107 protein-coding genes, 5 pseudogenes and 1 riboswitch (2 of these 113 only partly in view) are annotated in these 115,343 nt (G+C 36.0%); of the genes and pseudogenes, 50 read left to right on the top strand and 62 right to left on the bottom strand.

Translation table 11 applies throughout. The annotated features are described in order from the left end of the window. The 3 genes from panB to H5J24_RS06685 all read right to left on the bottom strand — a co-directional run. Positions 1–193 carry the 5' portion of a 3-methyl-2-oxobutanoate hydroxymethyltransferase gene (gene panB, locus H5J24_RS06695; protein ID WP_232816364.1) on the bottom strand. It extends 572 nt beyond the left edge of the window, so the window shows 193 of its 765 coding nt (coding positions 1–193); it begins with the start codon at positions 191–193; its stop codon lies off the left edge, out of view. A gap of 74 nt (positions 194–267) precedes the next feature. After that, the gene (locus H5J24_RS06690; RefSeq protein WP_068943847.1) at positions 268–771 is read right to left on the bottom strand and encodes a DinB family protein; all 504 of its coding nucleotides are present in this window, start codon (positions 769–771) and stop codon (positions 268–270) included. Between the two features lie 2 nt (positions 772–773). Then, positions 774–1,220 carry a PaaI family thioesterase gene (locus H5J24_RS06685; protein ID WP_082811241.1) on the bottom strand — a complete coding sequence of 149 codons (447 nt, stop codon included), beginning with the start codon at positions 1,218–1,220 and terminating at the stop codon, positions 774–776. Positions 1,221–1,834: 614 nt separating this feature from the next. Here H5J24_RS06685 and H5J24_RS06680 point away from each other — a divergent pair. Beyond that, positions 1,835–2,572 (top strand): CPBP family glutamic-type intramembrane protease, encoded by a 738-nt coding sequence (locus H5J24_RS06680; protein ID WP_068943848.1) that lies wholly within the window; start codon positions 1,835–1,837, stop codon positions 2,570–2,572. A gap of 526 nt (positions 2,573–3,098) precedes the next feature. On the opposite strand, the gene H5J24_RS06675 is transcribed toward H5J24_RS06680, so the two are convergent. Both H5J24_RS06675 and H5J24_RS06670 read right to left on the bottom strand, forming a co-directional pair. Then, positions 3,099–6,374 (bottom strand): ABC transporter permease/M1 family aminopeptidase, encoded by a 3,276-nt coding sequence (locus tag H5J24_RS06675; protein ID WP_068943849.1) that lies wholly within the window; start codon positions 6,372–6,374, stop codon positions 3,099–3,101. Between the two features lie 12 nt (positions 6,375–6,386). Next, positions 6,387–7,259, bottom strand: a complete 873-nt coding sequence (locus H5J24_RS06670; protein ID WP_068943850.1) for an ABC transporter ATP-binding protein — start codon at positions 7,257–7,259, stop codon at positions 6,387–6,389. Between the two features lie 287 nt (positions 7,260–7,546). On the opposite strand from H5J24_RS06670, the gene H5J24_RS06665 reads away from it, so the two are divergent. The 3 genes and pseudogenes from H5J24_RS06665 to H5J24_RS06655 form a co-directional block, all read left to right on the top strand. Beyond that, a complete protein-coding gene (locus H5J24_RS06665; protein ID WP_228407649.1) occupies positions 7,547–8,260 on the top strand; it encodes a sensor histidine kinase in 714 nt (237 codons plus the stop codon). Continuing rightward, positions 8,257–8,967, top strand: coding sequence for a LytR/AlgR family response regulator transcription factor (locus H5J24_RS06660; RefSeq protein WP_068943852.1), 711 nt, complete (start codon positions 8,257–8,259; stop codon positions 8,965–8,967). The genes H5J24_RS06665 and H5J24_RS06660 overlap by 4 nt, the downstream gene beginning before the upstream one ends. 149 nt (positions 8,968–9,116) lie before the next feature. After that, positions 9,117–9,281 (top strand): annotated as a pseudogene (locus tag H5J24_RS06655) (DinB superfamily protein); the annotation flags it as partial. A gap of 291 nt (positions 9,282–9,572) precedes the next feature. Here H5J24_RS06655 and H5J24_RS06650 read toward each other — a convergent pair. The 9 genes from H5J24_RS06650 to H5J24_RS06610 form a co-directional block, all read right to left on the bottom strand. Next, complete coding sequence (locus tag H5J24_RS06650) at positions 9,573–10,034, bottom strand: cupin domain-containing protein (RefSeq protein WP_068943854.1); 462 nt, start codon at positions 10,032–10,034, stop codon at positions 9,573–9,575. An 85-nt stretch (positions 10,035–10,119) separates the two neighbouring features. Then, positions 10,120–11,220, bottom strand: coding sequence for an alpha/beta hydrolase (locus H5J24_RS06645; protein ID WP_068943855.1), 1,101 nt, complete (start codon positions 11,218–11,220; stop codon positions 10,120–10,122). An 18-nt stretch (positions 11,221–11,238) separates the two neighbouring features. Then, on the bottom strand, positions 11,239–11,979 hold the full coding sequence (locus H5J24_RS06640) for a carboxymuconolactone decarboxylase family protein (RefSeq protein WP_068943856.1): 741 nt from the start codon (positions 11,977–11,979) through the stop codon (positions 11,239–11,241). 31 nt (positions 11,980–12,010) lie between these two features. After that, positions 12,011–12,265: a flavodoxin gene (locus tag H5J24_RS06635; RefSeq protein WP_232816146.1), complete on the bottom strand. Its 255-nt coding sequence runs from the start codon at positions 12,263–12,265 to the stop codon at positions 12,011–12,013. Continuing rightward, complete coding sequence (locus tag H5J24_RS06630) at positions 12,240–12,641, bottom strand: flavodoxin family protein (protein ID WP_232816145.1); 402 nt, start codon at positions 12,639–12,641, stop codon at positions 12,240–12,242. Before H5J24_RS06630 ends, H5J24_RS06635 begins: the two co-directional genes overlap by 26 nt. Positions 12,642–12,719: 78 nt before the next feature. Beyond that, complete coding sequence (locus tag H5J24_RS06625; RefSeq protein ID WP_068945144.1) at positions 12,720–13,775, bottom strand: alpha/beta hydrolase; 1,056 nt, start codon at positions 13,773–13,775, stop codon at positions 12,720–12,722. A gap of 120 nt (positions 13,776–13,895) precedes the next feature. Further along, positions 13,896–14,879, bottom strand: coding sequence for an aldo/keto reductase (locus H5J24_RS06620; protein ID WP_068943858.1), 984 nt, complete (start codon positions 14,877–14,879; stop codon positions 13,896–13,898). Positions 14,880–14,891: 12 nt separating this feature from the next. Continuing rightward, entirely contained in the window at positions 14,892–15,062 is a 171-nt protein-coding gene (locus tag H5J24_RS06615) for a hypothetical protein (RefSeq protein ID WP_167387014.1), read from the bottom strand. Between the two features lie 29 nt (positions 15,063–15,091). Next, on the bottom strand, positions 15,092–15,943 hold the full coding sequence (locus H5J24_RS06610) for an aldo/keto reductase (RefSeq protein ID WP_068943859.1): 852 nt from the start codon (positions 15,941–15,943) through the stop codon (positions 15,092–15,094). Between the two features lie 196 nt (positions 15,944–16,139). On the opposite strand from H5J24_RS06610, the gene H5J24_RS06605 reads away from it, so the two are divergent. Beyond that, positions 16,140–17,036: a helix-turn-helix domain-containing protein gene (locus H5J24_RS06605; RefSeq protein WP_068943860.1), complete on the top strand. Its 897-nt coding sequence runs from the start codon at positions 16,140–16,142 to the stop codon at positions 17,034–17,036. A gap of 434 nt (positions 17,037–17,470) precedes the next feature. On the opposite strand, the gene H5J24_RS06600 is transcribed toward H5J24_RS06605, so the two are convergent. From H5J24_RS06600 to H5J24_RS06555, 10 genes are all read right to left on the bottom strand, one after another. Further along, positions 17,471–18,457, bottom strand: coding sequence for an alpha/beta hydrolase (locus H5J24_RS06600; RefSeq protein ID WP_068943861.1), 987 nt, complete (start codon positions 18,455–18,457; stop codon positions 17,471–17,473). A 58-nt stretch (positions 18,458–18,515) separates the two neighbouring features. Next, positions 18,516–19,199 (bottom strand): type 1 glutamine amidotransferase domain-containing protein, encoded by a 684-nt coding sequence (locus tag H5J24_RS06595; protein WP_068945145.1) that lies wholly within the window; start codon positions 19,197–19,199, stop codon positions 18,516–18,518. Between the two features lie 123 nt (positions 19,200–19,322). Next, positions 19,323–20,051 carry a nitroreductase family protein gene (locus H5J24_RS06590; protein ID WP_068943862.1) on the bottom strand — a complete coding sequence of 243 codons (729 nt, stop codon included), beginning with the start codon at positions 20,049–20,051 and terminating at the stop codon, positions 19,323–19,325. Between the two features lie 46 nt (positions 20,052–20,097). Continuing rightward, positions 20,098–21,039: an NAD-dependent epimerase/dehydratase family protein gene (locus tag H5J24_RS06585; RefSeq protein WP_068943863.1), complete on the bottom strand. Its 942-nt coding sequence runs from the start codon at positions 21,037–21,039 to the stop codon at positions 20,098–20,100. Between the two features lie 89 nt (positions 21,040–21,128). Continuing rightward, positions 21,129–22,490 carry an aldehyde dehydrogenase family protein gene (locus tag H5J24_RS06580; RefSeq protein ID WP_232816144.1) on the bottom strand — a complete coding sequence of 454 codons (1,362 nt, stop codon included), beginning with the start codon at positions 22,488–22,490 and terminating at the stop codon, positions 21,129–21,131. Between the two features lie 26 nt (positions 22,491–22,516). Then, positions 22,517–23,563, bottom strand: coding sequence for an acetoacetate decarboxylase (ADC) (locus H5J24_RS06575; RefSeq protein WP_082811243.1), 1,047 nt, complete (start codon positions 23,561–23,563; stop codon positions 22,517–22,519). Positions 23,564–23,874: 311 nt separating this feature from the next. Further along, positions 23,875–24,810 carry a helix-turn-helix domain-containing protein gene (locus H5J24_RS06570; protein WP_068945147.1) on the bottom strand — a complete coding sequence of 312 codons (936 nt, stop codon included), beginning with the start codon at positions 24,808–24,810 and terminating at the stop codon, positions 23,875–23,877. A 111-nt stretch (positions 24,811–24,921) separates the two neighbouring features. Next, positions 24,922–25,989, bottom strand: a complete 1,068-nt coding sequence (locus H5J24_RS06565) for an acetoacetate decarboxylase (ADC) (protein WP_228407650.1) — start codon at positions 25,987–25,989, stop codon at positions 24,922–24,924. A gap of 267 nt (positions 25,990–26,256) precedes the next feature. Beyond that, on the bottom strand, positions 26,257–27,207 hold the full coding sequence (locus H5J24_RS06560; protein ID WP_068943865.1) for a helix-turn-helix domain-containing protein: 951 nt from the start codon (positions 27,205–27,207) through the stop codon (positions 26,257–26,259). A gap of 191 nt (positions 27,208–27,398) precedes the next feature. Then, positions 27,399–28,145 carry an SDR family NAD(P)-dependent oxidoreductase gene (locus H5J24_RS06555; RefSeq protein ID WP_232816143.1) on the bottom strand — a complete coding sequence of 249 codons (747 nt, stop codon included), beginning with the start codon at positions 28,143–28,145 and terminating at the stop codon, positions 27,399–27,401. 310 nt (positions 28,146–28,455) lie between these two features. Between H5J24_RS06555 and H5J24_RS06550 the strand changes: the two are divergent. From H5J24_RS06550 to H5J24_RS06535, 4 genes and pseudogenes are all read left to right on the top strand, one after another. Continuing rightward, positions 28,456–29,449 (top strand): annotated as a pseudogene (locus tag H5J24_RS06550) (SDR family NAD(P)-dependent oxidoreductase). Positions 29,450–29,501: 52 nt separating this feature from the next. Further along, positions 29,502–30,230: an SDR family NAD(P)-dependent oxidoreductase gene (locus H5J24_RS06545; RefSeq protein WP_068943868.1), complete on the top strand. Its 729-nt coding sequence runs from the start codon at positions 29,502–29,504 to the stop codon at positions 30,228–30,230. 130 nt (positions 30,231–30,360) lie between these two features. Then, positions 30,361–31,164 (top strand): helix-turn-helix domain-containing protein, encoded by an 804-nt coding sequence (locus tag H5J24_RS06540; RefSeq protein WP_068943869.1) that lies wholly within the window; start codon positions 30,361–30,363, stop codon positions 31,162–31,164. Between the two features lie 88 nt (positions 31,165–31,252). Beyond that, positions 31,253–31,522, top strand: coding sequence for a hypothetical protein (locus H5J24_RS06535; protein ID WP_068943870.1), 270 nt, complete (start codon positions 31,253–31,255; stop codon positions 31,520–31,522). Between the two features lie 203 nt (positions 31,523–31,725). Here H5J24_RS06535 and arsB read toward each other — a convergent pair whose 3' ends face one another. From arsB to H5J24_RS06515, 4 genes are all read right to left on the bottom strand, one after another. Beyond that, positions 31,726–32,757, bottom strand: a complete 1,032-nt coding sequence (gene arsB, locus H5J24_RS06530) for an ACR3 family arsenite efflux transporter (RefSeq protein WP_232816142.1) — start codon at positions 32,755–32,757, stop codon at positions 31,726–31,728. Positions 32,758–32,789: 32 nt separating this feature from the next. Next, positions 32,790–33,401: an arsenate-mycothiol transferase ArsC gene (locus tag H5J24_RS06525; RefSeq protein WP_068943872.1), complete on the bottom strand. Its 612-nt coding sequence runs from the start codon at positions 33,399–33,401 to the stop codon at positions 32,790–32,792. A gap of 66 nt (positions 33,402–33,467) precedes the next feature. Further along, positions 33,468–33,941 (bottom strand): DUF6428 family protein, encoded by a 474-nt coding sequence (locus H5J24_RS06520; RefSeq protein ID WP_068943873.1) that lies wholly within the window; start codon positions 33,939–33,941, stop codon positions 33,468–33,470. A 312-nt stretch (positions 33,942–34,253) separates the two neighbouring features. After that, on the bottom strand, positions 34,254–34,580 hold the full coding sequence (locus H5J24_RS06515; protein WP_068943874.1) for an ArsR/SmtB family transcription factor: 327 nt from the start codon (positions 34,578–34,580) through the stop codon (positions 34,254–34,256). 561 nt (positions 34,581–35,141) lie between these two features. On the opposite strand from H5J24_RS06515, the gene H5J24_RS06510 reads away from it, so the two are divergent. Continuing rightward, the gene (locus H5J24_RS06510; protein WP_232816141.1) at positions 35,142–35,726 is read left to right on the top strand and encodes an alpha/beta fold hydrolase; all 585 of its coding nucleotides are present in this window, start codon (positions 35,142–35,144) and stop codon (positions 35,724–35,726) included. Between the two features lie 49 nt (positions 35,727–35,775). Further along, on the top strand, positions 35,776–35,964 hold the full coding sequence (locus H5J24_RS26155) for an alpha/beta fold hydrolase (RefSeq protein ID WP_232816140.1): 189 nt from the start codon (positions 35,776–35,778) through the stop codon (positions 35,962–35,964). Positions 35,965–36,012: 48 nt separating this feature from the next. On the opposite strand, the gene H5J24_RS06500 is transcribed toward H5J24_RS26155, so the two are convergent. The 5 genes from H5J24_RS06500 to H5J24_RS06480 form a co-directional block, all read right to left on the bottom strand. After that, positions 36,013–36,531, bottom strand: a complete 519-nt coding sequence (locus H5J24_RS06500; protein WP_068943876.1) for a DUF2911 domain-containing protein — start codon at positions 36,529–36,531, stop codon at positions 36,013–36,015. Positions 36,532–36,568: 37 nt separating this feature from the next. Then, a complete protein-coding gene (locus H5J24_RS06495; protein ID WP_068943877.1) occupies positions 36,569–38,260 on the bottom strand; it encodes a sodium:solute symporter family protein in 1,692 nt (563 codons plus the stop codon). A gap of 100 nt (positions 38,261–38,360) precedes the next feature. Further along, positions 38,361–39,806 (bottom strand): hypothetical protein, encoded by a 1,446-nt coding sequence (locus tag H5J24_RS06490; protein WP_232816139.1) that lies wholly within the window; start codon positions 39,804–39,806, stop codon positions 38,361–38,363. Positions 39,807–39,874: 68 nt separating this feature from the next. Beyond that, positions 39,875–40,855, bottom strand: coding sequence for a PIG-L family deacetylase (locus H5J24_RS06485; RefSeq protein WP_232816138.1), 981 nt, complete (start codon positions 40,853–40,855; stop codon positions 39,875–39,877). A 342-nt stretch (positions 40,856–41,197) separates the two neighbouring features. Continuing rightward, the gene (locus H5J24_RS06480; RefSeq protein WP_068943879.1) at positions 41,198–41,872 is read right to left on the bottom strand and encodes a hypothetical protein; all 675 of its coding nucleotides are present in this window, start codon (positions 41,870–41,872) and stop codon (positions 41,198–41,200) included. A gap of 338 nt (positions 41,873–42,210) precedes the next feature. On the opposite strand from H5J24_RS06480, the gene H5J24_RS06475 reads away from it, so the two are divergent. The 3 genes from H5J24_RS06475 (at position 42,211) to H5J24_RS06465 (ending at position 45,506) form a co-directional block, all read left to right on the top strand. After that, entirely contained in the window at positions 42,211–43,749 is a 1,539-nt protein-coding gene (locus tag H5J24_RS06475) for a tyrosinase family protein (RefSeq protein WP_068943880.1), read from the top strand. A gap of 158 nt (positions 43,750–43,907) precedes the next feature. After that, entirely contained in the window at positions 43,908–44,498 is a 591-nt protein-coding gene (locus H5J24_RS06470; protein WP_232816137.1) for a copper chaperone, read from the top strand. Positions 44,499–44,648: 150 nt separating this feature from the next. Beyond that, positions 44,649–45,506 carry a LysR family transcriptional regulator gene (locus H5J24_RS06465; protein WP_068943882.1) on the top strand — a complete coding sequence of 286 codons (858 nt, stop codon included), beginning with the start codon at positions 44,649–44,651 and terminating at the stop codon, positions 45,504–45,506. Here H5J24_RS06465 and H5J24_RS25895 read toward each other — a convergent pair. Next, positions 45,498–46,460: a GNAT family N-acetyltransferase gene (locus H5J24_RS25895; protein WP_068943883.1), complete on the bottom strand. Its 963-nt coding sequence runs from the start codon at positions 46,458–46,460 to the stop codon at positions 45,498–45,500. The two genes, H5J24_RS06465 and H5J24_RS25895, sit on opposite strands and share 9 nt — an antisense overlap. A gap of 755 nt (positions 46,461–47,215) precedes the next feature. Here H5J24_RS25895 and H5J24_RS06450 point away from each other — a divergent pair. Continuing rightward, positions 47,216–48,433: a hypothetical protein gene (locus H5J24_RS06450; protein ID WP_068943884.1), complete on the top strand. Its 1,218-nt coding sequence runs from the start codon at positions 47,216–47,218 to the stop codon at positions 48,431–48,433. Positions 48,434–48,740: 307 nt separating this feature from the next. On the opposite strand, the gene H5J24_RS06445 is transcribed toward H5J24_RS06450, so the two are convergent. Beyond that, positions 48,741–49,286: a hypothetical protein gene (locus H5J24_RS06445; protein ID WP_068943885.1), complete on the bottom strand. Its 546-nt coding sequence runs from the start codon at positions 49,284–49,286 to the stop codon at positions 48,741–48,743. A 497-nt stretch (positions 49,287–49,783) separates the two neighbouring features. Here H5J24_RS06445 and H5J24_RS06440 point away from each other — a divergent pair, with 497 nt between their 5' ends. The 3 genes from H5J24_RS06440 (at position 49,784) to H5J24_RS06430 (ending at position 51,697) form a co-directional block, all read left to right on the top strand. Next, a complete protein-coding gene (locus tag H5J24_RS06440; protein WP_068943886.1) occupies positions 49,784–50,017 on the top strand; it encodes a helix-turn-helix domain-containing protein in 234 nt (77 codons plus the stop codon). Between the two features lie 34 nt (positions 50,018–50,051). Continuing rightward, positions 50,052–50,777 (top strand): DUF3800 domain-containing protein, encoded by a 726-nt coding sequence (locus H5J24_RS06435; protein ID WP_068943887.1) that lies wholly within the window; start codon positions 50,052–50,054, stop codon positions 50,775–50,777. A 98-nt stretch (positions 50,778–50,875) separates the two neighbouring features. Beyond that, entirely contained in the window at positions 50,876–51,697 is an 822-nt protein-coding gene (locus tag H5J24_RS06430; RefSeq protein ID WP_232816136.1) for a reverse transcriptase family protein, read from the top strand. 746 nt (positions 51,698–52,443) lie between these two features. Here H5J24_RS06430 and H5J24_RS06425 read toward each other — a convergent pair. Continuing rightward, positions 52,444–53,070: a hypothetical protein gene (locus H5J24_RS06425; RefSeq protein WP_068943889.1), complete on the bottom strand. Its 627-nt coding sequence runs from the start codon at positions 53,068–53,070 to the stop codon at positions 52,444–52,446. A 315-nt stretch (positions 53,071–53,385) separates the two neighbouring features. Here H5J24_RS06425 and H5J24_RS06420 point away from each other — a divergent pair, with 315 nt between their 5' ends. Next, entirely contained in the window at positions 53,386–53,532 is a 147-nt protein-coding gene (locus tag H5J24_RS06420) for a hypothetical protein (RefSeq protein WP_167387015.1), read from the top strand. 147 nt (positions 53,533–53,679) lie between these two features. Then, positions 53,680–53,886, top strand: coding sequence for a hypothetical protein (locus tag H5J24_RS06415; RefSeq protein WP_141395702.1), 207 nt, complete (start codon positions 53,680–53,682; stop codon positions 53,884–53,886). Positions 53,887–54,108: 222 nt separating this feature from the next. Here H5J24_RS06415 and H5J24_RS06410 read toward each other — a convergent pair whose 3' ends face one another. The 5 genes from H5J24_RS06410 to H5J24_RS06390 form a co-directional block, all read right to left on the bottom strand. Further along, positions 54,109–55,026 carry a hypothetical protein gene (locus tag H5J24_RS06410; RefSeq protein WP_141395703.1) on the bottom strand — a complete coding sequence of 306 codons (918 nt, stop codon included), beginning with the start codon at positions 55,024–55,026 and terminating at the stop codon, positions 54,109–54,111. Between the two features lie 167 nt (positions 55,027–55,193). Continuing rightward, positions 55,194–55,739 (bottom strand): helix-turn-helix domain-containing protein, encoded by a 546-nt coding sequence (locus tag H5J24_RS06405; RefSeq protein WP_068943892.1) that lies wholly within the window; start codon positions 55,737–55,739, stop codon positions 55,194–55,196. Then, a complete protein-coding gene (locus H5J24_RS06400) occupies positions 55,726–56,190 on the bottom strand; it encodes a GNAT family N-acetyltransferase (RefSeq protein WP_141395704.1) in 465 nt (154 codons plus the stop codon). Before H5J24_RS06400 ends, H5J24_RS06405 begins: the two co-directional genes overlap by 14 nt. 351 nt (positions 56,191–56,541) lie before the next feature. Further along, positions 56,542–56,904 carry a hypothetical protein gene (locus H5J24_RS06395; protein ID WP_141395705.1) on the bottom strand — a complete coding sequence of 121 codons (363 nt, stop codon included), beginning with the start codon at positions 56,902–56,904 and terminating at the stop codon, positions 56,542–56,544. Between the two features lie 40 nt (positions 56,905–56,944). After that, the gene (locus H5J24_RS06390) at positions 56,945–57,952 is read right to left on the bottom strand and encodes an OmpA family protein (RefSeq protein ID WP_068943895.1); all 1,008 of its coding nucleotides are present in this window, start codon (positions 57,950–57,952) and stop codon (positions 56,945–56,947) included. A 1,024-nt stretch (positions 57,953–58,976) separates the two neighbouring features. On the opposite strand from H5J24_RS06390, the gene H5J24_RS06385 reads away from it, so the two are divergent. The 4 genes from H5J24_RS06385 to H5J24_RS06370 are packed head-to-tail and all read left to right on the top strand — an operon-like array spanning position 58,977 to position 64,779. Beyond that, positions 58,977–61,295: a TonB-dependent siderophore receptor gene (locus tag H5J24_RS06385; protein WP_082811245.1), complete on the top strand. Its 2,319-nt coding sequence runs from the start codon at positions 58,977–58,979 to the stop codon at positions 61,293–61,295. 3 nt (positions 61,296–61,298) lie between these two features. After that, positions 61,299–62,744 carry an ABC transporter permease gene (locus H5J24_RS06380; protein ID WP_068943898.1) on the top strand — a complete coding sequence of 482 codons (1,446 nt, stop codon included), beginning with the start codon at positions 61,299–61,301 and terminating at the stop codon, positions 62,742–62,744. Then, complete coding sequence (locus tag H5J24_RS06375) at positions 62,744–64,090, top strand: DUF3526 domain-containing protein (RefSeq protein WP_068943899.1); 1,347 nt, start codon at positions 62,744–62,746, stop codon at positions 64,088–64,090. The genes H5J24_RS06380 and H5J24_RS06375 overlap by 1 nt, the downstream gene beginning before the upstream one ends. Next, positions 64,084–64,779, top strand: a complete 696-nt coding sequence (locus H5J24_RS06370) for an ABC transporter ATP-binding protein (RefSeq protein ID WP_068943900.1) — start codon at positions 64,084–64,086, stop codon at positions 64,777–64,779. Before H5J24_RS06375 ends, H5J24_RS06370 begins: the two co-directional genes overlap by 7 nt. 73 nt (positions 64,780–64,852) lie before the next feature. On the opposite strand, the gene H5J24_RS06365 is transcribed toward H5J24_RS06370, so the two are convergent. Beyond that, positions 64,853–66,151: a serine hydrolase domain-containing protein gene (locus H5J24_RS06365; protein ID WP_068943901.1), complete on the bottom strand. Its 1,299-nt coding sequence runs from the start codon at positions 66,149–66,151 to the stop codon at positions 64,853–64,855. 75 nt (positions 66,152–66,226) lie between these two features. Further along, complete coding sequence (locus H5J24_RS06360; protein WP_068943902.1) at positions 66,227–67,051, bottom strand: helix-turn-helix domain-containing protein; 825 nt, start codon at positions 67,049–67,051, stop codon at positions 66,227–66,229. A gap of 344 nt (positions 67,052–67,395) precedes the next feature. Between H5J24_RS06360 and H5J24_RS06355 the strand changes: the two genes are divergently transcribed. The 17 genes and pseudogenes from H5J24_RS06355 (at position 67,396) to H5J24_RS06280 (ending at position 85,031) form a co-directional block, all read left to right on the top strand. Next, positions 67,396–68,793, top strand: coding sequence for a hypothetical protein (locus H5J24_RS06355; RefSeq protein WP_068943903.1), 1,398 nt, complete (start codon positions 67,396–67,398; stop codon positions 68,791–68,793). A 243-nt stretch (positions 68,794–69,036) separates the two neighbouring features. Continuing rightward, the gene (gene gndA, locus H5J24_RS06350; protein ID WP_068943904.1) at positions 69,037–70,455 is read left to right on the top strand and encodes an NADP-dependent phosphogluconate dehydrogenase; all 1,419 of its coding nucleotides are present in this window, start codon (positions 69,037–69,039) and stop codon (positions 70,453–70,455) included. A gap of 9 nt (positions 70,456–70,464) precedes the next feature. Continuing rightward, a complete protein-coding gene (gene zwf, locus H5J24_RS06345; protein WP_068943905.1) occupies positions 70,465–71,946 on the top strand; it encodes a glucose-6-phosphate dehydrogenase in 1,482 nt (493 codons plus the stop codon). 20 nt (positions 71,947–71,966) lie between these two features. Then, positions 71,967–72,677, top strand: a complete 711-nt coding sequence (gene pgl / locus H5J24_RS06340) for a 6-phosphogluconolactonase (RefSeq protein WP_068945149.1) — start codon at positions 71,967–71,969, stop codon at positions 72,675–72,677. 293 nt (positions 72,678–72,970) lie between these two features. After that, positions 72,971–73,486 carry a hypothetical protein gene (locus H5J24_RS06335; protein WP_141395706.1) on the top strand — a complete coding sequence of 172 codons (516 nt, stop codon included), beginning with the start codon at positions 72,971–72,973 and terminating at the stop codon, positions 73,484–73,486. Between the two features lie 60 nt (positions 73,487–73,546). Next, positions 73,547–74,334 (top strand): annotated as a pseudogene (locus H5J24_RS06330) (PhzF family phenazine biosynthesis protein). A 288-nt stretch (positions 74,335–74,622) separates the two neighbouring features. Then, positions 74,623–74,888, top strand: a pseudogene (locus H5J24_RS25890) (YdeI/OmpD-associated family protein); the annotation flags it as partial. Positions 74,889–74,927: 39 nt separating this feature from the next. Then, on the top strand, positions 74,928–75,206 hold the full coding sequence (locus tag H5J24_RS25885) for a YdeI/OmpD-associated family protein (protein ID WP_488153958.1): 279 nt from the start codon (positions 74,928–74,930) through the stop codon (positions 75,204–75,206). A 198-nt stretch (positions 75,207–75,404) separates the two neighbouring features. Next, positions 75,405–77,801, top strand: coding sequence for a hypothetical protein (locus tag H5J24_RS06320; RefSeq protein ID WP_068943909.1), 2,397 nt, complete (start codon positions 75,405–75,407; stop codon positions 77,799–77,801). Positions 77,802–78,039: 238 nt separating this feature from the next. After that, the gene (locus H5J24_RS06315) at positions 78,040–78,516 is read left to right on the top strand and encodes a hypothetical protein (protein WP_068943910.1); all 477 of its coding nucleotides are present in this window, start codon (positions 78,040–78,042) and stop codon (positions 78,514–78,516) included. Positions 78,517–78,591: 75 nt separating this feature from the next. Then, a complete protein-coding gene (locus tag H5J24_RS06310; protein WP_068943911.1) occupies positions 78,592–78,888 on the top strand; it encodes a hypothetical protein in 297 nt (98 codons plus the stop codon). Positions 78,889–79,141: 253 nt separating this feature from the next. Further along, positions 79,142–79,624 carry a hypothetical protein gene (locus H5J24_RS06305; RefSeq protein WP_068943912.1) on the top strand — a complete coding sequence of 161 codons (483 nt, stop codon included), beginning with the start codon at positions 79,142–79,144 and terminating at the stop codon, positions 79,622–79,624. A 420-nt stretch (positions 79,625–80,044) separates the two neighbouring features. Then, positions 80,045–81,541 carry a serine hydrolase gene (locus tag H5J24_RS06300; protein WP_068943913.1) on the top strand — a complete coding sequence of 499 codons (1,497 nt, stop codon included), beginning with the start codon at positions 80,045–80,047 and terminating at the stop codon, positions 81,539–81,541. Between the two features lie 115 nt (positions 81,542–81,656). After that, positions 81,657–82,718, top strand: coding sequence for a serine hydrolase domain-containing protein (locus tag H5J24_RS06295; protein ID WP_068943914.1), 1,062 nt, complete (start codon positions 81,657–81,659; stop codon positions 82,716–82,718). 52 nt (positions 82,719–82,770) lie between these two features. Beyond that, the gene (locus H5J24_RS06290; RefSeq protein ID WP_068943915.1) at positions 82,771–83,223 is read left to right on the top strand and encodes a GNAT family N-acetyltransferase; all 453 of its coding nucleotides are present in this window, start codon (positions 82,771–82,773) and stop codon (positions 83,221–83,223) included. A gap of 113 nt (positions 83,224–83,336) precedes the next feature. Next, positions 83,337–83,825 carry a GNAT family N-acetyltransferase gene (locus tag H5J24_RS06285; protein WP_068943916.1) on the top strand — a complete coding sequence of 163 codons (489 nt, stop codon included), beginning with the start codon at positions 83,337–83,339 and terminating at the stop codon, positions 83,823–83,825. Between the two features lie 360 nt (positions 83,826–84,185). After that, on the top strand, positions 84,186–85,031 hold the full coding sequence (locus tag H5J24_RS06280) for a hypothetical protein (RefSeq protein WP_068943917.1): 846 nt from the start codon (positions 84,186–84,188) through the stop codon (positions 85,029–85,031). A 77-nt stretch (positions 85,032–85,108) separates the two neighbouring features. On the opposite strand, the gene H5J24_RS06275 is transcribed toward H5J24_RS06280, so the two are convergent. The 7 genes from H5J24_RS06275 to H5J24_RS06245 all read right to left on the bottom strand — a co-directional run bounded on the left by H5J24_RS06275 (position 85,109) and on the right by H5J24_RS06245 (position 94,187). Then, positions 85,109–85,876, bottom strand: coding sequence for a hypothetical protein (locus H5J24_RS06275; RefSeq protein ID WP_068943918.1), 768 nt, complete (start codon positions 85,874–85,876; stop codon positions 85,109–85,111). A gap of 13 nt (positions 85,877–85,889) precedes the next feature. Then, positions 85,890–86,300 carry a 5-fold beta-flower protein gene (locus H5J24_RS06270; RefSeq protein ID WP_068945150.1) on the bottom strand — a complete coding sequence of 137 codons (411 nt, stop codon included), beginning with the start codon at positions 86,298–86,300 and terminating at the stop codon, positions 85,890–85,892. A gap of 43 nt (positions 86,301–86,343) precedes the next feature. Then, positions 86,344–86,811, bottom strand: coding sequence for a hypothetical protein (locus H5J24_RS06265; RefSeq protein ID WP_068943919.1), 468 nt, complete (start codon positions 86,809–86,811; stop codon positions 86,344–86,346). A gap of 147 nt (positions 86,812–86,958) precedes the next feature. Beyond that, complete coding sequence (locus H5J24_RS06260) at positions 86,959–90,405, bottom strand: RCC1 domain-containing protein (protein ID WP_068943920.1); 3,447 nt, start codon at positions 90,403–90,405, stop codon at positions 86,959–86,961. A gap of 21 nt (positions 90,406–90,426) precedes the next feature. Beyond that, the gene (locus H5J24_RS06255; protein WP_141395707.1) at positions 90,427–91,614 is read right to left on the bottom strand and encodes a hypothetical protein; all 1,188 of its coding nucleotides are present in this window, start codon (positions 91,612–91,614) and stop codon (positions 90,427–90,429) included. A 685-nt stretch (positions 91,615–92,299) separates the two neighbouring features. After that, entirely contained in the window at positions 92,300–93,160 is an 861-nt protein-coding gene (locus H5J24_RS06250; protein ID WP_068943922.1) for a DUF4240 domain-containing protein, read from the bottom strand. Between the two features lie 163 nt (positions 93,161–93,323). Next, on the bottom strand, positions 93,324–94,187 hold the full coding sequence (locus tag H5J24_RS06245; protein ID WP_068943923.1) for a LysR family transcriptional regulator: 864 nt from the start codon (positions 94,185–94,187) through the stop codon (positions 93,324–93,326). A gap of 93 nt (positions 94,188–94,280) precedes the next feature. Here H5J24_RS06245 and H5J24_RS06240 point away from each other — a divergent pair, with 93 nt between their 5' ends. Together H5J24_RS06240 and H5J24_RS06235 are read left to right on the top strand one after the other, a co-directional pair. After that, positions 94,281–95,255, top strand: coding sequence for an alpha/beta fold hydrolase (locus H5J24_RS06240; protein WP_167387016.1), 975 nt, complete (start codon positions 94,281–94,283; stop codon positions 95,253–95,255). Positions 95,256–95,286: 31 nt separating this feature from the next. After that, positions 95,287–96,249, top strand: coding sequence for a zinc-binding dehydrogenase (locus H5J24_RS06235; protein ID WP_068943924.1), 963 nt, complete (start codon positions 95,287–95,289; stop codon positions 96,247–96,249). 109 nt (positions 96,250–96,358) lie between these two features. Here H5J24_RS06235 and H5J24_RS26150 read toward each other — a convergent pair whose 3' ends face one another. The 11 genes and pseudogenes from H5J24_RS26150 to H5J24_RS06190 form a co-directional block, all read right to left on the bottom strand. Then, the gene (locus tag H5J24_RS26150; RefSeq protein ID WP_390881136.1) at positions 96,359–96,841 is read right to left on the bottom strand and encodes a KUP/HAK/KT family potassium transporter; all 483 of its coding nucleotides are present in this window, start codon (positions 96,839–96,841) and stop codon (positions 96,359–96,361) included. Positions 96,842–97,054: 213 nt separating this feature from the next. Continuing rightward, positions 97,055–98,310, bottom strand: a pseudogene (locus tag H5J24_RS06230) (KUP/HAK/KT family potassium transporter); the annotation flags it as partial. Positions 98,311–98,475: 165 nt separating this feature from the next. Continuing rightward, positions 98,476–98,745: a hypothetical protein gene (locus H5J24_RS06225; protein WP_068943925.1), complete on the bottom strand. Its 270-nt coding sequence runs from the start codon at positions 98,743–98,745 to the stop codon at positions 98,476–98,478. A 100-nt stretch (positions 98,746–98,845) separates the two neighbouring features. Next, positions 98,846–99,340: a hypothetical protein gene (locus tag H5J24_RS06220; protein ID WP_068943926.1), complete on the bottom strand. Its 495-nt coding sequence runs from the start codon at positions 99,338–99,340 to the stop codon at positions 98,846–98,848. A 528-nt stretch (positions 99,341–99,868) separates the two neighbouring features. Beyond that, positions 99,869–99,982: a hypothetical protein gene (locus H5J24_RS26145; RefSeq protein WP_429832310.1), complete on the bottom strand. Its 114-nt coding sequence runs from the start codon at positions 99,980–99,982 to the stop codon at positions 99,869–99,871. Continuing rightward, a complete protein-coding gene (locus H5J24_RS06215) occupies positions 99,931–100,794 on the bottom strand; it encodes a hypothetical protein (protein ID WP_232816135.1) in 864 nt (287 codons plus the stop codon). The genes H5J24_RS26145 and H5J24_RS06215 overlap by 52 nt, the downstream gene beginning before the upstream one ends. Positions 100,795–100,847: 53 nt before the next feature. Next, positions 100,848–101,741, bottom strand: coding sequence for a hypothetical protein (locus H5J24_RS06210; RefSeq protein ID WP_082811246.1), 894 nt, complete (start codon positions 101,739–101,741; stop codon positions 100,848–100,850). Then, complete coding sequence (locus H5J24_RS06205; protein ID WP_232816134.1) at positions 101,728–103,983, bottom strand: peptidoglycan-binding domain-containing protein; 2,256 nt, start codon at positions 103,981–103,983, stop codon at positions 101,728–101,730. The genes H5J24_RS06210 and H5J24_RS06205 overlap by 14 nt, the downstream gene beginning before the upstream one ends. 203 nt (positions 103,984–104,186) lie before the next feature. After that, positions 104,187–104,471: a hypothetical protein gene (locus H5J24_RS06200; RefSeq protein ID WP_232816133.1), complete on the bottom strand. Its 285-nt coding sequence runs from the start codon at positions 104,469–104,471 to the stop codon at positions 104,187–104,189. Between the two features lie 23 nt (positions 104,472–104,494). After that, complete coding sequence (locus tag H5J24_RS06195; RefSeq protein WP_068943929.1) at positions 104,495–104,998, bottom strand: DUF4280 domain-containing protein; 504 nt, start codon at positions 104,996–104,998, stop codon at positions 104,495–104,497. A gap of 32 nt (positions 104,999–105,030) precedes the next feature. After that, on the bottom strand, positions 105,031–106,161 hold the full coding sequence (locus H5J24_RS06190; RefSeq protein ID WP_068943930.1) for a hypothetical protein: 1,131 nt from the start codon (positions 106,159–106,161) through the stop codon (positions 105,031–105,033). A gap of 195 nt (positions 106,162–106,356) precedes the next feature. Between H5J24_RS06190 and H5J24_RS25500 the strand changes: the two genes are divergently transcribed. Then, positions 106,357–106,488, top strand: coding sequence for a hypothetical protein (locus H5J24_RS25500; RefSeq protein ID WP_262495890.1), 132 nt, complete (start codon positions 106,357–106,359; stop codon positions 106,486–106,488). Positions 106,489–106,708: 220 nt separating this feature from the next. Here H5J24_RS25500 and H5J24_RS06185 read toward each other — a convergent pair whose 3' ends face one another. Further along, entirely contained in the window at positions 106,709–107,434 is a 726-nt protein-coding gene (locus H5J24_RS06185; protein ID WP_068943931.1) for a DUF6796 family protein, read from the bottom strand. 204 nt (positions 107,435–107,638) lie between these two features. Between H5J24_RS06185 and H5J24_RS06180 the strand changes: the two genes are divergently transcribed. The 6 genes from H5J24_RS06180 to H5J24_RS06155 form a co-directional block, all read left to right on the top strand. Next, positions 107,639–108,637 carry a helix-turn-helix domain-containing protein gene (locus tag H5J24_RS06180; protein WP_068943932.1) on the top strand — a complete coding sequence of 333 codons (999 nt, stop codon included), beginning with the start codon at positions 107,639–107,641 and terminating at the stop codon, positions 108,635–108,637. A gap of 343 nt (positions 108,638–108,980) precedes the next feature. Further along, positions 108,981–109,175, top strand: a riboswitch (cobalamin riboswitch). A gap of 444 nt (positions 109,176–109,619) precedes the next feature. Beyond that, positions 109,620–110,531 (top strand): methylisocitrate lyase, encoded by a 912-nt coding sequence (prpB, locus tag H5J24_RS06175; protein ID WP_068943934.1) that lies wholly within the window; start codon positions 109,620–109,622, stop codon positions 110,529–110,531. Next, positions 110,518–111,672 (top strand): bifunctional 2-methylcitrate synthase/citrate synthase, encoded by a 1,155-nt coding sequence (prpC, locus tag H5J24_RS06170; RefSeq protein ID WP_068943935.1) that lies wholly within the window; start codon positions 110,518–110,520, stop codon positions 111,670–111,672. Before prpB ends, prpC begins: the two co-directional genes overlap by 14 nt. 36 nt (positions 111,673–111,708) lie before the next feature. Then, positions 111,709–113,160 (top strand): bifunctional 2-methylcitrate dehydratase/aconitate hydratase, encoded by a 1,452-nt coding sequence (locus tag H5J24_RS06165; RefSeq protein ID WP_068943936.1) that lies wholly within the window; start codon positions 111,709–111,711, stop codon positions 113,158–113,160. 74 nt (positions 113,161–113,234) lie between these two features. After that, positions 113,235–114,731 (top strand): CoA-acylating methylmalonate-semialdehyde dehydrogenase, encoded by a 1,497-nt coding sequence (locus H5J24_RS06160; RefSeq protein ID WP_068943937.1) that lies wholly within the window; start codon positions 113,235–113,237, stop codon positions 114,729–114,731. An 87-nt stretch (positions 114,732–114,818) separates the two neighbouring features. Beyond that, positions 114,819–115,343 carry the start of an acyl-CoA dehydrogenase family protein gene (locus tag H5J24_RS06155; RefSeq protein ID WP_068943938.1) on the top strand. Its footprint extends 636 nt past the window's final position, so only the first 525 of its 1,161 coding nucleotides appear in the window; its start codon is at positions 114,819–114,821; its stop codon lies off the right edge, out of view.

Here is a 115,343-nt window from a genome sequence, read left to right as displayed (position 1 = left end):
CACCATTGACAACCGAGGTTGCATAGTTGATCATTTGATCTAGTGAAATGGGAAGCGTGGTCTCATTTCCTATCATTGTGTTGGACGCAGAATCTCCAACAATAATCGCATCAATTTCTGCTTCATCAATTATTTTTGCCATCGTATAATCATACGCAGTCAAAACACTTATCTTTTCTCCATTCTGCTTCATCTTTTTCAATTGAAGCGTTGTTATTTTTTTTTAACTTGTTTATGAACTGACATTTTTTTCTTTTAATAAATAATCTATAGTGTAATACTTATTTCCTGCACCTTCTCTGCTGAAAAACCATAGAGCGGCGGCGTTTCAACACCAAGCAAATTGAGATAGATATACAATTCTCCTCTATGATGAATTTCGTGTTCTACCATAGCTCGTAACCACTTCCATATTGTAATCTGAACGTTGGCAGGTGTTAAACACTTTTTGTTTAGATCCTCATTTGAAAACTGACTAATGATCTCGATCGTCTGGTGGTGTAACTCATTAAAATATTTAATAATAGTATCATAGCCATCTGCCAGGTCTTTTCCACAGCCAGGATAGGCACTCTTTCTTCCAGAAATGGTCTCTCCATACATATACCTTTCGATAGTCGCAATATGTCTGATCTGATCCGCAACCGTATATTTACCAGATTTATAAGTGAATTCAAGATGTTCCGGTTGAACTACACTTAGAAGGCGATTAGTTCTTTCTCTCACTTTCTCATAGTAATCAAGGAATCCTTTTACTGAAGTTATTTCCATATTTATTTCTGTTTGATTTTCATTAAGGTTACTAATGATGTCGCCACATGAGATTTTTCACCATTATTGATTACATAACATTCACATTTGCAAATCACCAATGTTTTACCACTTTTTATGACTTCACCAATAGTATGCAGAATTTCTCCATATGCAGGATTTAAGTAGTTAACCTTTAATTCTACTGTTACAAAATAAGCATCTGACTCGTATAAGGTTGTTGCAGAAAAATAGGCAGCGGTATCAACTGCTGCTGCCACAACACCACCGTAAAAAAAACCTGCGCCTCTTATGAGTGCCTCTTGTCTAGGAATTTCCACTTCAACATACCCTTCAGCAATTTTACCTGCAGTGGCATTGTACATTTTCATCAGATTTTGTTTACGAATTCCATTGCTAATGAATTGTATTTTTTCGCTATTGAGTTCTTTTTTATCAGTCATTTTCATTATTCGTATAATTGATTACATAACCAGTTATGCAAATATATAATTTTCTAAATACTATTTAACCGTTTCAAGAAAATTTATTGATTCCGAAATAAATTTGAATCGCTTACATTATATGAAAGAATAATGGTTAAAAGCAACAAAATCCATTTATTATCAACTCTATAGTGAATTTATTTAAAATTTTATATTTAGTATTTCAAAATCACTCTTTAACTAAATTCAAATGATTCCTAGAAAGCAAAAATCATATTAATATTATTTGCTGAGGCTACATTAAAGCTAAAATTTACATAATAAAAAATACGATTTAATTTTACTTTAATCTGACTTAACCTTACTAAATCATCTATAAAAGTGTTTGAAGATACGCTAGTCTTGGTCACTTAAGGAGACAACTATTTGATAGTTGCCTCTCTTTTTATGCACACAAGAGCCACTATATCAAACTTTTATGGATCTTCAACCTACTCTATCCTATAATAGAATCAATTATTCAATTTCACAAAATAAAAATAATCAACTTCGCATGGTTATTTAATCATTTGTAACAAATGCTTCAAATAAACAACATATAAATAACAATTTCACAAAACTAATATCCAAAGATCATCATGTTATTATCTACATTGAATTTCATCAAGCAATCTGTTCAAGATTTTATTTTATTTATTCTTTCTCCAAAAGGATATACCACTGAAACAATTCAAGCACAACAAAAGATTCTTGCTTCCATTGTTCTTTTGGTTTTGAAATTCTGCTTTTCTATACTTATAGCAGGGCTCATAGGTCTTTTCTATGAACCTAAAAACCTCACTGATCAATCATTATCTGAGCGCTTTACTCCTTTTTTATATTTAATCATTGGAGGACTGGTCTTACCTTGTCTCGAAGAAATATTATTTCGTCTATCTTTGAAATTTAAACCCATTTATCTGATCTCCACATGCATTTGTGTCGGTTATTATGTGTCTACAAAATTTATTTTTGATAGTCGCCTTTCTTCTTTTGATGACACTTTTATGTATAGAATATGTATTGGCTTATGTACTGGTATTCTCGCTTTCATCTTATTGAGTAATAAACAATTTTCAGCATATTTACGTAAAGTCTGGATTCAGAAATTCACCTTCATTTACTATATATCTGCTATTGTTTTTGCGTGGCTTCATATCTTTAATTTCGAGTTAAACTTAGTTAATATATTACTCCTTCCTTTTCTTACTTTACCACAGCTCTTTAGCGGATTAATCATGGGCTATATGCGTATAAATTTTGGGTTCCAGTATCCTTTATTCTTTCACATGGCCACTAATTCTCTATTAGTAGGATTGGATATTCTTGTAAAATAGAGTTTCCCCAAGGAAACATGTGTATATTCATTATCCTCTTTTAATATTATATCACCATGAATACTATTATAAAACGATTTTCACAACATCCGAAACAACTTCTGATTGCAGATGCACCAGGGGCATTCATAACATTTTTATTGCTATTATTGATTCGTCAATTTTTAGTATTCAATTCGGGGTGTCAAAAATCACTATTAATTGTTTATCTCTAACTGCTTTATTGATTTTTCTCTATTCTTCAGTCTTTTATCTGACGTTAAAAACAGTTCATTGGAGAATCCTATTATCCATTGCCATCGTTAAAGACCTTTATTGTCTTCTTACTTTAGCCCTGATGATATACCAACATTCGGAATTAAAGCTTTTAGGAATCCTTTATTTTTCAATAGAAATTGCTGTAATTATATTTCTTATTGTTATTGAATATAAAATTAAGCAAAAAAGAAATGGGCAATAAGTAAAAATGTATTTATCCTATATAACACTTTAATTTTTAAATATTCCGACAGCCTGGAAGACTGTTTTATTTAGGATTATTTACCCGTTCAAATAAATCCGTTATTTTATATTGCAAAGAATCCGGAGTTACTTCTCGAAAATATGGTATTAAGTCTAAAGTTGTCGAATATCGGTCCTGCTTTCTGGGATTATTAAAAGAATGCCATTCTTGGAAATAATTATGTAAAGCCCTATTGATATTTTCCTCTCCAATATGTTTCTGTAGTTCGTACATATTAAGTGCTCCTTTGTTATAATAAATATGGCTTTCATTTTCAACCAAAGCTAATGGCAGCTCATTTTTTTTAGATTTTAATAGGCCTTCACGATAAGCATCTCTTTGGAGTTTCAGAAATTGCTGAACTTTTTTATCCGGGTATTTTTTCTTAAAAACCATCATGGCAGAATATTGAGCCAGCGTTTCCAAAATCATCTTTTGTCCTTGTACATTAGCTGCCTCTAGTTGCAATCCCCACCATTGGTGTGCCACTTCATGTGCAGTAATATAAAATGCCATGTCAACATCTTTTTCATCCTTAATATTCATCATAAAGCCAATAGCCTCAGAAAAAGGGATAATCCCCGGAAAAGACTGGGCAAATGTGCGATACCTTGGAAACTCCACAATACGAAGCTGTTTGTATGGATATGGGCTGAAATGGGTGCTGTAATAATCCAAAGACATTTTCATGGATTCCATCATTCGATGGAGATTGTATTCGTGTCCTTTATGATAATAAATTTCTAAATCAACAAACCCGTTTGGAGCATTGCCAAACAGAGCATAAGTATTCTTCATCATTTCATAATTGGCTGAAACAACAGGATAAAAATTGATAATTGGCTGATTGGTTTTATAATGGAAATAGTTGCGACCATGCTTGCTCCATTTAGCTACCAAATCACCTGAAGTCAGTGCAGTTTGTGGAGCTTCCGTACTTAGTATTATTTCAAGAGTAGCTCCATCCGAGTCACTTCCGTTTCTTGCATTCGTTAATTCTTTTACATCATCACGCTTGTTTTTTTGTAGTCGTGGAATCAGTCCAAGTTCTTTTCGACCATCCTCATCCTGCAGTTCATATTTGTTCCGATAACCAAAACCAGGTAACACTGCATTGTCAAAGAAAGTTCCATTATAGATCACTTCGAAATCGGAATTTTTATTTTCAAAGCCTTTAGGTTTCAAGGTTTGTTTGAAGTTCATTTTTAGAGTATCACCCGGTGCTAACGATCGGCTCAGTTCGTAAATAGTATACTGATATTTTTTATAGGTATTATTTGTTGTTACTTTACGATCAAAGGTCACATCCGTCAATTCCACATTTGATGCAATTAATTTTTGTACATGAATCTCCTGAATAGGTATTGGTGAGGTATTGGTAACGAGATAATAACCCGCAATTTCATAGGCCCTTTGCGAAGGGAACAGATCAATTTTCAGATTAATATCTATAATTTTCGGCTGTGGAATATATTCAAACTGCTTCAGTGACTTTTCGTAGCCAGCTCTAAAGTTATTCTGTTCATTCTTTGTCCAGAATTCATTTAATACATTCGTGTTGTAGAAAATATACCCTCCTGTTCCAACGAAAAAAACTAAGCATATTATACCAAATGTTGCTAAAGGTTTTCCAATTTGGGTTACCCCGTTTACCCATCGTTTTCTAAGTCCCATCTTAACTCCCTTTACCATCAAGATACTGGCAAAAATCAGGAACATCATCCCAAACAACACCCAATAGATTTTTGCCCAGAGATACCCCGCTAGAAAGTGTCCATAACCATTCATATCTGAATAAGCTTCCAACGAATTTCCACTAAAATTGACTAATACATGTTCCAAACCAAATATACCAATAGCTACGTTTATAATAGCGAATACAATAGTGGTAAGCATCCCCACAAATTTGTTTCCGGTGAGCGCCTGAAAAAATAATGCTGCGGATGTGTACAATACCAGAAATGGAAATATTTCTAAAAAAAACCCAAAAAAATAAACGTCTAATTCATAGCGATAGTAACCGTTGAATGTTTGAAACAGGATACCAGCAATAATAAGTGAAATCATGAAAATGGCATAGATAAGCAGTAATCCCAAAAATCTGCTGCTTACATTTACAAAGCCGGAGAAAGGTGTGGCATTGAAGATTTGATCAAGTTTTACATCTCTTTCTTTCCACATCATTTCGCCGGAGTAAAAAACTAAAATAATCATGAAGAAGTAAATGGACATCTCCCTCAGCTCTTCAACAATAAGGTATGTGACTGGATAGCTATCAACCCCATGAGAGGTTCCTAAACTCACTGAATTGACAATAATAATAAGGAAGCAACATATAATAATCGCCCAGAAGGAAATGAGTTTCAAAATAGATAAGCTATGAAACCATGAATTGAGAAATAATTGTTGGAACTTCGCCCTGATATGATAAACAGGTGTAACTGAAGGCATAACAGCAGGGGAAGCAGCCGGCTGCATTTTAACTTTTTGTTTCTTTTTTTTATTGAAGGTCTTTTCATTTATGACTATCAACTTAAATCTAATGTAACCAACCGCTAATATCAAAATACCTGATCCTATCCATAAAAGCCTGTTGAATAACATAATTCCTGACATAGGAACCAATAATGAATTCCTTTCAGTTACCGTCCATTCCTTACTTACTTTAGTTAATGTCGTAAGAGAAAATGGATCAAGTAACGCCTGAAGTGTTTCATTGGTAATACCTTTAGTAATCATAAATAAAACAAAAATGACCACTCCCTGGGTATATACAACCATCAGGTTTTTGCTGAGAGCACCGGTCACAAAAAACATGGAAGCACCAAAAAATACATTGGGTAAGACTACCCAAAGAAAAGACTGCAGATAATTGATGAATTGAAAAGGTAGAAATTCATCCGGGTCATTCCAAGGAAGAAATTCTCCGATAACCATTCCCCAGAACACTCCACTGAAAATAAAGAGTAATACAGTAAAAGATCCTAAAAACCGTCCCAATAAGTAACTTTTTTTGGAAACAGGATTAACATAAATAAATGAAGTAATATCGTATTGAAAGTCCCGCAGTACAGGAACTCCCATAATCATAGATACAAAAACCATAGACAATCCCGCAATAGCACCCATTGTTTTAGCAATCACAAGTGGAGAATTCTTCTTCATTAATCCTAAATCTATTCCCTGAAATATAAATTCAACGCCTACTGCTGAAAACAAAAGTAGAAGCAGAAAGAATACATATGTTTCAGGTCGTTTCAGTCTGTATTTAAATTCGAATATAAAAAACTCGTATAGCATAATGTATTGAGATTAAGAATTAAAAATTTGAGACATATAAACATCTTCAAGATTGGCATCAATAGGCCTGAAAGAAGAGCCGGGATGACCATCACTCATCACATGAACAAGTTGCTTTCCCAAATACAAGCGTTCGCTAATGACATGATATTCTTTTTTGTATTGCTCCAATTGATTTTTGTGTATAGTTGCCTCATACAATCTCCCTTTAAGACTGTCTATAATCTGAATAGGGTTTCCCTTAATCATCACTTCACCTTTATTAATGATTGCCATACTAGTGCATAATTCTTTTACATCCTCCACAATATGGGTGGAGAGAATCACGATAGTCTCCTCTCCTATTTCGCTAAGAAGGTTATAAAAACGGTTCCGCTCTACAGGATCTAAACCTGCTGTGGGTTCATCTACAATTAATAGCTTAGGATTATTCAGCAATGCTTGTGCAATACCAAAACGCTGCTTCATTCCTCCTGAGAACCCACCAAGCTTCTGGGCCCGTACCTCATATAGATTTACTTTATAAAGCAGTGCACATACAATTTCCTTACGTTCTTTTGGGTTCATTATTCCCTTCAACACAGCCAAATGATTCAATAACATCTCAGCGGATATTGCCGGATATACCCCAAACTGCTGTGGCAGATAACCTAACACTTTTCGAAGTTCATTCGGATGTGTTTTAATATTGAGGTCTCCCAGGTGAATCTCTCCCTGATCAGCTTCCTGTAATGTTGCTATTGTACGCATAAGTGTTGATTTACCTGCTCCATTGGGCCCAAGGAGGCCAAACATACCTTTGGGGATCTGCAATGAAATATTTTGAAGTGCTTTAACTCCGTTCTGGTATGTTTTAGAAAGATTTGAAATGATAAGGTTGTTCATGATTACTATTCTTTTGATCCAAAAGTATGGTAGGGTAAAGGATTAAAAAAAGATCTGGGATAGATAACTTCTGAACAGGTCCGGATGATCTGTATAGGGTTACGAAAGCACTTGGCACCTATAAAATATACATTCGTCACTTCCAAAGACATGTCTATAACAACAATGATATGTCGCTTGATATTTTTTGGTAGTTTTGTGGTATGACCTTTTTTAAAAAACTATTCAATAACCGATTAACTCAACGACTGATACCCTACTTTTTCGCTGTGACAACCATTTTAATTATGGTTTTCAACGATGTTTTCGGAGATGAGGATGGATTTGTTGTTTTCAGTCTGTTATTTTTTACTTTTATGGCACTCTGGGTATTACGCTGGATTATTGTTCAGATCAAACTCATTCTTAGACTTAAAAAAGAAAAAAAGCAGGCAGAATTAATGCATCTGAAAAGCCAGGTTAATCCTCACTTTTTTTTCAATACATTAAATAATTTATATGGTCTGGTAGAGCAAGATACCGCCAAAGCCCAACAGATGATCCTTACCTTATCCGATATGATGCGTTACAGTATCTATGAAGGACAAAATGACTGGGTAACATTAACCGAAGAAATCACCTATCTGGAAAACTATATGAATTTACATCGGACGAGGTATCATAAGGCCATTGATATTCGCTTTGATATAGATGTGGAAGACAGGAATATTAAAATAATGCCGTTACTATTCATCATTATGGTAGAAAATGCTTTTAAGCACGGTGTGGAAAAGCTGAGAAAAGATGCATTTGTTCATATTCAACTAAAGGCTAACAAGCAGCATATTGACTTTGAAATTGAAAATAATTTTGATCCGGAGGAAATAGATGATCAAACAGGTATTGGACTGCAAAATCTCAAGCAACGGTTAGAATTAGTCTATTTGAAAAAATATAAATTGAGAATATCCCCCAATTATACAGACAGGATCTATGGGATCCAGTTAAAACTTAACTTATGAGTATTAAATATATAATAGTAGATGATGAATACGTAGCCCATGACATCATCAGTAAGTATTGTTCATTATTACCCAATATGCAGCTAATGCAGAACTGTTACGATGCAATTGAAGCCATTGAATACCTTAATGATCATACTGTTGATTTGATCTTTCTCGATCTTAATATGCCTAAAATAAAGGGATTCGAGTTTCTGAAAACCCTTCCCAATCAGCCCAAAGTCATAGTAACAACTGCTTATAAAGAATACGCATTAGAAGGCTATGAGCTGAATATTGTAGATTACCTGCTTAAACCCTTTTCATTCGATCGTTTTTTAAAAGCCATCAATAAAGCATTTATAAATACATCTAAAATCCCTACCACAGCACCACAGGAAAAACATAATGAAAAACCAGAGAAAGTTTTCCTACGGACAAACAACAAACATATACAAGTAGATATTGATGATATTTTGTTTGCAGAAGCTTCTGGAAACTATATTAGGATTGTGCTTAAAGAAGATATTCTCTCCATACGTGGAAATTTATTAGCTCTCAATGAATTGATCCCAACAGACAATTTTATTCAGGTACACAGATCTTTTATGGTGGTTCAAAAGTATATCAAAAGCATAGAAGGAAATCAGATACTGATAGACAAGTATACCATACCCATTGGGAAATCATTTAAGAGTCAAATAGATACCATCTTAAAACAGGATTAAAATTGAAAATCTATAAAGGAATATTTTATCATAATTTCAATATTAAAACAGCTAATTTTATATAGCCGATGGACCTATCAGTTATGAATTGAATTCTCATTGAAGGCATCCCGAGAAAAATAATTTTCAATAAAAACATCTAAAAAAACATGATAATAGAAAGCCTAAGGTCTCTTTTCACCCGTGATTTGAACAGATTACAATCTGAAATAGAAGCTTATCAATATGAAGCCAATATGTGGAAAACAGAGAAAAATATCAGCAATTCCGCAGGCAACCTCTGTCTGCATTTGATTGGAAATCTCAACCAGTATTATTGAGTCACAGTATCAATAGTAAAGGCTATGAATTCAATTCTTTTATGTCAGCAGATGAGCAGATGCTTATCTATAAAAATACAATGCAAAAGGCCTTTATCTATCAAAAAAGACAATCACGGTGAATGGCAGCCTTCACATTATATCATGGATTTTAAATCACCAAAAGCCCAATGGCGCCACTTAAAGACAAGTGGCGCCGTTGTTTTATCCCATTGGATAGTACATTATTTCTAAATATATAAGAGATAAAAATTTCTTAAAATTTAATAATCTTCTTCACCTTCATTATTTATAATACTCTTCATCTGTCACTGGTTGTAGCCATATTACCGAACCTTTCTTATTATCAGTGACTGCAATCTGAACGAAATGCGAATCCTTACTTGCACCGTGCCAATGCTCAACATTTGCAGGGCATTTGATAACATCTCCTTTATGTAAAATCTTTTTCGGCTGTCCTTTTTCCTGATAATATCCTACCCCATCAGTTACAAGAATAATTTGTCCACCGGGATGAAGATGCCATTTAGTTCTCGCTCCGGGTTCAAAAGTTACATTACCCACACCCGTATTAAGTGTCTGTTCGTCCTGTCCCAGCATTTGCAGCCAAACGTTGCCTGTAAAATTGTTATTGGTTACTTTTTCCCCCTTAGGAAAAATATTAGTCCTTGTTCTTTCCAATGTGGATTTACTACAACAGCTTGATACAATTAATATTGATAAAAGTAATGTAACTATTTGTTTCATATTTAAATATTTAATCTTAATTCTTTAATAAAAGAAGGCTTGTTATAATTTGCCTTGACACACTTAATATTAAAACTTTCAGCTTTTATAGATTTTTTCCGAAAAATTCAGTCAGTTTTTTCACTGCTTTTTCTACATATTCAGGTCTCCAATACGTTTGGATATGTGTCGCACCATTGATAATGAATAATTCTTTTTCCTTTGCATTTATGGCTTTTGGAAACGCTTCCTCTGTCATATATTTCGTATCTGCTTTGCTACCTGCCATCATTAATAGAGGCTGATTGATCAGATCCATATCTTCGGCGGCATCCCAGGTCATTAAATCCAATAAATTACTGGTCGGATATAAAAATGTTGAATTGGGATGTGCATTGGTTCTGTAATAATAAATGTATCCTTCGCGATAAAGGTCAGTCGTAATTTTTTCAATTTCTTCATCGGTAATGCTCGCCACACCGGAATAAAGAATTTCACCACCCGCAGCTTCCTGTGCTCTTGCATCAGAAGCTTGTTTTAAACGTTCCTGAATCGTATTTAATCCCACATTCTGAAATCCGTTTTTTCGTACTTCACCAGAGTTAAACATACTTAAAGCAGCAACCGCTTTAAATCTTTTATCAGATTGAGTGGCCTTCAAGGTATATCCTCCACCACCGCAGATACCGAATGCACCGATTCGATTGGTATCAACTCCGGGATATTGGGAAATAAAATCTGCCATTCCGTGAATATCTTCTGTTCTGTAAACAGGTTTATCGGTGTGACGAGGTTCTCCCCCACTTGCTCCCTGATAAGATGCATCCGCAGCAATTGTGATATAACCAGCTTCCGCCAAACGCTGTGCATAAAGACCTGCTGTCTGTTCCTTAACACCTCCATTTGGATGTGCAACAGTGATTGCTGCATATTTTTTTGAAGGATCATAATTGGCAGGGGTGTAAACATTGGCTGCAATATCAATTCCATTCAATTTATATTTTACCGGATGGATATTCACTTTTCCTGATACATTTTCTGTGATCGCATCATCATAAACCAGTCCGAATGGATTATTATGTTGGATTACTTCAATTTTTTCCATTTTTGGTTTTTTGGTTTGAGTATTATTTTTTGTTTGTGCATTAATATTAAAGCTTGCTGCTAAAACAATTAATGCAGTCATTGACATTATTATCTTTTTCATATTTCAATATTTGCCCATTTATTTAGGTCTATTTTTTAAAACCTGATCCAAAACTATTTTGGCTGCATTTGATTTTTCTTTATTAATAGTAGGGCTGATAACAGTAACAAATTCATTCAACTGCTGTGGTGACCATCCGACGTTTAATGAGATGCCTAAATGAGATTGCAACATTGGTTCAGCATCACCAATTGCACTGATTACAGAAATTGTCACCAATTCTCTTTGTGCATAAGTCAAAACATCCCTATCAAAAATATCCGCAAACAGATGTTCCTTTAGAAATGTATCTATTGTCGGTGCAAATGCTGAATAGCCTGAAAGTTTGTCAGGTTGCTTTGCTTGGGTAAGTTGACCAAGAATTTTCTTTCCACGTTCATACTTGTTGTTTTCACTATCAACAATAGAAGCTTCTTTTCCAACAACATCATTAATACCTTTTGCCTTTCTTTCATCAAGAACTTCCATAAAAGTCTGTAAACCTCTTATGCTTCTCGGAAAACCACAATAAGCATAAGTATGTACCAAAATTTCTTTTATTTCATTAATAGTCAGACCGGAATCAAGACCGGAATTTAAGCTCCCTTTTAATTCCTTTAATTTACCTTGTGCTGTAAATGAGGAAATGGCAATGGTACTTTTATCTTTTTCACTTAAATGATTGCTCTGTGTTGTCAATTGTTGTGCTTTCATATTGGTTGTAAAAAGTGAAACACTTATTATTTGGACGATTAGAATAAAATACTTCAATTGTTTCATTATTTTACTTTTAAAGATTAATTCAACTGCTTTATTTAGACATTCCGATTCTTGTAAACCATTCTTTCACTTTCTTTTCTGCTTCAATTTTCTTCTTTCCTTCCATTACGAACAGAATACCATCCCGTTCAACTCCTCCTTTTATGGTAAAGCCTTCTAATATTCTGCTGTCAGGACTTAGCTTTTTCACGGTGTCAAAACTGTTTCCAATACCGTAGCCAGCATTGGTATTAAAAGGGACAATTGTTTTTCCTTTAAAATTATTTTGGCTTAAAAAACTTTTCATGGGGGGGAGGCAACTGCATTCCCCAAGTTGGAAATCCCAAGAAGATCACGTCATATTTGTCAATATTGTCAATATTTGTTTTAAGTGGAGGTAAAAAATTGGTTTCATTTTCTTTCGCCACCTGATCTACAATTGCTTTGTAATCTTCGGGATAAGGATTCTGCAATTCCAGCTCAACTAAGGTTCCACCGATATTTTGATGAATGATGCCGGCAATTGTTTTTGTATTTTTTGTTCGTGATACATAGACAATCAGTATATTTTTGTCTTTTGGCATTTCCTTTTCTTCAGACATTGATATCTGAGCTCTTGAGCAAGATGATAATAGTAGAAGTACTGCACAAAACCATACACTATAATTTTTCAACTTTTTCATATATCAATTATTATTTAACAAAGTTCAGAAAATAGCAGTTTAAAATCGGTAGACAGATTACGGATAATGCAACCAATATTACTTATCCAACCCTTTCTCTTTCAACCATTTTGATAATAATCCTGCAACTTCTACATTATTCAGATCAGACATTAGAAAATGGGTATTTCCTTTGATGCCCACTTCAGGAAGATGTACAATAGTAACATCACCACCGTGACTATTGACAACTTTTGCCCATTGCCTTGCAGTTGCTAAAACATTTCTCCAAAAATTTAGTGATGCTGCATTAGTTTCTTCAGTGGGAATATAGTCCCCGTAGTAAACTACAATTGGGATTTTGGTCAGTTTCATAAATTCGTTCATCGGAACACCCTTTCCTCCTCTGTTCCCTTCAGGCTCTTCTCCTTCCGGAAAGGTGAATCCTCCGGGTTCATAGGCAACGACAGCTTTAATTTTTTCATTTTTAATGGCTGTTTTCCATCCGGGTGAGCCTCCTGCCGAATGTGTGAAAAGAATCCCGTTTCCGGATTTATCCATAACCGAAGACATTGCATTAACAATCGTTGCTTCATCTACATTTCCTGTATTAGGTGTCATCATACGGAAAAATTGATCCATAGAAATGCTGTCTTTTGGAAACTGAACGCCTTCATTGAATTTGGGGTAAAGACCAATTCGAAATTGGGTAAACCAAGTCTGGTCATCTGGCGTACCGCTAGTTTGTCCGGGTTTTGTAGTCTGCCCGGCCTCTCCACGACCTGGCTGATCGACAAGATAAACACTATAACCGTTTCTTAAAAATAGATTGGCAAAACCTTCTCTTCCATCCGCTGTGGTCTGCCAGCTTCGTCTAGACTGTCCATAACCGTGCAGGAAAACCATCGAAAGTTTTTTAGGTTTTACAGGAATTTGGTAAAAAACATCCGCGTGATCTCCGTGCCTTGTTTGTCCTCCTTGAGGCACATTCCATGGTTTTAATGGATCAAAAACGCCTTCACTTTTGATCACCGAACCTCCGGCTGAGAAATTGCCTTGTGATGCAATAGTAATGGGTTTTTGTGTCACCTTATTTTGCGCCTTAACAAAAAAATTGGAGACTAAAATTAAGATGATTAAGCTTAAATATTTCATTGTTTTATTTGTCATTGCTCATTCTTTTAAATTTAATTATCAATAATTTAGAAAAGAAAATGAATACACTTTTCTTTTGGTAAGAATAAAATATTACACTTGATTGATTTTAGTATATTCTTATTTTCCGACCCTTTCTTTTAAGTGCTGCGGATATCTTTCTCCAACAACTTTAATTACAGAAAGAGCATCTTCGATTTCAGATAAATCCTGAGAAGTCAGTTTTAAATCTGCGCCGCCAATATTTTCTTTTAAACGATGTAATTTGGTAGTGCCCGGAATTGGAGCAATAAAGCTCTTTTGAGCCAGCAACCAAGCTAAAGCAACCTGAGCAGGAGTAGCTTCTTTCTCCATTGCAATTGATTTTAATAAATCTACTAAGGCCTGGTTTGCCTTCCTGTTTTCTTCAGAGAATCTAGGCACAATATTTCTAAAATCTGAGTCTTCAAATTTTGTTTCTTCATTGATTGCACCCGTTAAAAAACCTTTACCTAATGGACTGAACGGAACAAATCCGATTCCTAATTCTTCCAATGTAGGAATGATTTCTTTTTCAGGTTCACGGTAAAACAAAGAATATTCACTTTGTAAAGCGGTTACGGATTGTACTGCGTGTGCTCTGCGAATCGTTTCCACGCCAGCTTCCGAAAGACCAAAATGCTTGACCTTACCTTCCGTAATTAAATCTTTTACCGTTCCGGCAACATCTTCAATCGGAATATTTGGGTCAACTCTATGCTGATAAAATAAATCAATATAATCTGTCTGCAGTCTTTTCAAAGAATCTTCAACCACTTTTCTGATTCTTGCAGGGCTGCTGTCTAAGCCCTTTGTAGAATCTCCATCTTCAAATCCGAATTTGGTGGCCATTACAACATCTTTTCTAAAGGGTTTCAATGCTTCCCCAACTAATATCTCATTGGTGAATGGGCCATAACATTCAGCTGTATCAAAAAAAGTTACCCCATTTTCAAAAGCGGCTCTTATTAACTGAATGGCTTCCTGTTTTTCGGTTACTTTTCCATAACCAAAACTTAATCCCATACATCCTAATCCTAATGCGGAAATCTCTAATTTGTTATTTCCTAATATTCTTTTTTCCATTTTTACTAAATTTTATTTTGTTTTTAAAGGCGCTTCAACATCTGAAAATTGCTGTACAAAAGATGATATCCCTTCCGACAATTTATGATCAATTGTATTTGCTTTAAGTATGGAATTGAAATTTTGCAATGTACTTCCAACGGCTGCTAAACCAGCTGTCTTTATTATATCTCTTCTATTCATTTGATCATATTTTTACTGATGAAATTTGATTACAAGTCCAATTTTCTTTCACTAAGCCATTTAACCATATTGGGATCTCTATGGTCAAAGAAAAGACTGGAAGCAGTATCTAAAGTGGCGATAGCATTCATCTCTTCAGAAGAAAGTTCAAAATCGAAAATGTTGAAATTTTCAGCCATCCTTTCTTTTCTTACCGATTTTGGAATAACGATAACATTTCTGCTTGTTAACCAGTTCAAAATCACCTGAGCTACAGATTTGTTATATTTTTCTGCGATTGTTTTTAAAACTTCATTATTAAAAATATCATTCTTTCCTTCTGCAAAAGGTCCCCAGGATTCTATCTGTACATTATTTTCAATTAAGAATTTTTGTGTTTCAGCCTGTTGATGGAAAGGATGTGTCTCTACCTGATTGATTGCCGGTGTAAATCCACTGTTGGCAATTAAATCGGCAATCCTGTCCGGATGAAAATTGGAAACACCTATAGCCCTTACTTTTCCTTGTTTATACAATTCCTGCATTGCTCTCCAAGAACCAAATACATCTCCATAAGGTTGATGAATAAGGTATAAATCCAGATAATTCAACTGAAGTTTTTTCAATGATGTTTCAAAAGCTTTTAATGTATTTTCATATCCAGCATCCTGCACCCAAAGCTTTGTTGTTATAAATAAATCTTCTCTTGCAATTTGGCTGGCTTTGATCGCATTACCAACAGCTTGCTCGTTTCCATAAGATGCAGCAGTATCTATTAATCTATATCCAGTGTCGATAGCATCAATAACAGCTTTTTCACATTCCGAAGGATCCGGTACCTGAAATACTCCAAATCCTAAAATTGGCATTTCTAATCCGTTGTTTAATATTACTTTTTTCATTTTTGATTTAATTTAAATTATTGCTTCATAAAGAAGTTAATATTCTTTATTAACTTGTTATTGCAAATTTCCAACCTATTGACAAGCATATTGGTAGACAGATTACGGAATTGATAACCAATATTACTGTTCTGACTCTGATTGTAAAAAAGAGGTTATTTTTATCTTTAGATTTGCATTAGAAAATGATACAGCAATGAGCAATTCAATCAATTTTGAGACAGTGGATGATTATAACCAATTTAATAATCACGAAACCTTACATCCTTTGGTAAGTGTGATAGATTTTTCAAAAGCGCATAAAAGGACCGGGTCTAAAATGTACTTTAATCTGTACTGTATTTTTTTAAAAGATGTGAAATGCGGTGACCTCAAGTACGGTCGGGCAACTTATGATTATCAGGAAGGAACGTTGGTTTTTGTTTCGCCAGGGCAGGTTGTTGATGTAGAAAACAAAGTAGACATCTATCAGCCTTTGGGGCACGGATTAGTTTTTCATCCGGATTTAATCAAGGGAACTTCTTTAGGTAAGGGCATCTCCGAATATGGTTTCTTCGGATATCAAACCAATGAAGCATTACACCTCTCTAAAAAAGAGCAGCAAATGGTTTTGGAAATGTTTGCTGATATTCAATCTGAATTGAGCCGCCCAGTAGATAAACACAGCAAAAAAGTCATCACATCAAATATTGAGCTTTTTCTTAATCATTGTGACCGCTTTTATGACCGTCAGTTTATTACCCGAGAAAATGTGAATAAAGGTATTTTAGAAAAATTTGAAGAATTATTAAACAACTACTTTTCATCTGAAAAACCTAATACCGTAGGGCTTCCATCTGTGGCTTATTGTGCAGATGAATTACACTTTTCACCCAACTATTTTGGAGATCTGATTAAGAAAGAAACAGGAAAAACTGCGCAGGAATATATTCAGAATAAAATTATTGATGTTGCCAAAGAAAGAGTTTTCAACATTGATAAATCTATTGCTCAGATTGCTTATGAACTAGGATTCAAATATCCACAGCATTTTATCAGACTTTTCAAGCAGAGAACGGGTGTCACTCCTAATGAATATAGAAGTTTGAATTAAGTGGATGCTAAATTAAGGTAATCCCCAAACAAATACTTATCATCAATTTTTATATGCTCATATGACATTCCTTTTTTCAAAAATTTGTGTTTCAATAGCATTTTAATTTAGACAACTATATATTTGGATGCAAAAAAAAATAATCGACCCACAATAATACAATCAACATAATCATGCTATAGCCAATATTTTGTATCACTACAGGAAAGATGTTAAACTGTGTATGATAATAATGCTAAATATGAGCTCCTATCCTTAAAATTCTAACAAGATCTTCTAGAAATTGGTTCGAAGAGATAATACTGCCAAGTTCACAAACGACAATATGCACAAATTTAGATTTATTGTATCTATTTAAAGATAAGAAGGCGAATGCAATTACTCATCCGCCTTCGAAATATAAGTCTAGAAAATAGTATTAAAAAACTCACTAATTAAGCTTTTCCAAATAAAGCCTTTTTAAGTGCTAATGCACCTTGTTCGGAAGAAAACTTTATGGCTTCTATATGATCCAGCGGGTTTAATAATCCATAATCATGGATAAATCCGTTATAAGTCTGGATGGTAGTTGGTACCCCTGCTTCATCTAATTTTCTGGCATATGCCAACCCCTCGTCATAAAGGATATCATTCTCAGCCAATTGTACTAATGCTGGGGGTAATCCTCTTAATTGATCTAAAGAAGCATTGAATGGTGTTGCGTAATACTCTTTTCTTTTTTCCAGATCCGGTAAATAATTATCCCACATCCATTTCATCAATGGAGCGGTCAGGAATCTTCCTTCTCCATATTTTTGCCAGGATTCACGGGTAAAATCTGCGTCCGTTACCGGCCACAATAATAATTGGAATTTGATCTCCGGGCCACCTTTATCCTTAGCCATATGACAAAGTACGGCAGTCATATTTCCACCTACGCTATTTCCGGCAGCGGCCATATTTTTGCCGTCCACACCGATTTCCGCACCATTTTCAGATACCCATTTAGCTACAGCATAAATCTGATTGATGGCTACCGGGTATTGTGCTTCCGGAGATGGAGTATAATCAGTAAAAACAGCAGCAGCTCCGCTATTCACAACCAAATCTCTAACCAGTCTTCTATGCGTAGGATAATCACCCAGTACCCAGCCTCCACCATGCGTAAAGATAAATACCGGAAGGTTTTCCGAAGCTGCGTTTGCAGGTTTGATGATATGAATATTTACCGTTATGTCATCCTGTGTAATTTCTCTTTCTGTCTCCATAATTCTGGAGTAATCCACCTCAACAGATTTTTGGGCGTCCACTAGCACCTGTCTTGCCTGCTCGGGTGTTAAGGTTTCCAAGGGACTCCCGCCACTATTATTCAATGCATTTAGAAATTCTCTGATCCCGGAAAGGATCTGCGGATCGTTTTCCGCTTTTACGTTTGGTGCCATAATTAAAATTTTAATGATTAACTATAATTAATTTGAATTTTACAAGTCTGGAAGGTTATTATTTATCAAGTTCTTTCACAACAACTTTTGCCATTTCTTTTGAACTGAATGGGTTTTGTCCTGTAATCAGATTCCCATCTACTATAACATTGGAGGTCATAGGGATACATGCTTTTTTCAGATCTGCACCGCGCTCAACAATTGAAGCTTCAAGATTAAAAGGAACTTCTCTTTTTCTTCTGGCGATAGTTTCCTCAAACCAGTCGAATCCCGTCATTGATTTTCCTGTAATCAGATAGGTACCATCTGACAGCTTTACATTAATCAATCCTCCTACCCCATGGCAAATAGCAGCAACCATTTTTCCACTTTCGTACTGCCTTCTGATGATATTTTGCATCATAACATCATCGGGAAAATCATACATTGTTGCATGACCACCTGCGAGATATACACAATCAAAATCTTCATTCTGAACTTCCAGTAAGCTCTTTGAATGATTAAGTCCGCTCATAAAAGCCGGGCTTTCATAGTATGATTTCGAAATTTTGTCCAATACGAGAGGCTTCAAACTCTCGGGATCAATGGGAACATCTCCGCCCTTAGGGCTTGCTATGGTGACTTCCCACCCCTTCTCCTTTACTGTGTGGTAGATATGAGTAAGCTCACTCAGCCATAGACCGGTTTCTAAACCACTTTTATAATGTCCGATATTGGTTACAACCAGAAGGATTTTTTTCATTTTTATATCTTTTTCTGTCATTTAAAATTACTAATAAATGAATGAACATAAGTAACCCAATCAAGGAAGATTGTAACCAAATCTCTGTTAAAAAAATGATGGAATTACCGCTGAATTTCCTGATTACCTCTTGATATATACTTCATTAAATGGTACCCGACAGCGTTCACCCCAGATTCCTTCATTTCCTTTTCTGACTCCACAGGAGATAACCATATTTACTTCAGCGCCCCGGGGTAGTTTCAGCACCTTTTTCAAGACCTTACTGTCAAAGCCTTCCAAAGGGCAGGTATCATATCCTTCATTGGCCATGGCGATCATAAAAGTTTGAGCTGCCAGCGCACAGGATTTGTGAACCACCACCCGCATATCATTCTCGGAAACTTCTCTCGTAATCGTCCTGAACAACCCTATCGCTCCAGTCAATAACTTTCTAAAACCACCCAGCAAGCCAAAGAAACGTCCATATAATAAGGGCATGATCTTTCCATAGTACAATTCTCTGTCTTTGATTCTTTTTTCCTGTCTCTCAACCGGGCTGTTACGTCTTATGTTTCCTTTTTCAAAATTCAGCACAAATCTGGCTCTTTTGTGAAACAGATCACGCCTTGTCACAAATACCACGATCTGTGCTGCTGTTGAGGTCGCAGTTTGATCCAGACATGCCCTGGAAACCTCAGACAACAAATCAGCATTTGTTATGTGATGAAACTCCCACAATTGCATATTGGAACTGCTCGGAGCCAAAGCAGCCAATTGAAGGCATGCTCTGATTTTTTCCTCCGCAACAGGTTTATCCCGGTCATAGATACGTACAGACCGTCTGTAATCCATTACTTCTGATAAATTCATATTGATTATCGTTTTAATAATATGATCAAAATATTGCTGAAAGAAATTAAAGTTTATTTTCTCTAAACTGTTCCCGCTTGATCTGCTCTATTCCGTCTCTATAACTTGTAACCTTAAATTCAGGAAAACGTTTTCTGAATTTTGAGTCATCAAAAAGATTATCGTACGAATATCTCGGAAGTAATTCCAAGAGCTCTTTTACCTTGGGATTGAACCATGAACCTATTTTGAAAAGAAACCTGGGCACTACACCATATTTAAGTTTCTTTCCATAAATTCCGGAAGCCATTTCTATAAATTGTTTATAAGTTGGATGACTTGCATCAACCGGCAGATGCCATGTCTGTCCATACGCATCAGGTGTATTACCGATTAATGCTGTAGCCCGGCTTGCATCTGGTGTCCAGATCAGGCTTCTCTTTTTACGGTCACTTAAAGGAACCTTTAATTTTTTGCCTTCTTTGATATTATCAAAAACTAACGTATTGGTAATACTTTGTGTTTTGCCGGGGCCATAAAACTCCGGCGCTCTACAGATCACCGCTTCAAGTTCTCCTGACTGAATTTCCTTCAACACCATTTCTGCCATCTTTCTTCTTACCTTAGCTTTTCTTCCGAGCGGACTAAAAGGAGTATTTTCGGTAAGGTTTCTATCATCCTGTGGATACATATAAGTATTATCAAAAAATACCAGTTTTGTTCCATTGATTTTACAGGCATCAATTACATTTCTGAGAATCACAGGAAACTGCTTTTCCCACAGATCTGAACTGATCGGCAATCCAAGGGTAAAATACGCTATTTCACTTCCTCTTACAGCTTCAATGGCCTTCTCCTTTATGGAGAGATCAGCTGAAAAAACCTCATCGGTATCATTCACTTTGGTAGCTTCACGGCTTACAATCCTGATCTTAGAAGTGAAATTTCTTTTTAGCTCTCTTGCCAGTTCTTCACCAATCTGTCCATTGGCACCTAATATTGTCTGCATTTTTTCTCTTTTAAATTTATAGTACAAAATTCGACCATATCAGCCACAAAAAAGTATCCGAATCAATGGAGGTTGTAACATAATCTCTGTTACATTACCTTTTTTATCCAGTGCATTTTTTTGTCGGTATAAGGCGGATATTTCAGATCCGGTTCGCCCCAAGTGGCTTTGTCTATAATTGATTTCTGATGAGAAAATGCAAGGAAACCATATTCGCCGTGATAATTTCCGATACCAGAATTTCCGATACCCCCAAAAGGGAGATAGTGGTTGGTAATATGCATCAAAGTATCGTTGATGACACCTCCACCGAAAGAAACCAGATGGAGAAGCTTCTCTTTTTCTTCTTCATTTTTTGTAAACAGATAGGCCGCTAAAGGTTTTTCTCCTTCAATTATCTTCTCCAAAATCTCATCATAATTGGTATAGCCAATCACCGGAAAAACAGGGCCGAAAATTTCCTCCTGCATTACGGCATCGTTCCAATTGACGTTATCCAAAATCGTAGGTTCAATATATAAAGTTTCTTCATTGGTTTTACCCCCATAGAAAATTTTGTCTTGATCAATCAGCGAAGAAACACGGTCGAAATTCCTTTTGTTAATGATACTGGTGAAATGTTCCGCGCCATCTGAATAGTTGAATTCCTCCAGCTTTTCTTTTATCAGCTGCAGTAATTTCGGCTTCACCGTTTCTTCCACCAACAGGTAATCGGGGGCGATACAGGTCTGTCCGCCGTTTAAAAACTTGCCCCAAACCAAACGCCTTGCTGCAACTTCCAAATCGGCTGTTTTAGCAACAATAGCGGGTGACTTTCCACCCAGCTCCAGCACAACGGGAACAAGGTTTCTAGCCGCTGCTTCGTATACTATTTTTCCTACTTTCGGGCTTCCGGTAAAGAAAATTTTATCCCAGCGAAGTTGGAGCAGCTCGGTAGTTTCGGGAACACCGCCTTCAGCAACGAATAAATAATTGGATGGAAAATTATTATTGATTAAATCTGATAACAGGTGCATCGTATTTTCCGGCAGCTCGCTGGGTTTGAGTACGCAGGTATTTCCTGCCGCAATGGCTGTAACCATGGGCAGCAAGGTAAGCTGTAAAGGGTAATTCCATGCGCCTATGACCAGCGTTACTCCCAGGGCATCGTAATAAATATGACTGTTTCCCGGCTGCAAATTCAGGGGTGTTTTTACTTTTTTAGGCTTGCTGAGCTTATCGAGATTTTTCAGGAAAAAATCGATTTCGTTGTAAATGAGATTTAATTCCGTTAAAAATGTATCGAATTTTCCTTTTCGAAAATCTTTATAAATAGCGTCGTATATATGGTTTTCATTCTTTTTCAGAATGGTTTTCAGCTTTTTCAATGTTTCCTTACGAAAGGATATGTCTTTTGTCTGGTGTGTATTGAAAAATGCTTTCTGTGACTGGAATATTTTATCAAAATCCATTGTTTTAAATTTTAGAAGTTATTGGATTATTTATTCTCTTCTTGCACCAGTTCCGGCGTATATAATGCGGCCTGAAACTCCGGCTGATAATCGTACTTAACCAGTTTATGTAAACTTAATGATTTGATAAAGGTTGACAAAGGACCATCAGACAGGTTTAACTGAATGTCTTCAGCACTTTTGCTGCTTGCTTTCTTTATGGCGCGAACATCGGTATAACCGTGTGTCAGCTGACCCTGCTTATTCAGATTGATGAAATTGGAACGGGTAATTTCCGGTGTTGATGCGGAAACATCCAGCTTTTTCCCAGCCATTGAGAAGTCGAAATTTCCTTTTTCATCATAGTAATTGAACGTCAGATTATTGCCTTCGTTAATATAGTCGATAGGGATCAGCCATTTTGGCAAATTGTAACCATAAACGCCTCTCACTCTTGCCAGTTCCGTATTTACAGGCAGTTTCAACACATAACCCCACAAGTTCTTATCATTGAGTTCCCCCATCAGCGAAATCAGTCCCCAGTTGCTTTTGCCCGGTTGTGTGGTTACGATAGAGATGGACAATTCATTATAAAAATCATTATCACAGTAATGGTAAGCGTAAGATGTAATGGCTATCAATCCCTTGCCAGGCGTATAGGAAATTGGTTTTACCAAGCCCTTAACTTTTTCCGGAATCAGCTCTTTTATTTTTGCCATATCTGCCGTGTAAATGGCTGTAATGCTGCTATTACTGTAGTAGAAGTTCGGTGAGTATGTGGTAAAGCCCACTTCTTTTTTCTGTTTTTGAATGGTTTTGAACCAGCTAAGGTCAATGTCGGGTCTTTCCTTTGCAACGATATCCATAGGCGAATTGGAATGAAATCTGTCGAACAAACCGCCTTTCAGTACGGGCATCTTCTGACCTGCCAGCTCAATGAGCGTATCTTTTTCGGTAGGATTGTTGGTTATCGGTTGTACACTTTCCTTATTTGAAGTTGTATTAACGACAGCTTTGCTTAGGAAAAAGCCGGGAGCAAAGAGCAAGATTACAGCAATAATTACTACCATTGCCAGGATTTTTAATTTTTTCATTTTAAACTGTTTTTAATGTTGATGATTATTTATGATAATTCCCAATCGCATACATATTGATATTGGTAACAATAATTAATATCTTGATAAGACTCATCGTATAGTTATTTTTCTACAACAAAGGTCCAAAACATACGATAAGGTAAAGTAGCCCAAATAAGGAAAGTTGTAACAGAATCTCTGTTTTATTGATTTATTTCAAATTCGAAACTCATTAAAAATATAAAAAGATGGATGATAATAATTACCACCCATCTTTTCAATACGTATTGATATTAATCGTATTCTTTACATCAGAATACCTTCTTATTTTAATTAAATGAGGCTCTATATTCCAGGGGAGAAAAAGTTGTACGGTTTTTGAACAGGCGGTGAAATGATTGCGGATGCTCAAAACCTAATTGATAAGCAATTTCCGAGACTGACAATTCCGTGGTTGAAAGTAATTCTTTGGCTTTCTCAATCAATCGGTTCTGGATATGCTGTTGGGTTGTTTTTCCAGTTTGAATCCTGAGCATATCACTTAGGTAGTTGGCACTCAGATTCAATTCTTTTGCTATTAAATGAACGGAAGGTATCCCATTGATAATTAAATTATCATTTTTGAAATAATCATCCAGTAAGTTTTCCAACTTTGTAAGTATATCACTATTCGCCTTTTTTCTCGTTAAAAACTGACGGTTATAGAAACGGTCACAATATTTTAGCAACAGCTCAAGATTGGAAATCAAAAGATCTTGTGTAAAACCATCCATATTCCCTTCAATTTCATCTCCAACGTTATGAATGATATCCATGACAGAAGTTTCTTCTTTTTCTGAAAGATGCAGCGCCTCATTGGTCGCATAGGAAAAATACCCATAGTCTTTAACCTGTGATGCTAAAGGATACCCCTGAAAGAAGTCAGGATGCACTACCAAAACAAAGCCTTTTACACCATTCAGAAGCACATCTTCAAATTGAAGCACCTGATGAGGGGCAATAAAATACATGATCCCTTCATCAAAATCATAATACTGCTGACCGTATCTACACTTTCCTCCTGCGCATTCCTTTTTTAATGCAATAACATAAAAATCTGTTGTAATTGCACTGAGGACCGTTTCCGGTTCTAGGTTGACATCATCAAAATTGAACACACTAATCAGTGGATTCGACGGTTTTTTCAGTCCTAAAAACTGATGCAGGGCATTAATAGACGAAACCTTTTCCGGAGTTTTCATATTTTGATTTACTGATTTATACATAACTAATTTACTGATTTTTTTGAGATTCGTTCGCAATTCAATCCCTCTCCAACCTGACCATTGCTCCCTATATTGTTTGGGATCATTACATGTACGGTTAATCATTCTATACTATTTTTTAGATTCGTTTGTTAGCTCTAGTGTATATAAGGCTGCCTGGAATTCCGGCTGGTAATCATAGCGCATCAATTTACCAAGGTTCAATGATTTGATAAATGTGGACAAAGGCCCGTCGGTAAGGTCGAGCTGCAAGTCTTCTTTCTTTTTACTGCTTGCTTTCTTAATGGCTCTGACATCAGTATAACCGTGAGTCAGTTGACCATTTCTATCCTTGTTAATAAAGTTTGAACGGACAATATCCGGTTGAACATCTCCAATAGCCAGTTTTTTTCCTCCCATCGAAAAATCCATTTTTCCGGACTCATCATAAAAGTCGAACTTCATCATCTCTCCTTGATCACTATATTTCATTGGAATCAACCATTTTGGCAGGTTATACCCCACTACCCCACGAACTCTAGCCAGTTCTGTGTCTACAGGAAGCTTCAGAACATACCCCCAAAGATTCTTATTCTTAAGTTCATTCATAAGGGAAAATACTCCCCAATTTGTTGAATTTGGTTTCGTCGTTACAATAGAGATAGATAACTCGTTATAGGAATCATTATCACAATAATGATAAGCATATGCTGTGATTGCAACCAAGCCACGTCCAGAAGTAATTGAAATAGGTTTTACAATATCACGAACTTCTGCTGGGATTAGCTTTTTCAGCATTTTCATATCAGCAGTATATATTGCTGTTATACTACTATTACTGTAATAGAAATTAGGAGAGTATGTTGTAAAACCTACCTCTTTTTTCTGTTTTTGAATAGTTTTAAACCAGCTCAGATCAATTCCAGGAGCTTCTTTTTCAACTATTGACAAACATGGATTTGAACGGAATCTGTCATAAAGCCCTCCCTTTAAAACAGGAACCTGATGTCCTGCCAGATCGATTATCGTCTGGTTGGATTTGAGCGTGTCCATTCTGTAATACTTTCTGTTCGATTCAGAAATTGAAACATTTTTGTTCATAATATGCGAGTTGAAAGAATTTGTACCTGTAACTGGCTTTACATGGATAGCTGCCATTACATTGGAATACATGCCTATACTGGCAGTTATAACTAACATTTTAAATGTGTTCATACTATATTGTTTAAGTATGACAAAGTTCCAAAGACTGTAAACAAACAGAGTATCCGAATTAAGGTAAGTTGTAACAGAATCTCTGTTGAATAAAATTGGATTCGTAATTTCAAACTTTACTATGTCATTCGAATACCAAAAATAATGACTTTAACACCTTCCTATGCTAACTGAGCGTAGCGCTAATGTAAACAACTATATACATGTAGGACTATTCCTGTTAGGTTGTTAGCGTTTAAGCAGCTCTAAAAATTAATTGAATTGAGCTCTATATTGCTGTGGACTTTGGTTTGTTTTTAGTTTAAATAATCTACTAAAGGATTGAGGCTGTTCAAAACCTAATTCAAACGCAATTTCGGAAATACTGAGAGCTGTAGTAGATAACTTATTTTTAGCACGGTAAATCATTTTATCATGAATAATATGTTGTGTGTTTTGCCCTGTAAGATTTCTTAATAGATCACTTAAATAACTTGCTGACATATGCAGCTGTTCAGCTAAATAATTAACGGTTGGAACTCCGGCATTCAAGCCCTTATCACTATTAAAATAATCCTCCAGCAACTGATCGATACGATCGGTAAGACTGGGATAGTTTTGTTTTCTGGTAAGAAATTGCCTATTATAAAAACGTTGTGCGTAGTTCAATAATAGCTCAATTTGAGATATGATCACATTATGGCTCATGTCGTCTATACGATTTTCAAGCTCTTCTTCTATATCTCTGAATAACGACAGAATGGTTTCTTTTTCTTTGGCCGAAAGGTGAAGCGCTTCATTAGTAGCATAAGAGAAAAACTGATACTGATGGATCTTTTGTGCCAATGGGTATTGCAGTAAAAAATCAGGATCTATAAGGAGTGTGATCTGCGGACTCATTATTTTTTGTACTGCTGTTTCCTCTTTATCATTCTCATCCATTGAAGAGAGAATTTGTTGCGGAGCTACAAAAAACAACCCTCCCTCTTTAAAATCAAATTTAGTCTGACCATACATTAATTCTCCTCCGGCATCCGGTTTAAAAGCTATTTTATAATAATTCAGTACGTGCGATTTATTAGGAATACGACCTTTAAGTGGTTTGTCTACACCGTTTAGCAAAACGATTAAAGGGTGCTTTGGGGGCGGAAAACCAGATGCCTTCATTACATCAGCCAGTGTATTAAATCTTTTTACGGAATGATTCGTTTTTTTTGAAACCATGTTATAAAAATTCTAGATTACAAGTTAAGCAATATTCACTTTTCCTCACAAAAAAGAAAAGCGAATAGAACGGAAAGTTTATTAAAGACGGCATAGATCACTAGCCTTGGGCCGCTTCAGATATCGGCTTCCAAATTTCCCATTCCTGGATGCGTTCTGAATAGATTTGTTGAATATGTGGCAAATCGTTTTTACCCAAAAAGTAATCTCAACGGCGAATTTTCAGTATCGACGACAGCAAATATAGCATCGGGAGTGGCAGTAGGATTTCCTCGTTCCAGTTTTTGTAAATTTTCCATCAGGCTGCTTTTCAAATCATCATAATCCGCTAGTCTTTTGCTGGCTATTTTCAACGATTCGGCACTGCCGAATTCAGTACTATATGCCCCAGGCTCAATCAGCGTTACTTTGATGCCAAATCCTGCAACTTCCTTTGATAAACTATCGTAAATAGCTTCAAACGCAAATTTTGAAGAACAATAATACCCGATTAAAGGATTACTGTAAATGCCAACGGCACTGGATGTCCCCAAAATATGGCCATGCCCCTGAGCCCGCAGTATTGGTAATGCTGCCTGAATCACATGGATAGGTCCTATAATATTTGTTTCGTACATGGCTTTTACCTCATCAGTGCTGCTCTCTTCTATCGTTCCCACTAGAGAATATCCGGCATTATTAAATACAATGTCTAATCTTCCAAAATATTCGTTAGCCTTACTCATAGCGTTTTGCACTTGTGAGGCATTGGTTACATCCACTTCAAGAACCAAAACCTGATCGCCATACTTTTCTTTTAATTTGGCAATACGGTCTATATTACGTGCTGTAGCAGCGACTTTGTCTCCGCGCTTCAAAGCGGCTTCCGTCCATATTTTTCCAAATCCTCTTGAAGATCCTGTAATGAACCAAACTTTTTCTTTCTGTCTATTTTCCATTTTTTAATTGTATTAATGTTAAGGCAAAGTTGCTTCTAAATAGATATACTTGCGTTGCCAGAATGAGGATTATCCTAACCAAAACAAAGAAAAACGAACTCCTGGTATTTAGGAACTGTTGTGTTCATCTTATTATTTAAATCTAAATATTTAAGTCCCGTTTTAAACTTTTTGATTTTTTAGGACACTTGCAATATTTTTATAAAATCACCTGCCCTTTTGAACAAAGTTAATTAGGCCTTTTGAACAAAACAGAACAGGTTAAGCTTCTCTAATTTTGTCTCAATAATAACAATTAAACGTATTCAAAATGGAAAAGAATAATTATCAGGGAGCTCAACAACACCCTATCGGTTCAGGCTTCAATGCAGTTTCAGCAGCCAATGATGTCATTCAAAACATCGATCTTACTGGGAAAACAGCTATCGTCACAGGCGGAAACACAGGGATTGGGCTAGAAACTACAAAAGCTCTCGCAGCAGCAGGAGCTACAGTAATAGTAGCTGCACGTGATATTGAAAAGGCAAAGAAGAATCTGGAAGGAATAGAAAATATTGAAATTGCAGCAATGGATTTGATGTCTCCCACCTCTATTAATGCCTTCGCGGAAAACTTTATCACGTCAGGAAGACCTTTGCATTTACTGATCAATAATGCGGGCATTATGTGGGTACCACTTCGCAGAGATAAACAGGGTATAGAATCCCAGCTCGCGACCAATTATTTGGCTGTGTTTCAGCTTACCTCACGATTATGGCCTGCACTTAAAAAAGCCAATGGAGCACGAGTAATTAATGTTTCTTCTCACGGTCATCATTTTGCGGCTTTTAATTTTGATGATCCTAATTTCCTGCATAGAGAATATGAAACTTTATTGGGCTATGGACAATCTAAGACAGCCGTCAATCTTTTTTCGATGGAACTGGATGTGCGGGGACAATCTTCCTATATCAGAAGCTATGCGGTTCATCCCGGTTCTATTGGTGGAACAGAATTAGGCAGGGAAGCTCCACTGGAACTATTTCAAAAAATGGGTTTTGTGGATGCAGATGGCAATATGTTACCTGAAGTAGCAGCCTCCTTAAAAACCATCCCCCCAAGGAGCTGCTACAACAGTTTGGTGCGCTACCAGCCCTTTACTTGAGCATATTGGTGGAGTCTATTGTGAGGACGGGGACATCGCAGTACTCTCATCGGATATTACCGATCAGAAAGGAGTAAATCCTTATTCACTGGATGAAAACAATGCTAAGAAACTATGGAAACTGACTGAAGAGATGACGGGTATCCGCTTCAATCCATAAATCCTGATAATTCTCTGAATGTTTTATTTAACTCAGCCCTAAAAAGCAGAAAATGAAAAATCTAATAGGAAAAGTAGCCGTTATTACTGGTGGTAACAGCGGTATTGGCTATACCACAGCCAAAAGACTAAAAGAAAACGGTGCCCAGATTATAATCACCGGAAGACGGAAAGAAGCCATTGAGAAAGCTGCTGCCGAATTGAATGCAACAGCAATGATTGCTGACCAGTCGAAATTAAATGATATAGAAAATCTAGTCAGTCAAGTAAAGCAACAATTTGGAAAAGTTGACATCTTGCTTATCAACGCTGGTATTACAAAATTTTCCACCATTGAGCAGACAACGGAAAGTTTATTTGACGAAATCATGAATGTAAATTTCAAAGGAGCCTTTTTTACATTGAGTCGCTTTATTCCTTTACTTAATGATGGCGCTTCTGTCATCATGCTTTCTTCTACTTCTGCAACCATTTCGCCACAAAGCGCTTCTATATATGCCGCCAGTAAAGCCGCTATCAATGCAGTTGTAAAAATAGCGGCACTTGAACTGGCTTCGAGAAAAATACGCATTAACGCTGTAAGTCCAGGTCCCATAGCAACAGAAATCATGGATAAAATCGGTTTAAATGAAGAATTGCAAAATCATCTGATACAAAGCATTCCAATGGGAAGAATGGGAAAAGCAGAAGAAGTCGCTGATATGATCCATTATTTAACAAGTGAAAATGCAGGTTTTCTGACCGGAGCCAATTTTCTGGTGGATGGCGGACAATCTATTTAGAATTAATTACAATCATAAAAGAGAGGCAAGATAGCCATTTTGCTTCTCTTACCATGAACTTTTAAACAAAGTAAATGATGTTATTTCTTATCTTTACCTTATTGATTTCCTTCTTAAAAAAGTAAAAATCATGGAATACCAAGCCCGATACATTACCGAAGATATAAAGCTTTCAAGCTACGAAGACAAATTTTTCAAATCGGACATTATGTTTGAAGATCATATGCTGGTCTGGTTTCTTTCTGGAGAAACCAAGATTGTACAGGCTGATGCTACCTATATATTTGGAAAGGGGGATATTTTTCTAATTCCCAGAAATCAGCTGGCTACTATTATTAATTACCCTAAAGACGGTGAACCCCACAAAACTGTGGTCATGCATTTATCATTAGAAACATTAAAGAATTTTTATGCAGACAAGAATATAAATTCTCAACCCAAAAATTCACCGAAGATTTTTTGTTTCAATAATCACCCTCTGCTGGAAAGCTGCCTGGCATCACTTATTCCCTATTTTGATATGAAGGAAATCCCTGTGGATATTGCTTCCATTAAAATCACCGAAGCCATTAGTATTCTCAGAACCCTGAACCAAGAAATCGATCATGTGCTTGCTAATTTTGAAGAGCCTGGAAAAATCAATCTTGTCGACTATATGGAAAAAAATTTTATGTTCAACCTTCCGCTGGAAAAGTTTGGCTACCTCACGGGCAGAAGCCTTACAACATTTAAGCGGGATTTTAAAAAGGCTTTTACCATGACTCCACAACGGTGGTTAACACATAAACGTTTAGAACTTGCCTATTATCAGATTACTGAAAAGAAAAAAAGGCCATTGGAAGTTTGCTATGAGGTAGGATTTGAAAACCTCTCCCATTTTTCATTTGCTTTCAAAAAGCAATTCGGGATTGCACCGAGCTCTTTAGTACCTTAAATTTTTATCGTTAAAAATCTTCTATCAATCAATGTCTATAGCTCCATCTTACATGGTTGTTAGGTTGATGATTTGCAATATTCGGCCGATGAAAAGAAATATTTTTTTCAATAATTCTACAAGGATCACAAATAGGCTTCTATTGAATCCTGAAGAAGCCTATTTAGGACACTCATGTATTAAGAAGGAATTTAGGGATCTGGGACTTTCTCCATTCTTGTGCCAGATACGAATGCAGAGTGCCTACTGGTCAGGATTAAGAAGATTGTCTGTTAGCCACCGTAAAAGCAATCTTTCTTCAAAAGCAGAAAACCCAGCGTATGGCTTTATTTTTATGCATGATGAAAGTATGAGCTGACTCGATGGTACAACGGAGGATGTACTATATTGTATACTCGATCTAAGAAAATGCAAGAACTAAATTTTGTCATTGATTTGCAGATAGTAAAAAGTACGCTACTTAGACATTCATAAACTTATCAGTGTAATTTCTCTCGGTTAAAGATGATTAGCTGATAGGATTGATATGGCCTTAAATTACCGTGAACAATTCCGTTGGTCTTAGCTGTAATATTTCTTTTTTAGCCAAAGACTTGCTTTAACCAGTAATATAAGTACCGGAACTTCTACAAGTGGACCTATAACCCCCACAAAAGCTTGTGGAGAGCTGATACCGAATACTGCAATAGCTACTGCAATGGCCAGTTCAAAATTGTTTCCAGTTGCAGTAAAAGCTATAGAGACATTTTTGTCGTAAGGAACTTTCAACGATTTGTTTACAAAGAAACTTACAAAGAACATAAGAACAAAATAGAGTACTAATGGAATAGCGACTTTTAACACATCCATGGGTACTTCTACTATTTTTTCACCTTTAAGACTAAACATCAGGACAATTGTGAATAATAATGCGTACAGTGTTATTGGTGAAATTTTCGGTACAAATTTTCGGTTATACCATTCTATACCTTTTGATTTTACTAAAAAGTATCGGCTTAAAAAACCGGCCAGAAAAGGTATACCAAGATAAATAAGTACACTCTCCGTAACATCCTTTATAGATACACTTACATTGAAATTGGCAATGCCTAATTTACCTGGTAGTACATTGATGAATAACCATACAAAAAAATTGTAGGTGAATACCTGAAAAACACTGTTTAAAGCGATCAAAAGAGCGGCATATTCTCTATTTCCTTTTGCTAAATCATTCCATACAATTACCATGGCAATACATCTGGCCAAACCAATTAGTATTAATCCAATCATATAGTCAGGTTCATTTCTCAAAAACACAATAGCGAGAACAAACATTAAAATAGGCCCTATTATCCAATTTAGCAATAATGATATACTGATTACTTTTTTATCCTTAAATGCTATGCGTAAGAGGGAATAATCTACTTTAGCCAATGGAGGATACATCATTAAGATTAGTCCAATTGCCAATGGGATATTGGTTGTACCTAAGGACAAGGAGTCTGTGACCTTTGAAATGTTCGGAAAGAAAAATCCTAAACCTATTCCAATCGCCATAGCAAGAAATATCCATAAAGTGAGGTATCTATCAAGAAATTTTAATTTTGGTTGCATACTCTTTTAATTTATTCCTGTAGTTTTGCTTCTTATTTTTTTATAAGTGAAAAAACATAAAACATTTCTGCAGCTATCTGTAAACTTCTGTTTTTGTAAACTTGCGTCTGTTCTGCAGTGTTATCAGAAGCTTTAGGATCTTCATATTTTATAGGAAATCTGGCTTCTGCCCCAAAAACTAAGGGGCAGCCTTCATCAGCATTGCTGCAGGTCATTATAGCAGCAAATTCATTTTTAGGATTGAATTCATTATTATATTCTTTGGAAAAACAGATGATAGCTGATTCATTTTGTGCATACTTTACGGCATAAACTGGATTTTCTGTTTCGCTGAGTTTTTGGATCTGAAAACCTTGGTTATTCAATGTTTCTACTACTTTTGAAAACATGGCAGTTGCTTCTGTACCTCCTGAGTAGCAATATAAATTCTTAATGCCAAAATGATAAGCCATTGTTTGTGCCCAGACCTGTGACAAATGGCTTCTTCGACTATTATGCGTGCAGATGAAATTCAACCGGATGCTCTGATTCTTCTCTACTTTACTTTGTATGTAATTTATCAGCGGTTGTAAAACAGCTTTTCTTTCCTCTGGAATAGTATCTATAGAAGTCTCCTTAATACTTTCTACAATTTTTTTGTTCATTTTTAGTCGTTTGATTTAGAATTCTCTTATTTGATTATCTATATTTAGTTGATAATAGGCGGCTTCTTAACAGCATCCACCGCCTGGTGTACAAGAATTGCTTTGGTTTACAGTAATTTCGGAAAGATTTTTCTTTTGTTTTTCAGAAGGTATTCCACAAGTATCCTGAGCCAAGCAAGTTGTGGTTTTAGTTTTCAGGACAAATCTTTTTCCATTGAACTCAAGATCATACTTACCAATCGTATCACTTTGATATTCCACTTCGATCTCAGAGTCTTCAATTCCTAATTTTTCCTCAGAAAGTCTGATAATGTTCAGTAATTTTCCAGGTTTTAAACGGTGCTCATAATCGTCGGCATTCCAGAGCTGAAAGTTTACAGCTTTTTCATCACGGATTACTCCACCACAATCAATGAACTTTTTATTGATCTGCCCCACTTCGGTAATATGAAAGTTTTCCGGTACAAATGTTCCATTCTCTAATTGAAATTCAACATTTTCTAATGTTGGAAGGATTTCTTTAATTTCTGATAATTTCATTGTTTTTACTTTATAGTTATAATGCAATATTGCGATACTTTTGATCAAATTTTTTCCCTTTTTTTAGATTCATGGCTATGAATGGGAAAGCATAAAAGTTTCAATTTGTTGAAACGCTTTTTCTAAGTCATTCCAGACCGATCAATAATTTTGATGACCAATAGGACAGCAATAGCTTCAAATGGAAACCGTTTACAACAAGATAGACGATATATTCCCATCTCGGTAAGCCACCTATAATAGATCAAATACTGGCAGCAACGAATAAGAGATCAACAATACGAAGATGCAATGAAAGCCCTTTTCATATTGCTAACAACATTTCTGACTGGTTACCGTGAATATAATTTTTGAAAAGTATTCTTTCAGAATGTCGAATGTATTTTCGTCAATACAGTAACAGACTGAATTACCTTCAATACTCCCTTTTATTAATCCTGCGTTTTTCAGCTCCTTTAAATGCTGTGATACTGTTGGCTGCGCTAGTGGTAGTTCATTGACAATATCTCCGGTTATACATGTGTTGACTTTTAATAAGTATTCTATAATGGCAACTCTTGCTGGATGTCCCAAAGCTTTAGCAATAGTTGCAATTTGGTTCTGACTGTCTGTAAAGTGATCTGTTTTTGTAGCTCCCATAATCAATTATTATATTGCAATATTACGATATTAAAAAATAGAATGCAAAATTTCCAGGATTTTTTATTCAATTTTTATTGGGATATAACTTAGAATGTATAGCTGGAGACCCTTAAAATGAATAGTCTCCGTTTAAAAAAATAGTGTACTGGTCACAGTCGTTATAATGGCTCCGGGAGTTCCGAATTCGTCTCCGAAGTAGAAGTGGTAAACGTTTGTTATCAGAAATTTTTCTTTGTCAGAAATGCATCGTTTTTTGTGAACGGAAATAAGTTCAACGGTGGTGCAGAAGATTTACCTGAGCTGGTAAGGGAGAACGTGAACTGATATGGAATAGACAGCCTGACGTGAAAAGAAATGTTTCTTACACAACATATGATGCAAAAAAGATTCACTTCATTAGTGGGAATGGAAAATGAATTGACCTATCCAAATAAAAAACTTTATCAAAATGTACAAAATTAACATAGATTAATTTCTATCTGGCTTAACCACCTTATATTTGATAAATAATTAAAGCAACAACTATTAAATAATAAATAAATTTAAAAAAATATTATTATGAGCACATTAAAATTAAAAGACGGAACAGACATTTTTTACAAAGACCAAGGAGAAGGACCAGTATTGATGTTCCACCACGGGTGGCCGCTATCATCAGACGATTGGGATGCACAGGTCATCTTTTTCCTTCAAAGAGGTTACAGAGTGATTTCGCATGACAGAAGAGGCCACGGTCGTTCCAGCCAGAATATTTATAACCACACTATTGAGCAATATGCTTCTGATGCGGCAGAGCTGGTTGAATTCCTGGATTTGAAAGACGTAGTTCACATTGGCCATTCAACAGGAGGTGGTGAAGTTATCCGTTATGTCAACAAATATTCCAACGGAAGAGCGAAAAAAGCAGTTTTAATCAGTGCCGTTCCACCAGTAATGGTAAAAAGTGAAAACAATCCTGATGGTGTTCCAATGGAAGTTTTCGATAATATCAGAGAACAGACTTTGAACAATAGAAACCAGTTCTATTTTGATTTAACTTTCCCTTTCTACGGTTATAACAGAGAAGGTGCCAATGTAAAAGACGGTGTACAAAGAAACTGGTGGAGACAAGGAATGATGGGGGGGGATCGTAGCTCATTATGACGGAATCAAAGCATTTTCCGAAACGGATTTTACTGAAGATCTGAAAGCGGTGGACATCCCTGTTTTGGTTCTTCATGGTGAAGATGATCAGATTGTTCCGATCGAAAATTCTGCTATAAAATCTGCGAAACTTTTGAAAAACGGAAAACTAATTACCTATCCAGGTTTTCCTCACGGAATGCCTACTACGGAGCACGAAACCATTAATAAAGATCTTTTGGAGTTTATTGAGGCTTAATAAAGGCATACGAAAAATAAGCCGTCTCAGTTGTGAGACGGCTTATTTTTATTTTATTTCTACAGGAACTGAGATTTTATCCCAATCCATTGTGAATCCATTGCTGTTTATTTTATACACTAAAGTTTCCTGTGTGGCTGGTAAAGCTTTTGTTTTTACATCAACACGTAAAGCGTCCTTTGCTTCTTCGTATTTATAAGCGCCCCATTGTTTTGGCTCTTTGTTAAAAATTGCAGTCCATGTTCCACTTTGTTTAGGAATTAAGAAAAAGCTATATTTACCTTTAGCCAGTTTTTTACCCTGAACGGTAATATCTTTATCTGTTTCAAAAGTAGTAGCTTCATTAGCCCCTGCACGCCAAACTTTATCATAAGCTTCTAAACCACCCCAGATGGTACGCCCTTTAACAGAAGGACTGCTATAAGCAATGGTGATGGTTGCATCTTTAATTTTTCCGGTTGCCGTAGCCGGAGGGCTGGCTGGTTTTTTAGCCTCCTGAGCAAAAGCATTCACTGAAATCGTCATGGCAGCCATAACTACGACCACTGATTTAATCATTGTTTTCATACTATTTTTTATTTGTTTGTTTTTGTTATTGTTACGTTTACGAATTTACTTCTTTCGGCTTATAAAACAATACACCAATTGCAGAAAATATAATGACTGCTGCCGCCCCTATAACATTAAGCCACAGGAAAGAAACGATATCAAACTGATAAACGGCAATCACTGTAATTTCTGATAAAATGGCAGCAATAAATACATTGGAACCCGTAATTTTTTTATAGTAAAAGGCAACAAGAAAAATCCCTAATATCGGGCCATAGAAAAGGGATCCTAATACATTCACCGCTTCAATAAGAGAGCCCATCTGCGTGGCAAACATGGCAACACCGATTGAGAAAATCCCCCAGGCTAAAGTATGCAGACGGCTATATTTCAATTCAGTGGCATCATCCGGAATTTCTTTTTTAAATATCAGATGAACATCTTTTAGTGAGCAGGCGGCAAGGGAATTCAGTGCTGCGGAAATGGAACCCCAGCTGGCCAGAAAAATGACAGCAAACAGTAACCCGATCATTCCTACAGGCAAAGTATTTTTCACGAAATACAGGAAAATGTAATTGGTATCCGTTTTCTCTGCATTATAGTTTGAATTATTAATCGCTTCCTCTACCCTGCCGTGAAGTGCTTTTACCTCGGTTTGAGTATTCTTAAAATCCTGAATTGTTTTATTGAGTTGGGGAGAATTTTCTTCCTTCAGCTTTAGAATTTCTTTTGATTCTGCATTGAATTTGAGTTGTAAATCCTGATGTTCTTTTTCAAAAACCGCAGCCTGTTCAGGTTTTGTTTCTTTTAAATATTGATAAGAGCGTTCGTTAAAATAAATCGGAGCCGGTTTCAGAGAAAAGAAAGCGAAAAGCAAAGCACCGATCAGAAGAATCGCAAACTGCATCGGAATCTTAACCAATCCGTTCAACAGCAAGCCCATTTTTGCATTCGTATTATCCTTCGCAGTAATATATCTCCCCACCTGGCTTTGGTCTGTACCGAAGTAAGAAAGCGCCAGAAAAAAACCACCAATCAGGCCGCTCCAGATATTGTACTTATCTTTCCAATCAAATTCTGTGGTGATGACATTCAGCTTTCCGGATTTTCCTGCCAGATAAAGCGCATCATTAAAACCAATTCCATTTGGCATATTCTGAATAAGCAGATACCCTGCAAAAGCCATGGTTCCCAGAATAATGAGAAATTGTAATTTTTGGGTGTGAGCGATTGCTTTTGCTCCACCAACATAGGTATAAATCAAGAGAATACCCCCTGTTAAAACATTGGTTAAATAAATATTCCAGTTTAAAACGCTTGATAAAATGATACTCGGTGCATAAATACTGATCCCTGTTGACAATCCTCTGGAAAAAAGAAAAAGCAGAGAAGTAAGAACCCTTGTTTTCTTATCAAAACGGTTTTCTAAATATTCATAAGCGGTATAAACATTTAAGCGCTGAAAAATCGGAATGAAAGTAATACATATCACAATCATCGCCAAAGGCAGACCAAAGTAATACTGCACGAAACGCATTCCGTCCGTATACGCCTGACCCGGTGCTGAAAGAAATGTAATGGCACTTGCCTGAGTAGCCATAATCCCTAAAAGTACAATATACCAGGGCATTTTATTATCTGCTTTCAGATAGGATTCGTTGCTTTTCTGGCCACGGCCGATGAATACGCCATAAACCACCACTACAACAAGTGTAACAATCAAAACTGTCCAATCTATAGTACTCATGCCCAGAATTTAGTAAACCAATAATAAAATACGATCTGCAATACTAATGCAACGGCTAATAGTATGTACCAGATATTCCAATTTTTAAGTTGCTTGTTCATCAGTTTTTTTGTGCAGATAAAAAGTTTAAAAATAAACGTGCCGCTCCAACATTTCCTGCAGGCAGCTGTCTGAAAAACGCTAACGGAGTATAAATAAAATTGCCCTTTCCGTATTTGGCATATAAAGTTGATCCCAGCAGAGGCTCTTCATCTGTATCGTGCATTTCAAAAAGCGGTTCATACGCTGCATCCCATTGAGCAGGGAAATAAGCACCCCGCTCCTGTACCCAGCCTTTAAAATCATCCGCAGTAATTTTGTTCGGAAAGTTCAATAATTTATGATTTGGGTTTAAAAGCTTAACCGCAGCATTTTCTTCAGTAACCCTTTTATTGGCAATGCTGAAATTGTACATTCCCAATTGGTCAACGGTGGTATCCTGGTTGGTGTTGTACTGCATTACCAGATTACCACCAGCTTTTGCGTATGACCATAAAAAAGGCATCCAGCGCCCCAGCTTTTTCTCTGTGTTATTGGCACGAACCCCAAGTACGATGGCATCATACTGCGATAGCTTGTTTTGGCTGCCGGTTTCATTTATGTTACCATAAAAATCCTCATCTTTCAGGACATCTACCTGAATCCCTGCAATGCGTAGGAACTCAGGAATAAAATCACCCGCACCTTCTATATACCCCACTTTTTTAACCTTTGTCTGAATATCCCCTTTCATTACAGTTACCGTTGCAGGCGTAAAATATTGTAAGGAAGGCAGATGCGGATACTGTATTAAGAGTTGTTTTTTATTATAAGTGACCCCATCTGCAACAAAATTGGCATCCAATTGCAAACGAGAGGAATTAATTCCGGCAAGCTTAGTTTTTGGAATAACGTAATCGATGGTCGTATCTTTTCCATTGAGTGAGTTTACATCAGTACCACTTAATCGCTCTCCATTATACATAAGGTTTAGAACTCCTTTATTGAACTTCTTGTTAGAATTAGCTTTAATATTAAAACTCAAATGTAAATCTTCATTTTCTTTAGCCACATACAATGGTTGTGTAAATTTCAGTTCCAATGCAGGAACAATACATAAGGCTTCTACTACATCACCACGCACCGGATCTAATTTCTTGAACGATAAAGGAAGTTTAACCTGAAAATCTTCTGAACCGATTTTTAAACCCAGTAAAACATTCAATGGTGATTCTGCTTCAGGCAAACCGACTAAAGTCTCATCCGGAACCGAAAAAGTGGCTGCATTCTTTGCTGGTTTTGCCAACCAGTAAGGTTCTGTGAGTGCTGCATCAGCAGGAATCTGAATATCATGCTGAATAGTAATTAAAGAATCTTTTGATAGTTTTCTGTTGAAACTTTCCGACTGACCTAGCCATTTTACATGGTCTAAAACAACAGGATTTGCAGCTCTTGAAACCAGATTTAACCTGAAATTGTAATACTCTCCGGCAACAGCTTCAGCCTGATTGGTAACCACCTCGCCCATAAATCCGGCACAGCTTAAAATAATATTATCAAGAGATTGAAGTTTATCCTTTTTTTGATCTCCATCCTTTAATGCAACAATCTTTTTCGCAAAGCAAGCAAAGCAGACAAGCTAAGGTCAGGATTATTGAAATTGAAGGTAGAAATAATTTTATCTAATGATTGATCTATATCAGTGTTTCCCTGTGAAGTCCAGGTTTTAGTGACTCCGTCAAAAAGTGTTGTTTTTGCAGGCTCACCGATAACATGAGCAAAATATTCAGTTCTGATTCCGGCTACAGATTGTGTTCCCGCCCCCTGGCTTTTATGTAAGCTTCTGCTTAATCCTGCCAGTTCACCATAGCCCATTCCCAGCTGCGCATCATATTGCCCAACGGTCACTTTCAATTGATTTTCAGCCGTTGTATTCACTCCTCCAAAGCGGAAAGTATTCCACAATACGCGTTTTGGCTGCCATACATTCACATATTTTAATTGATCCGGGAAAGCATTTTTATCGCCCGCCAGCTTAAAAGCTTTTTCCGCAACCACAGCCGAAGCAGCATGTTGTCCGTGACCTGCCGCCGCATTAGGAGGAAAACGACAAATGATCACATCAGGACGGAATTTACGAATGACCCAAACCACATCTGCTGTAATGCTGTCTGCATCCCATTGTTTGAAGGTATCGGTTGTATTTTTAGAGAACCCGAAATCAATCGCACGGGTAAAAAACTGTTGAGCGCCGTCTAATTTTCTTGCCTCTAAAAGCTCATGTGTTCTGATTAACCCCAGTGCAGCACCTTGTTCTGTACCTAATAAATTCTGACCACCATCGCCTCTCGTTAAAGACAAATAGCCCGTTTCTACATTTTGGTCATTGATTAACCATGACAGCAATCCCGTATTTTCATCATCGGGATGAGCTGCAAGATATAGAACTTTAGGCAGCTGTTTAAGCGTTTTGAGTTCGCGGTAAATTTCTGATGATTTTGAAGGCCGGACCTGTTGAGCCGAACCAAAAACCGGGTAAAAGCTAAGGATAAATACAGTAATTAGTTTTTTAAACATTTAGATTTGCTTTGCGGGGTAAATATAAGTAAATCGTTTTTCTTTCAACTTTAAAAGAAAAGCAACACTCTCTTTGTTATGTCAACTTCGATTATTTTTAATGCTTAAAGTTAAATGGAAAGAAGTTTTACCATCAAGAAAATTTTTGACTGACTAATTTAAGCAACGGTAACTCTATTTAATTATTTCGCCTTGTCATTCTGAATGTAATGAATACTCTAAACTATAAATGAGATTCTTCCTTTGTCAGAAATTGAAGATTTGACGTAGTCAATGACGAACCTTTTGAGTTTAACTTCAATCCAACTTTATCTATGAATCAGAGTTGCAAAAAAATAAAAACTACTTATTTTTTCTAATTACATCCCGTGTAAGATAGATATAATTAAACATACAAAATGTGGCTATTGCTCCAAAGGTATGCCATAAAAAGTGGGTTCCGAAATCCAGCCATCCCCATTTATCAATGATGCGGGAAGTGAGTGCAAGAACAAACGACAATAAAGCAAAGCCTACCCATTGGCCAGCTTTCCATTTCGTATACATCAGATAGCTTAATACTGATAAAAGCACAAATGAAGCCATGATGGCGTAGTTTACATTGATAAAGAGAGAAGGGTTATCTACCAAAATCCAATTTCTCAACCCCAGCGTAAGGACCAGATATACAAGAACCATTACAATAGCATAGTACCATTTGAGACTCTGCGCTAAAAAATAAAATCCGGCAGAAAAGCACAATATCATAATGGGCATCCAATCCATCATGATAAACACCGGCCATTGTCTGAATGCGTGATAAATGGTTCCCCCTATGGCCCCAATATATAATAAAACCAAGCAGTAGGTTAAAAAAGGATATTCTTTAAAATTACCTTTCATTTTAAGGGTCCAAAAGATGGCTATGGCTAAAAATAATAATGCAGTGATTGCATTTAACGGCTCAGGAAAAAAATGAGCCAGATCTGTTTCTTTATAGAGCATACCTCCATCCAGAGGTAATTGATTTATTGGCATTGTCCTTTTTATATGGGTTCATAGAAAGGCTGTAGAACGCAAAATGCAGACACAAGCCATTTTTCTCTAAATATAGAAAAAATTATGACATTATATAACTGGATATGCCTGATCATATTTTATAAAATTGTTAATTCAACGTAAATTAAACTATACAAAGTTGCGTCCGTAAGAAAATAGTCTAATATTCTTTCTTACGACAAAACCTTCTTTCAATACAAGATTAGGTATAACTACTGATAGACAAGATTTTTTTAAATAATAATTTTACAGTGAGAATGAAATCGAAAAAATATTTGGTTTCAATCCCATAACTATAATCATAAATCTATTAATACATGAAAAAATTCTTACGAAAAAACGCGTGGAATGAGGAAGGAACGTTTGATAATCCCGATTTATACTGGTATGCAAAAGCAGTTGCTGAAATGCAATCCAGAAAATTGGATGACCCAACGAGCTGGTGGTTTTTTGCCGCCATTCACGGGGAAAACTTTGCCGGAGATCCTGATGGTATTGACTGGAATACTATTAAAGCTCCGCCAAAAGTACCTACAAGCCCTTTTCCGTCTAAAGATATAAAAGATAAGTATTGGAATCAATGTCAGCACCAAACCTGGTATTTTGCCCCATGGCATCGTGGCTATCTTATGGCTTTGGAAATTCAGATCAGAGCAATAGTGATAGAGCTTAATGGACCTGATGACTGGGCTTTACCGTATTGGAACTATTTTGGTGGAGAAAAAGAAAATAAAATACCTCCGGCATTTACCCGCCCGTTTTTAGACCGAGATACTCCTAACCCTCTTTTTGTTACAGAAAGACATGGCCCTGATAACGACGGAAATATTTACATCAAATTATTTAAGGACGGCAAGCCAAGAGTTACACAAAATTGTGAACTTAAGACAATATACACCGGTAATCAAAATTGTTTCGGCGGGCCTGAAACTGATTTTTCACATTATGGAACGATATTTCCTGAAGAAAGTTTAGAAACCAATCCTCATAATTTTGTTCATAATGACGTAGGAGGAGTTGTTAAAGGAAATGAAGGTCTTATGTCTGATCCTAATGCTGCTGCACTGGACCCTATCTTTTATCTTCATCACTGTAATATTGACAGAATGTGGGCCTCATGGAATGCCAGGGGAAACAGTAATCCAACAGAGAAAAAATGGCTGGGAGGCCCGAAGGAAATTGGAGAACGCGAGTTTGTAATGCCTTTACTTGATGGAAAAGAATGGACGTATACCCCCAATGATGTAACCAATCTTGATCTTTTGGATTACAGCTATGATGATCTTAAAACAAAAGCAGAACCTGCTGCTGCCGATACTACTACTGAAAGATTGAAAAAACTGGGAATTCCGGTTTCGGATGATGCTCAACTAACCGAATCTACTATGGATAATAATGAGAAACCAACAGAATTAGTCGCTGCCAACCAAGGTTCTTTTGAAATTAAGAATGCAGTAACCAAAACTACCGTTAATTTTTCCGATAAAGGATTAAAGAAAGTTTCTACAAGCCTTTTAAGAGCTTCTGCAGATGAAATTCCTGACCGCATCTATTTGGTTCTTGAAAATGTAAAAGGAAATATCAATGCCAATACGCTTGAAGTGTCTGTAAACAATCAGCATATAGGATTTATCTCGCTTTTTGGACTTCGCAATGCATCACTGGACGATTCCCACGGAGGTGGTAACGGACTTAGCTTTTCTTTAGACATTACCAATATCATTGATCAACTTCATCTTGAAAATGATCTTGATCATTTAAAATCTCTAGATGTTGCCATTACTCCTGATAACGAAATCTTATCTGATGTGAAAATTACAGTAGGAAGAATAAGTGTTTACAGAGAAAAACAATAGCAATGAAAAGATCAAATGCTAATCGGAACCTCATAAGCTACAGTGTATGGGGTTTCAGCATTATCTGTTGGTTTATCCTGCTTTTCAATCCCGGCAATTTGCTCACAGCAGCACATTGTCAGATGAATTTATGTAACGGAAGCAGCGCTTCTTTAAAAATGATCCTCAAAATAAATCCTTTCTCTGAAATGATGACCGGATGGATATTGATGGTATTGGCCATGATGCTTCCCAAGCTGATTATCCCCATCCAGAGCATCATTAATCAAAGTTTTAAAAGTATGAGTTTTTTATTGGTCATTCTTTTTATAACAGGATATGTTTTGATGTGGACTATAACCGGGTTTTTATTAAACATTTTCATCATTTTTATCAATATTCAGATGCCTGCATCTTTTATTCCGGCAGTTATTTTTGGGATCATCACCTTAATCTGGCAATTTTCTCCCATTAAGCAAAAGTGTCTTAACAGGGGACATTATCATCCTGTTTTGGCGGCGTGGGGTTCTAAAGCTTATCAGGATGCTTTTTCATTTGGGATTACTCACGGTTTCTGGTGTGTGGGCGCAGGCTGGGCATTAATGCTTCTCCCGATGTTATTACCGCAGGGACATCATGTTGCGATGCTGATCGTCACTTTTATTATGCTGAGCGAACATATGGAACATCCGCAAGCTCCCCGTTGGCGCATAGACCTGAGGTTGAAACTGCTGAGAATCATAATTCCTGACAATCCTATCAGACGTTGATCTGCTGTTAAAAAAGATCGGATTACAATATCCAAACAGCGCCACTTTATAAAAGAGGCGCTGTTTTTTGTATTCGTATAATTTTCAATCAGGTGGTTTTTAATTCAATTTACTTATTAAATTTGCTTAACTAATGATTAATTTGCATTAATGGATTTACAGCAGCTCAAATACTTTCTGGCATTGGCCAAAGAACTTCATTTCTGGAATACCTCCGCGAAAATGAATATTACACAGTCTGCTTTGAGCCGGAATATTCAGTCTTTAGAAAGTGAACTGGGCGTTCAGTTGTTTTATCGTGATAAGCGAAATGTGAAACTTACCCCGGCAGGGAAATTTTTGCAGGAAAAATGGAGCGAAGAGCTTAGTCAAATGGAATCTTTTCATCAGCTGGCCCGGCAGATTCATTTAGGTGAATATGGAACGATAAGAATTGCGCATCCCGATTCTATTTCTTCTTCAGTTTTACCCGATTTTGTGAAAAAAGTTTCGGCGGCTTTTCCCACTCTTCATCTGGAATTGTTTCAGCTGACTAATGAAATTCAGGAGGAATATCTTAAAAATTACAAGATAGATCTGGCATTTTCCCGTGATATCAATACCTATTCAGGAATTAATGAAAAGAAATTATGCCAGGAAAATCTTTCTTTGGTGGTTCCTGAAAATCATCATTTTAAAACCTTGTCTGATATTTCTGAAGAAACATTGAAAGATCAAAAATTTCTTTTAACAACAGGAGATGACGGCAGCAGTTACAATTTGCTGGTCCAGGAAGTTCTCGGTTTTTATAAGATCAATCTTGATTCTTATATTCGATGTGAGTTTGGATCTACCATTATTTCATTAATTAAAAACGGATTAGGCATTTCGATTCTGCCGCATTCTTATCATCTTCACCAAAATACCGGAATCCGTTTTATCCCCCTTCCCTTTGTTACCGATTTGTACATCCAATGGCGAAAAGATGATCCTAACCCGATTCTTAAAAATATCCTGGAATTAGTTTAACACCATTTCTATGTGTGGAATTCCGTCTTCATCGTAAGGAGTTCCTACTTCTTTAAAGCCTAGAGCATTGTAAAATTTCAGCAGATACAATTGGGCGCTGATCCGGATTTTTGATTCCTTAAGAATATCCTGACAGCCTTTGATGGAATGTTCCATCAGCTGCTTTCCCAGTCCCAGTCCTCTATACGCTGTACCGATTACAACACGGCCAATGGACGCATCTTCGTAGGTCAAACCATGCGGAACAATTCGGGTATATCCTGCCAGCTTTCCGTCCACTAAACACATCAGGTGGTGGCATTTTAAATCTTTATCATCAATATCCTGATAGACACAATTCTGTTCTATAATAAATATTTCGCTTCTTAATTTTAATATGTTGTAAAGTTCGAGAGTGGATAATTCCTCGAATGATTTTATAAAAAATTCAATTTTCATGGTGTTGCTTTTTACATCCAGTTTCATCATAATATCCGTCTGTTCTTCATTTCCGAGTCTGAAAATATGTTTATCAAACTCTTTAAATCCGTTTTTCCTGTAAAAGTTAATAGCCCGCAAATTGTTTTCCCAAACACCCAGCCAGACATAATCTGCATTTTTTTCTGTGGCAATGGCCATCGCTTTGTCATAAAGAGCCTGCCCTACTTTCTTTCCGTGATACTCTTTAGAAACATATATCCTTTCAATTTCAAGCGCATGATCTCCTTTCATTTCAGTTTGTGATAAACCCGTGTTGAGTTTTAGATATCCTATCACTTTATGATCCAGTCTTGCAAAATAGAATTCAGAGTTTTTGTCGCTGAGTTCGGTAAGAAGCTTTTCTGCCGCAAAACTTGTTTCAAGATATTGTGCCATGCTTTCTTCTGTATTATCTTTAGAGAATGTTTCGGAGAACGTTTTTTTACTGATCTCCTGTAGTTCTGCTATATCGTTTTCTGTAATTTTTGTTATCATTATTTCCATTTTCTATACTATCCATTCGGAGTTTAACCCATCTATTTATTGCCGCAAAATTAGCCTGTAGAATAATGCAAAAAAATGCTATTTTTTAATTATTTGATTTGTTTTTTGCATTAAAATAATGAATGCAAAGTTCATTCATCATTCCACTTTATTGTAAGGAGGCGAAGAAAGAATCAACTTTATTGATTTCGATGAAGCAGACATTTTAGCTGTATCTTTAATCGGCGACGAAGTTGCAATGCTTTGCGCACTTTTCATCAACAGTTTCAAAAATGAAAACTTTGCGTCAGAGAAACACATCGTTTGTACAATCTTAGACCCTATTTAAATTGGATACTCAAAAAAGTGTTTACAACTGAGAATTCTATCAAGAAAATTCAACTGAATATTGTAGACCCATCACAATGTATTAGATTCACTTATAACCATTTATATTTAACTATGATACATCAAGTTACACTCTTCAATACATTACAACCGATTGAAATAAAATAATGAATATAAATATCCAAATATTAAAAAAAATCATCCTATTTCGGAGAAAAATAGGAATTTAACAAAATTTGAGATAAATCGTTTTAATCCAATATAAAACACTAAAATTAAATCATTACAAACCCACTTAGAATTCCTATACTTCAATATAATACTAATTATTAATTAATTTTCTTTAATTATAAATGTTTTTTTTTTATTTTTTTATTAAAAAAAAGGTATATTTGACTTACCCAAAATAACACCTTAACATGAAAACAAAATTTACACTATTCAGTGCTATTCTTATTGCTGGATCCGCATGTGCCCAAGTAGGCTTCAATACAACTTTACCGAAAACCACAGTGGATGTCTCTGCTAAAAGAGATGATTCAGGAGTGATTACGGATAACACACAAACATACGGATTACAGGCTCCGAGGCTTACAAGAGCTGAGCTCACAGCCAACACTGCTACGTATGGCAGTGATCAGAGAGGAGCATTAATTTATATTACGGATGTTACCGGTGGCGATGCTACAGGACAACGTATCCTTGTTACTGCTATGGGCTATTATTATTTTGACGGCGCTCTATGGCAAAGGCTTACCCAGGCAACCAATGCTATCGCTCCGGAAATTTCTGCATTACAATGTACTACAGCCTATTTAAATCCCTCTACTTATACTGCCGGCACTCCTTTCAACGGAAATCTGAGAGTTACCTATAACCAGGGAAACGGGGGTGCCTATAATTCAGGAGCTCCTTTTACAGTGAACGGATTAACCTTCCAGCTAAGACCCGGAACATTAGAGTTTGGAGATGGTGAATTGGTATTCTCAGTGACCGGAACTCCTACCACTGCCAATAATATGACCCTTCCTTTGAACACCACAGCAATTCCTTTCTTAACGGCAGCCCAAAACTGTACTGCGACAGTAGGAAATACCAGCCGTGCAGACATTTCAGATCTCGCTGTGATGGGATATCCTACGCTCACAACCGATCCTAACGGGAAACAGGCTTATACTTTACCTCTTGCTACTCCAGACGGTAAGTATTCAATCAGGGTAATATTCGATACCACAAGTGGTACAACCGCTGCTGTTCCGAACGTACAATTATTTAATAATACAGGTGCTACCGTTAATCTATATTGGAATTATAACACCGAGTATGGCGGATATATTGGTTCAGCGGTAACCACAAACAATATTACTTCAGGAGTATGGGGTGGTATGAATGATTCATCAACTACCTGGGTTCCTCAAGGTACAGGAGCAGTAGGAACTGCTTATTGGGGAAATATAGGGATTATAGATGGAGCCGGTGGCGGACCTGAGCATAGAAGATATACCTGGATAGACAGTAATGCTTCTTCAAAAACGGCTTACACTGCAACCATTATGGTAGGAGCGCCTACTTCAGGCAGTGCCCAGCCCAACCTTTCTAAAGTATACATCAAGATAGAGCAAGTAAAAGCACCATAATAGAATGCCCCTGAAAAAAGGGGCATTTTTTATTAATCTACAGTGTATACGATAGATGTAAAATCATATTTGAAATGATTTGATAAACGCAAAGTATATGAGTAATTCTGCTTTATGGTAAGGAGGCAAAAGTGATGCGACTTTGTCGCTGATGAAGCTTTATGCTTATCCACGCGCTTCAACGAATCAACTTTGTTGATTCTATTCTTTGCTCCCTGAAAATAGACATAATAAAACTAAATCTTTGCGTGGTAAAAACATCATCAATACATTAACCATCTGAATCAATAATTTATACACAACCCTCTTATCCTGAATGAGTGTCGGCCATCTTCTTTTCTCTCTTTCTTTGAACAATAAGGTGTGCAGCATCCAGCATTTTAACGGTATGGATGTAGGGCATCACGATATTCCTTTCCGGTAGATTTTCATAGACGCCCATGGAGAAATAGACGATTCCTGACATAAAATAATCAAATTCTTTGAGGGTGTATGCTCTGAATGCTTTTTTGAAAACCAGCAGCGGATTCCGGTATTCCTTCTCCGAAAGCAGGCCAAGAAGCCACGGGGAAATCTTTTCCGGCTGGCTATCTACAGTCCATTTTCTTTCCTTTAGCATCATGAGATATCCTGCCCGGATGAGCGACCTCATCGACTGATGAAAATAGAAGATCACCGCCGGATCTTCATGGATCCAGCTATTTCTCTTTACTGCATAGTTCATCAGGTTGCTGAGTATTTCTTTGGAATCATCCAGCTCATTAAAATGGAAGAAAGTTTCCATCAGCTGTAGCCCGGAGTGTTTATTGTTTGTCCGAAAGCGGGTATCGAAATGTGTTTTTATCTTTTTCATTATGTATTTTTAGAATGCATGAAACCACCAGCCTACCGATGTACGCTGAGTTGTATGGTAAATGATGAATAGAAATAAAATCTGTGTTCCCGTGAAAGCCCTGAAGCCGCAATGGATTGTACACTCCATTGTATCATATCATGATACTTTATATGATGAAGTGGCTTAGAAAAAGATGATTGTAGAAAAGCTGAACAGCATGAAATAAAAACGGCATGGGACTCTACAATATCTGAATCAGAGGTACTGGTATACCGTGCACACAGATAAGAGAGCCCACGCCTAGGTCGTGAGCTTCCTGCCTATCTTCCCGTGTGCTAAAAATTACCAGTTTTCTGATACGAGATTCTAAGCAATAGCTTCTATTATTCTTTGAAGTATCGCAAAGCTACTTTAATAAGTAATCTTTTCCAAATATAAGAAATTTTCATTTTGTTACAAGTTCTTATAACAAAATTTGCAAAAAAATTTCCGCCCTTTGTAGAAAGTACTCATAAATGGATGTTTTGCAAGATGAAATACTAAAAAAATTTGGAGAACACATCAAAGAATTAAGACTTAAATCTCGACTTACTCAAGATGATGTTGTACTAAATAGCTCTAAAATTACTAAAGCTACAGTAAGTGATATAGAAAATGGAAAAAGGAACTTTGCATTTACTACATTGATTGATTTAGCTAGGGGGTTAAATATACCACCTAAAGATTTATTGAACTTCAAAATTGATTAAAAAGATATTTTTGTATCCCACTACTTAATACTTTATGATAAAAACTAATTACTTTTATATTGATGAATCAGGAAATATAAATAATAATTCAAAAATTTTTATTCATGGTTGCATTAAAACAGATAGCCCACAAACAATAACAGATGCCTTACTTAATTTAAAAACTGATATTCAAAGCTCTATTTATTATGAAGATATTAGGAAGAAAATATCAAAACAAGGTTTTCATGCAACTGAAAATAATATGGATGTTCGTGCAGAAGTATATAAAATATTACCATTATTAGATTACAGGGCTTACTTCGTAATTACAAATAAAGAAACTGATTTTTTCAGAGAGAAAATGAAATCTATGGATGAATCTGATTTTTTTACATATTCTTTAAAAAAATTATTAAAGGATAGAATAGAAGCACATAAAAATGAGAAAAATATTTTCTTCTTTGAAACTATTGAATTGAAAAAGAATTCACTGAATAATATTTTAACAAATTTCTTCTCCATTTATAAAGAAAGGGTTGACTGCGAGTTTCATATAGTAGGAAAAGATGAAGAAAATCTAGCAATAGTAGATTATCTGAATTTTATTTTTTATCAATTATTTACCGAAGAGAAACCAATTCCAAGGATGAAATCTAATTTTAATTTGGTTGCTCCCAAAATTGCTTTAGTAAACTATACTCACAAAAATCTTTTTTTTTCTAGACAAAAAAAAGAAGAATTTAAGGTATATTTGCAAAATCTACAAAAAAATTATTAGTGGGTGTACAGATAAACTTTGGATACGATTTCGTATTCGGCAACAAAATATTTCAATCTTATCTTATCTGACACCCACTTTTTATATTTATATAAGTAATGAAACACACCGAATTAAGTACAAAAAAAGATTTAGCTAACTATTTAAGATGTGATTTATTATTTCTTGAAAAAGCTATTGAAGATGACTATTTCATTCGTAACATAGACACATTTAATCAAGAAGATGTATTACTAGCCTCTTTGACTTCTTTGAACAATAATATTATTTCAGTAGATCAGTTTAAATTAAGAAAGAAAGGGCATAATGGTGGATTTAGGACTGTACATAAAATTTGGACTCTACAATTAAAGAATTCATTAAAGATTTTAAATAATCACCTTATTCAAATTTTTACACCTTTAGACATTGTACATGGCTTTGTAAAAGGAAAAAACATTAGATCCAATGCAGAGTGCCACCTTGCAAAGAAACTAGTTTTATCAGTTGACATCAAAGATTATTTTGAAACCATCACTGAAAAAATGGTTGAAGAGGCCTTAATAAGTATAGGCTATAATGAAAACATTGCATTGTGGATAGCAAAAATAGTAACTATAGATAATCATCTTGTTCAAGGTTTTTGTACAAGTCCAACTTTAGCAAATATTGTTACCAATCAATTAGATAAGGAATTAAAAAAATTGTGTGGAAAAAAAATTACTTATACAAGATATGCTGATGATTTATACTTTTCTTCAAATACAGAAGAGATTCCCTTAGAAAGTATAAAGTTAACAATAGAAAAACACAACTTTTTGCTAAATGACAAAAAAACGAAATTTATGAAAAGAGGACAAAAACAATATGTTACTGGATTAACTATTTTTGACTCTTATATTCCAAGAATTTCAAAAAAAGAAAAAAAAATATTCGCTTAGAAATTAATTATATAGAAAGAGTCGGCTACAGATCACATACTGTTCATAAATTAATTAAGGAAGGTGAAGACCCAGATAGTTTAGATTTCTATAGTAAATTAGGTGAAGAAATAAAGTTAACGCGAAATAGACTATACGGCTGGTTACATTTCATTCAATCTATTGAACCTCAATTTGCTAAAAAATATTATAAAAAGTTAAATGATATAGATCAAAAATATATTTTAATGGCAAAATTAAATGCACTTAAAAAAAATGCTCGCAACTCTGATATTTGAGTTTAGTTTATCCTGTAATATCTAAACTTTTTTAGTTACGTTTTTCATTTTGAGTTAGTATTACTAAGTAATTTTCAAATTAAAATTTCTGCTACCACACAAATACTTTTATGTAGTTTTCTAGTATTGTAAATCTAAAATTTTATAACAACAATATTATCTAAAAATCCTTTCCCACTCTCTTATGGCTCTCAACTTTGGAGATAGTTCAAAGGAAATAATCTTCATTCTTATTTACCAGCTCAAATTCAAAAAATTTGTTTCCAAGAATTGTATATTTATTGGATAAGACTTTCTAATAACCCCCGCTCTCCGAAGTCTCCTGACTTTGGAGCAAAATCAAAGAGAATGATCCTATTTACCTGCGCTCTTCGAAGCCTTCAGACTTTAGAGATATTACTTAAAGCAAAAAATAAAAAAAACAATATTTGAAAAAACGCAACACTTTCATAATCATAGTCAAAAGAATTAAGATTTTCGATTTCTAATAATGAACTCCAGATTTTTAATTAGAAAATAAAGAAAAATGCCTATCCCAATACAATAGATGACAGCATAATGAATAGTATATAATATATTAGCCATTGGCGTTAATGGGGACATATTTCCTGTAAATATTGAAGATATACTATATGGAAGTAGTGTTGCATAAGTCCAAAAATTATTTTTATCTAATTCTGCTTTTTTAACTTTATAGTAATGCAATTCATTTTTAAGGTATTTAATATTTTGATTTATTATACTTCCAAATTTCACAGAATCTAATTCAGCCTGAGTTCCACCTTTATACAATTCCTTTTTTAAAATACCTTTTCTATCAAAAATATAGATAGTTGCTGTAAAGTCAAAATTTTTACTTGGCAAATTAATCTTGTAATCTGTAAATATTATATTACTTTCAGTAAAATTTAATTGTTTCAATTGTTTTAATTGCCTGTTTAGGATAGTATAATTTGAAATTTTAATATTTTCGAGAGATTTAATCTCATAAGGAATATTCTTCGAATCATCAATCCACTCATTAAGCACTACTCGTTTTCGACTATCATGAATAGCTGTTTTAAATTCAAAACTAGCTGGATTACTTTTGAGCATTAAAGTATATAGAAAAGGAAAGACTACTAAATGTAGAGTTAATATGATTGAAAGACATGAAATTGCATATTTAGATTTCTGATACTTTTTATATTTGGAAATCCTGTAGAGATAAACGCAGAATGATAAAATAATTAAAATTAAGAATGTTGTTGAGAAGAATTCACCAATACCAAATTAGATATTAATTAACGTTAGTATCATATTAAGTTATTTATATATAAAAATAAGAAGATTATAATACATCAATTGTGGTTTTCCGTAATGTAGGAAGTTTGACCTACCTTAAATTTAGTATGTTAAATAAATTTTATAATGGAAACAATTAAAGCAATTAAGCCAGGCCCAAAACCTGACAAGTCTGATGGAACCCCAGACAGAAGAAGAAGAGTAACCCCTGAAACAAAACCAAAACATCCGGATCTAAAACCTCACAAACACAAACCTGGAGATTCGAAATAATTTTTGGAATGTTACAATATCTTTAAAAATCTCAGCAGTGCTGAGATTTTTTGATTACAAAGAACCATACGTTTAGTAATTATTTATGTAGCTATGAGAGAAATACTGAAATCAAGTAACAAAAGTAAAAAAACACCATATAAATTCATGACATTTAAAGAAATTAAAAAAGCTCTGCAAGAAAATGAAAAGTTTTATGATGACAAGATCATTGGTTTCAATGAATATATTGAAAAACAATTTGAACTATTAAAGGAATTAGATGAACATATATACAAGTTAGAAAATATTCATCTAGAGTTTTTTAAAAATATAAAGAATTGGTTTAGAAAAAAAATCAATAAAAGAGAATAACCTGCTCTCCAGAAATAAAACAAAAAAAACCCAACCTTCGTTGGGATTTTTAAGTAAAAAAATATCTAATTCTATATTCTTATAAGGTTTACATTACTTTTTCACCAGCTCTACTCTTCGATTTTGCGCCTTCCCTTGTTCAGAACTGTTATCCGCCATCGGATTTTTGCTACCGAAGCCCTCTGCTAATACCTTTGAAACATTCTATCAGCTGTGGTCACTTTATGCCTTCATATGTTTTAATATCCAGTTTAAACATTCTTTAGAATCCATAATACTCCATGAATGAGGATGTCTTGTACCGTCCGGACGAATTCCACGATCATTGGTGATGACAAGATCAGCGTTTTTGTGGCCTTTTAATCGTAATAGATTAATCATAGCTGTAATATCTGCCACATTAAGGTCGTAAATATCCCTTCCTCTGTTTTCCATCTGCCATATAATTCCAGGTTCTGTATACATCAGAATAGGGATATTCAGAAGATATTTGGCATTGCCTCCATCTTTTTCACGATAAGAAAACATAGATTCTCTTAGGTAATTGGATCTGTTTTTATCCGGTGTACCAATGGCTTCAACCATTTCAGCAGTTAGATATTTTGCTTCATTAGTTCCAATATCAGAATAGTCTCTTTCTATCTCTCTCTGCAGCCTGTAATACATATTCTCGTAATCTAACGGTGCATCAAGAGCGAATACAGAATTGGGGATAAAATAGGTGTTTTTGTCCCTGATTGCTCTTTCAGCATAGGTAAAAGCCAGCATTCCACCACCAGAAAGTCCGCCAATGGATATTTTATCTTTAGAAACTTTATGCTTTTCTACTGTATCCTTTACCATTCTGTCTAAAAACTTCTGCTCTATATGAAATCCGAAATCCCCGTCTTCCCAGGTTGGAAGTAATACGATGAGATTCTTTTCCAATGCCAGATCATCCAGCTTAATCTGATTCATTACTTTTTCGCCATTTTCACCGCCTCCGGGTAAAATAACAAGGATTCCTTCAGCTTTATCCTTCGGAACCAATTTCAAATAATGGTTTTGGGTATCTTTAAAAGTAATTTTTTCTGGAGTCTGTCCAAAAAGACCGGCTCCAACCATTCCCAATAAAAGGGTAAAATATCTGATTTTCATCATTAAATAGTTTATTACAGGGTCATATTATTTTTTCACCAGCTCCACCTACGATTTTGCGCCTTTCCTTGTTCAGAATTATTATCCGCTATCGGATTTTTGCTGCCGAAGCCTCACTCTCCAAAGTCTTCCAACTTTGGAGCAAGCTATCTCTTTAAAGTAAGTAAAAGCTAATAGGCAAATCCTAGTTTATTTTTAACATGCTTACGTTCTTCATCTCTTAATTTTTGATTTGTCATGATCTCATGCTCTTTATCTTTTTGAATAACTTTAAACCAATTTATTGCGGGAATCATCCCGTTGGAATGTAATTCAAGTCTAATGATGAACTCATCTGTCGGATTTCGATGATTATTAATATATTGACTCAGTACAGCAGGCTTAATATCCACCTCAACAGCAAAGTCTTTATCTTTTTTTTCTTGTCTGCTAACATACTCTTTTAAAAAAAATCCAAAACTAAAAGCTTCCACATATTGGTTGCTATCTATATAGTCTTCCAATTGAAACTTTAGCTGTAACAATCTTGAATACATTTTTTGCTTGTGAGTACGATTTTTAAATTGATTCCTACGAGCTGCCCAAAAGTCCTCTTCCTCTTTTTTCTCCTTCGCATTCAAAATTTTATCAGCAGGAAAGACAAAAGCATCTGCAAGTTCTTCACCTGTAAACTTTGAAAAATCTATTTCCTTAATATCCTTTCTATTTGTCTTCATAATATTCCTGAATTAATTGTAATGAATTTTCTCCTTCAGTGATCAAATATATTTTGGTTGACTGCAATCCATATAGTTGTATATAATGTTTCTCAAGCCTTGTTTTTGGCTTTAGGCATACAAATCCTTCAAACCCTCTTTTAAATGCTTCTCTGCATACAAATGCAATAAGACAACCCGCAATACGGCTGTACTCCTTCGATTTACCAACATTTTCTCTAGAGACCGCCAGAAGCCTGATTTCCAAAGCATAATCCTTTGGCCGTTCCTCTACTGACAGTAGTCCTATTGGCTCTTCTTTATCCTCTGCTGTTAATTTATAAACATGAAAGTTTTTTTCTTTGTTCCAATTAAAATCAAATCGTTTGGTTTTATTAATTTGCGAGATTTCAGAGGCATCAATTTTAGTTATTGTTGCAGCCTGTTTCTCACCCGTAATTTGATTTAACACATACATTACCTACCAAATATACAAAAAAGTTTACATATAATGTAAACTTTTATTATAAATTACTTCTTTCCAACGGATTCAGTAAAGACGTATTCTTTGCTATCCAAAGCCTCCCGAATTTGGACAGCAGAGTATTTCTATTAAAAAATTATTTTATACATTCTTTTTTCATCATGTTATCTTCTTAATCCTTCTATTATTACAGGCATTGTCATTATTTTTTCACCAGCTCTACTCTACGGTTCTGCGCCTTTCCTTGTTCAGAATTATTATCCGCTATCGGATTTTTGCTGCCGAAGCCCTCTGCTGAAAGTTAGAGCCTTTGCGAAACAGAAAATATCTGTAAAAAAATTATTTTATACAAATATTTTGATCCTCTTCTGCCGTATAATAATTGTTATACTTTATTATAGTCGAATCATTTAATATATATATGCTAGGAGATTCAATACCTTGCTGTATTAAGCAACTTACACATGTTACTTTAAAAGAATATTTTTTTCCTAATTCAATTTTAGTACAAACATCATTGCTATTCGGTTTGAATATTTCTATGACATCTTTATTGTCAGCTATTAGGACGCTTACCGTTTTATCTTGTTTAACTGAAAATATTTTTCTTGTAATATTAATTGGCTTTGAACTGATCTTAATATTATTTGTTTGGCAATTACACATAACAACAGGAAAAAATAAAAAAATAATGTTTTTCATAATGTAATCTTCTTAATCCTTTATAATTACAGGGTTTACATTACTTTTTCACCAGCTCCACTCTTCGGTTTTGCGCCTTCCCTTGTTCAGAATTATTATCTGCAATCGGGTTTTTGCTGCCGAAGCCCTCTGCTGAAAGTCTTGCTTTATCGATCCCTGATGCGGTTATCGCATTCAACACGGCTGTAGCACGGTCTTTTGACAGTTGGAGATTATGAGCATCATTTCCGCTGTTATCAGTATATCCGTTGATGGCCAGTTTTAGGTTGCTGTCGTTTTTCATGACTTTTGTGATTTCATCTACGGCTGTTTTACCATCGGGTTGTAAGCTCGCTTTGTCGGTATCAAAATTAATATGCAGTACTGCTTTGCCTTTTGCATCCAATTCTTTTTTTATTTCATCAGATTTTAGGATTGAAATGGTTTGTTTAAACGGGGCTTTCTGTAGAATCTGTAGGGCTCCGGTTGCCGTATTTCCATAGAGCTGAATATAAATATCATCGCCATTGGTTCTTCTGATGACATATACTTTTACGGGTTCGTTCCAATAGTCTATAGACCCTTCTTCGCCAAAGTATTTGGCTTCCGGTTGTATTCTGTCAAGCTCCTGTTGAGAAACTTTACCATCAAATATTTTTACTCCGCCTACTTTTGTAATCGCATCATCATAACTTTTCAAAAAATACGGCAACGACCATTCTTCTGTATTGCTTTTCTCGTTGACAACATACGTTTTCCAGACTTTTCCTTCTATGGGCGTCATTACGCCTTTAAGCGGGAAAAACAACATATCATAACTTCTTTGTACCGGCTTGTTTTGAAATGCCAGTCCTTTGGGAAAACTGAAAAAGGGAAGATCACCCACCTCAACAGTAGAAACGGGTATAGAGTTGATATCAAAATTATCTGTTCCACCCGAAGATTTTTCCATAGCTGTAGGATTTTCTATGGCAACGGTATCCTTTTCAGTATCTGTTTTTTGTTCAGCCTTTTTGTTGCAGGCAGCAAGCAAAGCGCCTATGGATAGAATAATCAGTGTCTTCTTCATATTAATATATTTTAGATTTATGGTGTATAAAATTCTTTTAAATAACGAGATGAAACAGTATACATCCTTCTTCATCAATATTGTTCAGGATATTTTACATACCGTTTTTGGCGGAACTAACTTACAAATAAAAAGCGAATGGGAAAGTACCTAGATTTAAGGATTTTAGTGTTTAAAAAGATCATGTACGGATGATGTTTTTTCTGGGGCAAAGATTTTATTTCTGTAGATTTTAGATTATTTTTTCACCAGCTCCACTCTACGGTTTTGCGCCTTTCCTTGTTCAGAATTATTATCCGCTATCGGATTTTTGCTGCCGAAGCCCTCTGCTAAAAGTCTTGTTTAATCTATCCCTGAATTGGTTATAACATTCAATACTACTTTAGCACGGTCTTTAGCCATATCATACAGGCAAACGCATTAAGCATCGATTTTCTGTTTCGGATGATTAAATTGAATCTGTTTTCTACTTATTATTGCAACAAAGTTTCATTTTATAAAATTTTATCCCTACTTTTGACGCTTCTTATGCAAAAAACATTGAAAACCTTTTTTGTCTTTTCTTTGTTACTGATCTTCCTATCGAACGTCAGTGGAATAAGTATATGTCTTGAACATGCGAAGCACGCAACCACCAAAACCTTCCCTAAAAAGATTCTAAAGAAGAAAAAGGACCTACCTTCTCCAAGGATGACCATTGCCAGTGTGCCCTCCATATGCATATGAATCATGTGGTTCTGCCGGAATCTTTAACGGTAGATTTTGCTGTAAACACGGCCAACGACAGTGAAATGCCTCAACCGAAGGCCATTAGCTACCGGTGTTTACTCGATTTTTTCAGCTCCCGCGCACCCCCATCAGATTTCTATACTGCAGCCTGATTATTTTTTAGCTGCAGCCCGTTACCTATTGCAGGTCTTATGATCTGTAAGTCTATTTCTGTGGGTATTTGTATACCTCTCTGTATACAAAATCCTTTTTATTAATATACGGCATCATAGATGTCTGTATTATTCAATTTGTAATGCGCATCAACCACTTTAACGGTCCGGAAGTAATGAACCTCATTTCCGGCAAAACCATACAGCTTTCTGCTTTGGGAGCTATTATTTCATCTTCTTTACTGAATGCTCAGTCGGTGAGCAAAGACTCCGCATCAGGATCAATCCAAACGGTAGAAATCATCGGCAGAAAATCAAAAGATTATATCTCAGAATATTCTTTTGCAGCCACTAAAACAGCCATGAAGAATAAGGATCTTCCTTTAACGCTTAATACCATTACCAAAGAGTTCATCCGCGAACGCCAGGCCTTTCAGCTGGGAGAAGTATTGAAAAATGTAAGCGGCGTTTCTCCTTCAAGTTATTACAATCAGTACAACATCCGGGGAATCAGCCAGAATGAAGAAGGTCAGATCATCAACGGAATGAGAACCAGGCAGTATTATTTTCTGCAGCCTATGACCTCCAATATAGAACGTGTAGAGGTATTTAAAGGCCCTGCCAGCATCACCATGTCCAGCGTAGATCCCGGTGGAACCATCAATATGGTGACTAAAAAGCCCTTACCGGATCCACGGCACGAAATCAGTCTTTCAGGCGGAAGTTTTGATACCTACCGGATTACAACAGATCTTACAGGACCTCTGAATAAGAGCAAAACTTTACTATACCGTTTTAATGGGGCTTACCAGAATGCAAAATCTTTCAGGGATCATATTAACAACAGTGGTTTTCTGATCTCGCCTTCCATTACCTATATCCCGGATGAAAAAACTTCTTTGAATGTGGAGATGATCATTAATCATCTCAATGGAAACCTGGACCGCGGCCAGCCTATTTTTGGAGCCGTAGCAGGGAAAACCGACCTCAACAGCACTCCGAAAAGTTTAAATCTTGGGGCTCCCGACGACTTTTTTAAAACCAGGGAGCTGATCATTATGGGAAACTTTTCAAGGCATATTAATAAACACATCAGCTTTAATGCCTCTTACATGAAACAGCTGTGGAAAGAAGACCTTCAGGAGCATCGTACTACAGGAGCTTTTGTCCCTGATATTGAAAACAAACCCATATCCAGCCTGGCTATGATGCAGTTTGTCCAGAGAAAGCAAAACTGGGCTACAGACAACCTGAATGCCTATTTTAATTTCAACTTTAAAACCGGGCAGGTGGAACATCAAACTCTTATCGGGTACGATAACCAGATCTGGGAAAAGCGAAAAGGAGGCCTGCAGAATGCTGCAAGAGGATTTCTGATGAAAGACGGTTCTGTGGCATCCTCTTATAATCCTGCCAATGCAGACCGTTATGAAACGATCCTCTACAATGGAATAACAGTACCCAAACCGAACGTCACTCCTTTTGATTTAAGCCCCGGAGCGCAAAATTATCAGGGAGCAGATTTGTATAAGACCAATGTGACAACCCAGCTGCCTGCTGCGCTTACCACCACTCATGCAGCCTATATTCAGCATCTTTTTACATGGAAAAAATTCAAAGTACTTTCCGGGATCCGTCATGAATGGTTTAAAGATACAACCCACTTTAAAGAAGCTGACGAATCTTCATTCAGCAACAATAAGTTTTTATACAGACTGGGAATCACCTATAGCCTGACGGATCAGATCAACCTTTATGGAACGTATCTTACCGGATACCAGCCCCAATCCAATACGGTGACATTAATGCCCAATACCGGACGGTTTACCGGTTCGGAATCCGCTGCCCAATTCAAACCTTTAACTTCTGATCTTAAGGAAATAGGGGTTAAAGGGCGTTTGTTCGGGATGCTTTCGGCCAGTCTTGCGGTATATGAGATCAATCAGAAAAATATCCTGATCAATGCCAACAATCCTGCAGAACCGGATCAGCTGATACAGCGTGGTGCCGACCGCAGCAGAGGTTTTGAGGCTGAAGTGACAGGCTATATTCTTCCTCAATGGCACATCTATGCCGGATACAGTTATATCGACGCCCGGATAGTAGACGATGCAGACGCAGCTCTCATAGGCCAAAGAAAGGAGAATACGTCTAAAAATTCCGTCAATATCTGGACCCGTTATAATTTTTCAAAAACAAGCTTCCTGAGCGACTTCGGAGTTGGGTTAGGCATGCTGTACCAGAGTTCCAAAGTTCCATGGTTTACCCGAGGATTTGAGCTTCCGGCTTACACCACTCTGGATGCTGCGGTGTATTATACTCTTTTACAGTCGAAAGTGCAGCTGGCTCTTACGGTCAATAATATCACAAATACTTCTTATTGGGTGGGCGCACAGAATTATCTCAGACTTTTTCCTGGAGCTCCCACAAATTATCTATTAACTGCTACCTATAATTTTTAAACTATGCCTATTTCAAACTTACGACGTATCGTCAGAAAAACCCGGCAGGATTTGCTCAAAGGAAAACAAAATCTGCTTATCACTGTTATTGTGCTCTTATTCTGTATGATGAGCATCGGGGTCAGATTCATGCAATATACAGATAACGTTTCCCAGATCAAAGAATACCGCAGCGAGGTGCGGGAACATTGGGAAGACCGGCCAGACAAGCATCCGCACAGGATGGCTCATTACGGATACCTGGTGTTCCGGACCGCCCATCCTTTAAGTCTTTTTGATAACGGACTGGATGATTATCTGGGAAATGTTATTTTTCTGGAGGCCCACAAACAGAATACCGCTAACCTTTCCGAGGCAGGAAGTTCCGGAGCTTTAGTTCGTTTCGGAGCCTTCAACAGTGCATTTATTCTTCAGAGCATCGTACCGCTGATCATCCTGTTTCTGGGTTTCGGACTCATTGTTCAGGAGCGTGAGAACACCACATTGAAAATACTAAGCATTCAGGGAGCGTCTAACAGGGCTATTCTTTGGGGCAAAATCCTTGGATTGTGGCAGTTTTCATTATTCTTTCTGCTGCCTGTATTACCTGTGGTCTTGTTTACTGCCGCATTTTCGGAAACGATTCTCCTTAACGATATTGTACTGAGAATACTTTCTCTCCTGCCCGCTTACATGATTTATTATTTTTTCATCAGCACGTTGGCCGTGGTAATATCATCAGTAAGCAGGACTTCTGCAACAGCTTTGGTAAGCCTGATCGGATGCTGGCTCTTTCTGGTCATTTTTCTTCCGAAAGGGATCCAGTTTGCTGCACAGAACCTGTACTCTACCCCATCCCGTATTGCTTTTGAAACCCAGCTGGAAAAAGACATTCTGAAAGCAGGAGACAGCCATAATCCGGATGACCCTCATTTTAAGAAGATTAAAGATTCTCTCCTTCTTCACTACGGAGTAAGCAATACCAATGAACTGCCCTTCAACTACAGTGGATTTGTGATGAAAGAGGGAGAGAAGATCAGTTCTCAGATTTACATTTCGCACCAGAAAAGGTTACAGGAACAGTATCACCAGCAGCAGAAATTCTCAGAGCTATTCGGGTTTATAGATCCTTCTCTGGCCATCAGACATTTTTCTATGGCAGCAACGGGAACAGATTTTTTCTCTTACATCCAGTTTCAAAAACAGGCCGAAGAATACCGCTACAAGATGGCACAGCGACTGAATGATCTGCAAATACAGTATATCAGCAATATAAAACCGGAAAAAGGAGGTCCTCCGGCTGTGATCGACGGAAAAAATTGGAAAGAATTCCCTGATTTCGAGTATAAGTATACTTCTCTTACCGAAAGTATGAAGAATCAGTGGATATCTGCCGCAGCCCTTTTGTTCTGGCTTGCAGCCTGTGTATTAATCATCGAAATAAGCAGTAGAAACCTAAAACTTATCTAATGAATCATTATTTATATAAACAATTTTACCGCAACAAGGCCTATCTTATCGCCCTGGTATTTTTACTGGCAGCAGGCCTCATGGCTATCTATACCGGAAAAAAATTCCTGGATAGAAATGAAGACATTATTGCAAAAAGCGGCAATTTTCAGAAAGAAAGCATTGCACGCAATGTAAAATTTCATAAGGATGATCTGGGTCTGATCTTATATTACATTAAATTCAACCTTGTCAATGAAACGCCAAAGCTTGCAGCTCTGAATATGGGTATGCGTGATCTGAATCCATCGATACAGGGCGTTACCATAAGAAATCTGGAAGAACAGCGTTACAATTCGGATTTTTATAATCCTGCCAATGCTGCTGTCGGGAATTTCGATTTTAGCTTTGTCCTGATTTTTCTTTTCCCATTGGTCATTATTGCCTTCTGTTATAACCTCATCTCTGAAGAAGAGGAAAAAGGAACCTGGAAACTTCTTTCTGTACAAAGCGGGCATCTGGGAAGATTTCTAAATGCCAAAATAATCATACGAGGTATTGCGGTAAGCCTGATCTACCTTCTGCTGATCATCATTGCCACACTTTGGATCCGGATTCCTCTGGATAAGTTCTATATACTTTTTATCCTCTCGGGGTGGCTGTATATTCTCTTTTGGTTTGTATTATGCCGCTGGATCATCCTGTTCAGAAAATCATCTGCTCAGAATGCTCTCATCCTTCTTATTGTGTGGGTTGCTATGAATTTCATTATTCCGATGGGTTGTAATCTGCTGATCCAAAAGTCTTATCCTGTTCAGGAGTCTCTTAAGGCAGTCATGGAACAGCGTGAAGGTTACCATAACAAATGGGATGAGCCCAAGAAGCCTACCATGGAAAAGTTTTACAAAGTATATCCTCAGTACAGAAAGTTTACCGTAGAAGAGAATGACACCTTCACCTGGACCTGGTATTACGCCATGCAGCATATGGGAGATGCAGAAGCATCACAATCTGCATTCCTTTACAGAGAAAAAATGGACAAGCGTAACCGTGCCGCAATTTTCCTGGGCTATCTTCTTCCCAACATCCATACCCAGCTAACCGAGAGCCAGCTGGCTCAGACCGGGATGGATAATCACCTGCAATACAGTGCGGCACTTCAAAAGTTTCATGAACGAAAACGGTTGTTTTTTTATCCGCTCATTTTCTCAGGTCAGAATGCAGAATCTGTTAACTGGGGCACCCAAACTGTAGACCATTTCACAAAAACTGAAAAACTGAATATGCTGACGCTTTTCTTACCTTATTTGATCATCATCGCTTTACTAATTCTTCTTTCACAAAATAAATACCGAAAACTATGTTAAAAACCATTAATCTACACAAAAAATATAATGATTTCACAGCGCTTCAATCCCTTAATTTAGAGGTTGGGAAAGGAGAAATTTATGCGTTATTAGGTCAAAACGGAGCAGGCAAAAGTACGACAATCAATATTCTTTTGGGACTCATCAAAGCTACATCCGGAGATGCTTTTATCAATAATATATCGGTGACAGATCATCCGCAGAAAATAAAAAAAGAACTGGCTTATATTCCGGAGACCGTACTTTTATATCCTAACCTTACCGGCATGGAAAATCTGGATTTCTTTTCCAAAATAGCAGGATTCAATTACACCAGAGCCGAACTGTCCGCATTTCTGAAACATACCGGATTGCAGGAAGCGGCCCATCATAAAACTTTGGGTGGCTATTCTAAGGGAATGCGCCAAAAGGTAGGAATAGCAATTGCCCTGGCCAAAGATGCCAAAGTACTTTTACTGGACGAGCCTACGAGTGGCCTGGACCCTATTGCCACAGCAGAGTTTACGGAAATTATCCGTCAGCTGGGACAGGAAGGGAGAACCATACTCATGGCTACCCATGATATTTTTAATGCGGTAAGTGTGGCCTCAAATATCGGAATTATGAAACAGGGACAGCTGGTGCAGAATCTCCAGTCCAAAGCATTTACAGCAGAAGAACTTCAGGAACTTTACCTTAAAACTATATAAGTTTCACCGCAGAAAAAAAGCCGTTATCATAAATTGTGATAATGGCTTTTATATGATATCAAAAAAATTGTGGCTATTTACTTCTTTTTACAACTTCTTTCACCCCGCCTTTTGTCAAAATTATCGACTTGTAAAGCCCCGTGCTGTCCGGGATAAATTCTATGGTCCTGTCATGATTATCCGCTCTGAAAAATTTGGTTTTAGACTCTGGAATGAGTTCCATTTCTATATTGTTGAAATAAAGTTTACCATCCATTTTCAATATGTCAATTGTATCATATTGCCCGACATATTGATCGTATAAACCTGGGTCTATTTCAACTCGGAGGTGTTTGTAAGGAAGTTCTACCTCTTTTCCCAATGCAATAGCAGCAAGTCCATAACTTATAATATGAGAAAATGATTCGTTATTAGAAAGTACAGTCACAAAAAGCTTATCATCCGTAAATCGGTTAAAAGAAGTCATGGTACCAAAAAAGCCTCCGTCATGGGCAATCAACTGATGTCCGTGATTATAAAACGGATTGATGATAAAGCCATATCCCCAGTTTTCAGTGCCATAAGGCTTAAACATTCGTTTTTTCATCTGATCAGAAAGAACACTTGTTCCATATAAAGCGTTATCCCATAAAGCCAGATCTTCAACAGTAGAATAAACGCCATCATGGCCAACATTAATCTCCCAATTGATATAGGGATTATGAATAAGCCCGTTTTCTGTATGGCAGTAAGCCTTTGCTTTTTTTTCAACTACCGACTCATTATTACTGACGCCCGTATTCTTCATTCCGGCTTTTTCAAATATATTCTTCTTTAAGAAAACGGCATACTTCTCCCCTGATACTTTTTCAATGATTTTAGCCAATAAATAATAGCCAATATTACTGTATCCGCTTTTCGTTCCGGGAGAGAATTCATAAGGTATTTTCTTTATTTCAGCATAGGCAGACTCTTTATCCATCGAACTTAAGGCTATTTCTTTAAAACCCATAGCCAGCCCTGAAGTATGCGATAATAGCATATGAACTGTAACACTATCAGCCTTAGGGTAATCTGGAAAAAATTTACTCAGTTTATCATCAAGGGACAGTTTGCCTTTTTCAACCAATAGAAGGATAGCTGCAGCGGTAAATTGTTTGGTTACTGAGGCCAGCTGAAATTTAGTATCTATGGTGTTTTTAATATTCCATTCGTAATCTGCCCAACCATATGCTTTTTTTAGCAACACCCTACCGTCTTTTGTCACAAGGACAGCTCCACTAAAATGATTAACTTCAACCTGAGCCTGCATATATTTTGCGAGATTAGCGGCCACATTTTTTTGCCCGAAAATGAGAGTTGGGAATAACAGGATGATTAGAACTAGCTTCATAAACTTATTGAATGTATTATTAGATCACAATGTTACCACTTAATCAATAACCATCATTGTATTTTTGTAAACCCACTAAATAAACATCCATTTTATGAGACCTTTCTCAAGGGTCGATGCTTTCGAAAAAAACACTTTTGGGGTAAAACCTGTTAGCTTTTTAAAATCTCTTATCATGTGTGACTGGTCAAAATAATCCACAGTATAAGACAATCCTATTCTATTTTTATCGTCAATCTGGCTTTGAATGGCAGCTCTGAATCTGATAATCTTTTTGAATTCGGAGGGCGTTTTACAAATATGCTGATCAAAATGCTTATTTATTGTTGTTCGTGACCGGCCTGTTGTATAAGATAACTGGGTCATAGATTGATCTGTTTTACTTGTATCCAGCATTTCGGTCAAGACCTCTGTTAACAAGGCATTCTCAAACGGACGAAATTTTGAAAGCCAGTACAATTCTATCGCACGGATCTTTTCAGACGGATCTTTTATGGAAAGAATGGCTGCCATGGTTTCTTTGTAATCCTCATATGGACTAAAATCAGGAAAGCTTCCTTCCGAGTAGTCTTTTAAATTATTCGGTATAAATGAATTGATTCCCAACGGCTTGAAATAAGTCGTAACTTCATTGATTCTGCCTTCATAGCTGACCAGTACCGGCTCATTAAAATTACTTACCAGGTTGGTTTCAATGGGTTCGGATGAGCAGTATCTGGTCGTTATTTTGTTTTTGGTGGCCAGAGTTTTTGTGTTTTCGCTAATGGTGACAATGGTATAGATGCTCGGAAAAGTAAAATAAGCAGCTGGGGATTCTTCTGAAGTTTGTTCTAGGATATAATAGCATTCAATATATTTTTTTAGCATGGGGTCTTCAGGTCTATAGATTTTTATGGTCATCTTTTTTAGCTATTAAATTTATGTGAATCTAGTTCAAATAACAATATTCTATTTACTAAATTAAAAAGAAAAGCACAAAACAAAAGACATAAATGAAATTGCAAAAAAAACACTAAAAATAATTATCAATCACCTACATTCTGCAATATAAGTAATGCCTGCTCTGCTCTGGAAAACACTTTTTCATAAAATGCAGTATTTATACGTAATGATAAAACTGAAAATTGAAATATGTTTGTGCATCTGATTTACGATTTATAATAGGCCTTTTATTTATCACAATCTAATGAAATAAATCATTTATTTAAAAAAATCATAAAAACTACAAACTAATAACCGATAACATGAAAGCTAAGAAATTTTATTCCTTGATCGCTTTGTGTGCAATAGCTGCAACCACATTTGCACAGATAGGGATTAATACCGACACTCCCCATGCAACATTAGATGTTACAGGAAGTACAAACCCTCATATGAAAGATGGTCTTCTACCGCCAAGAGTTTCTAAACAGCAATTAGCCGCAAAAGATTTCGGAACGTATGGAAGCGACCAGATAGGTGCCATTGTTTATATCACAGACATTATTACCCCAGCCGGGTTTGTCCCCAGTATCGCACAGGTAGGCAGCATTCATAACACAGGATATCACTATTTCACAGGATTTCAATGGATAGCAATCACAACAAATATTTACAATACTGACGGAAATCTTACCGGAAACAGAGTCGTAACACAGGATGCCAATACATTAGCCTTTACCTCTACCGCTATTAATGGTTTTTCTGTTGATGGAACTACTTTTTCAGTGGATGCAGCCAATCACAGAATCGGGTTGGGAACAGCGTCTCCCGAAACACGTTTGCATGTAGTTTCCACCACTCCATCCTCCAACAGATATAATTTGATTGATGCTGCATCCGGAACCAACCAATATGGAATTTTATCATTAAGAAATACTTCTGCTTTAGCTACGGGAAATTATTCATTACTGGGTTTTACCAATAGCGGGCCTTCTTCAGGAGGTGCCAACTGGGCTTTAGGGTCCGTTCGTTCGGGTTCCACATTAATCAACGGTTCAGAAGAAGATTTCTATATCGGAAACTCTGTGGGTGGAGGGTTGATTGAAAGAATGAGAATCAATCCGATCACCGGAAATATAGGTGTAGGAACTTCCTCTGCAACGAATAAACTTCACATCAACGCTACAAACCCTTTAAGACTGGAAGGACTGCAGGGAGCGTCAAGTCCTGTAGGAAGTTTAGCTGTAAACAGTACTGGTGTTGTACAATTACGCACTTCATCCAACGTAAGTGCAGCAAGAGGTACTGGCACAGCAATAATCACCTTAAATAATACTTTTACCAATGCAGCAACTTCCGCAAAGACTTTTGATAATCTGAGCGAAATGTCAGGAAATACTTTTACAGCCAATGCAACCGGTTTATATAAGGTAGATTTTATGATTAATTACCCTCAAAGAGATGCAAGCGAAGACGATGGAGATGGATATACAGGATATGCTCAAATCAGCTTAAACGGAATCCAGCAGTCATTTACAAGTACCAAAGTTCCTCTCCCTGAAAAAAATGGAGCCCCATCATTTATTACCTGTACAAACTCGACGTTGTTAAAGATGAACGCAGGCCAGGTTCTATCATTCCAGGCACTTTCTTTTGGATCAACCCCGAGTTCCACAAATATTGCAGCTCCTTTCATTATTAATATAGTGCGATTAGAATAGTAATACAAAAGCTAAAAGCCCTCATTTACATTTATCAGGCAAAATTTCTATTAACACAAAAAAAATCACCATTTTATATAAAGTGGTGATTTTTTTATCAATGTATTTTCATTGTTTATAATCTTTTCAGTTGATGATAACTACTACAGCGATTGAAAGAAAATTTCAGATATTTTTTTTACTGCTGTGCATTTCCGTAAATTTGACTTGTAAAAATAAAATAAATCTTAAAATAAGATAAGAATGGAAAAGTACAATTACGGGGTCATCGGTCTCGGAGTCATGGGAAGAAATCTGCTTTATAATATTGCCGATAACGGTTTTTCTACAGCAGGATTCGATTTGGATGAGGAAAAAGTAAAAGAACTTCATCAGGGAGCAACTCCAGGAACTTCAGTGAAGGGAACAGCTTCTCTGGAAGAGTTTATCTCCGTTTTGGAGAGTCCGAGAAAAATTATTTTAATGGTTCCCGCGGGAAAACCTGTAGATGCTGTTCTGGAAAGCATTACACCACTTCTCAGCCCGAAAGACATTGTAGTTGATGCGGGGAATTCTTATTTCAAAGATACTGAAAGACGCATTGCTGATTTAGCATCCCAAAACCTGCATTTTATGGGGATGGGCGTTTCAGGAGGCGAGCAAGGTGCAAGAAGAGGACCCAGCATTATGCCTGGTGGTGATCTGGAAGCTTTTAACCTGCTAAAACCTATGTTGGAATTAATTGCAGCAAAAGTTAACGGTGAAGCCTGTACCGCTTACATGGGTAAAAGTTCTGCAGGAAACTATGTAAAGATGGTTCACAATGGGATCGAATATGCCATCATGCAGTTGATCAGCGAGGCTTACGATTTGTTGAGAAAAGGAGCCAATCTGAACAATAATCAGCTTTATGAAGTGTTCAAAACATGGAATGAGGGTGAAATGAATTCTTTCCTTATTGAAATCACAAGAGATATTTTCCAGCAAAAAGATGATCTAACAGATGGTTTTCTTGTGGATCAAATTTTAGACAAAGCCGGTGCAAAAGGAACAGGGAAATGGACTTCTGAGCAGGCTATGGAAATTGGTGTTTCTATTCCAACCATTGATGTTGCGGTAACTTCCAGAATTATATCAGCTTATAAAGAAGAGAGAGTGAAAGCTTCTCAATTATATCCAAAAGAAGAAATAACCACTCCGGAAAATATAGAATTGTTTATCAAAGAAGTGGGTGATGCGCTTTATTTAGCAACTTTAATCAGTTATGCCCAAGGGTTGGCATTATTGGTAAAAGCCTCTGAAGAATATCAATTTGAAATTCCTTTAAAAGATGTTGTTAAAATATGGAGAGGTGGATGTATCATCCGTTCCGTTTTATTAGAAAAATTCTATTCTGCATATTCTAAAGATCAGAATTTATCTAATATTCTATTAGACCAGGGAATTTCAGAAATCGTAAAAGAAAAAATTTCTTCATTAAGAAAAATAGCTTCTTTTGCTGCATCAAACGGAATTCCAAGCATAGGAATACAATCCGCTTTAGGGTATTTCGAAGCCTATACCACAGAATCATTACCTATAAACCTACTTCAGGCTCAGCGTGATTATTTTGGAGCACACACTTACCAAAGAACAGACAGAGAAGGAGTCTTTCACACTTCATGGCAAAACCTAAATAAATAAATCCGGAAAATGAGCGACAATACAATCCTGCATCCAACCACAATTGTTATTTTTGGTGCAACAGGAGATTTGGCAAAAAGAAAGCTTTTTCCTGCATTTTACAATTTATATATTGATGGCAGAATGCCCAAAGGCTTTAATATTTTAGCGTTGGGAAGAGCTGAAAATACGGATGAAAAATTCAGAGCTTATATTAAAGAAAACCTGGAAAGCTTTTCAAGAAAAACGGTAACCCAAGAAGATTGGGCAGGTTTTCAGGCGCACATCAGCTACTTTCAGCATCAGCTGGATGAAGAAGATTCTTATCAAAAACTTTATCATAAATTAGAAAATTTCGACAAAGTATACGGAGTGAGAGGGAATAGATTATTTTACCTTTCCATTGCACCGAACTTTGTATCCGTCATTTCAAATCATATTAAGAATACTTCTATCGCTTCCGATCCTTCAAAAGATCGAATTATTATAGAAAAACCTTTTGGTCACAATAAAGAGTCTGCCATAGAACTTAATACTCTTCTTTCACAAACCTTCCAGGAAGAACAGATTTACCGTATCGACCACTATCTGGGAAAAGAAACGGTTCAGAATATTTTAGCATTCAGATTCGGAAATTCAATTTTTGAACCTTTATGGAATCACAGGCATATAGAGTCGGTTCAGATTACCGTTGCAGAAGAAGTAGGGGTAGAAACAAGAGCCAGCTTTTATGAGCAGACAGGGGCTTTGCGCGATATGATTCAGAACCACCTTCTCCAAATCCTCTGTATGGTAGCCATGGAACCACCAGTTTCATTGGAGTCTGGAGAGATCAGGGATCGTAAAGTGGATGTTTTAAAATCAATCCGCAGAATTTCATCAGATAAAGTAGATCATTATGCGGTTCGGGGTCAGTATGGAAAAGGAAAAGTAAACGGAGTCAAAGTAAACGGCTACCGCCAGGAAGAAGGAATTGCCGCTGATTCCAATACAGAAACATTCGTTGCTATTAAGTTTTATCTGGATAACCATCGATGGGAAAACGTTCCTTTCTATGTACGTACCGGAAAGAGAATGAAAGAGAAACATTCTTATATCACCATTCAGTTTAAACCTCTTCCTCATTCTACATTTTCAGAAAGCTCATCCCCTTTGTCCGCTAACCGACTGATTATTAACATTCAGCCACAAATGGATATAAGGTTACAGTTTATGTCTAAAAAACCGGGACTTTCATTAGAATTGAAGCCGGTAGAAATGATTTTTGATAATTTTGCCTGTCAGACAGACACTCCTGAAGCTTACGAAACCCTTCTTTTAGAGGCACTTGCAGGTGATCTCACCTTGTTTATGCGTTCTGATCAGGTAGAAGAAGCCTGGGATGTTGTAAAAACGATTCAGGAAACGTGGGAAACCACCAAAGATCCTTCCTTCCCTAATTACGATGCAGGAAGCTGGGGACCTGACGACAGCAATACTTTGGTGGAAAGACAAGGACATGAGTGGGTTTAGAATTTAACGAAGAAATAAAAATGAATATCACAATCTTTAATACACTAGATACTTTATATCAAAAAGCGGCAGATACATTTGTGGAGCTTTCAGAACAATCTATTCAAAAACATGGGAAGTTTGTAGCAGCCGTGAGCGGCGGCTCTTCTCCCAAAGCCATTTTCAGCTTATTGGCCACTTCGCAATATGCAGATAAAATAGATTGGAGCAAAGTCTATATTTTCTGGGTAGATGAAAGATGGGTTTCGCTGGATGATGAAAAGAGTAATTTCAAGATGACCCTGGAAACACTTTTAGATAAAGTACCAGTGAATAAAGATCAGATTTTCCCAATGTATAAAGATGGAATCGAACCTGAAGATTATGCTAAAGAATATGAAGCACAAATCAGAACCGTTTTAGGTGAAGAAGGTGTTTTTGATTTCATCCTTTTAGGAATGGGTGATGATGGTCATACAGCATCTTTATTTCCGGGAGAAGCGATTCTGGATGAAAAAGAAAAATGGGTGGCTGCTTATTATCTGAAACCTCAGGAAATGTTCAGAATTACTTTGACAGAGCCTATCATCAATAAAGCTGACAATATTTTGATTGTTACATTCGGTGCTTCTAAAAAGCATGCTCTGAATGAAGTTTTAAACGGAGAATATAATCCGAAACTGTACCCGCTTCAGTTAATTGAAAAGAAAGCCAGCGTTCAGATTTTTACTGACGAAGAAGCAGGCACTTAATCTTATCCATTTTCATAAAACTGATTAAGGTCATACAGTCTTGGCCAAACAAAATACTAAATCACCACTTTAAATAAGTGGTGATTTTTATGTATAAACAAATCATTAGAAAAGAACGCTACTTTTTCAAAACAAGTTTTCCACCATTCCTTTAAAATAATGCATAAAATAGCTTAAATAATTTTAAATACTGAAAAACATCAATATAAATATTAGGACAAACTTTTGTATTTTTATAAAACAAAATACATTTCTGCCTCCATGGCTATGAAAACCAAACACTATTATTATTCGTGAAAAAATTAAACCCCAGTTATTTCAAGTTCTTCTTTTACAGGTATGGAGTGATTATTATTTTCGTTCATATAGTAACAACAGCCTGTTATTTTTTAAGTACACAAGAAGAAGATCCTATCACCTTAATTTTTCCTACCATTCTCTGTTTCATATTTTTCCCGCTTATCTGTTTATCAGAATATCGGATGCTGGAAAAAAATCTTCCTCCTGCCAATGTCTTTCTAACAGATCATGGCCTTATCATCAATAAAATCTCTTATCCTGCTGAGCAAATAAAAGAAATTACCTATATGCCTGTAAGAAATACGCTGAATAAATTTTCGGATGATTTTTTCGAAATTGAAACCAATGATGGCGCTGTTTTTTATTTTCTGGATAAAAGTCCAAACTGGAAATTTGAATCACCTACCATGAAACTATTGAACAACCACCCTCTTTTCTCTTCAAAAACAAAGAAAAGAGAGGAATCATCAGATGGTTTTTCAGTGTTTAAAAAGCAAAAACAATCGTAAAGCTTACCATCAGCAAATATTATTTATAATCCCATATTACAACCTTAAATTTTCTCAATCATGAAGTTAGAATTATATCAAATAGATGCGTTTACAGAAGAGATCTTCCATGGAAATCCTGCATGTGTTGTCCCATTGAAAAACTGGCTGCCTGATGAAGTCCTTTTAAAGATAGCCCGAGAAAATGCTGTAGCAGAAACTGCTTTCTTTATTGATAATGGTGAAACGATTCACCTAAGATGGTTTACTCCCGAAATAGAGATGGATCTATGCGGACATGCTACCCTTGCCACTGCTCATTGCCTGGCTTCCATCCTAGATTATCCGAACAGCAGAATCGTTTTTGAAACCAAAAGCGGTGAATTAACTGTGGATGTAAAAGACGGATTTTATTATATGGATTTCCCATCAAGAATGCCTGAACCTTCTGTACTTCCGGATAATATCATTCAATCTCTCAATATTCAGCCTAAAGAGGTCTTTAAATCAAGAGACTATATTCTTGTGTACGAGTCTGAGGAAGATATCAAAAGATCACTGTTGAAAGATCTGTTTTCGATCTTCTCAACCTGGATCCGGGCGGGGTTGTGGTAACTGCTGCAGGTACAGACAGTGATTTTGTTTCAAGGTACTTTACACCGCAGTCATCTATTCTTGAAGATCCCGTAACCGGCTCAGCACACTGCTCACTTATTCCGTTCTGGTCATCAAGATTGGGGAAAGATAAGCTTTTTGCCCGTCAGCTCTCAGAAAGAGGCGGCCAGCTTTTTTGTGAAAACAAAAATGAAAGAGTGATTGTGGCAGGGAAAGCCAAAACCTATTCGATGGGGCATCTATGGATAGAATAACACTATTTTATTTATAAGGCATAGAGAGCTCTTTGGAGCCTAAAAAGCACTGATTATATTGGTGCTTTTATTTTTCAAAAACATTTATCTTAATCATTTTTCATGTCTTTAAAGAAGGATATAAAATATTTTTTTTCACCCCTGACACATAGCTGTCATTGATACTGCTAATTTTGTTGTAATAAAGTAAACAAGATCCTTATCATGTATAATGTTTTTTGTAAATTCTAACTGGCATATGGCATAGATTATTGAATTTTCAAAAAACAAAAGCAAAATAACAGCACAATGGAAATAGATTTAGAAAAAAAGACCATTACAATAAATACAAGACAGGAATGGCGTGAATGGCTGATGCAAAACCATCGTTCAGTTCAAAATATATGGCTGATCTGCAATACTAAAAAATCAGGCCTTCCTACCGTCAGCTGGGGTGAGCTTGTGGATGAGGCGCTTTGTTTCGGCTGGATTGACAGCACAAGAAAACTGTGGATTCCAACTCATTTATGCAATTGTATGGCAAACGTAAAATCAAAAGCATCTGGTCTAAAATCAATAAAGAAAAAGTTCAGAAACTTATAGATGAAGGATTGATGCAGCCCGCCGGACTTGAAAGTATTGATATTGCCAAAGAAAACGGCTCATGGACCAGCCTGGACAGTGTGGAAGAACTTCTCATCCCCAATGATCTGGAACACGCTTTTACAGCCCATGCAGGTTCAAAAGACTATTTTTTATCTCTCAGCAAAACAGTAAAAAAAATGATGCTGCACTGGGTAACATTTGCTAAACGGCCGGAAACCCGTAAAAAACGCATTAATGAGCTGGTGGAACATGCGGCAAAAAAGCAAAGACCGGAGCGATTTCGATGATCTTCCCTTTTTAATACAACCGGAAATATTCAACTGATGCATTCTGTAATTCAAACTATCCAAAAAACAGATTAAGAAATCATATTCGAAGGAATATTACCCATCTGGTGTCTTTCTTTTAAAATAAGAGGATAAATATCAGTTTCTGAAGTCTTAATTGATTAAATTAGCCCTGAATTAAAATGCGTTAAGATTTCTATGAAAAATATATTCGGTGTATTGCTTCTTTCCATGGTACAGCCTATACTGGCACAAACTAAACTGGAAAAGGCACTTACAAGTCTTGAGGATAATTACGAACAGGAAAAAGTATATTTACTTACCGATAAAACCCAATATGCAGCTGGTGACAAAATCTGGTTTAAAAGCTTTGTATTCGACGGGTACAACCGTTCTGCATTATCTACTACCCTATTTGTAGAATTGTACAATTCTGATAAAAAATTAATCGACTGGAGAACCGTTCTTCTCACTAATGGTGAGGGCAGCGGCGACTTCCAACTGAAAGAAGACCTTCCTGAACAGGTGTATTTTGTAAGGGCTTATACGCCTTACATGACCAACTTTAGTGAAGATTTTCAAATCGTTAAAACACTTCCGGTTTACAATCCCAATTCCACAGAATCATTAACGATTGCTAAAAGTTCCGACTGGTCTGCAAAAGCATTTCCGGAAGGCGGAAATTTCATTAACGGTACACCCACAAAATTTGCCGTAAGACTGTCAAGCAGTACTTCTTTGCCGGAAAACTGGACCGGAAAAGTAATTGATGCACAAAACCCTACTGTTTCTATTGCTACCTTTAAGTCATTTGATAAAAATGTTGCCTCTTTCACCATCACTCCTGCTTCAGGAAAAAAATACCAGGCCATCATTCAGGATAATACGGGAAAAAGTAAAACAATAGACCTTCCACAGGTTGCAGACAGCGGCCTCCATTTAGAAGTTAACAGCTCTAAAGAAGGAATTAAATATACCTTAAAGGGCGTTAATCTGAAACAACAGATTCAAAATTATAAGGTGGTAGGAACCATCAATAATCATCTTGCGTATAAAGCCAATATTAAACAGTTAACGAATGAAGCTTCAAGCCTTATTCCTACTAAAGTAAGCAATGGTGCAAACGGGGTTTTCCAATTAGCCATTTTTGATGATCAGGATAATCTGGTTGCTCAAAGACTATGCTTCATAAAACCGAATGATTTAAAACTTGCAAAAGCAGAAATTATAGGCCAGAGCATAAAACAGACTCCAAGATCTTTCAACAGCATTGATCTTTCTCCTGAATCCTATTTTAAGAACTATACGGTTTTGGTAAGTGAGGATGATGGCAGCAATAAGCCTGAAGAAGAAAATATACTGAGCAGTCTTTGGCTAACAGGAGATTTCACAACAAAAATCGACAATCCGGCACAGTATTTTACTAAAAATGCCAATAGTGAAGCTTTGGATGCCCTGCTTATTTCTGAAAAATGGAAAAGATTTGACTGGAACTCCGTTCTTAGCGGATCTGTGCCCGCCATTAAAAACAAGTCGCCAAAATATCTTTCTTACAGGGTAAAGCCTATTAAAAACAATGCACTGGTTATCAATTCCAGTGTAATTCTACTATTGAAGTCAGGAAAAAACGAACCCGTTATCAGCCCGTTTCAAACCGATCAAAGCGGATATGTTTATCTGAATAACCTCAGCAATGATGAACCTTTGAGTGTTTCCTTATTTGCCAATTCAGGAAATGATAAAGAATCAAGTGCTGATAATTTATTTGTAACGGTAGAACCTTTAGTAAATCCTACACCGTTTAGCGGGACTTTCCCGGAGACAAAATATAAACTTGTAAAATCCAGTGGAAATAAAACGCTTCCCACAACTATTTCCAGAGCGATCAACACTCAGAAAAACAATAAAAAGATAGAAGGTGCTGAAGTACAGGAAATAAAAGAAGTAGAATTAACCGGAAAAAAGAAAGATCCGAAAGAAGAACTGGATAAGCAACTTTCCACAGGAATGTTCAATTCTCTGAACTCTATAATATTCGATTTTGTGAATGAAGACCAGCATGCCGAAGGATCAATCAATATATTAGAATGGTTACAGGGAAGAGCTGCCGGTTTAACGTTCCAAAGAAATAGTTCAGGGATCAATGTTCCTTATATTCGCGGCCAGCAAGCTAAGCTGTATTTAGACGAGATTGCAACAGACCCTTCCATGATTTCCACACTTCCTATCAACAATATTGCAATGGTAAAAATCATTAAAGGTGCAGGGTTAATAGGTGATGCTGTAGCCATCTACACGATGAAAGGCGATATGAAACCTAAAAACAAAGGAAAAGAAGCTCCAAAAAACAATTCATCTGTTGTCAAAGGCTATGATAAACCTTCAGAGTTTCTGGTTGAAATGCTGGATGAGAATGCAAAAATTGAAAACGATACCCGCGAAACCCTTTACTGGAATCCTAATTTATTTGACAGTGATTATGTTCCGCCAAGAATCAAGTTTTTCAATAATGACAGTGCGAAACAGTATAAAGTTACCATCATAAGTTTTGATGAAGACGACAACCTTCTTTATGATCAGCAAATTTTTAAATAATAGATTTTCTATATTAAAAGCCTTTCAGTTCTTCTGAAAGGTTTTTTCTTTAAGCTATTTCATACATAAAGCTATCAATATAAAATATTCAGGAGTATAAAAAATAGAGAAGTTGAGGTTGGAAGTTATTGCAGTCATAAGATTAAAAAACACAGGCAAAGAATTGCCTTTCTCTCAAAAAAACTGGATCTTTCAAAAGAAAATACCAAATATTCCGTTTAATTCTTAAATTTGGCCAATGCGAAAGAATCTTTATCTCATCATCCTATTATGTTCCCTTACCAGCTGCTATACTTATCAGGTAAAAAAGCCAGCGGCTCCTGCCACTGACAATAAGCAAGAATCTAAAAAAGGAACAGCTCTTGCTAATAATATGGTTGCCACAATGAAAACAGCTCAACCCCAGAACAACAACACACAACAAACACCTGCTCCTGCTCCTGCTCCAGTCAACATTCAGGAGAAACTAGCTCCTAATAAAAATGTTAAAATTGATGTTGACGGCAAGAGCTATAAAATAATTGTTGACCGATGGGAAAGCGACAGTCTGGTTGCTCATCCGGCTAATAATCCTAAAAAAATCCTGAAATTCCATAAGAACCAAATCAATGGTGATAAAATTGCTGAAAAAAGGTTTTCAAAACCCATAGCTGATATTATTACGGTTACAGCGTATGCTGGAATTGCAGCGGCAATCTGGTATCTTCTCCGGTAGAATATTGTAGAAAATATCAATTTTGTCCGATACTTTGATAAGGTAAGTACATACCAAAATAACGAAGAACAAAGTATGGTAAAAAATCACACCAAAGATGGAAAATGGATAGAATACAAGTCAAACAGCTCTATTGATATACAAAAATATCCTGAATTTACAGATCCTTACACCTTGGAAGCGGAATACAAAAATGGGTTACCTGCCGGAATATGGACGTTTTATAAATTATTGCAAAAATATAATGAAGAAACAGGAAAACCTATCATCACTACAAGAAAAAAAGGGCAATTGATTTATACAGAAGTGCATAAAGACGGGATGTTGAAAAAAGGAAATTTAAGTAGCATTCTCTTTATTTCCTGTATTTAAAAGACTTTTTTTACTCGTGAATGAATGGCAATTATCATAATTCAATGGTGTAATAGCTAAAATCTCTACACTTTACTACCCTATTTGAATAAAATTCTATCCAATTAATATCCTTACATGATATTTAGAGCCATTCTCTCTTTTTCCTTCCCTTTTCCCCTTTATTTTTAACATTCTCTATACTCTGTTGAACTGAATGTTTCCACTGTAATACTTTTTGCTTATTTTTACATAAAATAAATAAAAATAAGACATGAAAAGAATCGTATTAGCCGGGCTTATAACTATGGGAGGACTTCTAACTGCAAAAGCACAGTGTAAAACCGTATCTGCTCTTGTAGAAAATTTTGATACCTGGAAAGATATTGATAAATGCTGGACTGCTCAGCCAGGAAAGGCAATGCTCTATGCGAGTGATAAAAAAATTATATTTTATTCTATGAACAGCCCGGGAGAAAATATGTATTTAGTGACTCCAGAAATTAAAACCGGAAACTATACTCTTACCCTTGATATTTCAGATAACGGAGGAGAAACCACACTGGAAATTTTCTCAGTCAACAAAACTTCCGATGCAAAATCATATGTTTCAATTGCTAAACCTTCCAAGATAACAGGAGATAGAAAAACATACAATATTTCTATAAAAAAAGACACCCATTTAGGGCTGAAAGTTCTGCTGAATGGCGTTCATCAGGCTGTTTATATAGATAACTTTTCATTGAAACAAAAATAATAAATCCCCCAAAAGATTAATCTTTAAAAAAATATTTAAAGGCGCTCATACCAAGCTCCTCCAATCTCCGAAGTCAGACGACTTCGGAGATTTTTATTTAAATAAAATCTTCTTATTAACTGACTTTGACAAGCTGGAAAAAATCAATACTGTAATTATTTAATTTAAAAGAAATGAAGTGTAAGGACAGCCTAAAATTTCATACTCCAATGTAATACTATCCTTTTCTCAGGTGTTTTACTATTAGTGTAAGCCATAAAATAACCATAGAATATTTCTTTCTTTACCTATGAAGAAAATCAAAAATCATTCAATGCATTTGATGATTTACTGAAGGTAATCTTAGCTAATGAACAAATAAAATGATGAAAATCGCTTGAATGAAATCTTGAAAACATCAATACAAAAAATTAAAATAAAATGAGAAATAAATACCTATTCGTATGGATAACAATCTTCTTTATCAACATTCTTTCCGGGCAAGGGTTGAAAGAATTGTTTTCAACGCTTTATGAGAAAAAAATTTTTAATGGAAGTGTTGTTATCTCCAGGCCCGGAGATGCTATTTTTTCTAATAGGTATGGATTTTCCAATATGGAGAAGAAAGAAAAGATGAGTGATACGTCTCAGTTCCCCATTGCTTCGATCACAAAAACGTTTACCTCAACTGCTGTTTTGCAGCTTCAACAGAAAGGAAAGCTTAGGATAGAGGACCCTGTTCAAAAATATCTGCCGGATTTCCCTTATTCTAATATCAGTATCAAACAACTCCTTAGCAACACTTCAGGATTGGCACAAGAGTATCATTTATTTGATACGGTTATCAAAGAAAATCCGGAAAAAATAATTTCTAATCAGGATATTATTCCAGTGCTCCTTCGCTTCAAAATACCCCTTTCATTTCTACCGGGAAGCAAATGGGAATACAATAATGTTAACTTTTGTATTGCCGCAATGATCATAGAGAAGGTTTCCGGAATGAGCTATGGCCGGTATCTGGATGAGAATATTTTTAAACCTGCCAAAATGAAAGATTCATTGGTCCCTGTTAACAGGAAAATTAAAAGTCAAAATCAGGTAGAATTATACACTTATCCAAATTTATATTCAACCCATCTTGTGAATGTCAATACCCTTAAAGATCCATTTCTGATACAGGAAAAAAGTAATTTTTATGGAAACGGAGGTATTCTAAGTACGGCATCAGACCTTAAAAAATATCAAAACGCATTGTTTACCCATCAAATAGTAGGAAAGAAAGAACTGCAGGAAGCTTTAACTCCCACTACACTCAGTGATGGGAAAAAAGTAACTTTTATGATAGACGGAAAAGAAGCCAGCTATGGCTTAGGATGGGCTATGTATACGGACGAAACTGATGGAAAGATAGTTTTTCACGATGGGCTAATCAATGGTCTCACCAGTATTTTACTGCATAATATGGCAAAAAGCCAAACCGTTATTCTTCTTTCCAATAGTGGCAACACTCCTGTTTTTGCGATATCCAATACTGTTTTAAATATAATGAATAACAAACCGCATACGGTTCCAGAACAAAATTTTTCAAGAACCTATGGAAGCTTACTTGAAAGTGGAAACAATGAAAAAGCAGATCAGCTGATTCAGGAATATCTGAAAAATCCACGCAGTTCTGAAGCCTCTGAAAGAGATTTTAATAAGCTGGGATACCAGTTTCTCAGACTTCCGCAATGTGATCACGCCTTGAAAACCTTCCATTCAGCAACATTATTATTTCCGATGAGTTCGAATGTGTATGACAGCTATGGAGAAGCATTGCTACAATGTGGTAAAAAGGAAGACGCTGTTACCATGTATCAGAAATCCATTGCATTAAACCCTGACAACAACAATGCAAAAGAAATGCTTTTGAAAATTGAAAAAGAGATTACAAAATAATGATGGTCTCCGAAATATTCTCCGTAAAGATTTCTCACTATGTACAGCAATATATCCTGAGATGTAATATATTTATGATCAGATTCTTCAATTAACAAATAATACAACTACATCCATGAAAAACCCAATTATTTTCTTACTTATTCTTGTTTCCAGTTATTTTTTTTCACAAACCATTCCTGCTGAAAAATTGGATAATTACCTGAGTTATATTGAAAACAATAATATAGGAGTTGGAAGTTTGTCGGTTTTTAGAAATGGTAAGGAAGTCTATGCTAAAAATTTTGGGCAAAAAAACATTCCTGAATTAACGTATAATAAAAACACCAGATATCAGGTAGGCTCTGTTACCAAAATGATTACTGCTGTTTTAATTTTTAAATTAATTGAAGAAAATAAACTCCAATTAAATGATAAACTGTCAGCATTTTATCCGGAGATTCCCAATTCCAATACAATAACCATTAAAAATTTATTAGAACATACCAGCGGATTGGGAAGCTATGTGGTAAAAGATGGTGAAGTCTGGGTTACCGAAAAAGTAAGTGACCGGGAGATTATGGATCTGATTATTCAACAAGGGAAAAGCTTTGAACCGGGTGAAAAGGTGGCCTATTCAAATTCGGCGTACTATCTTCTGACAAAAATTCTTGAAAAAAAACATCAAAGATCTTTTTACGAAATACTGTATTCTGAAATCATAAAACCTTTGGGCTTAAAAAATATGGACTCTTTCAAATCTGACAAAAAAAATGTATTCCTGCCTTACCGATATGAAAACGGATCCTGGAAGGTTCTGAAAAAGGAAATAGACTTTCTGAATGTAATTGGGGTGGGTGATATCTCTGCAACTCCTTATGATCTGAATATTTTCATCAATAGCCTATTCCACAACAAAATTTTAAAGGAAGAATCTCTAAAGCTTATGGAACCTGTTTTAGGAAAAGAAGATTGGGGAAGAGGTATGGCTATCTGGGATTTTGATCGTTTTATATTTTATGGACATGGCGGTGATACTTTAGGATCTCACGCAATTCTCATCTATAATAAAGAGGCAGACCTATCCATTGCTTATGTAACGAACGGAGAAAGAATAAAAAAGGAAGATTTCATAAAAAACATAGTTTATCTGCTTTATAACAAAGAAATTAAACTTCCTGAAATCCAAATCAAATAGAAATACATCTTTCCCAATTTAAATCAACAAATATAAACTTCAACGAATACTTATGAAAATCATCAATTACACAAAAATTTTCAGAGAAGACTGCATCAAAATCTTCAAAAGCAATTTACCAAAGTTTTTTGCTATGGAAGAATTACCTTTCTTTGAAGACTTTTTAGATCAATATACTAAAGAGAATTACTTCGTAGTTAAAATGGATGGTCAAGTAGTAGCAAATGGTGGATTTTTTTTAGATACAAAGAATAGTGTGGCTGGATTATCATGGGGAATGGTTCATGCCGACTATCATGGAAAAGGAATTGGAAAAGCCCTTACTCAATACCGGATTGATTTGTTAAAAAAGACCTATCCTTCCCTGCCTTACAAAATTGAAACCTCACAGCATACTGCTGAGTTTTATAAAAAGAACGGATTCCGAACAGTAGAGATTATACCGGATGGATTTAGTAAAGGAATTGATAAATACATCATGATCATGGAAGTACTTGTGCCTTAATGCACTCCTTCACTCACGGAATTCTTCCGATTTATATCATTCTCACACGATGAACCTGATTTTTAACTGCCCTATTTAATTATATTTGAAAATCAACCAACGCACCCTTTAAAATGGGAGATCATATACAAGAAATAAAACTCAGACCCACAATAGTTGATGATTTAGAAATCCTTTTCCAATTTCAGCTTGATGATGAAGCCAGACACCTTGCTGCATTTACTTCAGAGGATTCTAAAAACAGAGAAGCCTATCTGGCTAAATATGCCCAATTATTGGATGATCCTACCATCAACAACCAGACCATTATGGTAGGTTCTGTTATTGCAGGAAGTATTGCCAAATTTGTTATGGAAGGCGATGCAGAAATTACCTATTGGCTCGGTAAAAATTTCTGGGGAAAAGGTATTGCTACTACAGCGTTGAAAGATTTTCTTACCATCGAAACGACAAGGCCCATTTTTGGACGGGTCGCTTTTGACAACCTTGGTTCACAAAAAGTTCTGGAAAACTGCAGCTTTATTAAAATCGGTACAGACAAAGGTTTTGCCAATGCCAGGCAAGCGGAAATAGAGGAATTTATTTACAGGCTTGATATTTAGCTCTAACAAAAAGTTCAGCTGTGTGGTAGTAAGCTTATATTTATTTTGATGAAGCCTTTTTTAAGCTTCCTGATTTTGAAAATTAATTCCTAACAAATCTTGTGTTAAAGACTTAACGAAGGCACTATTTTCCATATACTGCATAGTTTTTTCTTGGCAGTGGTAAATTCATCAATAAAGACCATTAACTTTTCATGAAGCGAAATTACATTCATGAATTTTCGTACCAAAAACTCTATAAAAACAACAATAAAAAGACTTAATTTAATTAAAAATTTTCATTGCTACTTCAATTCGTTTGGTTATTTTTAACTTTTAACACTATCAATTATATTTTATATTCAAAAAACAAATGATGATATGAAAAATGAGTATTATGACACTTTAGATCTTAAGCCTAATGGGAACATTTTGGAAATGTACAGAAACCGTAAACGTTATGTTCCGGATGCTCAGGATGCCATAATTGATATATTGAAAAAAAGAGGCTTATATGAACAAGCTCTTGAAGAAGAAGAAAAAGAGGAGATAGAACAGGAAAAGATAGAAACAGAAACTATTAAGGACTTTGAAAGAAAGGTCTTTGGTGATGACTCATCAAATATTGAGTTTGCTCAAAAATCCTTGCAAGGTAATGAATACTTTAAGGCAGTGTTTTCTACTGTACAAAAGAGTTTTCATTTTAGCAGTCTTGCTTTGATTATAGGTATACTTGGAGTGGCAAGCTTATTTATTTTTTTTATAACCAATGAATATAAAATAGATTTAATACTGTATTGGGCCCTGCCTTCACTACTTTCATCGCTGTTTTTAATCCTTGGAATTAAGGGGCGAAAGTCTGCCCAATCAATAGTTACATTGCATAGAAAAAGTAATGAGCAAATTGATTTGACAATACAGATGAAAGAAAATGAAATTATAATTAATTACCCATTCAAATACGAATACTATTGGACCTATATACAAAATGTTAAACCAAGGCTTAAACAGGTTACCTTATTCATTTTAATATATAAGCATGATGAAATGGTAATTTGTTTAAACGAAACATTGGATGCTTCCAAGAACCCGCCTCCTCACTGGAATTACCTTCAAAATGAAAAAATCATAAAAGGATCAAAATTCTTATTTACTAATTATGGCTTTCAAAGTCCAAATCTGTATAAACTGCAAAAAATATTAGATGGAATAAAAGAACAGCATTAAACTGAACATTTTTCTATCCATCTCTTTCATATTTAAGTAGGTTTACATTTCTATATAGTAAAGACTGCATTTAATTTTTAGAGCATTTTTTCTGCTTCTTCCCTATTGTATATGATTCTATTATCCACTTTTATTAAAGAGCTAAAAACATCCACATATTCATTAAATATATTTTTCTCATAGTGAACCATAACCGGAAATAACTGGCTGGCCTGATAGAACCTTTTATTATATAAGGCACTTTGCATAGCTTGTTCTATATCTGTTACCAGGGGTCTGCAGTTTTTCTTTAAAAGGAAATTCTTTAGATTCGATTCAAAGAACTTATCTCCATAACTGTTTAAAAACTGCTTGATATAAGGATATAATTCCTGTTCGCTTTTCCCGTTAAATGTCGCAATATATAATGCATTGGTAATTACATCGTACACATTGTCTTCATGATAGATTCTGTGCGGTTCAAAATTTTCTTTTTCATCCCATTTTTGATGGATGAAGCGATCAAGCATTTCAAAGCCTTCGGGTATTGACCATGCCAGTAAAATAAGCATAGCCTGATATGCAATATACTGATGGTCACTATAAAGCAGCAGTTTTAGTTTTTCTACCCTGTCAATATCTATTTTTTCAAGGAGCTGTACTTCACTCAGATCATATCCTTCTTCTCCTTCTTGGTTATAGTAATAAAGGAGTTCATTGATTTCTTTATTCATTTTTACAATCATTTGATTATAATTTATGGAGTATTCTGGATAAGTTCCAAAATATTTCAGCACCCAAAAATGTTCATGCTCCTTACAATAAAGACCGGACATGATAAAACCGATATTGAGAACCAGTTTCATTTCAGGCCTTTGATTAGTCCAATTTAAAAAAGAAATATACTACTGCTGCCCATTCCTTTTTAATCCCTTTAGCATACCCAATAGTACTTCGGCTGCTATTTTCCACCGTTCCGTCATCTTTAATATACCCGAGGGTTGAACGGCTGCTGTTTTCTACAGTGCCATCTTTTTTAACGTATCCTACCGTTGAACGATTCTGGTTTTCTATGGTTCCATCGCTCTTGATATAGCCAATAGTGCTGCGATTTTTGTTTTCAATAGTACCGTCACTTTTAATATAGCCTACTGTTGAACGGCTGCTATTTTCTATGGTCCCATCGCTTTTGATATAACCTGTTGTGCTGCGGCTTGCGGATTCTATAGTCTGGGCCCTTGCCATAGAAAGGCTGAACAGGAGTGAACAGATGAATACTATCTTTTTCATGGTTTTAAAATTGTTGTGAATTGTTTTGAATTGATCTGCTACTCTATTCAAGCTCAAAATCCCATTCTTTACTGAACATTTGAGTATCTTCATTGATGACTTCAAATAGACTGTTCACTTTTTCTTTGCCGTGAATATTTTCTAATTCAAGCCATTCTGATTTTGATAAAGGTAAAAAGGCTAATGTATCAGAACCATCGCTCCCTTTGCAAAACCTGATTTCATAGTCGGGTTGTAATATTCTATTTAAGAAAATGAGCGTTGGGTCCCGGTCAATAATTTTTTCTGTAAAGACATTGCCTTTGTAATCGATGGTAAGGAGGAGCTCATCTCCATTGTAGACTATTTCAGCATTCAGAGTACCTGTATTAAGACATTTCTCACAATATTCTACAATGGCATCATCCTCTTCCCGCCAATCCACCCAGAAGATCAGCTGGCTGTTAAGTGCACTCAGTTCGTCAAAACTTTCTGTTTCAATATATTTTTTCAGGGTATCAGCTTTGTTCATTCCGTAATTTTAAAGATTAAATATACAATTTATATGAATCTCAAACTCTATAAAAAAATAGCGCCACTTAAAAATAAGTGACGCTATCTATTCAGAAAAGATTTAGGTTACCAAGCTTTTAAAGCTTACTATCGATAACCATTAAATTTATCGTTTGATAACTTTTACTGTTTTTACAAAGTCGTTTATGGCATTTATTTTAACCAAATAAACTCCTGATACAAATCCGGAAGCATCAATGGTTCCTTTTGTATCATTAATTGCTTTAGTAAGGATCAGCTGTCCTGATGCATTGTAAACCGTTACAAAAAGAATTTTCTGATCGTATGAGATCGTAAGGATATCCTGTACCGGATTTGGATAGACTTTCAGCTTATCTTCTTTTGCTGAAACTTCTGCAACCGCTAAATTACTTGTAGGGCAAGCAACAGGTACAAAAATAGGTTTTGGAATATTAGTACCATCTCCTAACTGCCCGTATTCATTACTACCGGTAGCTGATAAAAATCCATTGTTATTTATAGCGACTGTAGTATATGGTCCTGCTGAAACTATTTTTCTATCAGTGACGGTTCCAATTTGTGATGGAACTAGTCTATCTGCTCTAGTTCCATCACCTAACTGTCCTAAGGTATTTCTGCCCCATGCCCATAGTGTTCCATTGGTTTTGATTCCGACAGAAGAATTAAAATGGTTAGCAGCTACACTTTTCCAGTCTGTTGCAGTTCCTATTTGTATTGGAATACTTCTAAGAGTTTTGGTTCCATCACCTAATTGTCCTTCGAAATTATCTCCCCAGGCCCAAAGCGTTCCATCTGTTTTTAGGCCTATAGAATGATAGTATCCTGCACTCACACTTTTCCAATCCGCAGCGGTTCCTATTTGAGTGGGGATTGATACTACAGTTGAAGTTACACTTGAATTTCCATCACCTAAGCGTCCATAAGCGTTGCTTCCCCAACCCCATAGTGTTCCGTTTGTTTTAATGGCAAGAATATGCGAATCCCCTGCTGTAACCATTTTCCAATCATTTGCTGTACCGATTTGTACAGGTACAGTTTTACGAATGGTAGTACCATCTCCTAATTGACCACTTCCATTATATCCCCAACCCCACAAGGTTCCATCTGACTTTATTCCAAATGTAGAAAGATCCGCACTAGAAATACTTACCCAGTTTGTTTCTGTTCCTATTTGCTCTGGAACAATTCTCTTGACTGTAGTCCCGTTACCTAGTTGTCCTTGCTGATTATCCCCCCAAGTCCATAAAGTTCCATCTGTTTTAATGGCAGCAGTATGACTATCTCCTGCAGATACCTTCAGCCAATTATTGTCGGTTCCAATTTGTGTTGGAGTATTTTTTGAGACTGTTGTTCCATCTCCTAATTGTGCCGCTAAATTCTCTCCCCAGGCCCAAAGCGTTCCATCTGTTTTTATTCCTAAAACATGGAAAGAACCCGTACTCACAGTTTCCCAACAGCCTGTTGCGGCGGTAGTAAGTGTTGTAAAAGATCCACCCGATACCCAATCCCCCTGACTGCTTCCACAATTAGATGATACCCACCAGTAATAAACAGTGTTAGGTAATAAATTGGTCAAATTTGCTGTTTTAGAGGAAGTCGTTCCCTGTATACCTCCAATAAATGGACTTGTACTATATAAGTAATAGTAACCCGCATTAGGAGTTGGGTTAGATCCTGTCCAATTAATAGTAGCTGTTGCAGAAGTTATATTAGTTGTTGAAAATTGTGCAGGAGGAAGACAATTTAAAGGGCAACTCAAAGAGACGAAAGTACTTTTCGGATTATTTGTTCCATCTCCTAGCTGTCCATAACTGTTATCTCCACACACTTTTAAAACTCCATCGATGTTTTTTACAAGAGTATAATAAATCCCGGAAGACATCAATATATTATCTGAAGAAGAACCCACTTGTGTAGGAAATAGTACTGATCCACTTGTTATATTACCTAATTGACCAAATTCATTGGCTCCCCACGACCAAAGTGTTCCATCAGTTTTGTTAGCAAAACTAAAATTATTACTAGCACTGATACTTTGCCAATTGTTCCCTATTCCTATTTGGGTTGGAATATTTTTACCAATAGTAGATCCATTACCTAATTGCCCATTGGCATTAGCACCCCAGGTCCATAATGTCCCATCCAGCTTTACTCCCAGGGAATGAGATGTTCCTACATCAATATTTCTCCAATTTGCAGCTGTTCCGATTTGGGTAGGAACATTCCTTGCTGTTGTTGTTCCGTCTCCAAGCTGCCCACTGTAATTGGATCCCCATGCCCACAGTGTTCCATCTGTTTTGATGGCAAGATTATGTTGATAACCTGCGGCAATACTTTGCCAGTTTGCTGCTGTTCCGATTTGAATAGGAGTAATTTTCTCAACAATCGTTCCATCACCTAATTGTCCGTAGATATTATATCCCCAGCTCCATAATGTGCCATCTGTTTTTAACCCTATAGAATGATAGCTTCCTGCACTTACGCTTTTCCAACCCGCAGTAGTTCCTATTTGAGTTGGACTCAATTTATCCGCTTTGGTACCGTCTCCCAGCTGTCCATAATCATTATTTCCCCAAGCCCATAACGTTCCATCTGTCTTGATGGCAAGAGTATAAGTATCTCCGGCTGCTATTCTCAGCCAATTATTGTCTGTTCCTATTTGAATAGGAGCATTTCTGTCAATTGTAGTTCCGTCTCCGAGTTGACCATTGGAATTACGTCCCCATGCCCATAATGTTCCGTCCGATTTTAAACCTACCGAATGGAAATTACCTGCACTAAGACTTTCCCAGCAGCCTGAAGAGGCCGCAGTTTGTATATTAATAACATTTTTAAAAGCTGGTCCCCAACCCCCTGTATTATCTTTGATACGTATGTTAAATACATGTAAACCATTAGAAGGCAAATTAATTCCTGTCTTGGTCAGTTCTTCATAAGTGCTGTTAAAATTTCCATCGGCAGCCAGTACCGGGGTTCCACTGCCTTCTCCCGGATCGGTATCCCAGAAATATTCGGCCTGGGAAAGAGAAATCACATTTGACGTTACAGGTTGTTGAACATCAATAACATTGCTAAAAGCTGGTCCCCAAACCCCTGTATTATCTTTGATACGGACAGAGAATTTGTGTAAGCCATTACCTGGCGTAACAATATCTGTTTTAATAAGTTGCTCGAAAACACTGTTGAAACTTCCATCCGCAGCTAATACCGGAGTACCATTTCCGGCTCCAGGATCAGTGTCCCAAAAATATTCAGCTTGGGAAAGAGAGATCACATTTGACGTTACAGGTTGCTGAATATCAATAACATTAGTAAAAGCGGGTCCCCAAACCCCTGTATTATCTTTGATACGGACAGAGAATTTGTGTAAGCCATTACCTGGTGTAGCAATATCTGTTTTAATTAATTGTTCAAAAACACTGTTGAAACTTCCATCAACAGCCGAGACCGGAGTGCCATTTCCTGTTCCGGGATCAGTATCCCAGAAATATTCCGCCTGACTTACGAATACTTGTGCCGGGCACAGTATTATCATAAGCAAAGCGATGATACTATAGATATAATTCTTCATATTTTGTTATATCGTTAGTCATTATTTAGAAAAACCTGATGCATTGATATTCAGCGTACCTCCTACCATCGTTCTTGGAGTAAGCAAATAATTTATCTGAGGTTTATTACCAACATTGGCAGGCCAGTAATTAGCCCAGCTGTTAGAACCTCCATAGTGCCCAGCATCGTTTCTTGTTAAATCTAAATCTGTATATTTTACATCAGGGCTTCCGGCATTGACATTCATACCCGTTAAAGTGTATGTTGTATTGTTAAAGTTCATATTAACAGATCCTGAATTGTTACTTTGGTTCATCGTTCCCTGAGTTACAAAAGGATTGGTAAATACATTATAACTGGCTGTTATATTAACATTAGCACTGTTGTTTTGGATACACGCATTGGTTTGGCCCACCACAAAAGACACAGCATTGTTCATAATGGCAATATCTCCCGTACTTGTGGTGTTATTCAAGCTAATCGACAAAGGAGCTACATCCCCAGCATTCGCGCTATAGAGCGTATTGTTAATGATTTCATTAGAACCCCCTGTTTTAATACCATGAACTGATATACGTCCACAAAAATTATTATTAAATTTAAAATCATAAAAAGGCTGCGTATAGGATAATACATCATCAACAATATTTCCATACACCTCAACATCAGATGGGGCTATAGAAGATTCCTGAATATTAGAACTAGAACGGACAGTAATAAATTGTGCTTTATTAGCCGTAGCTCGTCCATGGGAAAAGCTAAGAGACCCCCTAACGACACAACCTGAAATGTTTGTTGTAACATTAGATTGGTTAGTAAACACATTATTCAAATCACAGTTCCAAAGATTGATTGTAGTTCTTCCTCCGGTTGTTGCCCCACTCACTGTTACATCATTGATGGTATAATTCCCTGAAGTCAAATTACTGATGGTTACCACTCTTCCTGCAGCCGGATTGATTGTAATGGTTCCTTTAATGAAATACCTGCTATAATTGGTTTCGGAAACAAAAGCAAGTGATTTGTTGATGATCAGATTTTCTGTATAAGCTTCTCCATTGGCTTTAGGCTGAATGATAATACGGTCACCTTCTGAAGCTGCTGTAATAGCTGCGCTTACGGTAGAATAAGCTCCACCGGTTCCCCCATTTCTAACATAAAGATCGGCTGCAAAAGCCATGGTACCTGATAAGCCCATAAAAGCCATGATTAGTAGTTTTTTTGTCATAATAGTAAAAATTTATTGGTTTTATATAAATTATATTTTTTGATTTTTTAATAGTATTGTCTGCTGCTGTTCTTCTATTTCCCTTTTTGCTGAACACAAAAGTTATGGCATAAGAATTTTGACCAATGAATAAACATTGATTTAAAAAATTTCTTTGATTAAATAATAGAGCGTCATCACTTACAACATAAAGCTCCCTAAGAGTATTATTTCCCCGGGGGTTAACGGAATATTTATTAATCCTTTATCCGGTTCCTTCATATGATTTAATAGGAAATCATTAAATCGATAATTCAGGACGATAACTTGTAATTCTAGAGAAATTTTGAGGATTTACTGTTGTTTTAAATTGTTTGAAGCAACGAATTTTGATGTATTAAAGATAAATACAAGATAGTTTTTACTCATTTTACGGTTTAATTAGTTTTCAGGTTTAGTTTTAGTTTCTCAGAAAACAACATAATCTGTTACAATAACTTAATGTTGTTGACTGCAAAAGTATATTTTTCTTATGGATAATAAAATAGGTGATAGAAAATTAATTATAATTCATAATCCCTATAAATATTATTACATTTTAGAAACAATGAAGAAAAAGCAACTCTTATATTGTGATCATAAATATCATTTCACAAAAAACGACAAACATCTAAGATATTTGCCGTTTTTAGTATTAAACATGAACTTATGTGCTTCTTAGTTCACCAATTTCTTCTACCAATTTCGGGTACAACTTCTGAAGATCAGCCCCGTTTTTCGGTTCACGGTTCATCTGACGATCCATGCTGTCATAATGATGATCCGAATACCATTCATTAACAGCATCCCTTATTTCTGATTCATCTTCATTTTCATGATTTTCAGTATAGGCTTCATCCGATACATACAACAGTCCTTCTGCCCAACAATCCCCAATATTAAAGCTATATTTCCCGCTGACAAATGCCTGTATATCTTTCTTAATATCTTCAAAAAACTCTTTTCCTTTCAGTAGTAGCCAACAACGGAAATAAATGAATCCGTCATCAGAAAGATAACCGTCAAAAATATAGTTCCCATTTTCAGTTTTGAAATCAGATTCAAGAATGATAGACAGTTCGGCAATTTCAGCGGTATAAAGTTCGCTCAGTTTTTCCTGAAGGGTCTTTTCAAAAAGGATCAATCTTTCTTTTCCGAATTTAGAAAGATAGAGGGTTAGATTTTCCAAATGTTCGTCGACATCATATTCGCTCCAGTGGGCGTTTTTATATTTATTGGATTTCTCTATAGCTTCCCAGAAATAAATATCGGCTTTTTCAGCTTCAGAAAGTTCTGCTTTCTGCGGAATTTTATCATCTTCAAGGATTTCAGTATACCCTTTTTTAAGCTTTTGTGCGATCAGTTTTTCAGATTCTTTGGTACACTCCAATTCATCTTCAAAATCTTTAATGGTTTCGCGGCCTTTGGTTCCCGTTTTTCCAAACACATTTTTTTGTGTATTTCCCTTATATTCAATATTCCAAAATTTATCTGAGATTCCATTTTGATTGATAAAATTCCTTTTCATAAAGTATATAAAATGTGATTGATAAATTAACGGAATTAAACTACGAAAAAACAAAGAAACCCAGTTCTTCTTCATCTTTATATTCAATCTGTTTATGGATATTTTCGATATTATTTCCAATCCACAAAAAAACAGTCGTTATTCTGAACGTTACAAAAGGATATTATCCTTGTGAATGCATATCTATAAAACATTGGAGAGCCTTTGATTGTGGTCCGTCTTTCCTGAAAATAAGAACGGTATTCATCGTTCCCAATTGTTTGCTTAAACCATAAGTCTTGATGGCTCTTCCGCCATAATATGCAGTCACAATTTCTTCCGGTAATATACTGATTCCCAAACCTGCTTCTACAAAGTTGATAATCCCTTCAAAAGAATTCAAAACAGTACTTTTATAGTTCATCACTCCTTTATGGCTCAGCCAGGATTCGAATCGTTCTCTAAAAATACAGCCATCATCAAATACCACAATTTTCAAAGGTGTTTTTTCAAGTAATGTCTGTAATTGGGGACCTTTGGAAGAGGTTAGAATAACAAGCTGCTCCTCTTTAATATTAATTTTTTCCAGTCCGTTGGCAATAATAGGAGCAGAAACAAATGCTGCGTCCAAGCTATAATCCAAAACTCCCGCTATCAGCGAATCCCTTGTATCTGATTTAAATTCCAACTCAATATCCGGATATTTTTCTTCAAAGGTTTTGAGGATTTCCGGAGCTTTCAAAACCATGGTTGTTTCAATACAACCAATTTTCAGACATCCTCTTACATTTTCTCCACTTCTGATATTATATTTGGCTTCTTCCACCAGGTGCTGAATCTGTTTACAATACTGCATCAGGATGATTCCTTCGGAGGTAAGTTCTACTTTTCGGGAAGTACGCGAAAATAGCTTAGCATCAAATTCCTCTTCCAGACTTTTTATTCTTGCTGTTACATTAGACTGAACTGTAAACATTAAGGACGCTGCCTTTGTAAAACTGCCGGTTTCCGCAACGGCTTCAAATATTTTTAAATCGTTTGTATTCATTTTATAATCATTAAAAGTGATTACATTGATTATAATTAATCGTTTTTAATAATCAAATATCCGTATTAATTTTGGAATCTCAAAAAGAATTCAATGGAAATAACATTCAGACAACTCATCACAGGTCTTTCAATTGGTTTATTCACCAATACCCTAATGATGGGCCAATCTACCCAAAAATCAATTTTAAATCATCGCATTATGGAAAATCAGTCAATACATTACCGTACAACTCAAGTTAACGGCTTACAACTATTTTACAGAGAAGCAGGCCCTGTCAATGCTCCCGCTATCCTTCTTTTGCATGGATATCCTACATCATCCCACATGTTCAGAAATCTAATTCCGATACTGAGTACAAAATACCATGTCATCGCTCCAGATTTACCCGGATTTGGCTATTCGGATGCTCCGGATCATCAACAGTTTAGTTATACATTTGATAATCTTACCAATACAATACAGTCATTTATCGACAAACTAGAAATAAAACGTTTTGCAGTCTATATTTTTGACTATGGAGCTCCGGTAGGGCTGCGCCTGGCGATGAATAATCCGGAAAAAATAACCGGAATTATTTCTCAAAACGGAAATGCTTATGAAGAAGGACTAAGCAAAGAATGGAATCCTATACAAAAATACTGGAAAGATCCATCAGAAGCTAACCGCCACTCCCTTAAAGATTTTGTTTCTAAAGAAGCTACTTATTTTCAATACCATCACGGAGTATCCCATAGTTCTCTCATTGCTCCTGAATCGTATACATTAGATCAGAAATTTCTGGACAGACCAGGCAATATAGAGATCCAGCTCGACCTTGTGAGAGATTACAGAACTAATGTGGCTTTATATCCCAAATTTCATGAATATTTCAGAAAACATCAGCCAAAACTTTTATTAGTCTGGGGAAACAAAGATCCCTACTTTCTGCCTGAAGGTGCTGAAGCTTATAAAAAAGACCTTCCGGATGCCCACCTCAAGTTTTATAACACCGGACATTTTGCACTGGAAACACACGTTACAGAAATCGGTACTGAGATTCTTGATTTTATGAAAACCTTACCTTAATAATAACCATTAGCTTAACGAATATCTTATTATGAAAGCAATCGTAATCAAAAATTATGGCGGGCCGGAAGTCCTCCAACTCGAAGAAGCCCCAATTCCATCTATAACAGAGCCTTCTCAGGTACTGGTAAAAGTAAAAGCAACCTCTGTCAATCCATTGGATTACCAGATAAGGCGTGGTGATTATGCCTCATTATTTGATTTACCTATGATAACAGGTCATGATATTGCCGGTGATATTATCGCAGTAGGTGATGCTGTCAAAAACTGGAAACCCGGAGATAAAGTTTACTATTCACCTCGTTTTGGCAATACCGGAAGCTATGCAGAATATCATGTCACTGAAGAATCTTCACTGTCAAGAATGCCTGCAAATATCACTTATGAGGAAGCCGCTTCCATCCCTCTCATCGGTGGAACAGTCTTGGAAATGCTGGTAGTAAGAGCACAAGTAAAAAAAGGAGAGACCATTCTTATTCTTGGCGGGGCCGGGGGTGTTGGAACACTGGCGATTCAGGTTGCAAAATCGCTTGGTGCTTTTGTCTATACTACCGGGCAAAGTATTTTACATGAAAAACTTCAGAATCTGGGAGCAGATGTTATTATTGATCATCATCACAAAAACTATATCGAGGAAATACAAACACATACTAAAGGCAAAGGAGTCGATATAATTATTGATACCGTTGGAGGCACTACCCTTTCAGACAGTCCGCTTGCTTTAGCTGATTATGGAAGAATTGTGACTTTAGTTGATATTGCACAACCCCAAAACCTAATTCATGCCTGGGAAAAGAATGCCACCTATCATTTTGTTTTTACCAGACAAAGCAGAGACGAAGTTCATTCTATCACCCAGTTAATTGAAAGCGGGCATATTAAACCGGTTATAGACAGTGTATTTCCTCTGGAAGAAATTCAGAGTGCTCATCAAAGAATAGAAGATACGAAACGAGTCAAACCCTTGTTTGGTAAAATTGTTCTGACATTGTAAAAATACAGTGCCATATATTTCTTAAAAAGCGTGATTCGGGGCAAAAATCGAAGATTTTTGCCCCGAATCACATTATATAACCATCAATAGTGATTAAATATACCCTTTTTTAAACTTTTCGTTCCAGTTTATTTTCGGCAAACGGAACCACTACCAATGGGTACTGCTCTGTTTCAATATGGCTTTTATCCAGTCCGAAATTGATATAGTCTTTTACGGAAAGATAGCGCAGGTTGTAGTAGCCCTTCATCACAAAATTCTTCCAGAATGGCATCCTGTTATCATAGGAAAGGAAGCTATCCATAATCATAAATTTAAAATCACCGATTTTGTTCTGCTGATAAGCCTGCTCCAGGGAATCTTCTACATCTACTTCATGGTTTTTAATCATATCATTCACCACTTGTTTGAAGAAGTATCCAATCCTCGGATCTTCACGAAACCCAAGATCAAACTGAATATAATAAACATCATTTCTGATAATGGTTTCCACAGAATATTTCTGAGCATAAGGTTCATCCAGAATATTGACATGTACAAACCAATAGATATCGGCACGCTTTGGAAGTCCGAAGGTAAGGATTGAATCCATCACTGTTTTTTCTATTCTCTTTTCAGAGTCTGAAGTCGTAAGATACACCAGATTGGTTGCATATTTCGGAAGTTTTTCATCGGTACTCAGCTTAACCAGCAGCGGAAGATAATCTGAAAGCTTTACAAAAGACAGAATATCTGATTTCATTTTCCTTCCTCGCCACCAGATATACATCACAGCAAATAATGAAAAACCGAGTAACAGTGTAAGCCATCCACCCTCACTTACTTTTTGAAGATTGGCTGCCAAAAAGCTTAATTCAATCGCTAAAAAGACTCCTGTGATTAAGATATTCAGTATAAACGGAACTCTTTTGATACGAAGATAGGCATTGATTAAAATGGTACTCATCAACATAGTAAGAGTCACACTCAATCCGAATGCGGCTTCCATTTTGGTACTTTCTTTAAAATAAAGCACCATTCCCACGCATCCGCACATCAAAAACCAGTTAATGGCAGGAATATAAAGCTGGCCTTTCACATTGCTTGGGAAAAGAACCATATGTTTGGGCCATATATTAAGTCGTATGGCTTCATTAATTAAGGTAAAACATCCACTTATCAACGCCTGAGAGGCAATAATGGTTGCTAATGTTGCAATACATAATGCCAGCCAGAAAATAGATTTGGGAACAATATGGTAAAAAGGACTTAAGCTTCCTACTTCCTCTCCTACATGGTTCAATAACCAGGTAGTTTGCCCTGCATAACAAAGAATAAGGGCAATTTTTATAAAAATCCAAGTGATTCTGATATTGTTTCTCCCACAATGTCCCATATCACTGTATAAAGCTTCTGCTCCGGTTGTACATAGAAAGATACTTCCCAGAAACCAAAATCCTTTAGGTTCATTTACCAGCATCTGATAAGCGTAATAAGGGTTTAACGCTCTGAAAACTTCCCAATTATCCCCTATAGCCATCACTCCTATGACAGCAATAAATCCAAACCAGATAATCATTGCCGGGCCAAAGACCTTTCCAATTTTATCAGTTCCAAATTGTTGAAAAATAAAGAGTAATATTAAAATTCCAATAATAATAGGAACCGTATTTAACCCGGGAACCACTGCCTGAACTCCCTCTACAGCAGATGAAACAGACATAGGCGGCGTAATAATTCCATCGGCCATTAAGAAAGCCCCTCCGGCCATGGCTATAAATACCAGCCATTTTCCACTAAACCTTCGTATTAGGGCATAAAGAGAAAAAATTCCACCTTCACCTTTATTGTCGGCCTGTAATGTAATAATGACATATTTGATGGTGGTCTGAAAACAAGAGTCCAGAAAATACAGCTTAAACTACCGAGGGCAATGGCTTCTGTGATAATTTTATTGTGAAAAACAGCATTAAGGGTATACAATGGTGAAGTACCTATATCACCAAATACAATTCCTATTGCAATCAGGGATCCTGCGAGGGTGATTCTCTTATGAAAATCTGAACTGTTCTGTCCGGACATAATGATTTAGTTTTTTATGCAAATTAAATCAAATTCCGAATCGAAATGATACCTAGTGTATCTTTTTAAAGCAATTCTACAAAATTAAAAACAACTAACTAATTTTCAACAACATAAACAACAACACTATTTAAAATAAAACTAATACCAGATACAAGAGGTTCTCTATACTTTAAATGTATAATTAAAAATGAAGTACAACATAAAAAGACAAATCAATGTATAAACTCCATTTACGACCATTAATACAGCCCCTAGTTTCGTTTTTCTTGACATTATGGCTAACATCAAGGCTAAAATTACAACCAGAAAAATCAATAATAATACAGCATTCTCCCAATCATGGGTAAACAATACCTCATCATATTTCATTAAGATCACAGATAAAAGAATATGAGCAATGGTAGCCAACAGGCTTAATTTTGATGTAGACATATGTATATTTTGTAAGCAAAGAAAGTGACAGTTCCGTTTTTCATGGTCAGAATATCAAATATAATACATTCTGTTTCAACAGACATATTTCTAGGGAGTATTACTTATATAATTCATTATACTTGTCTACAATATCACGGATGCTTTTCCATGCAGGGTCGTCATAAGCATTCATTTTGGAAATATCACCAGCAGTTGTTGTGACGATAATACGGGTATCAATACCGTCTACAGGCTGTACGCTGTGTCCTTCCTTTGCGGCTCCAAACATCTTCTGATCAATGGCATCAATCAGATTTTTCCAGTCTTCAGGTTTTATTTTTCTGCTGTATGAAAGGTTATTGGCTTCATTAGCTGCCATTTTCCGATTGTAATGAATAGAATCTTTATCTATCAAAGTAGTGGAAGAAAATCCAAGCTGCCCACCGGCAGAGGTCATTTTCACAGATTGCACCTGCTCAGTATGTACCGCTGTATTTTGCTCTGTATTTCTCTTGTTTTCTTTACAGCTTATAAGAGTGAATACGGATAGGATCATCAACATACTTAATACATAACACCCCATTCTTATATCTGATTTTCTAATATCTTTCATATGATACTGATTTAATTCTCCTAAAGACCAATATACCCGATCATGAGATTATTTTTTAAAAGTATCATTAAAAATACAGACGACAGGGGGTAATGTCGCTAATTTCACTAAAGAAAACACCTCAATCATTAAAAATCTTCAGGATTATATATCCATATTAAAGGAAGAAAATCAGAGGTTGAAGGAAAGATTGAATAAATATGAAAAATAAAAACTCCGTCTCTTTTTTTGGGACGGAGTTTTTTTAGATATGCATTATCGGTCAAAACCTAAGGCATTTTAATAATCATACTCATCTGAAAAGCAATAGTTTATGATATAGATTAACGCTCCCACAAATAGTGGGCCAGTCGATATATTCTTTAAAAATGTGAGAATTGAACACCAATTCGATTTTGCTTTATTGATGCCAAACATGTCATCGCCCACAATAACTTTATTTTCACAGTTAGAACTTTCTAACAGAAAATAAGAGACTACTAAAGTTATTACAGATACTAGGAATATCCAATAAATAAATAAATTAATTTATTTACTTCTTTCATATACTCTATTTGGAATTTTTTTTAGGTCTTTACCCTGGCTTTTCATTAATAAAATGTATTGTTGATAGGATTTTTTAGCCTCATTTTTATTACCCAATTCCCATTGTAAATCAGCCAAATTAAACCATGCCACAATCCTATTAGGGTCTTTTTTAAAATTTCTTTGATTAATAATATTGATTCATTATATGCACCTTTTTCATACAAGTAATAAGCAATATTATTATATTGCAGTATATTACTATTATTTATTGGGAATTTAAGTAATAACTCTTGATACCTTTCAATGCCCGTATAGTTAACTGAATTCTTTATATTTTCTTCAAATTGTCTTAAAGTATCCTCAAACTTATACCTTGATTTACATACCTTATCTCTTACGGTTTCATCAGGCATTGGATGTAATTTTTCTCTTATTTTTTTATCATCTAAAGCGATATTTTGTTGTACATCACAATAGTATTCTTTATTTACATCTGAACGCCAATCTGAAGTTATATAAACGGACCTAGTTAATTTCCATTTGTTGCCTTCATAGGCAACATAATTTATTCGTTGAGCCCCACCTGAACCATCAAAATATGTAGTAATATAAAAAACTTCGTTTGTTGAATTATTAGTAAGAGGCTTTATATCATCAATCACAAACCCGCCATCTTCCGAAAAATTATAGGTTTTTAAAGCAAATTGATATTTTGACTTTTCATTCCCTAAAAAAAATATTAAATCATCACCCATATTTTTTTTACTAGAAACAACTTTATCTTTGAAACCATCCTTATTGATATCAATATCTCTAGTAAAATAATCGTCATTTTTCTCAAAGTAAGAGAAGTCGTTTTTTTTATTTTGCCCCTTACATGAATTTAGACTCAATATTAACAATGAAACACTTATTATTTTTATCATTAAATCTGTTTAAATTTTATACAATAAATTAGTTTATTTACTACATGTAAAATTTATTTCTCGGCTATCTCTCCATTGCTTGAAATTATATAATTTTTTATAATAACAGATGTATTAGTTTTAGTTTTAACTTGCAAATTATACTTACTATCTAATGAAAAAGTTGTAACCTCTTTACTAGAATCATCTTCGGGTTCTTGCCATTCACCCTCAACATATAGATTTCCAATTACAGAATTGTTTTTGATCGTTACTAAATAAAACCTATATGAAAAGTCTCCACAATCTTGTGGCATTAATATAATATTTATATCATTTTTAGTTGGAAGTGGGATATATCTTATGTTTTCTTTTTCGCATGCCAACTTTTGTAGACCTTTAATATCATTACATTTTAAATAATTATATTTTACCGATTTATAATTAATTGATGTGCTGTACGGTAATTTTACGGAAGTTTCTTTAAAACAATTTTCATGAGGAATGATGGGAATTTTTTTTTTAACTAATTCTTTAGCAAAATCTGTAAAAGATTTTTGATTATCATCAGATTGGGTTTCTAAAAAACTTTCTTTTTCATCACCTACTTTAACTATTTTTTTGAGTCTATATGCATCGTCGTAGGAAAAAATATAGGTTTCATCATAAGTGTCAGACTCAGCCTCATCAATATACATATCTACTGTAAATGTGACTTTTATATTTAATCCGGTCTGTGTGATTTTTGTTGCATTATAAGTCATTGCACAGCCCGATCCACAACTTAAAACAAGGGATAATTTTAAGTTGTTTTGTTCTGGAATATTAATTGTGTCGCTATTACGATAGACATTTTCTTTTTCAATTTTATCATTAATATTTTGTGACTCTGATATTATATTCTTTTTACATCCAACCATAAAAAGCGGGATGATTAAAACTAAATTAAATATTCTATTTGTTTGCATTTTTTGAATTTATTAAAGCTTTTTTTATTTGTTCTGGCATTATATGTGCTTGATTTAAACCATCTCCTTGGTAATAAGAATCTGTACCATCTGAATATCTTATTTCTCTTGAAATAACATTACCTTTCTTATCTTTGGTTACTTTATCTTTAATTCTTTTTCCTTTTTCCACTGCTATACTGGCCCATTCTTGTGCAGCTGAGTACATGGCATCTTCTAAGCTGCCATTACCTTCAAGATATGATATAATTTTGGGCCTTTTAACTTTAATAAGATATTCATCAAAAATTTCATCTTGCTTATCTTTGTCCATTTTATCACTTAAATTAAGATTTAAACTTGAAATTGCACCATTAAAAGTAATTGGAATAAGTTGATATCTACCCACCGCAAAAAGGTCTCTATTTTTTTGCTTCTCCTGGATCTCTCCTACAGTTAAGTCTGCAAGATTTAAATTATTTACTACTTTAAGACCTCCTTTTGTTTTATTACATTTATTATAATTATCTGATGATTCTCTCAAGGCAATCAAATTCCCAAACTCACTATGAGCCCATTTATATTTATGGCTTTTTTTGGTTGGCTCTTTCTCTTTTGTATTAGCAGCCGTTCCTCCTCCCATACACATGCAAGTATTTGAATAATTTAATTCTAGGGCCAGCGCTACTATACTTTTACCATTTAGCCCTTGAAGAGTCTTTACAAAGAACTTATCTTCTAAAAAAGATTGATCAAATTCTCTTACATCATAATGAACCCAAGTTTTTGCTCCTTTTTCTGTTGACTCTAAATTGAAAATATTTTTTTCTTTCCAATCCCATTTTGCGCCAAGATATTTGTGGAAAATATCCTCTCTTATGGTTTCCATATCAGATGTTTTCTTAGTCCTTCCATTTTTATCATTAAAATGCAAATCTAAGGCTTTTCCCATGTGATTTGTTGTTGGTTTTTTTAAATATTCCTCATGGAATCTACATCTATATCCAGAATTTACTTTATTAAAACTAAACCTTCCATCTTTTTTCAAATAGAACTTAACGGCCCTTATAGAAGAAAGTAATGATCTATGAATACCAGGATATTCGTACCTATGATAAGCCTCTATTTTGTCTTTTAAGTATTTCCCCTTATTACTACCATCTCCAAACCCTGTACATTTTTTACACTTACATTTTATTTCTGTAAAATCAATTGTGAATTTACTTTGAAATTCATCAATAGCCTTTAGAACATTTCCACAAACTTTTCCTGTTTCAGGGACTTTCATATAGTCTCTCTGGAACTGTTTAATCATTCTTTCGGTTCTGTCTGTAAATTTATCCGTTGGTACATTTCCACCAAAACCTGCCAAACGAATATTAATTTCTCTAATAAGTTCGCTTGGAGGGGAATTTTTATCAATACAATATTTACCTCCACAATTTTTATTTTGTGATTTTGGTTCCTTAATAATCGCAGGAGAATCATTCGGATCTACTTTTACAGGTTCAGCGCTTGGACTTATGGGAATAACTTGAGAAGTCACAGAAGTGTTGAGATGTTCAACCTCTATAAAATACTCCCGTTCGTTTCCCTCTCCAAAATCATTACTTTTGTTATACATTTCTTTTGTAAGAGTAACATTATTAATAAAATTAGAGGTATCGTGAGCTAATGTTACAGATACTTCATATACAAGATCATTACTGTATCTTGATAAGTCTTCTTCCCAAATTCTTATTTTTACATTTTTACCTCTCATACCCTGAGAAGTTATTTTAATGGATACTATATCTCCGGTCTTGGCTTTCTTAAGCGTTTTTCCTGTACCATCTGTAAATTCGGCGTTTAATATTTTTCCTTCAGGATCTGCCTGCTTCTTTGCGGCAGGAGTTTGAGGATATTTTGCTGTTTCCTCTTGGGGTTTTGGCTTATTGGGTTTTGGTTTATTATGCTCAGGAGCAACCGGAGGCTTCCTGTGTGGTGGAGTATTGTCCACCGGTTCAGCTTTCTTAGACGGTGGTGGAATATGAGCTGGGTTGGCAACATTTACATTAGGGCTTGCCTTTAAAATATGCTTGGAAACTACTTCCGCGGTTACATAATATTCATGGGTTTTGCCTTCGCTTTTGTCTCCTCTTGCTACTCCGGCATTGGCAATTTGAACGGCCATAGTATAAGCAGGAAGTCTAAAATAAACCCTGGCAACTCCCTCATGATTTACTTCCCCAATCAGTGGTACCTGGTTGATCTTATTCATCATATTTACAATAGGATCATGTCCTTTTCCTATGGCATCATCTTCCCAAAGAGTAAAGGCCACTTTATATCCAAACATTCCTACACAATGGGCTTTAGCTATTACGGTATCAGTATAATGTAATAGTTTTCCTTTTGGTAGTCGTTCAGAATTAATGTCTTGTAGTTCAACACTTACAATTTTCGGATCTTCAGCTTCCTGTGGTTTTATATAGAGTTCTCCTTTATCTTCCCCCTTACCACTTCAATTCTTAAAGCCTTATATTTAAGGCTTTTGGCAGTAAATTTATAGGTTACATTTTCTCCTTCCTTTATATTTCCATTGGCGATCCGCCATCCGTTCCTGTCTTGTACATAGATGTTCCATTGTACTTTAGGAGGTGGGAAAGAAAAAGAATTGGATGTCATTACATTATCAAATACCGAAAGTGAATAAGCCTCCGTATTTCCAACAATAGGTTTTGTATTCCCTCTAATAGTTAATTTTGCCATAGTCGTTAGTATTGATAGACATTTTATTCATAAATCTGATCAGGTCCTTCCAGTTCTCTTTGGGACTCCTCAAAATTCATAAATGGGTTAATGATGTTATAGGTCTTGGGGTCAGCCGTTGTTATACTTTGCTTATTCATAGTTGATGTTTGCCCATGTTCTTTTACAGTGATTTTGCCTCCAACGCTGCACATCAACTCAGAAATTTCAGAAAGGCAGCTTTTATTCATCACCTTTGTTTTTTCATAAGTTTTTTGCCATTTTCCGGCCGGAGCAAATGTACAGGGTAAATAGCCTCCTGATGTGGGTTTCAATTTACATTGTCCAAAACTTGGTCCGGGAGGATTAAACTGTAAATCGTCTTCCGTTACAGCAAGATAATCTTCCGTTGCACTTTTATTATTCCAATAATGCTTTTGATGGGATGTTACTTTAAATTGCGGGAACTGATCGCCTTGATTGCATTGAGCCTTGCCTTTCTGAATGACAAAGTGCTTGTCGCTGTGTGCTGATGAATTTTCTGACATATCATTGTGATTGATGGTTCTAAAAATAATAATTATCCTAATAACTTTTCTAATTCAAAAGTCATTGTCTTTTCATAATCAGCAATCTGGATATCAAATCTTGCTTTTATTTTTTGAATAGAAAAGTTCATAAAATCCAATGTATATGTAGCTGAATGATTAGCCTTTACTGATTTTGAATGTGGAATTATTTGCTCGTCATACTCCAAGTCTGTATAATACAATTCCGGAACCGTTCGATAATCTACGGATCTCCCTGTTTGTATTATCTCTACTAAATTGGAACTGCTTTGTGGTAAAATTTGGTGAACCATTTCCAGCCTGATAGGAGAGGCCGGAGCTAACCACGAAAATTCATCACGATATGATGCTGTAGTATCCTTTGAATGATAATTTGCTTTATAGAATTGATTGAAGATGAATTGTAAAGGTAATGTTTCTTTGAGACTATTATAGATAATCTGTGGAGTCATCATTTTGCTTTTCATCTGGTCAATATGAGAAGTGGCATAAGAGCCGGCGTAATATTGCTTTAATGTTTCAAGTTCAGTAGTAATATCCTTAACCTCTTTAATAGGATTTGCTTTAACAAAATTTCCAGATTTATCTATAATCAATGTTATCGGATAAACTATTTTTACAAAATCGGATGCCAGATTATTTATTTTCTCTTCAGGCTCCTCTTCATTTTTTTTGAAATTGTTCATTGTAAATTCTACATAATGTCCTTTTTCATCCTCCTTTATATATTTAAAGTGTAGTGTGTACGAATATTCACTTTGTTGAGTTCCATCATAGCTTTCAGTCTGTCTCACCTCATAATTCCCGTCAATTAATTCTATATTGAAGGAGATTTTCCCCATTGGAAGTAGGTAACATAAGCTTTCTCCGGATTTTCGTATTTGCTCATTTATTTTTCGTATTTCGTCTGAGTTGGGTACATTTAGTTTCTGCAAAAATCTTAAAGTTCCTTCTTCAGGAATAAGGTCTAAGTAGCTACATCTTGAGTTGTGGTATTCACGAAGATATTTAGGATTTTCAAGAGTTAATTCCCATGAAATACTTTCCAGTGTTTCTCCTTGTTTTACAAAATAGATGTCCTGTTTCAAGGAAGAGGTAATTCCCATGGGAGAACCACCCGAATTTGGGATATTTTTTTTCATAATATAGGATGTGTTTTTTGATGATAATTCCTGAAAGTTAGAAATATTATTTTATTTTAATTCAATTCTTTTCATAAATTTTAAAAAGTGTAGTACTTCTACGACTATTCATTTAAAAAGATTTTAAAATTAAAAAAAACAGATTCATACATCCCTTAATAATGAATTGTATTTTTTTTCATATTTGTAAAAAAAATGATGCAAAAAGACAAATTATGTACAATAAGAAAGCAAAAAGATTATACACAACAACAGATCGCCGATGCTATTGCAACTGAAGAGATTGAAGACAATGGATGGGAAATTTTGAATTATAGAGTTTATTAAGAGAGTGGGGTAAAATTGAAGGAGAAAATATGAGAGAAGACTTTAGTAATTTATTTGATGCAAATGAATATATAAAATTAAATAATATCAAAATCATCAAATAGAAATGAAAGCAGCAGTTTATTTCAATTATGCAAAAACGACAAGTAAATAAACGGGTATAAAAAAATTGAGCACTAAAAAAGTGCTCAATTCGTGGTGTAGTATATATAGATTGTTATTAGTTCTGCTGTTCTCTGTTAAGTTTCTTTCTGAAAAGTAACAGTAGTGAGCTGAAGAATGTCAGATAAGCAATATTGAATATCGCTCCCCCAACCCATCCTGAATATGGCAATGGTAAAAGACCTTTAATCGGAATGATAAACAGAGTCAGGACAAATGGAGTCAATAAAGCCATCCATCTTGGCAACAATGTTTTATTTAAAAGAATACACACTGCAAATGAAATCCATCCAATGGCTAATACTCCAATAGCCGCTCCCCAGGCTATGTTAAGCATTTTCATAAAACCCCGGCCTGTTTCCAAAAGATATGGATGAGCCACCGGATCTGTATGATAGATTGCTTTATAGATTTCGCCTACATAGAAGAAACCTGCATGGCCTAAAGGAGACAACACCGCCCCAACCAATAAGATCCAGTAAACAGCTACCGAATACCATTTTCCGGTATCTTTAAAAAACTGGAAAACCAGCCATGTTGCCGGAAGCAGCAAAGGTCCTGTGAGTGCTCCGATTAAAGCTCCAAACATTAATCCTGGTGTTGAGCCTTCCAGCATCAAAGTAGCAAATTCAACATTCACCTGATCGGCATAGGTCTTTGAGAATAATGGATAATCAGCAGGATTCGGGTCAAAGCCGGCTACGAAAACATCACCGATAATCCAACATATAGATACCATAATAGCTGCTGCAAAACACCAATTTACTTTACTTGAATATTTCATAATTTAAAATCATTTTTTACTTTCACTTTCTTCATTATCTCTATTTTTCATGCTTTTGCGTATGGTAAAATAAATATTATTAAGAATCATTCTAAATAATTATTTATATTTGTGCAAAGCTAATCGGTAATACAGCTCATACAGGTATGTAGAAGGGAGTAAAAAGTCCGTAAAAAGGAGATTTCTAATTAAAATAAAAGCATAATGACAGTAAGAATCTATGATGATAAAATTGGAGGTACCCTCATTGAAAGAAAGTATCCTGATGTTTTTTTTCTGAATGACGGGGAAATCACAGAGTGTATTACGTCTCTGAAACCTCCTTATGGAAATGGTTTTTATCATGAGATCTGCTTTGAGAATGTTCACATTGGCTTTGGAAATGTCTCCCTTGAAAATAAAGTATTACTCTATTTTGAAGCTGACTTTGAGAGCGTTGAAATGCATTTTTCATTAAAAGGAAAAAGCGCTGCCCTTTCAGAAAATTTCAACAATAAAGTGTGTTTTGAAAGCTATCAGCACAATATCATTTATGCCCATCAGATGTCTGGCCAGATGGAATTCGACGGACATGAAATGCAGATCCTGGAAGTCAATTTAGCGCCCGCTTTTTTTAAAAAATTTCTTCCTGAAGACTCTGACCTGTTCAATACTTTCAGAAATGCTATTGAAAAACAACACTCATGTCTTATCAATCCGGACCATTGCAGGATCAACCTGGAAATGTATCAGGTACTAAACGACATCATCCATTGCGACAGAAAAGGGATTTTTAAAAGGATTTATCTTGAAGCTAAGGTTGCTGAACTCCTTCTGTTACAACTGGAACAGCTTTTTAAAAACGAATCTTCCCCCTCATCTCTTCCTAAAAAAGATGAAGATAAAATATATGCTGTGAGAGATTTTATTGTCAATAATCTCAGCACAACCTGTTCATTAATTGATCTTGCCCATCAGGTAGGTACGAATGAATTTACATTGAAAAAGGGCTTTAAAGAACTATTTGGAACTACTGTTTTCAATTTCTGGAACGACATGAAAATGGAAGAAGCGAAAAAAATGTTGCTTGAAGGACACTTGAACATCAATGAAATTTCCGATATTATCGGATATAAAAACCCAAGGCATTTTTCTTCAGCATTTAAGAGAAAGTACAATTTAATTCCAAGTAAACTTAAGAACACTAATGGAATAAGCAGCTAAATTCATTGATAATTCCAACTCATATTTGCTGATTCTCACCTCATCAAAATTTAAAATTTTCACTCTGGATTATATAGGCTTAATTGCTCTATTTTTAAATAACGAAAATTACTATAAAAGCACACCCTTTATTTTATTTCATTTAACATTGAGGCACATTTGTTAATGATTTGGTAATAATAAAACACTGTAAAAAGACTGATTTTTATCATATCGCCAAAAAACAAACCCCTACAAACAAAACATTATCAACTCATTACTGAAAATTAATTATTGTTTGCATAAAATATTTTGCCGTTCTCATAAAATGTCTATATTTACCACCAAGGAGTTCTTAACACCTTCTTTATCAACCGAAATTGGTAACACTTAGCTGTGTATTAAAAGGGAATCGTGTGCAAATCACGAACTGTCGCGCAACTGTAAGTAACAATAAAAAGGTTTTTATCAAATTCATATCCACTGTATGCTGCGGTATATGGGAAGGATGATAAAAACTGTTACAAGTCAGGAGACCTGCCTATTTCGAATTGACGATGCTTTCGCGATTTGAAGCTTATAGTCAGGTATGATACGGTATGGATAATGATATGATAACATAGTTTATCAACTTGTATTATTTTTTGAGATAGAGAGTAGCAGAACAGCAGGTTCTTCTATGAATCTACAGCTCACCCGTGTCCCCTTTCCATAATTTTTCTTTCTCACAAAAGACATCGTGAAGTTTACAAGAGCTTTTTATAGGGTTTAATCTATGTAAAAAGTTTAAAAATGTACCAAGCCAATCACAATTATGTATCCATGAGCAACAGATTTATGACAGTAGAAGTCTCATTCTGTGAAATTTCGAAAAGTTCTCTGTCTTCATGCTCATCAACAACTTATCTGATTTCTTCTGATCATTTTCTTTTTATCACCCAACAGCAGCTTAGCAACCCTTCTTTCTTATCACACAAATTTCAACTAAACCATAAATATTACAATGACTAAAAATGAAAACTGGAAGTCTACTGGTGCACAATTCCGGGAGGCCATGCAAAAAGAAAGTCCTCTTCAGATTGTAGGAGCCATCAATGCCAATCATGCATTACTGGCCAAACAAGCTGGCTTCAATGCCATTTATCTTTCAGGAGGCGGGGTTGCTGCCGGGTCTTTAGGAGTTCCGGATTTAGGAATCACTACACTGGAGGATGTGCTGATTGATATTCAAAGAATCACCAACGTTTGTGATCTACCTTTATTGGTAGATGTGGACACAGGATTTGGTCCGTCAGCATTCAACATCGCAAGAACAGTAAAATCATTGATCAAAGCAGGCGCAGCAGCTCTGCATATTGAGGATCAGGTAGGTGCAAAACGTTGCGGACACCGCCCGGGAAAAGAAATCGTAAGCAAAGGGGAAATGGTAGACCGATTAAAGGCTGCAGCTGATGCTCGTACAGACGAAAGCTTTGTAATCGGAGCCCGTACAGACGCTTTTGCGAATGAAGGGCTGGAAAAAACATTGGAAAGAGCCATTGCCTATAAGGAAGCTGGTGCTGATTTCATCTTCGCAGAAGCAGTTCCTGACCTAAGCTTTTATCAAAAATTTGTAGATGCTACAGGAATTCCTGTGCTAGCCAATATCACCGAGTTTGGAATGATTGATTTGTATACTGTTGATGAGCTAAAAGCCGCAGGTGTAGGATTGATCCTCTATCCTCTTTCAGCATTCCGTGCTGCGAATAAAGCAGCTTTGAATGTCTATGAACATATTCGTAAAGATGGAACTCAGGCCCATGTATTAGACACCATGCAGACCAGAGAAGAACTCTACCAAAGCATTGGATATCATGATTATGAACAAAAATTAGATAACCTTTTTAAACAAAATATTAGTAATGTCAACGAATAGCGAACCAACATTCAAGCCTAAGAAGAGCGTAGCCCTTTCAGGAGTAGCAGCAGGGAATACAGCCCTTTGCAGTGTAGGAAAAAGTGGAAATGATCTCCACTACAGAGGATATGACATCCTGGATCTGGCTGAAAAAGCAGAATTTGAAGAAGTAGCTTATCTTTTAATCTACGGTCAGCTGCCTACCGGAGCTCAGTTGAAAAATTATAAAGCCAAATTAAAATCTCTTCGAGGACTTCCGCATTCTGTAAGAAATATTTTAAAAAGTATTCCGGCAGCAGCGCATCCGATGGACGTGATGAGGTCTATGGTATCTGCTATTGGCAGTATTCAGCCTGAAAAAGATGATCACAATGTAGCCGGAGCAAGAGATATTGCAGATAAATTATTAGCTTCATTCAGTTCCGGACTTTTATACTGGTACCACTATACCCACAATGGTAAAGAAATCAATGTAGAAACAGACGACGATACTATTGGCGGACATTTCCTTAATCTGTTACATGGTAAAAAAGCTCCCGATTCCTGGGTAAAAGCTATGGAAATATCGCTTAACCTGTATGCTGAACATGAATTTAATGCCTCTACATTCACGGCTCGTGTTATTGCCGGAACTTCTTCAGATTTTTATTCATGTATTACAGGAGCCATTGGAGCTTTAAGAGGGCCAAAACACGGTGGTGCCAATGAAGTGGCATTCGAAATCCAGAGCCGTTACAATTCACCTGATGAAGCTGAAGCAGATATCCGTCAGCGTATTGCCAATAAGGAAGTGATTATCGGATTCGGACATCCGGTTTACACGATTTCGGATCCTAGAAACGTAGTGATTAAAAAAGTAGCTAAGCAACTTTCTGAGGAAGCCGGAGATATGCTGTTGTATAATATTGCTGAAAGACTGGAAACCATTATGTGGGAAGAAAAGAAAATGTTCCCGAATCTGGATTGGTTTTCCGCAGTATCTTATCATCTAATGGGAGTACCTACTCTTATGTTTACTCCATTATTCGTTATTTCCAGAGTCACAGGATGGAGCGCTCACATTATTGAACAGAGACAGGATGGAAAAATCATCCGCCCAAGTGCCAATTATACAGGCCCTGAAAATAAGGAATACGTTTCTCTACAAGACAGAAAATAAACAAATTATCATTAATAATAAAACTATAAAACAAAGATGTCATCACACATTTCAAATGAAAGACCCCAACCGGATAAAGTATTAACAGATATTGCAGATTATGTATTGAACTATGAGATCAAAAATGATCTGGCTTGGAAAACAGCCCATTATTGTCTTCTCGACACCATCGGATGTGGATTGGAAGCTTTAACTTACCCAGCGTGTACAAAACTTTTAGGTCCTGTCGTAAAGGGAACAGTGGTTCCTAACGGAGCAAAAGTTCCGGGTACACAGTTCCAGCTGGATCCTATTCAGGCTGCATTCAATATTGGAACTATTATCCGTTGGCTGGATTTCAATGATACCTGGCTGGCGGCTGAATGGGGACATCCATCAGATAATCTTGGCGGAATTTTAGCCACAGCAGACTGGTTATCAAGAACCAATATTGCAGAAGGAAAATCGCCTTTAAAAATGAAGCAGGTATTGGAAGCCATGATTATGGCCCATGAGATTCAAGGGGTAATGGCATTGGAAAACTCTTTTAATAAGGTAGGTTTAGATCACGTATTATTGGTAAAACTGGCTTCTACCGCTGTTGTAGGAAAGCTGATTGGTTTAACGCGTGAAGAGATCATCAATGCAGTATCACTAGCTTTTGTAGACGGACAATCTTTAAGAACCTACCGTCACGCTCCCAATACAGGTTCCCGTAAATCCTGGGCTGCCGGAGATGCAACATCCAGAGCAGTACGTTTAGCATTGATCGCTAAAACAGGAGAAATGGGTTACCCATCTGTATTAACAGCAAAAACATGGGGATTCTATGATGTCTCTTTCAAAGGAAATGAATTCAAATTCCAGAGAGATTATGGTTCTTATGTCATGGAAAATGTATTATTCAAAATCTCATTCCCGGCAGAGTTCCACTCTCAAACCGCTGTAGAAGCAGCAATGACACTGCATGCTACCTTGAAAAAGATTGGAAAAACAACAGACGATATCAAAAAAATGACCATCCGCACCCACGAAGCTGCCATTCGTATCATTGATAAAAAAGGACCTTTGAACAATCCGGCAGACCGTGATCACTGTATCCAATATATGGTAGCTGTACCATTGATTTACGGAAGATTAACGGCTTCAGACTATGAAGATAATATTGCTTCAGACCCAAGAATTGATATTCTCCGTGATAAAATTGAATGTATTGAAGATGTTCAGTTTACAACAGATTATCACGATCCGGAAAAGCGTTCCATTGCCAATGCGATGACCATAGAACTGAATGACGGAACTATTCTTGACGAAATTGTAGTAGAATATCCTATCGGGCATAAACGCAGAAGAGAGGAGGGAATTCCTGAGCTTATCAAGAAATACAAAGTCAACTTAGCCCGTATTTTCCCTGAAAAACAACAAAAAACAATACTGGAAAACTCATTGGAATACGAAACATTGATCAATCTTAATGTCAATGAATTCGTTGATCTACTGGTAATATAACCCAATTAAAAGTTGAAAGTAAGCAACACCACTTACTTTCAACTTTCCTTCTCAACTTTTCAACTTATAAAACGATGTCACAAAAAGTAAAAATAGTAATCAATGGAGCGTTTATTGAAAGTAAAACTCAAGAATACCTTCCTGTAGAAAATCCTGCTTCCCAAGAAATTCTTGCTGAAGTACCTTTAACATTAGTATCAGAAATCGATCAGGCTATTGAAGCGGCTACAGAAGCTTTCAAAAGCTGGAAAGAGGTTGCCACTCCTGAAAGAGCAAGGTTATTTTTAAAATACCAGCACCTTTTAAAAGAGCACCAAAAAGAAATCGCCGAAATTTTATCCAAAGAAAACGGAAAAACCTTTGCGGATGCTATGGGCGATGTATGGCGCGGTATTGAAGTCGTGGAACATGCCTGCAATATTCCAACCCTAATGATGGGAGAAACCGTAGAAAATGTAGCCCGTGGCGTGGATACCTACAGCTACATCCAACCTCTTGGAGTTTGTGCGGGAATTACTCCCTTCAACTTCCCTGCGATGATTCCTTTATGGATGTTCCCAATGGCGATTGCCTGTGGAAATACTTTTATCTTAAAACCTTCTGAACAAACCCCGATGACCTCCATGAAAATGGCAGAATTGTTCTTAGAAGCCGGTTTTCCAAAAGGAGTCCTGAATATTGTTCATGGCTCCAAAGATCAGGTGAATCATATCCTGAATCATCCTGAAATCAAAGCCATTTCATTTGTAGGTTCGGTACCTGTTGCAGAGCATGTTTACCGTACAGGAACAGATAACCTGAAAAGAGTTCAGGCATTTGGAGGCGCAAAAAACCACATGGTTGTGATGCCGGATGCCAACAAAGGACAAGTGATCAATAATTTAGTCGGTGCCTCTTGCGGAGCTGCCGGTCAACGCTGTATGGCGATCAGTGTAGCGGTGCTGGTAGGAGAAGCTCAACATTGGGTAGAAGAGATCAAAACAGCTTTAAGCACTATCAAACCTGGAGTATGGTCTGATGAATCTGCTGCTTTTGGCCCTTTAATTAATAAGCAGTCTAAAGAGAAGGTGTTAAGGTTAATCAAAAGTGCCTACGATCAAGGTGCTGAAGTACTATTAGATGGAAGTAACTGTACCGTAGAAGGCTATGAAAATGGATATTTTGTAGGTCCAACTCTCTTCAGTAATGTATCTGTGGAAATGGATATTTACAAAGAAGAAATCTTTGGCCCTGCTTTACTTTTATTAAAAGCAGACACGCTGGATAAAGCTATTCAGATCATCAACAACAACCCTTATGGAAACGGAACTTCGATCTTTACCAATTCGGGAGCGGCTGCCAGAAAATTCCAGCACGAAATTGAGGTAGGACAGATTGGAATCAACCTTCCGATTCCTGTTCCATTACCATTTTTCTCATTTACAGGATGGAGAAAATCTTTCTTTGGAGATCTGCATTCTTATGGAAAACAAGGGGTAAAGTTTTATACCGAAACCAAAACCATTACTGCCCGTTGGTTTGAAGAAGATGTTCCCGGAGGGAATATAAATATGACAATCAGTTTAAAATAATTGAAATGGAAAGCTGAAAAAGTGGATATTCACTCATATTTACGGAAAGCCTTCCATTCTTAATGCTCAACTTTCAACTTAAAGACTATGGAATTTAACCTAAGTGATGAACAACTGGCATTTCAGGATGCCGCAAGAAAGTTTGCTGAAAAAGAGCTCGCTCCCTATGCCTCGGAATGGGATGCTCAAAAAATATTCCCAAGAGAAGCCATAGCCAAAGCAGGTGAATTGGGATTTTGTGGAGTTTATACAAGTGAAAATGCAGGCGGTTTGGGATTATCTAGACTTGATGCGGCTATTATATTTGAAGAATTGGCAGCTGCCTGCCCTTCCACTACTGCTTATATCACCATACACAATATGGTTTCCTGGATGATTGATGAATTTGGAAATGATGAGATCAGAAAAGAATTCTGTTCAAAACTGGCTTCCGGAGCACTGCTTGGCTCTTACTGCCTTACGGAACCGGGATCAGGATCAGATGCAGCAGGGTTGAAAACGACGGCCATCAAAAAGGAAAATAAATATATCATTAATGGAACAAAAGCTTTCATTTCAGGAGCTGGCGAAAGTGATATTCTTATTGTGATGGCGCGTACAGAAAACTCCGGA

The sequence above is a fragment of the Chryseobacterium capnotolerans genome (assembly GCF_021278965.1).
Lineage (GTDB): Bacteria > Bacteroidota > Bacteroidia > Flavobacteriales > Weeksellaceae > Chryseobacterium > Chryseobacterium capnotolerans.
The sequence above is the reverse complement of the archived record's forward strand: the minus strand, read 5'-3'. Positions and strand labels throughout refer to the sequence as shown.

What these genes read in the sequence shown, in the direction of transcription:
- H5J24_RS06490 (WP_232816139.1), bottom strand. Translation starts at nt 39,806, where the DNA reads ATGGGCGAGGTGGTTACCAATCAGGCTGAAGCTGTTGCCGGAGAGTAT.
- H5J24_RS06545 (WP_068943868.1), top strand. Translation starts at nt 29,502, where the DNA reads ATGAAAAATCTAATAGGAAAAGTAGCCGTTATTACTGGTGGTAACAGC.
- H5J24_RS06560 (WP_068943865.1), bottom strand. Translation starts at nt 27,207, where the DNA reads ATGGTTTCAAAAAAAACGAATCATTCCGTAAAAAGATTTAATACACTG.
- H5J24_RS06660 (WP_068943852.1), top strand. Translation starts at nt 8,257, where the DNA reads ATGAGTATTAAATATATAATAGTAGATGATGAATACGTAGCCCATGAC.
- H5J24_RS06210 (WP_082811246.1), bottom strand. Translation starts at nt 101,741, where the DNA reads ATGCAAACAAATAGAATATTTAATTTAGTTTTAATCATCCCGCTTTTT.
- H5J24_RS06465 (WP_068943882.1), top strand. Translation starts at nt 44,649, where the DNA reads ATGGATTTACAGCAGCTCAAATACTTTCTGGCATTGGCCAAAGAACTT.
- H5J24_RS06390 (WP_068943895.1), bottom strand. Translation starts at nt 57,952, where the DNA reads ATGAAGAAGACACTGATTATTCTATCCATAGGCGCTTTGCTTGCTGCC.
- H5J24_RS06610 (WP_068943859.1), bottom strand. Translation starts at nt 15,943, where the DNA reads ATGAAAAAAGTAATATTAAACAACGGATTAGAAATGCCAATTTTAGGA.
- H5J24_RS25500 (WP_262495890.1), top strand. Translation starts at nt 106,357, where the DNA reads ATGATGCAAAAAGACAAATTATGTACAATAAGAAAGCAAAAAGATTAT.
- H5J24_RS06200 (WP_232816133.1), bottom strand. Translation starts at nt 104,471, where the DNA reads ATGGCAAAATTAACTATTAGAGGGAATACAAAACCTATTGTTGGAAAT.
- H5J24_RS06250 (WP_068943922.1), bottom strand. Translation starts at nt 93,160, where the DNA reads ATGAAAAGGAATTTTATCAATCAAAATGGAATCTCAGATAAATTTTGG.
- H5J24_RS06585 (WP_068943863.1), bottom strand. Translation starts at nt 21,039, where the DNA reads ATGCAGACAATATTAGGTGCCAATGGACAGATTGGTGAAGAACTGGCA.
- H5J24_RS06310 (WP_068943911.1), top strand. Translation starts at nt 78,592, where the DNA reads ATGGTAAAAAATCACACCAAAGATGGAAAATGGATAGAATACAAGTCA.
- H5J24_RS06240 (WP_167387016.1), top strand. Translation starts at nt 94,281, where the DNA reads ATGGAAATAACATTCAGACAACTCATCACAGGTCTTTCAATTGGTTTA.
- H5J24_RS06190 (WP_068943930.1), bottom strand. Translation starts at nt 106,161, where the DNA reads ATGAAAAAAAATATCCCAAATTCGGGTGGTTCTCCCATGGGAATTACC.
- H5J24_RS06235 (WP_068943924.1), top strand. Translation starts at nt 95,287, where the DNA reads ATGAAAGCAATCGTAATCAAAAATTATGGCGGGCCGGAAGTCCTCCAA.
- H5J24_RS06565 (WP_228407650.1), bottom strand. Translation starts at nt 25,989, where the DNA reads ATGTTAGTTATAACTGCCAGTATAGGCATGTATTCCAATGTAATGGCA.
- H5J24_RS06245 (WP_068943923.1), bottom strand. Translation starts at nt 94,187, where the DNA reads ATGAATACAAACGATTTAAAAATATTTGAAGCCGTTGCGGAAACCGGC.
- H5J24_RS06525 (WP_068943872.1), bottom strand. Translation starts at nt 33,401, where the DNA reads ATGAACAAAAAAATTGTAGAAAGTATTAAGGAGACTTCTATAGATACT.
- H5J24_RS06450 (WP_068943884.1), top strand. Translation starts at nt 47,216, where the DNA reads ATGAAAACAAAATTTACACTATTCAGTGCTATTCTTATTGCTGGATCC.
- H5J24_RS06360 (WP_068943902.1), bottom strand. Translation starts at nt 67,051, where the DNA reads ATGACCATAAAAATCTATAGACCTGAAGACCCCATGCTAAAAAAATAT.
- H5J24_RS06305 (WP_068943912.1), top strand. Translation starts at nt 79,142, where the DNA reads ATGAAAAGAATCGTATTAGCCGGGCTTATAACTATGGGAGGACTTCTA.
- H5J24_RS06605 (WP_068943860.1), top strand. Translation starts at nt 16,140, where the DNA reads ATGAGCAATTCAATCAATTTTGAGACAGTGGATGATTATAACCAATTT.
- H5J24_RS06295 (WP_068943914.1), top strand. Translation starts at nt 81,657, where the DNA reads ATGAAAAACCCAATTATTTTCTTACTTATTCTTGTTTCCAGTTATTTT.
- pgl (WP_068945149.1), top strand. Translation starts at nt 71,967, where the DNA reads ATGAATATCACAATCTTTAATACACTAGATACTTTATATCAAAAAGCG.
- H5J24_RS06475 (WP_068943880.1), top strand. Translation starts at nt 42,211, where the DNA reads ATGAAAAAATTCTTACGAAAAAACGCGTGGAATGAGGAAGGAACGTTT.
- H5J24_RS06555 (WP_232816143.1), bottom strand. Translation starts at nt 28,145, where the DNA reads ATGGAAAATAGACAGAAAGAAAAAGTTTGGTTCATTACAGGATCTTCA.
- H5J24_RS06630 (WP_232816145.1), bottom strand. Translation starts at nt 12,641, where the DNA reads ATGAAAAAGTTGAAAAATTATAGTGTATGGTTTTGTGCAGTACTTCTA.
- H5J24_RS06510 (WP_232816141.1), top strand. Translation starts at nt 35,142, where the DNA reads ATGAGCACATTAAAATTAAAAGACGGAACAGACATTTTTTACAAAGAC.
- H5J24_RS06640 (WP_068943856.1), bottom strand. Translation starts at nt 11,979, where the DNA reads ATGAAACAATTGAAGTATTTTATTCTAATCGTCCAAATAATAAGTGTT.
- H5J24_RS06595 (WP_068945145.1), bottom strand. Translation starts at nt 19,199, where the DNA reads ATGAAAAAAATCCTTCTGGTTGTAACCAATATCGGACATTATAAAAGT.
- H5J24_RS06470 (WP_232816137.1), top strand. Translation starts at nt 43,908, where the DNA reads ATGATCCTCAAAATAAATCCTTTCTCTGAAATGATGACCGGATGGATA.
- H5J24_RS06635 (WP_232816146.1), bottom strand. Translation starts at nt 12,265, where the DNA reads ATGAAAAGTTTTTTAAGCCAAAATAATTTTAAAGGAAAAACAATTGTC.
- H5J24_RS06515 (WP_068943874.1), bottom strand. Translation starts at nt 34,580, where the DNA reads ATGGGAGCTACAAAAACAGATCACTTTACAGACAGTCAGAACCAAATT.
- H5J24_RS06385 (WP_082811245.1), top strand. Translation starts at nt 58,977, where the DNA reads ATGCGCATCAACCACTTTAACGGTCCGGAAGTAATGAACCTCATTTCC.
- H5J24_RS06425 (WP_068943889.1), bottom strand. Translation starts at nt 53,070, where the DNA reads ATGCTCAAAAGTAATCCAGCTAGTTTTGAATTTAAAACAGCTATTCAT.
- H5J24_RS06535 (WP_068943870.1), top strand. Translation starts at nt 31,253, where the DNA reads ATGAAAAGAAATATTTTTTTCAATAATTCTACAAGGATCACAAATAGG.
- gndA (WP_068943904.1), top strand. Translation starts at nt 69,037, where the DNA reads ATGGAAAAGTACAATTACGGGGTCATCGGTCTCGGAGTCATGGGAAGA.
- H5J24_RS06540 (WP_068943869.1), top strand. Translation starts at nt 30,361, where the DNA reads ATGGAATACCAAGCCCGATACATTACCGAAGATATAAAGCTTTCAAGC.
- H5J24_RS06220 (WP_068943926.1), bottom strand. Translation starts at nt 99,340, where the DNA reads ATGAAAGATATTAGAAAATCAGATATAAGAATGGGGTGTTATGTATTA.
- H5J24_RS06680 (WP_068943848.1), top strand. Translation starts at nt 1,835, where the DNA reads ATGTTATTATCTACATTGAATTTCATCAAGCAATCTGTTCAAGATTTT.
- H5J24_RS06430 (WP_232816136.1), top strand. Translation starts at nt 50,876, where the DNA reads ATGAAACACACCGAATTAAGTACAAAAAAAGATTTAGCTAACTATTTA.
- H5J24_RS06365 (WP_068943901.1), bottom strand. Translation starts at nt 66,151, where the DNA reads ATGAAGCTAGTTCTAATCATCCTGTTATTCCCAACTCTCATTTTCGGG.
- H5J24_RS06620 (WP_068943858.1), bottom strand. Translation starts at nt 14,879, where the DNA reads ATGGAAAAAAGAATATTAGGAAATAACAAATTAGAGATTTCCGCATTA.
- zwf (WP_068943905.1), top strand. Translation starts at nt 70,465, where the DNA reads ATGAGCGACAATACAATCCTGCATCCAACCACAATTGTTATTTTTGGT.
- H5J24_RS06195 (WP_068943929.1), bottom strand. Translation starts at nt 104,998, where the DNA reads ATGTCAGAAAATTCATCAGCACACAGCGACAAGCACTTTGTCATTCAG.
- arsB (WP_232816142.1), bottom strand. Translation starts at nt 32,757, where the DNA reads ATGCAACCAAAATTAAAATTTCTTGATAGATACCTCACTTTATGGATA.
- H5J24_RS06440 (WP_068943886.1), top strand. Translation starts at nt 49,784, where the DNA reads ATGGATGTTTTGCAAGATGAAATACTAAAAAAATTTGGAGAACACATC.
- H5J24_RS25885 (WP_488153958.1), top strand. Translation starts at nt 74,928, where the DNA reads ATGCAGCCCGCCGGACTTGAAAGTATTGATATTGCCAAAGAAAACGGC.
- H5J24_RS06320 (WP_068943909.1), top strand. Translation starts at nt 75,405, where the DNA reads ATGAAAAATATATTCGGTGTATTGCTTCTTTCCATGGTACAGCCTATA.
- H5J24_RS06435 (WP_068943887.1), top strand. Translation starts at nt 50,052, where the DNA reads ATGATAAAAACTAATTACTTTTATATTGATGAATCAGGAAATATAAAT.
- prpC (WP_068943935.1), top strand. Translation starts at nt 110,518, where the DNA reads ATGTCAACGAATAGCGAACCAACATTCAAGCCTAAGAAGAGCGTAGCC.
- H5J24_RS06315 (WP_068943910.1), top strand. Translation starts at nt 78,040, where the DNA reads ATGCGAAAGAATCTTTATCTCATCATCCTATTATGTTCCCTTACCAGC.
- H5J24_RS06405 (WP_068943892.1), bottom strand. Translation starts at nt 55,739, where the DNA reads ATGAAGACAAATAGAAAGGATATTAAGGAAATAGATTTTTCAAAGTTT.
- H5J24_RS06255 (WP_141395707.1), bottom strand. Translation starts at nt 91,614, where the DNA reads ATGACAAAAAAACTACTAATCATGGCTTTTATGGGCTTATCAGGTACC.
- H5J24_RS06260 (WP_068943920.1), bottom strand. Translation starts at nt 90,405, where the DNA reads ATGAAGAATTATATCTATAGTATCATCGCTTTGCTTATGATAATACTG.
- H5J24_RS06275 (WP_068943918.1), bottom strand. Translation starts at nt 85,876, where the DNA reads ATGAAACTGGTTCTCAATATCGGTTTTATCATGTCCGGTCTTTATTGT.
- H5J24_RS25895 (WP_068943883.1), bottom strand. Translation starts at nt 46,460, where the DNA reads ATGATAACAAAAATTACAGAAAACGATATAGCAGAACTACAGGAGATC.
- H5J24_RS06290 (WP_068943915.1), top strand. Translation starts at nt 82,771, where the DNA reads ATGAAAATCATCAATTACACAAAAATTTTCAGAGAAGACTGCATCAAA.
- H5J24_RS06615 (WP_167387014.1), bottom strand. Translation starts at nt 15,062, where the DNA reads ATGAATAGAAGAGATATAATAAAGACAGCTGGTTTAGCAGCCGTTGGA.
- H5J24_RS06625 (WP_068945144.1), bottom strand. Translation starts at nt 13,775, where the DNA reads ATGAAATATTTAAGCTTAATCATCTTAATTTTAGTCTCCAATTTTTTT.
- H5J24_RS06205 (WP_232816134.1), bottom strand. Translation starts at nt 103,983, where the DNA reads ATGATGAATAAGATCAACCAGGTACCACTGATTGGGGAAGTAAATCAT.
- H5J24_RS06650 (WP_068943854.1), bottom strand. Translation starts at nt 10,034, where the DNA reads ATGAAACAAATAGTTACATTACTTTTATCAATATTAATTGTATCAAGC.
- H5J24_RS06415 (WP_141395702.1), top strand. Translation starts at nt 53,680, where the DNA reads ATGACATTTAAAGAAATTAAAAAAGCTCTGCAAGAAAATGAAAAGTTT.
- prpB (WP_068943934.1), top strand. Translation starts at nt 109,620, where the DNA reads ATGACTAAAAATGAAAACTGGAAGTCTACTGGTGCACAATTCCGGGAG.
- H5J24_RS06160 (WP_068943937.1), top strand. Translation starts at nt 113,235, where the DNA reads ATGTCACAAAAAGTAAAAATAGTAATCAATGGAGCGTTTATTGAAAGT.
- H5J24_RS06375 (WP_068943899.1), top strand. Translation starts at nt 62,744, where the DNA reads ATGAATCATTATTTATATAAACAATTTTACCGCAACAAGGCCTATCTT.
- H5J24_RS06590 (WP_068943862.1), bottom strand. Translation starts at nt 20,051, where the DNA reads ATGAATTTATCAGAAGTAATGGATTACAGACGGTCTGTACGTATCTAT.
- H5J24_RS26150 (WP_390881136.1), bottom strand. Translation starts at nt 96,841, where the DNA reads ATGGATTCAATCCTTACCTTCGGACTTCCAAAGCGTGCCGATATCTAT.
- H5J24_RS06480 (WP_068943879.1), bottom strand. Translation starts at nt 41,872, where the DNA reads ATGCCAATAAATCAATTACCTCTGGATGGAGGTATGCTCTATAAAGAA.
- H5J24_RS06380 (WP_068943898.1), top strand. Translation starts at nt 61,299, where the DNA reads ATGCCTATTTCAAACTTACGACGTATCGTCAGAAAAACCCGGCAGGAT.
- H5J24_RS06645 (WP_068943855.1), bottom strand. Translation starts at nt 11,220, where the DNA reads ATGAAAAAGATAATAATGTCAATGACTGCATTAATTGTTTTAGCAGCA.
- H5J24_RS06395 (WP_141395705.1), bottom strand. Translation starts at nt 56,904, where the DNA reads ATGAAAAACATTATTTTTTTATTTTTTCCTGTTGTTATGTGTAATTGC.
- H5J24_RS06355 (WP_068943903.1), top strand. Translation starts at nt 67,396, where the DNA reads ATGAAAGCTAAGAAATTTTATTCCTTGATCGCTTTGTGTGCAATAGCT.
- H5J24_RS06600 (WP_068943861.1), bottom strand. Translation starts at nt 18,457, where the DNA reads ATGGCACCAAACGTAAAAGCGGAAAACGATCCGCAGATCCTTTCCGGG.
- H5J24_RS06580 (WP_232816144.1), bottom strand. Translation starts at nt 22,490, where the DNA reads ATGGATTTTGATAAAATATTCCAGTCACAGAAAGCATTTTTCAATACA.
- H5J24_RS06185 (WP_068943931.1), bottom strand. Translation starts at nt 107,434, where the DNA reads ATGAAATATTCAAGTAAAGTAAATTGGTGTTTTGCAGCAGCTATTATG.
- H5J24_RS06280 (WP_068943917.1), top strand. Translation starts at nt 84,186, where the DNA reads ATGAAAAATGAGTATTATGACACTTTAGATCTTAAGCCTAATGGGAAC.
- H5J24_RS06670 (WP_068943850.1), bottom strand. Translation starts at nt 7,259, where the DNA reads ATGAACAACCTTATCATTTCAAATCTTTCTAAAACATACCAGAACGGA.
- H5J24_RS06265 (WP_068943919.1), bottom strand. Translation starts at nt 86,811, where the DNA reads ATGAACAAAGCTGATACCCTGAAAAAATATATTGAAACAGAAAGTTTT.
- H5J24_RS06675 (WP_068943849.1), bottom strand. Translation starts at nt 6,374, where the DNA reads ATGCTATACGAGTTTTTTATATTCGAATTTAAATACAGACTGAAACGA.
- H5J24_RS06500 (WP_068943876.1), bottom strand. Translation starts at nt 36,531, where the DNA reads ATGAAAACAATGATTAAATCAGTGGTCGTAGTTATGGCTGCCATGACG.
- H5J24_RS06690 (WP_068943847.1), bottom strand. Translation starts at nt 771, where the DNA reads ATGGAAATAACTTCAGTAAAAGGATTCCTTGATTACTATGAGAAAGTG.
- H5J24_RS06520 (WP_068943873.1), bottom strand. Translation starts at nt 33,941, where the DNA reads ATGAAATTATCAGAAATTAAAGAAATCCTTCCAACATTAGAAAATGTT.
- H5J24_RS06665 (WP_228407649.1), top strand. Translation starts at nt 7,547, where the DNA reads ATGGTTTTCAACGATGTTTTCGGAGATGAGGATGGATTTGTTGTTTTC.
- H5J24_RS06165 (WP_068943936.1), top strand. Translation starts at nt 111,709, where the DNA reads ATGTCATCACACATTTCAAATGAAAGACCCCAACCGGATAAAGTATTA.
- H5J24_RS06570 (WP_068945147.1), bottom strand. Translation starts at nt 24,810, where the DNA reads ATGTATAAATCAGTAAATCAAAATATGAAAACTCCGGAAAAGGTTTCG.
- H5J24_RS06370 (WP_068943900.1), top strand. Translation starts at nt 64,084, where the DNA reads ATGTTAAAAACCATTAATCTACACAAAAAATATAATGATTTCACAGCG.
- H5J24_RS06300 (WP_068943913.1), top strand. Translation starts at nt 80,045, where the DNA reads ATGAGAAATAAATACCTATTCGTATGGATAACAATCTTCTTTATCAAC.
- H5J24_RS06485 (WP_232816138.1), bottom strand. Translation starts at nt 40,855, where the DNA reads ATGTTTAAAAAACTAATTACTGTATTTATCCTTAGCTTTTACCCGGTT.
- H5J24_RS06225 (WP_068943925.1), bottom strand. Translation starts at nt 98,745, where the DNA reads ATGTCTACATCAAAATTAAGCCTGTTGGCTACCATTGCTCATATTCTT.
- H5J24_RS06445 (WP_068943885.1), bottom strand. Translation starts at nt 49,286, where the DNA reads ATGAAAAAGATAAAAACACATTTCGATACCCGCTTTCGGACAAACAAT.
- H5J24_RS06495 (WP_068943877.1), bottom strand. Translation starts at nt 38,260, where the DNA reads ATGAGTACTATAGATTGGACAGTTTTGATTGTTACACTTGTTGTAGTG.
- H5J24_RS06420 (WP_167387015.1), top strand. Translation starts at nt 53,386, where the DNA reads ATGGAAACAATTAAAGCAATTAAGCCAGGCCCAAAACCTGACAAGTCT.
- H5J24_RS06575 (WP_082811243.1), bottom strand. Translation starts at nt 23,563, where the DNA reads ATGAAAAAATTAAAAATCCTGGCAATGGTAGTAATTATTGCTGTAATC.
- H5J24_RS06180 (WP_068943932.1), top strand. Translation starts at nt 107,639, where the DNA reads ATGACAGTAAGAATCTATGATGATAAAATTGGAGGTACCCTCATTGAA.
- H5J24_RS06270 (WP_068945150.1), bottom strand. Translation starts at nt 86,300, where the DNA reads ATGAAAAAGATAGTATTCATCTGTTCACTCCTGTTCAGCCTTTCTATG.
- H5J24_RS06285 (WP_068943916.1), top strand. Translation starts at nt 83,337, where the DNA reads ATGGGAGATCATATACAAGAAATAAAACTCAGACCCACAATAGTTGAT.
- H5J24_RS06685 (WP_082811241.1), bottom strand. Translation starts at nt 1,220, where the DNA reads ATGAAAATGACTGATAAAAAAGAACTCAATAGCGAAAAAATACAATTC.
- H5J24_RS06410 (WP_141395703.1), bottom strand. Translation starts at nt 55,026, where the DNA reads ATGATGAAAATCAGATATTTTACCCTTTTATTGGGAATGGTTGGAGCC.
- H5J24_RS06215 (WP_232816135.1), bottom strand. Translation starts at nt 100,794, where the DNA reads ATGATAAAAATAATAAGTGTTTCATTGTTAATATTGAGTCTAAATTCA.